The following is a 97,191-nucleotide window of genomic DNA, read 5'->3' as shown; positions in this document are numbered from 1 at the left end:
GATCCCGACACCGGCGGCAACACCCCGGTGATCCCGCCCCCCGGTAGCCCCGGCGGCGACCCGAATGTAAGGCCGAAATAGGGCCTTGTTCCGCCCCAGATCTCGTCATGGCCGGGCTTGTCCGGACAAGCCCGGCCATGACGAACTCTTTGAAAAAGAGGCCGTATTCACAAAGCGGCTTGTCCCGCCGTAGCCTTGGCGAAGGCGGAAAAAGGCGGACCACTTTGCTTGACTTCCCGCCGGCCCCTTCCTTATATGCCGCGCGTTCGCGAGATCGGCCGTATCAGGCGGTTCGCGGGCCCTGTGGCGGGGTAGCTCAGCTGGTTAGAGCACGGGAATCATAATCCTGGGGTCGGGGGTTCGAGTCCCTCTCCCGCTACCAAGGGCCACTCACGATGTTCTACGCCAAACTACGATTATCTGCGATGGGGCACGCCGGATGGGAGCGGTTAGCTCCTACGTCTTTGTGCTGCGCCAGAGAGTGGCCCGCTTTCGCTGCGAAAACTGCGCTTCGCTCGGAATGAATCTTCATGACGCTAGCTGGGCAACCTCCACTGGGTTGCTTGGGCTTTGCCTTTTGCGCTCATGAGCACGATTGACGTATCTAAGATACAGCATCCCTCGCTGCTGTCTTCGCTGTTGATTTCCCTGCAGGGCGATGGGCCAAGCACTACCAGCGAGAATGCAGGTCGAACCATTTCATCAAGATGACACCGATAGCTTCCCCGGCTTCAGGGGGCCTTCAGATCCGACCGGTGGACCTTGCCGGGGGAGGCCGGCCGTTTCATCGAGGTCTATGTCGTCCAGTTCGATCTTGGCTTTTTCGACGGCTTCAATGACGATTGAGCCGCGTCGGCGGTACGATGGCTGCGTTGCGCGGCTATCTGCATCCCATTCGAGGTGGTCCGTCCCGTAGGACAGCATCTGTTCCTCGTTCGTTGCTCGCGTTGGCGCCTTCCCGAAAGCTTGGCAGATCTCGATCGCGGCACGCCGAGCTTTCACCATTGATAGCGCACCACGCCCTTGCCGGAGTAGCTCTGCGTCACGTTTGAGAACTCACCTTCGAAGGTCGTCGCCCCGGACCAGCCGTTCATCCACTTCATCTCGGCGGACGCGGTGGTGAGCAGGACGTCAGGCGCCTGGGACGCGCCGTTGACGACGAAGCTGGCACCGGGCAGCGTCTGGAACGTCGCGGCAATGCTGCGATCGGAATTGAAGTCGTGCGCCCATGCGGCGCGCCCGCGCAGTGTGAGAATGGAATCGTCGAGCGCGAAAGATCTATCGGCGCGGGCACCAAGTTCGGCGCGAGCCGTGGTGGCACGCCTGGCGTCGTACGTCAGGGCAAATGTATTCGATCCCGAGATCGCCTGCTCGGCATAGGACGGCAATGCGACCTGGACGATCTGGCTCGCAGCATAGGGCGTAATTCCCGTCGTCGGCGTGGCGATGCGGTAGCCACCCTCGACGCGTCCGGAGAAGGTATTGGCGTTGAAGTTCGCGCGCAGATGATCGGTACCTGCGAGGGTGAGTGTGCGGTCGCTGGTGACGTCTTGCCAGCCATAGGCCAACGCACCGGACAGATAGGCCGCCCCAATCGAATGACGAAGAAACATGCCAGTCTGGAACAGGTCCGAGCGTCCGCTGCCGAGCGCGTCCGCCACCTCGAAGCTGGTGCCGCCGCCTGCCATCGCGAAACCGACCAGTGTGTCAGGTGAGACATGATAGTCGGCGCCAACGACCGCACCATAGATGCTGCTAGTTGCCGTGCCCGACCCCACCGCGGCATTGCCGCTGGTGGTCTGCGTGCCGCCAAACCCCGATGCCCAAACGCTCCAGCGTTGATCAAATGACACCGGCGCGGACTTGCGATCCATCGCTGCAAAGGCATCGCGTGCTATAGCAGGCTGGTTCGTGGTCGACGCATAGGCATTGACATTACCGACGGGCGGTTGCGGCGTCCCACTGCCGCGACCGATGAGGAATGGATCGCTCATCATGCCGAGGAAAAGATTGGCGGCCTTGACCGACGTCTGCTGTGCACCAGTCGCGAGTTCACCGGAAACCTGCGTCAACCCGGCTGGGCTCAAGCCTACAAAAGCCTGCGGAATGCCGCCATCGCTGTTGAAGGCGTTGACCAGCGCATTCGAAACATTTCGCTGATTGACGTTGACCCCGCTGGGGGTCGTCATCGCGAGTTGAAGATAGACATTGTTGGCATCGTAGCTCAGGCGCGACGTGAAATTGGCCGGCAGGCCTGCGACCACTGAATGGCCAAACGTGTTGCCGCCAAGCCCGCCATCCGCCGTAAGAATCGTATAGCGCTGCTTGACATAGGAACCTGCGAGGAAGGTCGCATTGACTGCGGAACCTCCCAGGTCAGCGGTGCCCGTAACACGCACCAGATCGTTGGCCTGCGAGACCTGCATCATGTAGGTCGATGCCACTGTCATGGTCAGGCTGCCTTGCACCGTCAGCCGCCCGACCGGATCACCCGGAGCAAGTACGCCGCCGTTGATCGCCGTCGAACCAACCGCGCCGGTGCCGGTGAGCCACGCGCCGGCGCTGACCGTGGTGAGCGATGACGAAGCCAGCGAGCCGTTCACCGTCAACGTGCCGTTGGTCACGTTGGTCGCACCTGATAAACTGTTGTTGCCGGCCAGCACCAATGTGCCGCCACCGTCCTTGACCAGCGTGCCCGATCCGGTGATTGCGTTTGTCACCGTCAGCTTGTTACCCGACCAGACATCGATCGTTCCCGAACCGCTGACATCGATCCAACGGCCAGTGGTGATATTGCCGAAAGCCGTCAGCGCGCCGCCAAAGAAGTTGATTGCACCGCCAGCGTTGCCAAGATTGGCATCGGATGTGATCGCCAGCGTGCCATTCAGGATCGTTGTGCCGCCGCCGTAGGTGCTATTGCCGCTAAGCAGCAACGTGCCCGCGCCATCCTTGGTCAGGGAGCCTGTTCCGGAAATCGTTCCGGCGAAGAACGAGTCGATCGCCTGATCGACGGTGAGCTGCGCGGAGCCAAGGGCGATGGCGCCACCGATACCCCAGAGCGAGCGCATCGTCAGGTTGATGCTATTGAGATGCAGTGTGCCACCGGTGATTACGTAATCGGTGTTAAAAGGCAGAGCTCCCGTCGCATCGCTGCGCAGCGTGCCCGCCATCAGCAGCGTTCCACCAAGCCAACTATTGTTGCCCGACAGGGCGAGGGTGCCCTCTCCGGTTTTGATCAAGGCGCCCGCGCCGGTGATGTCGCCCGATGCATTGAAAGTCGTGCCGGCCGCTGTATCGAAGGTCGCGCTGTCGAGAAGGTTGATGGTACGTGCAGAACTCATGGTCTGGGTGGTGCGCAACGTACCGATGCTGGTATCGAAAGTCAGCGCGCCGCTAGCGCTACCGAGATTGGTATCGGACGATATCTGCAGCGCGCCGCCACTGATGATGGTGTCGCCGGAATAGGTGTTAGCGCCCGACAGGATCAGTGTGCCATCGCCGGATTTGCGCAAACCATCCGTACCTTCGATCGTGGCGCTGATCGTGGCCGTGATATTCGGCAGAACTCGCAGCTCCGGCACCGCAATCGTGAAGTCCGGGCTGTCATAGCGATGCAGCAGCAGTGATCCGCCGGCGCCCGCAGCCAGTGTGTAATTCCCGTTGGTGAATTCGAGGCCGACCGACGATTGCTGACCTTCGATGGTCACCGTGCCGCCGGGGCCACCGAACGTGCCGTAACCCGAACCCCAGGTGGTCGGAACGAAGCCGCCGATCGGATCGAGCCAGTTCGCGTTGGCGCTATTCCAGGTACCGCTGCCCTTGCCGGTGCCGTCGGTGCCACCGCCCCAAGTCTGGAAGATGCTGATGCCATTTGGAATCGCAACGAGATTTATCGAGTGCGGCGTCAACGTGTCGATCGTGTAAACATAGGCCAGCGGGCTCGTTGATGGTGTCGTGCCAAGCGACAGATCGTCGTTGGTCAGCGCGCCGCTGTAGGTCATCAGGCTGTAGGTGCCGAATAGCATCGTGCCGTTGTTGGCGATATTAAGCTTCGCGCCGTTCAAAGTGAGATCGCCGCCGACCTTGATCGCCGATGCCGCGAACGTGTAGTCGAAAGCTGACGCTGCATTCAGCGCCATGTCGGCGCCAACCTTGAGAGCGCCCTTGTCCGATACGACGGTGCCGCCGCCATTGACGATCAAATTGCCACTCACGATCAATGGCAGTGCGCCATTGGGCGCGAGCGTGCCACCATTATTGACTTTCGTCGTGCCAACAGCTCCGTAACCTTCCACTCGTCCGCCATTGTTGACGTCGAGTGTGCCACCAAGCGAACCGCTATTGGCCATTTTCAATGTGCTGCCCGAGACAATGGTCGAACCGTTGAAGCCGGAGCTATTGCCGGTCAGAATGGTCGTTCCGGCCAGAAAGTTGATCGCACCGGCGCCGGACATGGCTGCGCTGAAAGCGTAGTCCGTCGCGGTGTGGTTGAAGTTGAGTCTGCCACCCTCGCTGAACAGAATGGAATTGGTAGACAGTGTGCCCGGCGCGGTTGCGGCATCGCCCACACCCGCACCAATATTCAGGTTCGATCCTGTCCCCTGAATCTGTGTCGGATCGCCACCGGTGTGGACCATCGCGCCACCGGCGATGGTTAATCTCGTGCTGGGAAGATTGGCATCTGAGTAAAGGACAAGGGACGGCGTGTCGCCGTAGCTTGATGTGTTCAGGACCGAATGGTTTCCAGTCACCAATGCGTCGGCATTGGCGAACGATGTCGCGCCGCTATCGATCTTGCCGCTGGCGGAGATGGTCAGGCCTCCTCCGCCCGGTCCACCTACACTCAGCGTGTTGTCCGGCGAATTCTCCGGAATGAGATGCGTGTTCCAGTATGACCCGGCGCCAGTCACAGTGACCGAGCCGCTGGCCCCGGATTGCGCACCTCCGATACCCACCAGGCCGTAAGAGTCGAGCCGGCCGCCATTGGAGATGGTCAGGCTGCCCGTTCCCTTGTTGCCGATCATCAGCGCGGAGTAGTTGCTCCATGACGAGCCAGGATCGGTGACGACGACGCTGCCGTGAGAGCCCGGCGCGTTGCCGATCATCGAGCCGAAGGCGGGAACGAAATCGACCATGCCGGCGAAGGTGCCGCCATTCGAGATAGTCAGCGAGCCGGTGCCCTGATCGCCGATCTTGAGCGGCTCCGAATTGTACCAACGAGCGCCATCGATGATGACCGCGCCATTCGATCCCGTGGCGCCACCAATCACGGCGTCGGTGCTCTTCAGCACGGTACTGCTGTCCGTCAGCGCCAGTGTGCCGCCCTCAACTCGCACACTGTCGAGCGTGGTCGCGTTGCTCCCTGTGATCGTCCATGTGCTCGTTCCTGTTTTTTCGAACTGGTTGAAGCCCTGATACTGGGCACCGAGCGACGACAGATCGAAGCTGTCATTCAGGCTGCCACCAAGAGCCAGCGTATTGGACCCGCCGTTGGCGAGCACATTGCCCGCGATGTTCGAGCCGCCTTGCATCTCGAGTCGGTTGCCGTTGCCGGTGAAGATGATCGCCGCTGCGGTCGATCCGCCGGGACTGCTGCCTCCCATAATGGTGCCCGCGTTGATGATGTTCGCGCCCGGCGCGAGGCTCAGAATGCCAACGCCACCGTTGCCGGCTTTACCCGCTGTACCTGAAGGCGTACCGGACGAAGCGGCGCCGCCATTGCCTCCCGTTCCGCCAGTAATGATACCCGTGGCGGTGTTGATGATCGTACCGCCACCGACCAAAGCGATGCCGGCGCCGCCATCACCGCCGTTTCCGCCGTTGCCACCTTGCGCCCAGGCATTACCGGCAGCACCCGCGTTGCCGCCATTGCCGCCATTGCCCCCGCGAACGGTGCTGTCTGTGGTGACGACACCGCCATTGGTCACGATGCCAACGCCGCCGGCGCCACCGGCTCCGCCATTTCCGCCGAAGGCGCCTTCACTGCTGAAGACGCCTCCGGTCCCACCACTTCCGCCATGACCGCCGTTTCCACCGTTGCCGCCTGCGATCACGGCACTCGCGGCAACCGATACGGCTCCACCAGCAGAGAGGAAAATCCCGGCCCCTGCGGAACCGCCATCGCCGCCGCTGCCACCCATTCCGTCCCATCGGGGAATGGCTGGAAGCTTGGAAGCACCAACGCCGACGCCCGATCCACCGTAACTGCCGTTGCCGCCGTCGCCGCCATTTCCGCCGGTGACGAAGCTGGAAGCGGCCGCCGAAACACTGCCGCCATCGTGACCGCCGCCCGCATAAGGCACGACCGGAATGCCGTTGGCGCCGTTTTCTCCAACATCTCCCGGGCAACCATCGATGCTGAATGCACCCAAACAGGTCGAACGATTCCCGGGCAGGCCACCGGCGCCGCCTCCCTCCGCATGTGGGCCGCTACCGCCATCGCCGCCCGAACCATTCTGCCCATCGGTGCGGTTTTTTCCGCCGCCGCCTCCACCGCCACCGCCGCTCCAATAGCCATCGGTGGAACCTGCGCCGCCCGCGGTGGGGCTGCTGTATCCGTGTGCTCCACCATTGCCGCCTTTGCCGGACGCCAGTGATGCTCCGGCCGTCTGCGCCAGTGCAGATCCACCTGCAGATGTCGCAACAGCAAAGGCCATGGAGCCGGTCAGCGCCAGCAACACCCGCGCCATCGCGGTGGATGATCTGAAGGCAATCGAGGAAGAAATGGGCGCGCGATGCGAGATGTGTCTTTCATCACGATGCGGATTGCGCTGCATATCTCCCGTCATCATGCGTGCGCGCGTCATGACGGTCCTGCTGGCGCGAGTTCAGCAGCGAGTTCGCGAACCGCCGTGCGCAAGCCCTCGAACATCGCGAAGTTGACGCGGCTGGCCACCACGAAGATGCCCAGCTTGCGATTGGGCGAGAGCACCACATAGGTCATGAAGCCACCAATGCCGCCGCTCTTGCCGAGCAGTAGAGGCACGCCATCCTTCGGCGGCGATATGATCCAACCGAGACCCATGCCGATCGAGCCTGTCACTTCCGCGCCGACCACACGCTGCAGTCCGTCATGCGGCCGCCACAACGCATGCACCAGCGAGAGCGCTGTTGCCGACTTGTCGTCACCATTCAGATGCCAGCGCATCCAGCGCACCACATCGTTCGCCGTCGAATAGACGCCGGCGCTCGCAAGCATGATATCGGGCACTTCCCAATTGGGATCAGGCTGGTTGAACGGGTCCAACCCCACCATGAGGCGCATCTTCTGCTCGTCGGAAAGGCGGGTGGTGGTGTCGGTGAGCGCAAGCGGCGCGATGAGCTGTTCCTGCAGGAGGTCACGATACGGCTTGCCTGCCGCCTTACTCAGCGCCTCGCCGAGCAGACCGTAACCGTAGTTCGAATACATCGCCGTGGTGCCGGGCGCGTAGGCCGGAGGATGTTCAGAGATCCATTTCCAGTAATAGTCTGCCCTGAAGGCGAGAAACGGATTGCCGTCACCCCCCTTGACCGAGGGATTGCGCACCTCGCGCGGCAGGCCCGCGGCATGGCTGGCGAGGTCGAGCAGGCTGAACGGCTGATTGCCGAACGAGCGCACTGTCACGCCCGCCGGCGCATAGCGCGACAGCGGATCGGTGAGGCCGACGCGTCCTTCCGCGGCGAGCGTCGCCAGCAGGTCGGTGGCGAACACCTTGGAAATCGATCCCAGGCGGATGATCGACCGCCCGTCAGGCTCGACCTTGCTGCCAGGAGCGGTTTCGCCGTAGCCCTGAACGACGCTGTCGTCGCCGTGCACGACGGCGAGGATCAGTCCGGGGGCGCTGGAATTGAGGAACATGGCGGTGCCCGTCATCGTCACCGCATCCTGCAGGGCGAGGTCTTCCGCCGGCGCTCGCGCGGGCCCATAGATCAACATTGCGAGCATGGCGACGCCCATGCCCGCTCGTCCGCGCACCCGCATCAACAACCCCATGTCCAACATCGCATCGCCGTGCCGATGACGGTGCGCTCTCTCCTACAGGCGACCATCTGTCGCACCGAACCGGTGGGCAAGGGCAGATCGCCGAACCGACATGCATTTCCGACCAACGTCACGGCACGGCGGCGCGCGGGCCAATCGTAAGATGTTGTTAACTTTCGGGTATCGCCCGGGACGGGACGCATCCCGTGCACCGATCCCGTGCAGCGGAGCGAAGCTGGCTTCAGCGGCACCGCAGGGATGCGGAGTCAGATGCCGAGGCGCATGCGCAGTTCCGCTCGGCCGGCGCGTGACACCGGCCAGTTCTCGGGCCGGTGCTGCAGCCGCAACTGCCACGCCCCTGTGGCGCGGCGATCGATGTCGCGCACGTGTTTCAGGTTGATGATGGCGGTGCGATGGATACGGAGGAACAGCGCTCGAGGCGTCATCGCCGTCCATTGCACCAGCGGCCGCTGGTCCAACACCTTCGAGCCGTCGGCGAGCCAGACCTCGCTGTAGTCGCCCGACGAGCGCAGGCCGATGATCTGGTCTATCGGCGTTCCCAGCACGCCGCCCTGCTTGCGCAGGTAGACCAGCTTGGCGAACCGGCCCTGTCGGTCGAGGCGCGTGTCGGCGCGCTGGCCATAGCGCGCGGCCGCGATCAGGTCGGCGCAGTGGAATAGGCCCTTCATCTCCGCCTTGGACCAGCGATGCGTCGTCCGCACGGCATCGAGCCCGATGCAGGCGCGCAGCTGCCCTGCATGGAACACAGGCACGCAGAGCACGCTCTTGTCGTCCTGCCGGAGCATCTCGGCGCGCAGGGCCTGCGCCGTTCGCGGCAGGGCCTCGACGCAATTGATCATCACCGCCTTGCCCGCCACCAGAAACCGCTGCAGCCATCCGATCATCGCGACCGGCGCATCCTGCAGATCCTCGACGAAGCAGGGTATCTCGGGTCTGCTCCACTCATGGGTGTTGCGGAAGCGCAGGAGTGCCTCGTCGTATTCGAACATCCATGCGCGATCGGCGGCCGCCGCCTCGCCGACCAGCTTCATGATGGCGGAGATCGCCGCCTCCATGGGCTGCTCCAGCAGCAGCAGTGCACTGTGGTAGGCCCAGTCGAGTGTTGGCGCGGCCTCACACGTAGCGCGCGTGAGCACTTCGCTGGGTGGATGCGGATCGGAGAAAGATGTCGGGCTGTGGTTCTTGACGGGGGGCATCAACCAGGCGGGGAATCGTCGAACAATTGAGCTAGATAGGTGCAGGATCGAACAGCGCTCAGAATCATACGCGCCGCACCACAGGTCAAGCCTCGGCGCGACGACCTCCGTCAGTTGTGCTCAGCCCCGCGCTGCCGAACGTATCGGTCGGCCTCGTCGCCTCGGGGTAGGCTTCGACCGGGTCGCTGACGCTGCCCGCCGATAAGAAAACAGGGCTTCCGAAATAGTGGGTTTCGCGATGTAGCGGACCCCCGCTACCAAGCGTGAGCCACTATCCTCAAAAGTGGGTCTCGGGCTGTAGCGGTCTCCCGCTACCAAATCCAGCGTAAACCGAGACTATGCAGATCGCCATTCTCGGTCTCCAGCAACTTCACGGTTACGCCCTGTATTGCGCAAGGCCGAGCGCCGTCTGTCCCACCGGACCGCCGCCAACGATCAATACGTCGGTCATGCTGTCCCCATCATAGACGCCGCACGTCCGCACTTTGACCTAGAACGTGCCGGGGTAAGCTCCGCCGTCGATGAGGATATTTTGCCCTGTGATGTAGCCGGCCTGCGCCGAGCACAGAAAGGCGCAGGTTGCCCCGAACTCGTCGGGGTGACCGAACCGCTTAGTGGGATTGGCGGCCCTGACGTCCTCGGTGACTTCCGCGACGCCTCGCGACGAGTTTTTCGCGAGTGCGGCCAGGTTTGATTTCAGCCGGTCGGTATCGAAAGTGCCGGGCAGCAGATTGTTGATGGTCACATTGTGCTCGGCCACAGAGCGGGCCAGTCCGGCGACGAAGCCGGTGAGTCCGGTACGCGCGCCGTTGGACAATGCGAGCATAGCGACGGGCGCCTTCACGGCGTGCGACGTCACGTTGACGATGCGGCCGAACTTGCGCTCGATCATGCCATCCAGCGTCGCCTTGATCAGGGCGATCGGCGCCAGCATGTTGCCGTCGAGCGCCTTGATCCAGTCGTCGCGCTCGAACTTGCGGAAGTCGCCAGGAGGAGGGCCGCCGGCATTGTTGACCAGGATGTCCGGCGACGGGCACGCCGACAATAGCGCGTCCCTTCCGTCCTTCGTCGTCACGTCGGCGACGACCGGGATCGGCCGGTTTCCCGTGAGCTTGCCGATTTCGTCGGCAGTCGCTTCCAGCAGCTCGCGTCGCCGGGCAGCAATGAAAAGCTCAACCCCTTCCCGGGCCAGTGCGACGGCACTTGCCCGACCAAGCCCCTGGCTCGCCGCGCATACGATAGCCTTCCGGCCCTTTAACCCCAGATCCATGTTTCCTCGCGCGATTGCTTCGCACTGTTCGTAGCGCCGTGTTGTTTTTACTTGTTTGGCAGCGTCATCCCGGCGGGCTTTGCGCCCCACATGCAGAAGCTGGTCGGCTCAAAGCCGAATTGCCGCGGCCGGTGCGTTGCTTCATCTTCGATTTCGTCGACGCCGACGGAGTATTCGAAGATCATACCGTCCGGTCCCTTGAAATAGAGGAACCGCGCGCCGGAGGTCGGATGCCGGCCGGGTCCGAACACGATGGCCACGCGCTTCTCATTGAGGAAGTAGTAGGAGCGCAACACGTCGTCGCTGCTCTCCACTTGATGGTTGATGTGCTGGATTCCGGCGCTCGGCGCCCGGACCAGCGCGATGGTGTGATGGATGGCGTTGACGCGCATCAGGGGGATATCGCCGATGCGGTCGCTGACACGGGCGTTGCAGACCTGCGTCCAGAACCGCTCGTCGCGCGCCGGATCGGTGGAGTTCAGCCCGATATGACTGAAGCCGGTGATTCCTGCGTCGCGGCCGGCAAAATAGCGCCGTCCGCTGCGCTCCGGGCGCGCCACGAGCTCGATGTGATTTCCAGTCGGGTCACGAAAGCCGATGAAGGCTTTCACCTTGCGCTGCTCGGCTTCTTCGGAGGTCCCGGCATGAACGGCGTGACCGAGCGATTCGAGCGTGGAGGCGGCATCCTGCAGGCTCGCTTCATCTTCGACCTCGAAGCCGACAGTCTGGCTTCGCGCATCACCTTCCGAATAACATAAGGTGTGCGCCCGGTCGTCAGAGCGCAAATACAGTTCCTTCTTGCCCCGTTCCGCGATCTGCAAGCCAAGGCAGGTGGTCGCGAAAGTCTCGGCGGATTCAAGGTCAGGCGAGCCAAGACGGACGTAGCTGACATCCTTGAGCTGGATCATGCTGCTTCTCTCTGCTGTCTATACGGACGCGCTCAGTTCCGGCACGTCCTTGCTTTCGCTGCCCCAGGCACACAGTGACGTTGTCGCCAGCGGGAATTGTCGTGCCAGCCGTGGCTTCTCGCCGTATTCCGTCATGCCGTTGACGTAGGAAAAGATCAGGCCATCCGGTCCTGCGACGTGAAGAAAGATCTGCTGCGAAGCGGCCTGGCGGCCGGGGCCCTGCACGATCTTGATCTGATTTTCCTGCATGAAGTAGCTGTTCTGCATGATCTGATCGATCTCTTCCACTTCGAACGCAGAATAGAGAAGCCCGCTGCGCTTCGAAGGATACAGCGCGATGCGGTGATGCATGCCGTCTGTCCGCAGATATGCGATGTCGCCGACCCAGTCGCTGATCTCGGCCCCGATCGCCTTCCAGAATGCGAGGTCGCGGACGGGATCCGTCGTGCGAAGTCCGACGCTATGAAACTGCACGATCCCGGCGTCGCGCGTCGGAAAATAGCGCCGGCCACTGCGGGAGGGGCGCACGACGAGATCGATCCGGTTCTTCGATTCGTCCTCGGTTAGCAGTGCGGATTGGACATAACGTCGCTGGCATTCGGCCAGCTCGGCGCGCTTCACCGCAAACCCGAGATCGGTGAGACGTCCGCCAATGGTATCCAGCGCCTTGTCGTCCCACACCTCGATCCCGACGCTGGCGGCCTCGCTCGAATTGCTTGCGAGGCTTACCGTGCGATAGCGGTCGTCCGACCGGAAAGCGATCTCGCCATCCTGAGCCACGACGCGCTGCAGGCCGAAGATGTCTGCGACGAAGCGGGCGCTGGCGTGCAATTCACTGACCGCGAGGCGGACGTAACAGACAGAAGTGATGAGGGGAGTGGCGTGGCCGTTATTCATCTCGTCCGCGCTTTCGCAGGTTGCGATTCAAGGAAAATCTTGATCATGCGCCGCCACACCGAAAATAGCTGGTCGAACCACTTTGGGTCGTTGTCCCAGAGCGTGCGCAGCGCCATGCCACGAACGAGGCTGAGTGTCAGGGCCACGATGTCCGCCGCCAGCGAGGCAGGAACCCCGCTGGCTGTGAGGGCCTCCGTCCAGGCCGTTTCGACAGGGCGGCGGGCTTTCCGGGATATCTCCAGGATCTGCTTGCGAACGGCCTCGTCTGTGGAGGTAGACAAAACAATGTCGATGGCCACCATAAAGTGTTCGCTGAAGAAGAACTCGCGCGCGTCTTCGATCACGGCTTCGATCAGATCTCGCGGGCGGTTGACGGCCGCTGCGCGCCGGCGGCTCATGATCTGCGCCTGTTCGAACACATATTCGAGCGTGGCGACGACGAGCGAGTCCTTGGTCGGGAAATGATGCAGCTGCGCCCCGCGCGACATGCCCGCTTCCTCGGCAACGTCCGCGGTCCGGAACCTGGCATATCCCCGCTTTCGAATGAGATTGGCGGCCGCCTTTAGGATCTGCGTGCGCGTGGCTTCGGTGCGTTCGGCCTGCGTTCGTCGCCGCGTGCCGCCGAGCGACCGGCGAGCGGATTTTCGCGGCGAAGTGAGACGGTCGGGGCGTGTTACCATATCAAACCTCGATCTGGATCTTTCCGTCGACGATTGTCACCGGATAGGTCTTCAGCGGAATCTCACAAGGCATACCGGTCGGCTCGCCGGTGGTCACGTCGAAGGTCCCGAAATGGAATGTGCACTCCACGGTTTTTCCGTTCAGGAGCCCTTCGAGGGACAGTGAGGCTTCGCCATGCGTGCACATGTCCGCCGTCGCATAGATAGCTCCCTCGACACGATAGAGGGCAACGTTCGAGCCGTCGGGCAGTGGCGCTTGCTTGATTTCGCCTTCGGCGACATCGTCAGCGGCGCACAGAATGACTGTCTGACCCATTGCATGAACCTAGAGCATCGTGCTGCCGCCGTTGACGCTGATGACCTGACCGGTCACGAACGAAGCCTCGGCGGAGGCAAGATAGGAAACCATGGAAGCGACTTCCTCCATCTCCGCCGGGCGGCCCATGGGAATGACGCTGACGAATTTTGCGGCGAGCTTCGGGTCGCTCTTGGTGATCGCGACCATCTGAGGTGTGTTGACGGCGCAGGGCGCCACAGTGTTGATAGTGATGCCGTCTTTGGCAAACTCGCGTGCCATGCCGGTGGTGAGCCCGTGCACGCCGCCCTTGGCCGCGTTGTAAGCTGCATGATCCCAGAGGCCGTTGCGTACGGAATCTGCGCCGAGATTGACGATGCGCCCGTAGCGCCGGGCTCGCATTTTCGGAACGGCGTACCAGGAGCACCACAGCACGGTCCACAGATTGCGGTCGATCGTGGTCTTGAGTGTCTCGGGGGTCTGCTCGGCAAAGGGCTTGATGATGCCGCCGCCTGCGTTGTTGACGAGGATATCGAGCCGCCCGAAGGCCTCGCTGGCGAGGTTGATGGTCTTTTCAGCCGTGCCTTGCTCGGACAGATCACCGGCGCAGCTCGCGACCTCGGCGCCGTATTCCACCCTCAGATGGCTCGATGCCTGCCTCAAGCCGCCTTCATCCAGATCGGCGATAACGAGTTTGGCCCCGTCGCGGGCGAGCCGTTCGGCGATTGCCAGGCCGATGCCTTTGGCCGCGCCCGTCACGATGGCGACATTGTTGTGAAGCTTCTTGTCCATTGATCCGAATTCGCTAGAGAATGATGCTGACGCGGCCTTGCGTGCGAAGGCCGTCGCTGTCGAGAAGGCAGCGCTTTTCCTTGATCCTCAGACGGCCGTTCTCGACGACGATCCGGTAACGGTTGCTGCCGAAATAAGTGTCGGTGATGCCGTCCTTGGTGCGGTAGGTGATGAAGGAGGAGCCGACCTCAAGCTCGGCCTCGCTGCGATTGCGAATGCGGACGTTGCTCACCAGGTGCCGGGTGCGGGAGTGCGGGAATTCGGCGTGCGCCGTTCGCTTCATCAGCCGCTTGACACGTTCTGAGAGGCGAAAGCGGTCATCTGCCACGTAGAAGAGAGTCTTGTCGGGCGACGAGTCCGGCGCAACATCGGTCGACGGGACGTAGTAGATCGCGTCTTCGGTGAAAAGTTCGAGCCACTCGGGCAGTCGCCACTCATCGAGCAGGTCTGCTTCGGCGAACAGGAAGTCCTCGATGTCGGCACGGGAAATGTTCTGCATATCCTGCCCCCTCAGATTGACGTCTGGAAGACGTGCCTGTTCCAGTTCGACCAGAACGCGCGCATCTGCAGCTCGTCGTCGTAGGCCGGAACGGGCTTGCCCATGCCCTTGGAGATGTCGTTCCACTGGGCTTCTGCCGAGTTGCGGAAGCCGCGCTGGCACTGCTCAAGCGCTTCGACGTCATCTGGCGTGGCGAAGCCGCCGGGGCCCAGGAATTCAAGGAAATTGTAGAGACGATATTTGCGGGCCCAGTCGGTCTCTTCCTTCGGTGCCAGCGCCCACGCGCTGATGTTCATGAAGTCGGGCGCGACGGGGTAGTAGGTTCGCACGGTCACGGCCATGATGTCGTTCACGACGAGATTGGGAAAGACGAACAGGTTGCGGTTGAACAGTGCGATGCGCTTGGCCCGCTCTTCGCCATGCCGCTTGACGAGGTCCTGATAGAGACGGTCGATTTCCTTCTTGCCGTCTTCGCCCCACATCGGGATCCATTGCGCCACCGGGCGTCCCCATGGCGCCTTGTACTCCAGCACGGCATGGCCGTTGCCGAGATCGCGTGCTGCTCCCTCGAGCGGGACGGGCGCGAGGCCGCCGTTGGTGGCTTTCAGATAATCGAAGTAGGTCGCGTGCGTCGTCAGTGCGTGGTAGCCGTCGATTGAATTCTCGGTCAGCAGCTTCCAGTTGGCGCGCATGGAATATTCCTGCGTGCCGCCGACGATGGTCATGCCGGCCTCGGCCTGATCGGCGATGACGTCGAGATATTCCTTCACGGCGCCGAGATAGTTGTCCAGGCTCTCGGCATTTTTGTCGAAGCAGACGAAGTTGAAGTCGCGATAACCTTCGAACCGCGCCACCTGTTGCAGGTTCGAGGTGCTGCGCTCCTTGAAATCAGGTGCGTAGGATGCCTCGCCCGGCTGGCTCCGCAGAGCTCCATCGAGACCGAATACCCAACCATGGTAAAAGCACTGGAATGATTTTGCGTTGCCGTGCTTCTCCCGGCACACCTGCGCGCCGCGATGCGGGCAGGTATTCAACATGGCGCGCAGCGCACCTTTGGCATCCCGCGCAAACAGGATGTTGCGGCCGCCGACCTGGCGCGTGACGAAGTCGCCCGGCTTGGGAACCTCCGAGCTGTGGCCGAGATAGAGCCAGCACTTGTCGAAGATCCGGCTTCGCTCGGCCGCTAGGATGTCGGGATCGACGAAAGCCTGGCGCGAAACCTTGAAAATCTGTTTGGCCTCGTCGACCATGAGCGCCGTGTTCATCCGCTCGAACGCATTCATTGCGGGCATCTCCCTCAAAAGGTTCTGTTCTTCATTTCAATGCAGCCCGCAGATCGAAGGCGGGCGACTCCAGATCAGCGCGGACAGGGCGCTTGTTTGCCGCGAGCAGCCGGCGCAGCATCGCCATGTCCTTGGCGGCATTCACCGACAGGGCTCCGACCAGGTCGGCGCCGCGCATCGCGATGACGGAGAAACGGCCGGATGCCGGGTCGCCGCGGATAATGTGGTCGCTGTCGAGCATGTCGCCGGCAACCTGGATGTTGAGGTCGTGCTGGTCGGTCCAGAACCACGGCGGATCGACATAGTCCTTCTGCTCGCCGAGCATGTTGCCGGCGACCGCGATGGCCTGGTTCTGAGCGTTGGCCCAGGTCTCGACGCGGATGTCGCGGCCGTGGCAACGGCTCCATTGCAGGGCGGCATCTCCCGCGCAGAAGACGCCCGGCGCGGCTGTGCGTCCGCACGCATCGACCGCAATGCCCGCGGCGACGGGAAGGCCGATCCGTTCGGCAACGGTCGCGACCGGTTCGACGCCAATGCCGACGAGGACGAGATCGGCACGGATTTCCGCGCCATTGCTGAGCCGGACGCCGCTTGGCGTCGCGCTAATTACGGTCGATCCAAAGAAGAATTCGACACCGTGGCTGCGGTGCTTGGCGGCGACGATGTCACTGACCAGGGAGGGAAGCGCGCGGGCAAGAAGCCGCGGCTCGCTCTCGATCACGGTCGTGCTGCATCCATGCTTTGCCGCGGCGCAGGCCGCCTCGAGCCCGATCACGCCGCCGCCCACGATGACGATGCGTGATTTGTCGCGGATCGATCTGCGGAAGCGGAGCGCGTCCTCGACATTGCGAAGATATTGCACCTCGGGCCCGAGGCCTTCGAGCCGGTCGAGGCGGCGAGGCCGGGTCCCGGTCGCGATCAGCAAACGGTCGAACGCGAAGATGCGGCCGTCGGCCGTCGTCACCGTGCGGCGATCCGCATCGCAATCGGTGACTGGCGAGCGGGTCTCGAGCCGAACATCCAGAACGTCGCTCCAATCCTGGGCCCGCTTGATGTAGGTAACCGGCGTGTCAGCGGCCGCCAGCATGTCCTTTGAGAGCTGCGGTCGCTCATAGGGTGGGTGCGGTTCCTCGCCCAGCATCGTGATCGCGCCCTGAAAGCCGCGCGCCCGCAGTGCCTCGGCCGCGCGTCCGCCGGCCTGTCCGGCGCCTGCAATCACGATATGTGCTGATGCGGCCAGCAATTCAGTTTCGCTCCCGTTGCGGAGCCCTGCGAGATCGCAAAAGCCGGTCCGCAATCATTCTTCGATTGCGTTCATAATAAAAACAGTCCAACCTGCTTGTAAAGTGAATTACAGATGCGACCGCTCGCAGTCGGGAAAGGCGCGCTGCAGTGCATAACAAATCAGAGGAAACGAGCCTTGGCTGAGGCGATCGACACCCATACGCATTTTGTCCCGCGAAACGTTCCAGCGGCGGTCGGGCGCAATCCGCTGTGGCCCTCGGTCGAGCTGAGGGGCGACGACGGCGCAGCGGCAGTGATGGTCGGCGGAAAAGTGTTTCGTGTGATCGATTCCCGGAGTTGGGATGCGGCTCGCCGCATCGATGACATGGCGGCGGACGATGTTGACGTCCAGGTCGTCTCGCCGATGCCCGAATTGCTGTCGCACTGGTTTCCTGCGGACGATGCCGACGCCTTGGGCCGTCATATCAATCAAGGAATTGCGGAGCTTTGCGGGAGCCAGCGCGGGCGTTTCATCGGTATCGGCATGTTGCCGATGCAGGACACCGGGCTGGCGGTGAAGCGACTGGACGAGTTGAAATCTTGGGGACTGCGTGGTTTCGAGATCGGCACCCATATCAACGGCGTTGCGCTCGGTGACGAGCGGCTGCATGACGTCTATGCGGCGGCCGAACAGGCGAACCTTGCGGTCATGGTTCATCCCCTCCATCCGGCGGGGCTTGATCGCATGGGAGGTCGGCCGGAGCTCGCGGCCGTCGCCGCATTTCCGCTCGAGACGGCTTTCGCCGCGGTCTCGCTGATGACGAACGGCGTGATGGAGCGCTTTCCTCGGCTCCGGATCATGCTGAGCCATGGCGGCGGCGCATTGCCCTGGATATTGCCGCGCTTGAGGCACGCTCGCGGCATCGGACCGCCATTGGACAGCCTGTTTTCGCGCGATCCCGAGGAGACCGTGAAGGCGTTCTACTTCGACAGCATCCTCTACGATAAGCCGGCTTTGGAGTTCCTGGCGAACAAGGTGGGCCGGGAGCGGGTCCTTGTCGGATCGGACTATCCGTTCACGATCAAGCAGGATCGGCCGGCGGAATTTGCCGAGCGCTCGCTGGCTATGCCGAGACAGGACCTCACGGCAAATGCCAGGCGCTGGCTTGGGCTTGATGGGTGAGGAAAGAGATGACGAATTGCTATTCTTATCCCCAGTTCTGCTCGCTCGGTCCGTTACCTCCGCGGACACCGGCGCGCGCGGACGCTCAGGTGCCGAAAGACCGCAAGCTCGGCAAATGCGCGCATGGCGTGATCGGCGCGTTCTATTTCTATGCCGACGGGTCGGATGACGATCCGGCATTCGGCTTCTGCGACATAGAGCTATCGGTTCAACAAATCTCGCAGAGCACGGTGCGGGTCGAGCTGTACTGCGTTGCAGACGGCTACCAGAGCGCCCGTGGCGTCGGCGCGGATCATCCGCTGAAGATCGCGGTTCTTGCCGGGGACCGGGTGCTCGGAAGCGCAAATTGGCATTTTGCCGACGTGATCTGCGGCCATGCCGATCCCATGCATTTCGCGGCTGACCTCGAGATCGACGACGCACTGTTCGGCCTCATCGACCGGATCGAACTCCAGAAGACCGGCGGCCAATCGCGGCCGTGCGAATAGCAGCGGTAGCATCAAATTCGATGGGAGATCCTGGAAATCGCTGTATGAGGCAGGAATGTCCGCGAGTGGGAGGTTGAGCGGACGAGTGCGGAAAACCGGACGTCCTGCCTGTAAACGAATGTTCTCATATATCGTAAGGTAGAGTACGATCAGAACAAAGCAGGACTTTGATGTGAGCCGAATTCGGGCGCGTCAGCGTCAACAGCCTCGCAATTCAGGAGAATTCATGCGGTTTCGCATTGCAATCGTGCTGTGGCTCGCAACCGCGTCGGCCGGAATGATGGGCTGGCAGCAGGCTTCGGCTGAGCCTTACCCGTCGCGGAGGATCAATCTCATCGTGCCGTTCCCGGCCGGCAGTGCGACCGATGGAGTGACGCGGCATCTTGCGGAAAGCATTCGTATCCAGACCGGCGCGACGGTGCTGGTCGAGAACAAGCCCGGTGCCGACGGCAACCTTGCCGCGCTTGCTGTCCTCAAAGCCGACGCCGATGGCTACACGGTCTTTGTCACGACCAACTCGACACAGGCGGCCAACGTCAGCCTGTTCAATGCCATGCCTTATGATCCGAAGGCGGATTTTGCACCGGTCGCCGGCATCATGACCATTCCGATGATGCTGAGCGTCAAGCCGGACTTTCCCGCGAAGGACATCAAGGAGTTCATCGCTCTCGCCAAGTCGCGGCCGAAGCCGGTGTCTTTCGGGAGCGGCAACACCTCCAGCCGCGGTGCTGCGGAACTGTTTCGCTCCAGAGCCGGAATCGAGATGCAGCACGTGCCTTATCGCGGCATGCCGCAGGCCTTGACCGACGTCCTAGGTGGCGAAATCGATTGCGTTTTCGCCGATCCCGCCAGCGCGCAAGGCTTGATCCAGGATGGTCGGTTGCGGGTCCTTGCGGTGACGAGCAGCGAACGGCTCAAGGGACTGCCTGATGTTCCCACGCTCGCGCAAGCCGGATTGCCGGGAGCCGAGCTGACCGCCTGGGTCGGCGTCTTCGTGCGTGCGGGCACGCCGCCCGACATCGTCGCGAAGCTCAGTCAGGTCGTGCTGGCCTTCGTCAGCAGCAAGGAGACGGATACATATCTGGAATCCGTGGGCGCGAAGCCGTTCCCGGCGGGGCCGGACGAGCTCGGGTCGTTCCAGGCTGCGGATACGCGCCGCTGGGCCGAAATCGTCGAGATCGCGAAGATCGAAAAGAAGTAGTTCAACGGCGCAGAGTGACCGCACCACGGTCGAGCACGACGACATCTCGCTCGACCGCCCTTGCGCGGAAGCGAATTTGATCACCCGTGGCGAAGAACTCGGTTCGGATGGTCTCGCCGGGAAAAACCGGCTTGCTGAAGCGGGCGGAAAGCGACCTCAGACGTTCGGGCATGCCGTCCGCAAAGCTCGCGAGCGCCGCTCGCGTCGCAATTCCGAGCGTGCACAGGCCGTGCAGGATAGGCCGTTCGAAGCCGGCCTTGGCAGCGGCTCCGGGATCTGCATGAATCGGATTGTAGTCGCCGCTCAGCCGGTAAAGCAGGGCGCTCTGCGGCAAGGTCGTGATATCGGTGGTTCGCGAGGGATTGTCTTCGGACAGGGGAGGGATCTCTGCCGGGACCGTGCCGAAACTGCCGCAGCCGCCATCGCCGCGCAGAAAGAGCACGCTGCGGACGGTCGCCAGCTTTGCGCTTGCATCGTTCAGCGTCTTGACGAGATGCAGAATGGCACCTTTGCCCGCGCCCTTGTCCGCTACAGCAGAAATCTCGTAGTTCGCCGTGACCGTGCCCTCCGCCGGAATCGGATTGTGGATCTCGAAGCTTTGTTCACCGTGCAGCAATCGGACCCAATCAATGCCGAGCTCCGGCCGTTTCGCCCAGAAACCTGGATGGGCGAGCACACAGCAGATTGAGGGTACCGCGCGAAGGTCGGGCTCGTAGACGAAATTGAGCTGTGACGGGTCGAGCGGATCGGATCCATAGCCAAGGCCGAGCGCGTAAAGCATCGTGTCGCGCCGGGTGCACGTTTGCGAGACCGGCTCAAAACGGAAATTCTGTAGAGCTTCGAGGTTCAATGTGTCCTCCGTTCGCCAAGACCCTTCGGTGTCCATGCTCACCGCAGGCCGTTCACGATCGAGCCAATGGCTGTTGCAATCGTGCTCTGTCATATAGTACACAAGTGTACGAAATAGAAGCCGCCCGATCGCGGGATATGCCGGGCAGGGAGTTGCGCCGTGATTTCGAGCGACAGACGGTCGAGCCATAGGGCCAGCGTCGGGGAATTGTCCGGACGGACTGGGCTCCGAGCGGCCGGCTCTCGCACTGCGATAGTCCTGGCGGCGACGCTGGCGTTGGCCGGCTTGATGTCCGGTCGGGCCGATGCCGGCGAAAAGAAATATGGCCCCGGCGTCAGCGACACGGAAATCAGGATTGGCAACACATCGCCCTATAGTGGCCCGGCATCTGCCTTCAGCATGGTCGCCAAGACCGAGGACGCGTATTTCCGCAAGGTCAATGCGGAGGGAGGCATCAACGGTCGACGCATCGTGTTCCTATCCTATGACGACGCTTACTCGCCACCCAAGACCGTCGAGCAGACAAGACGTCTGGTCGAAAGCGAGGAAGTTCTGCTCGTCTTCAATGCTCTTGGCACGGCTTCGAATTCAGCCGTCCAGAAATATCTGAACGCCAAGAAGGTGCCTCAGCTCTTCGTGTCGAGCGGTGCCGCCAAATGGAACGATCCGAAGAACTTCCCATGGACGATGGGATTTACCCCGAGCTACGAGACCGAGGGCTATATCTACGCGAAGTACGTTCTGCGCGAGCGACCCGCCGCGAAAATTGCGATCTTCTTCCAGAACGATGACTTCGGAAAGGATTACCTGAAGGGAATCAAACTGGCGCTCGGCGACAAAGCCGCATCCATGATTGTCGCCGAAGAGGCGTTCGATGTGTCCGAACCGACCATCGACTCCCATCTCGTCAAGCTCAAGGCCACCGGGGCTGACGTGCTGTTCGATATCGCCACGCCAAAGTTCGCAGCCCAGGCCATCAAGAAGGTGTCGGAGCTCGGCTGGAAGCCGCTCCATATTCTCAGCTATGTGTCGGCCTCGACCGGTAGTGTGATCAAGCCGGCCGGGTTTGAGAATGCGCAAGGGTTGATCTCGGCAGCTTACTTCAAGGATCCCGGCGATCCGATGTGGAAGGACGACGCCGGCTTGAAGGAGCTCAACGGATTTCTTGACGGCTATTTCGCCGGCGCCGATCGCAGCGATACACTGATCGTGAATGGCTACAACACGGCGCAGGCGCTCGTTTATCTCCTGAAGCAGTGTGGCGACGAGCTCACGCGCGAGAACATCATGCGCCATGCTTCCAATCTCAAGCAGGTCGAACTCGGCATGCTGCTGCCCGGTATTCGGCTGAACACCTCGCCTGCCGATTTCGCGCCGATCAAGCAATGGCAGTTGATGCGGTTCGAGGGGACGAATTGGCGACTGTTTGGCGACGTCATGAGCGGCGACGCGAAGAATTGAGGAAAGGGACGGTTTATGGGACAGCTTTGTGCCGGGCGGGTCGCGATCGTGACCGGAGGTGGCCGCGGGCTGGGGCGCGAGTATGCCCTCATGTTGGCCGAGCAGGGGGCCAAGGTGGTGGTCAACGATCTCGGTGCCTCGGCAGCCGGTGAGGGAACGGATATTTCGCCCGCACGGGAAGTCGTCGATGAAATCAAACGCGCCGGCGGCGAGGCCATCGTCAACGGCAACGACGTCAGCGATTGGGCCGGCGCCAAGGCCCTGATCGATGACGCGATCAACACGTTCGGACGGCTCGACGTTCTCATCAACAATGCCGGCATCCTGCGGGACCGCATGATGGTCAACATGACCGAGGCGGAATGGGACGCTGTCATCAAGGTGCATCTGAAGGGCACCTTCGCGCCGTCTCATCACGCCGCGCAATATTGGCGCCAGGAGGCCAAGAAGCGCGGAGCTCCGGTGAGCGCGCGCCTGATCAATACGTCATCGGCTTCAGGGCTTTTCGGCAATGTCGGCCAGAGCAACTACGGAGCCGCCAAGGCGGGCATCGCCGCCTTCACCGTCATCAGCGCCATGGAGCTTCGGCAGTATGGAATCACGGTGAATGCGATCGCTCCGAGGGCGCAAACCCGGATGACCGAGGGTCTGAGAGAGCGCAGCGAGGAAGATATCAGGCGCCGAAATCCGCGCTGGGTCGCGCCGATCGTGGTCTGGCTGGCAAGCGAGCAGTCTGCCGATGTGACCGGCCGGGTGTTCGAGGCTGGCGACGGAATTCTCAAGGTCGCCGAAGGATGGCACGCCGGTCCGGGAATTGACCCGGTCGAGGATCCCAACGAACTCGGCCCTCAGGTGGCGGAATTGATGCAGAAGGCGCGACCCAACGCCGATATCTGGGGACGCGACATCGCCTCATGAATTTCCGAGGAACTCCTCCCGGAGCACCTGAGGCGGGTGGCTGGCGTCAAGCCGCCGCCCGCCGCTTTTTCCGGGTTTTGGACGGCGGCGCATCTTCCTCGCCCTCTCCGCTCTGGGCCTCGGTGCCGTCCGACATGGCGAGGAGATTGTGCTTCATGGCAAGGAGCGCTTCCGCAGCGCCTTCAAGCTGCTTCCGATCAATCCCGTTGACGATTCTCGCGTTGAATTTGTCGGTTTCTTTCCTGAGCTTCTCGAGAAAGCCGCGCGCCTGCTTAGTGACATAAACGCGCTTGATGCGGCGGTCCACCGGATCGGCCTGGCGTATCACGAATCCGGATGTTTCGAGACGGTCAATCAGGGCCCCGACGGCGACCTTCCCGACGTCGAGCTCGTTGGCGAGCTGCACCTGAGGAAGGCCATCCTTGCGCGAAATGAAAGCGAGGACCCACCATTGCGAACGGGTGATTCCGAGCGGCGCCAGTGCGCGATCGAACATCATCCTCCTGAGCCGCGACACGTCGTGAATGAGATATCCAAGCCGGAGATCCCAATCGGGCTGATCAGCCATTGATGTTTCCCATGAAAGTCGAGTCGGGGTTCAGAGGTTCAACTAATACCATACACCAGCGTATTTTAAAGGAAAGGGCACAGAACGGGCGCGAATCCCTCGATTTGCTGCCGGAGGAGCGGATTTACAAAAGAAGTACGCTAGTGTATTAGTTTCCGTAGAGGCCCCGTCCGATTGGTTGCTGAAGCAGCCGTCCGCCGAGGCGTTCAGCCACAGCAAGGAAGTCGCACATGTTCGACACGGCCGTGCTCAAGGAAAAGCGCATCCTGGTTACGGGCGGTGGGACCGGGCTCGGCAAGGAGATGTCGGTGGGGTTCGCCGCGCATGGCGCCCATGTCTACATCTGCGGGCGGAGGAAAGAGGTCCTCGAGGAGGCGGCACAGGAAATCCGTACGCGGTCTGGAGGGCAGGCGTCTGCGCTGCTCGCCAATGTCCGCGATCCCGACAGCATCGACGCGATGATGAACACCATTTGGACGGACGGTCCGCTAACGGGCCTCGTCAACAATGCCGCCGCCAACTTCCTGGCACCGACCGAAAGCCTGTCGCCGCGTGGTTACGAGGCGGTCCGCTCGACGGTGATGGACGGCTCGTTCTATACCTCGCTGGCCTGCGGCAAGCGCTGGATTGCTGCCGGTGTGCCCGGCGTGATCATCAGCAATCTCGTCACCTGGGTATGGACCGGATCGGCCTACGTGGTGCCGGCGGCGATGGCGAAGGCGGCCGTGCACGCCATGACGATGTCGCTCGCTGTCGAGTGGGGCCCCAGGAACATTCGCGTCAATGCGATCGCGCCCGGGCCGTTCCCGACCGAGGGGGCCTGGGACAAACTGAATCCGCTGGCAGAAACCGGCGTCGGCGCGACCCAGGCGGACGAGGTTCCGCTCCGCCGCTTCGGCAAGATGGATGAGCTGCGCAATCTCCTGATCTTCCTGATGTCGGATGGTTGCAGCTACATCACGGGCGACACGATCAGCATCGATGGCGGCCACCATCTCGCGGCACCCAGCACCTTCGCGGGGCTTTCGAAGCTGTCCGCGGCGGATTGGCAGCGCGCACGCGAAGCCATTCAAAGCTCCGTGCAAAAAGAAAAGCAGGCGCGCTCGATCTGATCCTGGAGCAACAACAAAGAGGCTTCTATGGGACTGGCCATACCGACAAAGAGCTTCGCGTGCACCATCGAGAATGGGCTTGCTCATATCGAGCTGGCCCAGCCCACGCGCGGCAATCCGATCGACGGGGAGTTTTGTCGTGAGTTCGGTCTTGGCATTTCGGAGCTGAGCGAGCGCGCCGACGTACGGGCGGTACTACTTTCGGCGCGAGGACGCCTGTTCAGCGTCGGTGGCGATCTGACGTCGCTGGTGAGCCAGGGAGAGGCGCTACCCGCGACGATCAAGGCCTGGACCGCCGATCTGCATGCGGCGATCGCGAGAATGGTCCGGATGCGGGCGCCCGTCGTTGCGTCCGTTCACGGCAATGTCGCGGGCGGGAGCGTGTCGCTCATGGCTGCTGCGGATCTGGTGGTGATGGCGGAATCGGCTCGCATTTCCGCGGCGTTCTCCAAGATCGGGTTCAGCCCGGATAGCGGGTCGACGACCACCGTGACACGCCGGATCGGCGTTGCCCGCGCAAGACGGTTCTTCCTGCTTGGCGAGACGCTCGATGCCGGAACGGCGCTGTCGCTGGGCCTCGTGGATTTCGTTGTGCCTGATGACGCCGTGCAGTCCGAGGCTCTCCGGATCGCAAGGGAGCTCGCCGCGGGGCCGACGGAAGCGTTTGGTGCGATCAAGCGACTGTTCTCTCAGACCAGCGATCGATCGTTCGAAAGCCAGCTCGAGGAGGAGGCTCAGACGCTCGCCGCGATTTCGCGAACGGCGGACGCCCGTGAGGGCGTCAAGGCCTTTACCGAGAAGCGGAAGCCGGTGTTCGAAGGGAAATGAGCGCCGGCTCGGTGGTTGGAAGCGACAATCTGGACCATTGGCCCAAGATCGTACTCTGCCATAACGTACACACATTAACTACACAATCCGGCCGCGAAGCCGGAAGGACACAGCGCTGCAAGAGGGAGTAATCACCGTGGCCTCCGCCCTTCAAGCATCTCACGCCGGCTTTCGCGAAGCCGGCTATTGGCTCGACAAGACCGTCGATCAGTTACTGAGCGAAGCCGCTGCAAGGGCGCCAGACAAGGTCGCCATCGTCGCCGACCGGGCGGATCGCGAGCATGCGCGTCGCTTCACATATGGTGAACTGATGAGGCTTGCGGATCGCGCCGCGAGCTCGCTCCTGCGGCTGGGTGTCGGCCCTGGCGACGTCGTGACCGTACAATTGCCGAACTGGTGGGAGTTCGTCGTCACCGCGTTTGCGTGCAGCAAGATCGGCGCCGTGATGAATCCCGTGATGCCGATCCTGAGGGAACGTGAGCTCGGCTATATCCTCAATTTCTGTCAGGCCAAGGTCTTCATCGTTCCGAAGAGCTATCGTGGCTTCGACTACGCCGCGATGGCACGAGGCATGCGTGCGGACCTGTCGCATCTCAAGCACGTGATCGTCGTCGACGGCGAGGGCGAAACGACCTTCGACCGGATGCTGCTGTCGGCCGACCCCGACAAGCTTCCTTCGGGTTTGCGCCCGGACGACACGGCCGTCCTGATGTTCACATCAGGCACGACCGGCGAGCCCAAGGGGGTCATGCACACGTCGAATTCGCTGGTTGCCTGCTGCAAGGCGCTGACGGGACGGTTCGGTCTCGACTCCACCGACGTCTTGCTGGTGGCTTCGCCCGTCGGGCACATGACGGGCTATGCCGCGATCGTGCTGCTTTCGGTCTATCTCGGCGGCACGATGATCCTTCAGGACATCTGGGAAGCCAGGCGTGGCGTCAACCTGATGGCTGGCGAAGGCGTGACCTATACCGCAGCCTCGACGCCGTTCCTTAGCGATATCTGCGACGCCGTGAAGGACGGAGCGCCACATCCGAAGAGTCTGCGCTCCTTCCTGTGCGGCGGCGCGCCGATCCCCTCGATGTTGATCGAGCGCGCCGCCGCAGAGCTCGGCCTCAAAGTATGCTCGCTCTGGGGCATGACCGAGGTGCTGTCCGGCACGCTGACCGAGCCGGCGCGAGCGGCCGAGAAATCGGCGCACACGGACGGCCGGGCGCTGGACGGGATGGAGGTCAAAATCGTCGATACCGATGGACAGCCCGCGCCGACGGGAGAGTCGGGGCGGCTGCTGGTTCGCGGCGCGCAGATGTTCAAGGGCTACTACAAACGGCCGGAGCTTCCGACGTTCGACAGCGACGGTTGGTTCGACTCCGGCGATCTCGCCTATGTGGACAAGGATGGGTACATCCGCATCTCGGGTCGTGTGAAGGACATCCTGATCCGGGGTGGCGAGAACGTGCCGGTCGTCGAGATCGAAAACATGCTTTACAAGCACCCGTCCGTCTCGGCCGTAGCGGTGGTCGGCTTTCCCGATGCGCGGCTCGGGGAACGGGGCTGCGCGTTCATCGTTCCTCGCGCTGGAGCTACGATCGACCTGGCCGCGGTACAGGCCTATCTGGGCGAAGCCAAAATGGCGAAGCAGTTCTGGCCTGAACGTGTCCAAGTCGTGGCCGAACTCCCACGTACCGCCAGCGGCAAAATCCAGAAGTTCAAGCTGCGCGAGCTCGCAACCGCGTTTCAAAACGCAAAGTAGCTCACTGGTCGGAATAGGTGGGATCCCGTCGCTCGCGAAATGCGGCGACGGCTTCCGCGTGGTCATGCGTCTCCAGCAGAATGACCTGCTGCCGGTCCTCCATCATGAGGGCGGCATCGAGGCTGGGTGCGTCGATCAGCGTGTTGAGCGCCTGCTTGGTCATGCGCAAGCCCATGGGGGAGACCCGCAGCATCTCTTCGGCGAACGCCAAACCCTTTGCGAGCAGCTCGTCGAGCGGTGCGATGTCGCTGACAAGCCCGATCGCTTTCGCGCGCTCAGCCTTGAGAAACCGTCCCGTCAGCAGCAGTTCGGAGGTCACGGAGAGGCCAACCAAACGCGGCAACAGGTAGCCCGATCCCATGTCACAGCCTCCGACGCCGATGCGGATATAGGCCGCGTTCATTCGCGCGTCGGGCGCTGCGAACCGGACATCGCAGGCGAGCAGGAAGGAGAAGCCCGCACCGCAAGCCGCGCCGTGGACGAGCCCGATGATCGGTTGCGGGCACGACCGCATCAACCGGATCACGCCGGAGTAATTCTGCTGCATCCTGAGCTGGCGCTGCGGTCGGCCCTTGCCGGGTGCGGCAAAGGCATCCGATCCAAGTTCTGCACCGGCCGAGAACTGAGGCCCGTCGCCGCGCAGGATCACGACTCGCGTTGTCGGCCGGTCGCAAAGCCCGGCGAAGTATTCGGTCAATTCCGCGATCATGTCGGGCGACACGGCGTTGAGCTGGGCAGGGCGGTTCAACGTCAGGATCTCGATCGCGCCGCGGGTTTCCACGACGATGGTGTTGGGCTGGTTCACAGGCGCGCTCCCATCAGTTCATTTGTCCTTGATTGCAGATAGTAATAAAGTGTACGATCTCCTGAAGCAATGCTCGTTGCTGCCCACGCGAATAAGCCAGGCAGCCGCACGGGCAACAAGACCTTCAGGGAGCCGGGAGATGCCATATCAGTCCGTGTTCAGGCCGGATCTGTTCAAAGGCCAGACGATCATCGTGACCGGTGGTGGCAGCGGGATCGGGCGCTGCACCGCTCACGAGCTTGCGGCCCTTGGCGCAAATGTGGCCATCCTCGGCAGGACGATGGAGAAGCTGACCGAGGTTCAGCGTGAAATCGAAGAGGATGGCGGGCAGGCGATGAGTCATGCCTGTGACATCCGCGATGATGCGATGGTGATTGGCGCAATCGACGCGGTGCTCGCGAGATTTGGTCGTATCGACGGACTGGTCAACAATGCCGGCGGGCAATTTCGCGCTCCCTTGAAGGCGATCTCGACCAAGGGGTTCGATGCCGTCGTGCGCAACAACCTGACCGGCGGCTTCATTTTCATGCGCGAGGTCTACAACCGCTGGATGGAAGCCAATGGAGGGGCGATCGTCAACATCATCGCCGACATCTGGCATGGCTGGCCGGAGTTCGGCCATTCCGCGGCGGCGCGTGGCGGCATGCTGACCCTGACCGAGACCGCCGCCTGCGAATGGTCGGCGTCGGCTGTCCGCGTCAACGCGGTTGCTCCCGGCGGCATCGTGTCAAGTGGTTTCGATACCTACACGCCGGAAATGCAGAAGAAGCTCCACGACTTCACCGAGCGGGTTCCATTGCAGCGCTTTGGAACGGAAGCGGAGATCTCGGCCGCGATCACTTACCTGCTTTCGCCGGCCGCCGCTTACATCACCGGCTCATGTATCCGCGTCGATGGCGGAACGCCGAATGCGCGCACAACCTGGCAGCTCGAGCAGCACAGCCGCAGCATGCCGTTCGAAGGATTCCACCGGGTCAAGCTGCCCGAAGTGATGAAGCGCAAGGCCCGCGCCTAGCGAGTCTGCCTAGTCGACCGCGATGATCAGCTTGCCGTGGTTGTCGCCCCGATAAAGCCGGGCAATTGCGCCAGGGGCGTGCTCGAGGCCCGGCAGGATCTCCTCGTCATGGACGATCTTCCCGGCAAGCGCGAGCTCGGCCAGGCGCGCCGCGGCCTCGTCGAATTCGGCGAGATGATCGAAGATGATGAAGCCGGACCATCGCAGGCGCCGCGTGAGAATTTCACGTTCGGGTCGCGGTCCCGTCGGGACCGGGGTCCAGGACGCGTTCGCGGCCGTGCCGCACTGAATGATGCGTCCGCGCAAGCGCATGGTCCGGATGGCGGCATCGGCGATGGAGCCGCCGGTGTTGTCGAAGAAAATGTCGTTGCCGTCGGGACACGCGGTGCGGATGGCTGCGCCGAGGTCGGAGGCCTCCCGATAGTTGATCATGTCCTGATAGCCATAGCGCGCCTTCGCCAACGCAGCCTTGTCGGCGGCGCTGGTCAGCCCGACCGCGCGGCACCCGGCAATTTGCGCGAGCTGGCCGACGAAGCTTCCGACGCTGCCGGCCGCCGTCGATACCAGGACATGCTCGCTTGGCTTTGGATCGCCGAGACCGTGAAAGGCGAGATAGGCCGTGATGCCGTTCATTCCGAGCACGCTGAGATTTGCACTCAGCGGCAGGCGCGATGGGGTGACGCGGCGGAGGATCGATTCCGGTTTGGCAATGCAATAGCGCTGCCAGCCAAACCATCCGTAGACATGGTCGCCGGGTCGATACTCCTGAACGTTGCTCTCGAGGATCTCGCCGACCGCAAGCGCTCGCATCGGCGAATCGAGAGGAACGGGTGCGCTATAGTTCCCCTCGTCATTGGCCCAGCCGCGCTGGGCGGGGTCCACGGAGAGAAAGTGGTTCTGGATCAGAATCTCGCCCTTGCCGGGCGCGGACACCGGCTCCGTCACCAGCGAGAAATGTTCCGTCTGCGGTATCCCGCGCGGCCGCGCCGTGAGCCGGACCTGTCGATTTTCGCGAGGGGACATGAGCGATCCTCATAATTAGTACGCTTGTGTACGATATGAGTATACGGTAGAAATCGATCGGGAGACAAGGACATCTCGGCGGCCGCGGCCGCCGCTCCACCCTGCAAGATATGGCAAGAGGCAAACAATGGCGGGGCTCTATTTTGAGCAGTTTTCGGTCGGACAGACGTTCGTCCATGAGATCCGGCGCACGGTCACGGACATGGACAACATCCTGTTCTCGTCGCTGACCTACAATCCGGCGGCGGTTCACATCGACCACGAATATGCCAAGGGCACCGAGTTCGGGAAGCCCTTGATGAACTCGATCTTCACGCTCGGGCTGATCATCGGCCTGTCGGTCCAGGACACGACGCTGGGAACCACGGTCGGCAATCTCGGCATGGAAGATACCAAATTTCCGCGCCCGGTGTTCGCCGGGGACACGCTGCGCGCCGAGACCAAGGTGATCGCCGTGAGAGAAAGCAAGTCGCGTCCGACGCAGGGCATCGTGACGTTCGAACATCGCGGTTTCAATCAGCGGGACGAGGAGGTGGTCTATTGCCGCCGGAGCGGACTGATGATGCGGAGGCCAGCATGAAGTTGCGCTCGCTTCTCTTTGTGCCGGCCGACAGCGAACGCAAGTTTGCCAAGGCCTCCGGTATCGGCGCCGATGCACTGATCCTCGATCTCGAGGATTCGGTCGCCCCGGGGCGCAAGGCCTTTGCCCGGGATGCCGTGAAGGGGTTGTTGGGCGGCGGGGCGCGCGACTGGTCGTTCCTGGTCCGCATCAATCCATTCGGCACGGGGCTCACGCTGGAGGATCTGGCGGCTGTGGTGCGTCCAGGCCTCGACGGCATTCTGATCCCGAAGGTCAACGGCATCGAGGATGTCGACCTGGTTTCGCACTATGTCGATGTGCTGGAGGTCGCGACCGGCGTTTCGCCGGGGCATGTCAAGCTACTGGTCGTTGCGACCGAGACACCGGCCGCCATGATCGGATTCAACGGCTACGCGCGCAAGAACGAGCGACTGGTGGCGATGACTTGGGGTGCGGAAGACCTGAGCGCGGCCCTGGGTGCGCTCACCAACAAGGAGGCGGATGGGGCGTGGACCTTTCCATATCAGGTGGCACGCGCCCAATGCCTGTTTGCAGCGGGCGCAGCCGGGGTCGCGGCACTGGATACGCTCTATGCCGACTTTAGGGATCAGGACGGTCTTGCGGAAAGCTGCCGCCTTGCGCGGCGCGACGGCTTCGTGGGGCGCGTCGCGATCCACCCGGATCAGGTTGCAACCATCAATTCGTGCTTCACGCCATCGGAGTCCGATTTGGCGCATGCGCGCCGCGTTGTCGAGGCGTTCGCTGCGGCGCCGGATGTCGGCACCGTCGGGATCGATGGGAAGATGTACGACATTCCGCACCTGGTCGCGGCGCGACGGACCTTGGCATCGGTCGGGGAGGGACATTCGAATGGACAATAGATCGTTCTCCAACCAACTCGACGTGCCCGAAGATCACGCTGCGATCCGCGAGGGCGTGCGCGCGGTCGTCACGCGTTTCGACGACGAATATTGGTTGGCGCGCGACGACGACGGCGCGTTTCCGCGCGAATTCCATCGTGCGATGGCAGATGCGGGCTGGCTCGGCATTACCATGCCCGAGGAATATGGCGGCTCCGGTCTCGGTGTCACTGAGGCCGCGATCATGATGCATGAGGTCGCCAGCCATGGCGGCGGCATGACGTCGGCATCCGCCGTTCACATCAACCTGTTCGGACCGCATCCGATCGTGGTGAAGGGATCGGACGACCAGAAGCGGCGCTGGGTGCCGCGGCTCGTCTCGGGTGAGGATCAATGTTGTTTCGGCTTCACCGAGCCGGACGCCGGCTTGAACACCACACGCATCAAGACATTTGCCGAGAAAGTGCCGGGCGGCTATCGCGTCCACGGCCAGAAGGTGTGGACGTCGACCGCGCAGGTCGCCAACAAGATCATGCTGCTGACCCGGACGACCAAGTTTGAAGACTGCAAGCGGCCGACCGACGGCATCACCATCTTCTACACCGACCTCGATCGCTCCAAGATCGAGGTGCGGCGAATCCCGAAGATGGGCCGAAAGGCGGTCGATTCCAATGCGATCTTCATCGACGGTCTCTTCATTCCCGAGTCCGACCGGATCGGTGAAGAAGGCAAGGGATTCTCCTACATCCTTCATAGCCTCAACCCGGAAAGAATCCTGATCGCTGTCGAAGCGATTGGAATTGGTCAGGATGCGCTGCGCCGGGCAACACAATACGCCAAGGAGCGCGTCGTGTTCGATCGCCCGATCGGCCAAAATCAGGCGATCCAGCATCCGCTGGCAGAGAACTGGATGTATCTGGAGGCGGCATGGCTGATGGCGATGCGCGCCGCGTGGCTCTACGACTTCAACAGGCCGTGCGGTGCGGAAGCCAACAGTGCCAAGCTGCTCGGCGCACGTGCCGGTCACGACGCCGCCTGGCAGGCGATCATGACCCATGGCGGGTTCGGCTATGCCAAGGAGTATCATGTCGAGCGGTTGTTCCGGGAGGTCTCGATCACCCGGCTCGCGCCGATCACCGAGCAGCTCATCCTGAGCTTCATCGCCGAGAAGGTGCTCGACCTGCCGAAGAGCTACTGAGCCGCTCTTTGCCTCAGAGGTTGCGCGAGATCAGCTCGCGCATGATCTCCGACGTGCCGCCATAGATGCGCAGCACCCGTGCATCCGCGAACAGCCGGCAGATCTCGTACTCGCGCATAAAGCCGTAGCCGCCGAAGAACTGCAGGCACTGATCGACAAGCCTGCCGTGCATCTCGGTAACCCAGAGCTTGGCTGTCGAGGCGCCGTAGGTGGTCAGCTCGCCACGGACATGCTGGCTCAGGCACTGATCGACATAGGCCCACCCGACCTGGAGATCCGATTTCAGGTCCGCCAGCTTGAAGCGCGTGTTCTGATAGGTTCCGATCGCTTGTCCGAAGGCCTTGCGCTCCTGAACGTAGGTCTTGGTGATGTCGAATGCCTTCTGTGCCGACGCAATCGAGTGAAGGGCGATCGTCAACCGCTCCTGCGGCAGCTCACTCATCAGCGCACCCATCGCGCCGCCTTCCGAGCCCAAGAGGTTGCTGACGGGAACGCGAACCTGGTCGAAGAACAGCTCCGACGTATCGGAGGAGAGATGGCCGAGCTTGTCGAGATTGCGACCATGCCGAAAGCCCGGACGATCGGTCTCAACAAGGATCAGGCTCATCCCGCGTGATCCGCCCTCGGGATTGGTTCGAGTGACCGCGATAACGAGATCACACATCTGGCCGTTGGAGATGAAGGTCTTCTGACCGGAGATAACGTACTCATCTCCTTCGCGAACGGCGCGGGTGCGGATGCCCTGCAGGTCGCTGCCGGTTCCGGGCTCGGTCATGGCTATCGCACACACGGTCTCGCCGGAGACCATCCCCGGCAGCCATTTCAGCTTCTGCTCTTCCGTGCCGTAGCTCAGCAGATAGCCACAACAGACGTCGTTGTGAACCGAGAAATCGGTCGCCGGACCCGCGAATCCCGAATAGGCGAGCTCTTCGATCACGACGGCGTTGTGGCGAAAGTCACCGCCGATGCCGCCATATTGTTCCGGCACCTGCGGGCAGAGCAGGCCGGCATCGCCGGCCGCCGGCCACAGCGCGCGGTCGATGATCCCCGCCTTCTCCCACTCCTGGAAGTGTGGCGCTATCTTCGCAGCGGCAAAGCGCCGGACGCTTTCACGCAGGAGGCTGTGCTCTTCGTCGTAGATCGGGCGATCTGGCAGCATGTCTGTCAACCGTAAGCTGAGCGTCAAAAGGCGACCTTGTCGCCGCCCTTGAGCTGGAGGATGTCGCGAGCGTCATCGGGGCTTGCGATTTCGAGCCCGAGGCCCTCGATGATCTTGCGGACCTGCGTCACCTGCGCCGCATTGGTTTCGGCAAGGCGGCCCGAGCCGATCCACAGGCTGTCCTCTAGTCCAACCCTGACGTGGCCGCCCATTGCCGCCGCCATTGCGGCGACCTGCATTTGCGCGCGGCCGGCGCCGAGCACCGACCAGCGATAGTTGTCGCCGAACAGGCGATCGGCCGTCCGCTTCATGTGCATGACGTCATCGGGATGCGAGCCGATGCCGCCGAGCAGTCCGAAACAGGTCTGGATGAAGAGGGGCGCCTTCACCAGTCCTTCGGTCCAGAAATAGTGCAAATTATAGAGATGGCTGGTGTCGTAGCACTCGAACTCGTATCGCGCGCCAGAGCTGTTCAGCGTCTCCAGCGCGTAGCGAATATCCTTGAACGAGTTGCGGAAGACGAGATCGTGGGAGCCCTCGAGCATCTGAGGCTCCCAGTCATGCTTGAAGGTCTTGTAACGCTTCAGCATCGGGAACAGGCCGAAATTCATCGATCCCATGTTGAGGCTCGCGACCTCCGGCTTCCAACTCGCTGCCGGACGGACGCGCTCCTCCACGGTCATGTAGGGCGACCCGCCCGTCGTCAGGTTCACGACGACGTTGGAGCTCTGCTTGATCACCCGGAGGAAAGGTTCAAAGGCCTCCGGCGATTGATCCGGCCTCCCGTCGACCGGATTCCGCGCGTGCAGATGCACGATCGCAGCGCCGGCGGCCGCGGCGCCGAGCGCGGATTCGGCGATCTCCGCCGGTGTCACCGGCAAGTGCGGCGACATCGAGGGCGTGTGGATCGATCCCGTGACCGCGCAGGAGATGATCACCTTGTGCGACGCCATGGCTTGGTCTTCCTGATGGCTTGGTCTTCCTGGCCTGCGCCGTTCAGCGCGTGAACTTGTGAAAGTCCGGATCGCGCTTCTCGTTGAAGGCTGCGACGCCTTCCTTCGATTCCGCGGTGTCGTAGAACAATTTCACCGCGTGCAGCGCGAAATTGCTGATGCCGCGGATATTATCGGAATCGGCGTTGAAGGACCGCTTGGCGAGTGCAATGGCGGTCGGCGAGCGCTGCGCGAGCTTGTCGGTCCAGTCCTTCACGGCCGCATCCAGCTGCGCCATCGGCACGACCTTGTTGACCAGGCCCATCTCGCGGGCCTGCTCCGCGGTGTAGCGTTCATTGAGGTACCAGATTTCGCGGGCTTTCTTGTCGCCGACGTGACGGGCCAGGAATGCCGTGCCCCAGCCGGCATCGACAGAGCCGACCTTGGGGCCGACCTGGCCGAACTGGGCCGTATCGGCCGCGATCGTGAGGTCGCAGAGCGTGGCGAGCACGTTGCCGCCGCCTATCGCAAATCCGTTGACCCGGGCGATGACCGGCTTCGGAACATCGCGGATCAGGCCCTGGATCTCGTCGATCGGTAGTCCGACCACGCCGCGACCGTCATACTGGCCCTCATGGGCGGATTGATCGCCGCCGGTGCAGAAGGCTTTCTCGCCGGCACCCGTGAGTACGATGCTGGAGACATTGCGGTCGTTGCCGGCAATCTGAAAGGCCTGGATCAGCTCGTCCAGCGTGCGCGCACGGAAGGCGTTGTACACCTTTGGCCGGTTGATGATGATCCACGCGGCGCGGTCGCGCACTTCATAGATGACGTCGGTGAATTGCTTGGGATCGGTCATGGTGGGTCCTCGCACGTTAGATCATGTTCATTCCGCCGGAGACGGAGATGGTTTGTCCGGTGATGAATTTGCCGTCGTCGGAAGCGAGCATCGCAACGATCCCGCCGTAATCGTCGGGTTCGCCCATCCGCTTGAGCGGGATGCCACGAACCATCGCGTCCTTCCACTTCACGGCGTGCTCACCCTCGCCAAGCACGGACGCCATCATCGGCGTGTTGGTCGGGCCGGGGCAGACGGCATTGAGCAGGACGTTCTTGCGTGCCAGCTCGCGCGCCAGCGACTTCGTGAACGAGATCAGGCCACCCTTGCAGGCCGAGTAGACGGCCTCATCGCTGGTGCCGACGCGGGCGGCGTCGGAAGCAATATTGACGATGCGGCCGCCACCGCGCTCGGCCATCAGCGGCGCAATCGCCTTGTGGGTATTGAGCGGTCCGTAGAGATTGATGCGGATGATCTTGTCCCAGAGCTCCCGATCGGTCTTCAGGAACGGCATCGGACGGTCCCAGCCGGCATTGTTGACCAGAAGCCAGATCGGGCCGAGTTCGGCCTCGACCCTGCCCACCGCGGCATCGACGGAGGCGGCATCACCGACGTCGACCGCATAGGTCTTGATGACGGCCTGCGGCGCGAGTTTTGCAGTTTCTTCGCCGCCTTGCGGATTGATGTCGAAGATCGCGATCTTGCAGCCTTCTTCAGCCAGCCGCAGCGTCAATCCTCTTCCGATGCCCTGTCCGCCGCCGGTCACGACGGCAACTTTTCCCGATAGGCCCTTCAACGTCGATCTCCCTTGTCGTTTGTCGTTTCTTTGGCAGCCTTCGATGGGACGAAGGCAAGGGGGCTATGAGGCCGACCCGTTCTTCTGGATGTCGTATCCGCGTTGCGAGTACATCTGGCGCGCGATGATCGTCTTCATGATTTCGATCGAGCCGCCGGCGATCTTCACCACGCGAGCGTCGGCATAGGCCCGCGCGATCGGATATTCCCACATATAGCCCCAGCCGCCAAAGAGCTGGAGGCATTCGTCGACGGTCTCGCAGTGCAGCTCTGACGTAAACATCTTCGCCATGGCAGCGTCGACCGGATCGAGCCTACCTTCCATGAACAGGGCGATGCACTTGTCCGTGAAGACGCGCGCGACGGTTGCCTTGGTCCTGAGATCGGCCAGCTTGAACTGCGTGTTCTGGAAGTCGGCAAGCTTCTGGCCGAATGCGCTTCGTTCGGAGGTGTATTGCAGCGTCCAGTCGATCACCGTCTCGGTGACCGTCGCCGATCGGATCGCCTGCGCCAGCCGTTCCTGCGCGAGTTTGGTCATCATCTGGGCGAAGCCGCGCCCCTCCGCGCCGAGCATGTTGCTCGCGGGAATCCGGACATTGTCGAAGAACAGCTCGGACGTATCCTGGGCCCTCATGCCGAGCTTCTCTAGATTCCGGCCACGTTTGAAGCCGGGCCGATTGCTCTCGACGATGAAAAGAGTCACGCCCTTGGCGCCGGCCTTGCTGTCGGTCTTGGTCGCGAGCACGATGAAGTCGCAAAGCTGCCCGTTTGAGATGAAGACTTTCTGGCCGTTGATGACGAAGTCGTCACCGTCGCGCGCGGCTCGCGTGCGGATCGCTTTGAGGTCGCTCCCGGCGTGAGGTTCCGTCATACCCAGCGAGCCGATCGCTTCGCCGGATACCATCTTGGGCAGCCATTTGCGTTTCTGGGCCTCGCTCCCGAAGGACAGAAGATAGGTGGCGACCAGGTCGGTATGGATCAAAAAGCCGGGACCGCTGGCTCCCGCTCGCCAGAGCTCTTCGAACACAACAACGTCGAAGAGATAATCGAGGCCCATGCCGCCATATTCCTCTGGCACGGTGCAGCAGAGGAGGCCAGCCGCGCCGGCTTTCAGCCACAAGTCTCGTGGAACGATGCCCTCTTCTTCCCACTGGGCATGAAAGGGCACGATTTCGCTCTCGACGAAGCGACGGACCGTCTGCCGGAAAATCTCGTGTTCCTCGCGAAAGATCGTGCGTTCGATCATTGTCAAATATCGCCTCGTCTGATTTAGTTAGCTAGTGTACAGTATTTGATCGGGGTATACAACCCGAAACGACACGCAGGCAAGAGCGATCGTACACCAATGAACGGTAGCGAGGAGAGCGAGCAATGACAGTCGGGCCGGTGCTCAAGCAGTTTCGCCTCGAATTGACCGAGCAACGCGTCGTGCACCTCATCTTCGACATGCCGGGACGATCGATGAACGTGTTCTCGAATGCTGCGATCGAGGAGCTTGGGTTGTTTGCGGACTGGCTCAGGCAAAGCGACGTGGCGGGGGTCGTCATTCGTTCCGGCAAGTCGACCGCCTTCTGCGCCGGCGCGGACTTGGCCGAGCTGGAGACTGCCTACGACATGATTATGGCGGCGCCGTCCGCCGAGCGCGACCGTCTTGCTTTCGATCATTTTTTTCGATTGAGCCATGGGTTGCGGAAGCTGGAGACGGCTGGCAAGCCGGTCGCGGTGGCGATCGCTGGCCTTGCTTTGGGCGGCGGCTGCGAGTTTGCCCTTGCGGCGCATCATCGAGTGCTTGCCGATCATCCCCAGGCGACATTTGGTTTGCCGGAATCGCTTGTCGGATTGTTGCCGGGTGGCGGCGGAACTCAGCGCCTACCGCGCCTGATGGGCATCGAGGCGGCGCTGCCCGTACTGCTCGATGGCGCGCGACTTAAAGGACAAGAGGCCATTGCAGCCGGACTTGCGCATGAACTGACGGTGCCAGGCGAAGAAGTTGCGGCGGCTGAGCGCTGGGTGCTGTCGCGACCATCCGCGGTGCAGCCCTGGGATCGACCAGATTGGCACACGTCGGATGCGCCGCGCGTGAAGGCAGAAATCGGAGAGAAACGGAACAAAATGCTGGCCGAAACGCTCGGCCACTATCCGGCTCTGTCAGCCATTCTCGACTGCGTCGAACAGGGCCTCCCGCTGGATTTCGATACGGCCATCCGAACGGAGATGCAGATCTTCGCGAAGCTGATCCAGAGGCGGGAGCCGCGTAACATGATCAGGACATTGTTCCTCGGTCGGCTCGATCACGAACGGCAAAAAAAGGCCGGCTTGAATCCCAAGATCACCGCGGCAGTAGCCGACGTCTCGAAGGTTCTCGGTGTTCAGTCGGACCGTGGCAAGGAGCTTTCCGAGGCGTTTGCCCGGGCGGGCTTTCGCGTCGAACAGCCCTGTAAGATCGAGTTCGACGGGCGTATCGCTGGCGCGGTCTACTGGCATGACGATGAGCCGCGGACCTGGGGCAAGGAGTTGCTGCGCGCCAGGTTGGCGGAAGCAGAAGGCGCTGCCGCGGGCTGGCGATCCCAACTGGATGAGTCCGAACGTCGAGCTGCCGACTATGTTCTGGTCACGCAGGCCGGTTTTCCCGCTTATCTCGGTGGCTTGTTCGCCGCCGGGCTCGGCTAGTCAGTGCTCCATGAAGGAGAAGAATCGTGTCCAGACCTCTTGAAGGTATCAAGGTTCTCGATCTCTCGAAGGTGCTCGCCGGCCCGCTCTGCGCGCAATATCTTGGAGATCTCGGCGCCGAGGTGATCAAGGTCGAAGCGGTAGGGCAGGGAGATGAGACGCGGGGATGGCCGCCGTTCCCTGCGCCCGGCCTTGGCACGGTGTTTCTGAGCGCCAACCGGAACAAGCGAAGCATTGCCATCAACATGAAATCCGACAAGGGGCGGAAGCTTGTGCACGAGCTCGCAAGATCCGCCGACGTCGCGATCGAGAGTTTTGGCACTGGCGTTGCCGAGCGGCTGGGCATCGATGCCGCAAGCCTCTGCGCGCTTAACGATCGTCTGGTTCATTGCAGCATCTCGGGCTTCGGCAGGACGGGGCCGCTCAAGAATTCCCCAGGCTATGACGTGATCCTGCAAGCCTTCAGCGGCATCATGTCGATGACGGGCGACGAGGGCGGCGGCTACATCCGCAGCCCGATCTCGCCGATCGACCAGATGACCGGTGTCCATGCCTTTAGCGGCATCCTCGCTTGCCTCTTTGCACGCGAGAAGTCGGGCAAGGGCGCCGCGATCCAGGTATCGCTGTTCGACACGGCGCTTGGACTCCTCGGCTACAATCTGCAGACCTTCTGGGAGCGGGGGACGCAGCCGGCCAAGTGCGGATCCAGCCACGAATCATTATGCCCGTACCAGGCATTCGAAGCCGCGGACGGACCGATCATGATCGGAGTGGCCAACGACAACCTTTGGCGCAAGTTCTGCGGCGTCGCCGGCCTGAATGCAATCGTGGATGATCCGAGATTCCGGACCAACGCGGAGCGGGTGAAGCATCGTGCCGAGACGTTGCGCCACGTTCAGTCCGTGATCGCCACCAGGTCTGTCGAGCATTGGAATGCGGCCCTGAACGAGGTCGGCATCCCCTGTTCACCCATCAACACGCTCGCCCAGCTTCTGGATCATCCCCATACGAAGGCGGACAAGCTCATCATGCAGTACGACCATCCAGCGGTCGGCTCCTTGAACTGCGTGGGCCATCCCGTCACGTTCGTTGGGGAAGAGCGCGATCCCGGCCTTCCTCCGCCGACGATCGGGCAACACACCGACGACGTCCTGACCGAGCTCGGACTATCTGCTGCCAGCATCGCCGAGCTGCGCCGCGATGAGGTCGTGAGTTGACCGGTGTCCGGGCTGCGACGCACGAAGCGATAGCGATCCACATCAGATGGGTGTGAAGAACGGCAGCGGTGCACCGTCGGTCGGCTTGAAAACCACCTTCACCGTCTGGCCGATCTTCAGCGTCGTGAGATCGCAGTCGACGAAGTTGGTTTGCACCGACGGCCCCTCCTTCAGCGTGACATAGCCGATCGCGTAAGGACCGGTCGGCGACTTCCGCATCAGGCTCCAGGTGTAGATCGTGCCCTCGCCCGAAGCCTCCTCCCACACGGTTTTGTCGGAGAAGCAGAACGGGCAGATCGAGCGCGGGAAGTAATGCGCCTCGCCACAGGCGGTGCAGCGCTTGATCATGAACTTGCCCTGCTTGGCCGCGTCCCAGAACGCCGCGGTCTCGGGGTTCGTGACCGGTGCCGGATACTTCTTTGCTTCGCTCATCACACGCGCTCCAGAATGGCGGTCGAAGCGGCATGGCGAACACCCAAAAGGCCGCCGGTGCCGTGAGCGATGGCGAGATCGCAATTCGAAACCTGCACCTCCGGATGCGCCTCGCCGCGCAGTTGCCGCACGGCCTCGATGATCTTGGTCATGCCGCCGCGATTGACGGGATGGTTGCTGCAGAGGCCGCCGCCGTCGGTGTTGAACGGCAGCTTGCCAACGCCCGAGATCAGATTGCCGTCGGCGACGAACTTGCCGCCCTCGCCCTTCTTGCAAAAGCCGAGGTCTTCGAGCTGCATCAGCACGGTGATGGTGAAGCTGTCGTAGATCGAGGCGTATTTGATGTCCTTCGGCGTGATGCCGGCTTCCTCGAACGCACGCGGGCCGGACCAGATTCCGGCAGAGTGAGTGAGGTCGAGATCCTTGCCGCCGCCCGGCCCCTTCATCGCCTCGCCGTGGCCGATCAGGCGCACCAGCGGCTTCCTCAGGCTCCTGGCGATCTCGGGAGAGGTCACGATCAGCGCACCGCCACCGTCAGTCACGACGCAGCAGTCGAGCCTGCGCAGTGGGTCGGAGATCATCGGCGAGTTCAAGACGTCTTCGACGGTCACGACCTCCTTGAGCATCGCATGCGGATTATATTGCGCGTGATGCGAGGCCGCGACCTTGATCCAGGCAAGCTGCTCGCTCGTGGTGCCATAATCGTGCATATGGCGCATGGCGCACATGCCATACGCATTGTGCGTCGTCGCGCCATAGGCAGTCTCGAAGTCGGCCTCGGGGCCCGGCGCGCGCAGCTGCGGCGGGCCGGTGCGCGGCTTGCCTGCCAGTGTAATCAGCGCGATCGAGCATTTGCCGGCGGCGATCGCTTCGGCGGCATGGCCGAGCTGGATAATGTAGGAACAACCGCCCGTGTCGGTGCTGTCGACATGGCGTACCTTCAGGCCGAGATAATCGACCATCGGCCAGGCGCCTCCGGGCGCGTCGCCTGACAGGAAGTAGCCGTCGATGTCATCCTTGGTCAGCCCCGCATCTTCGATCGCGCCCTTGGCGACCTCGGCGTGGAGCTGCGCGGTGGATTTGTCCGGCGCATGCCGGGTCGGGTGTTCGTAGATTCCGGCAATGTAGGCCTTGCCCTTGATGGTCAACGAAGGTCTCCGTTCGTGTGTTCTTTGGTTTGAGGCCCACCGAGGCGATGCTCGGTGGGCCTCAAGGGGCTATTCGTCGAGTAGCTTCCAGGACGCCTTGTCGAAGATGGCCATGCGCAAGGAGCGGTAGGGGGCGTAATTGTCCTTGGAATTGGTGAGCTCGATCCCGGGAAGAAGCATACCGACCCGCTCCTTGTTGAAGCTGGTTGCCTGCGCCAGTAGGTTTTCGCGTGTCAAATTGTCACCGCAGCGCTGCAAACCCTTCGCGATGGCTTGCGCATTGATGTAGCCGGACAGTGCGATGAAGTCGTTCGGACTGTCGTTCGGTGCCCATTTCTTCATGAAGGCGACGTAGTCCTTCACCTCGCCGTCCTCCGCCCAGGCGGGATCGCTGGCCTGCTTGGCGAATTGAGTCGTATAGGCGCCCTGGGCGTTGTCGAGCCCGGCAGGTGTCAGCACGCCCTGGATCGAGTTGACCGGACTGGCGAGGAACTGGACCGGTTTCCAGTTCAGCTCATTGGCCTTCTTGATCGCCTGCGCCGCAAACTTGGGCGTCGTAAAATAGACCAGCGTATCGGCGCCCGAGGCCTTAAGCTTGAGGACTTCAGAGTCGACGGTCGGATAGCTCAACTCGTAGCTTGCGTCAGCCACGATTTTCGCCGTGCCGTCGGACCCCAGACCTGCCTTGAGGCCCGTAAGGTAGTCCTTGCCGTAGTCGTCATTTTGATAGAGCACCGCGATCTTTGCGTTTGGAAACTTCTTGAGAATGAACTTGCCGAACGTGGCGCCCTCCATTTCGAAGGGAGGGTAGAACGGGACAGTCCACGGGAAGGCTTTCGGGTCGTTGAAGCGGCGCCCGCCGGCCGAAATGAAGACCTGGGGAACCTTGTTCTGATTGAGATACTTCTGAACGGCGATGTTCGGCACCGTGCCTACGGTCCCGACCTCGGCCAGGACACCATCGTCGTCGACCAGCTTTCGGGTCTGTTCGATGGCTTTGGGCGGGCTGAAGGCGTTGTCGAGGGAGATCAGGTTGATCTTCCTGCCGTTAATTCCACCTGCTTCGTTCAGCATCTGGAAATAGCCGGTCATGACCCGGCCATAGCTCGAGAAGGTGGACGCCGGCCCGCTATAGGGGACGGTCTGGCCAATCTTGATCCCGGTGTCGGTAACGCCCGGGCCATATTGCTTGTCGGCTGCGCCGGCTTCGAGGAGGGCGCCTAGTGTGAAAAGAGCCGAAGCGCCGACCAGAATCGGAAATCTCATGCTTTCTCCCATATTGGTTTCTTGCAGGCGCCGGCGCGGCCGACGCACTAAATAAGTACACTACTATACTAAATATAAGGAAATGGAAATATGGCGCATGCGGACTCATGAGCCTACAATTTCACTATTGTTATCGCGGGCGCTGCCGTTCGCCTGCGCCTTTTCTATGCCGTCTTTCCTTGACGTCGCCGGGATTGTGGGGTCAAATAGTACGAAAGCGTACTAACATTCCGCCGGGCGGCGCGCGACGATTGCCGCCGGTGCAGGGAGAGGGATCATGGCTGCCTCAGGCGCAACGGCACTGGCCGCACTGAAGATTGGCGGGCGCGTTGCCTTCGAACGACTGGTTCGACCCAAGGCGCGACGGCCTGAAGATGTTCCGTGCTCACCCGACGCCATCACGCCCGAATGGTTGACGGCCGTGCTTTGTCAAAGCGTTCCGGGCGCCGCCGTGTCAGGCGTTGCTGTAAAGGCCGCAAGCGCGGGGACCCACGAACGCCACCAGTTGATCGTCAGTTACAACGAGGCCGGCGAACGCGCGGATCTGCCGAAGTCGATGTTCACGAAGTCGCTGCCCAGTGTTGTTACGCGTATGATCGGCGGCTTCAACGGCACCGCGCGGGTCGAGGGCCGGTTCTATATGCAACTGCGGCCGCAGCTCGAGATCGAGGCGCCGATCGGCTATCACGCCGCGTTCGATCGCCAGACCTACGCCTCGATTCTGCTCCTTGAGGACATGGTCGCGACGAAATCTGCGACGTTTTGCAACTCCAAGACTTACGTCGATCGTGCGACGGCGGAGGACATGGTGGATGTCCTGGCTGCCCTGCACGCGCGTTTTTACGGCAATGGCGAACTCGCGGCGCGCTATCCCTGGGTCGCCAGCTATCCGCGCTGGTTCACCATCGGCGCGGAAAAGATGAGCCTCGAGCACTACACCCGAAAGGCGTTCGACGCTGCCGCGCACGTCATCCCGAAGAGCGTGCTGGCGCGGCGAGACGCGGTATGGCCGGCCGCCGTGCAGGCGCTTGCGGTCCACGACAACGAGCCGCAGGGACTGATCCATTCCGACGTGCATATCGGCAATTGGTATCGCACGGGGGCGGGGAAGATGGGGTTGTGCGACTGGCAGTGCCTTGCGCGCGGTCACTGGTCGCGGGACTTTTCGTATGCCGTCACGGCCGGGCTGACGCCCGACGACCGCCGCAATTGGGAAAAGGATCTGCTCCGTCGCTATATCGATCGGTTCGCAGAGTTGACGGGGACCAGGCCTGATTTCGACCGGAGTTTCCTGCACTATCGCCAGCAGATGGTGCATGCGCTCCTGATGTGGACGATCACCTTGTGCCATTCGCCTTTGTTGCCGGCCATGCAGTCCGAGGAGACGGCACTGGCGATGATCGAGCGTATTGCCACGGCAATGGCCGATCTGGACTCGCTCGGGTGATCGATCTCGCGGTGGAGGATCCAACGTTCCCGAGGCAATGAACGCGCGGCGAAGTTCTTCACGCAGACGAGATTGCCGTCGTCCTTTCGCCCACTGGTTTATCGGCTTGCCCGACAGTTTCGCGCGCAATCGCGACGAAGCGTTCGACGACGCAATTGACCGGATCGTTCCGCCACACCAACGCAAAGGGGATGGTCAAGGGCGGGTTGGCAAACGGTCGAACCCCCACGCCGCTCGGTACCAGGCCGACAAGGGACAGCGGGATGAAGCCAATTCCCGCCTCGGCAGCGACGAGCGTCAGGATCGCAGATGCGCGGGACATTCGGGCGGCGATCTTTGGCCGGACGTCCGCGCGCGCAAATGCGGCCATAATTCGATCGCCGAAGCGGCTCCCTTCCTCGGGTAGAATGATGGGCTCCTCTCGGAACTGTTCAGGGTAGACCGAGGGGCTATCGAGCAGGCGGGAGGAGTCTGGCATGCATGCAAGTACCGCGTCATCGCCAATGCCCAGGCTCGAAATCCTTGGGTGCGCTTGCAAGTCTGGCACGAACAAGCAGTCAAAGGTGCCGTGCAGCAACGCGCGTTCAGAGCCATTGGACGACTGCTCAAGCAGAATGGTGTCCGTGTCGGGGTAGCGATGCCGAAAGTTCTGGATGATCCGCGGCATGGGCGAACTGAGAGCCATCTCAGAGTAGCCGATACGCAACCGCTCCCTGGAAATGCCGCCGGCCGCACGCGTCTTGTCGGCCAATGCTTCGATCCGCTCGAGCAAATCCTGGCCTTCCCGCCTCAAAACGCTTCCAGCGGGCGTCAGGCAAACGTTGCGCCTGTTCCGATCGACAAGGCGCACGCCCAGGACATCCTCGAGCCGCTGCAATTGGTCGGTCATCGACGATTGCGAAATGCTCGCCCTCCGAGCTGCTCGACTGAAGCTCAGCTCGTCCGCCAGATACATGAAATAGCGGAGTTGACGTAACTCGATGGGTGGCATCCTCACCTTGCAAACGTCTTATCGGATTGACCGATAAGTCTATCACCGCAGATTCGAACGCGTCAACTTGAGCGGCGTGCTACCCCTGACGACAAGAAAACAATTTGCAGGACGACATGCAGCAACGTCGCCTGCGGGAGGAACGATGAGCGCTGCCTTTCCTGTGTCGCTAGGGGAAGTCGATCCTGCGTGGTTGACGGACGTCTTGCGAGAAAACCGGCTGATAGCGCCAAGCGAAAGGGTCGATGGCTTCGAGGCTACCCCGATTGGACTTGGTTTCGGGCAAACGGGCGAATCTGCTCGATTGACGTTGCGCTATGCACAATCGGGAGCACCGACGACGGGACCGGCCAGCCTGTTCGTGAAATTCGCCACGACCGACGCGGTGAGGCGGAAGGCGTCGAAGGCGATCGGTCTCTACCAGCGAGAAGTTGATTTTTACAATGTCCTGTTGAAGGCCGCGAGCGTTCGTGCGCCAGGGTGCTACTTCGCCGAGACGACGTGCGACGGCGGATTCTTTGCGCTGCTTCTCGAGGATTTTCCCAACCACCGCCCGGGTGACGAAACGGTGGGCCTCAAGGTTGATGAGGCTCGCCTTGCGATCGATCTCATGGCTCAATTGCACGGCCCATATTGGGGCAAGATGGCGAAGGTGGATCTCGCGCCGCTAGTGATGCCGTCGCGCGACAGGTATGTCACCGCCTGGAATGAGATGGAGGCGCGGTTCGGGGAGCATGTGCCGGATTGTTTCCGTACGGCGCGCGAGGCCTATCTCGACGCCGTCGTCCCGCTTCAGGAATGGCTTACCTCCCAGCCGTCGACGCTGGGGCACGGCGATCTTCGCCTCGACAACCTGTTGTTCGGGCAGGACGGCAAAGACCCGATCGTCGCGGTCGATTGGCAAGCCGTGCGTCCGTCCAAGGGGATGAGAGATTTCGCGTATCTGGTCAGCCACAGCATGAACGTGGACGACAGGCGCGCCAACGAGCATGAGCTGCTACGACGTTACGTCGAACGTATCGGAACGTTCGGGATACGATATTCCTTTGAGAACGCGCGCGAAGACTATCGTAAGGCGATGCTGTTCGACTTCTGCACGGTTCTGTACATCGTTGGCATCAACATCAACACCCATGAGCGAGCATTGAGGCGCAAGCACGCGTTAATGAACCGTGCCGTCACCGCCATGCTGGATTGGAACGTGCTCGATCTGCTCCCGGAATTCCGATGAATGCGAAGCCTCGGAGCTGAAGGCGAAGCGCCTGCATTCCGGTTGGCCTCGGCAACCGGCGAGACGAGCGTGGTGAACTGCCAACCAACAAAGCGTCGCGGGAGAGACAATGACGACGATAACTGGCGTAAGTCCAATCGTAGCCGTAGACCGCCTCTATACCAAAATCGCATGGCGGATCGTCCCGATCCTCATTCTGATCTTCTTCTTCGCCAATCTGGACCGGGCCAACGTTGGATTTGCGGCCCTGCAAATGCGGCAGGAGCTGGGTTTCAGCAATGCTGCCTACGGCCTCGGCGCCGGCATTTTCTTCCTCGGCTATTTCCTGTTCGAGATTCCAAGCAACGTTGCGCTGCAGAAAGTGGGCGCCAAGATCTGGTTTGCCCGCATTGTTCTAACTTGGGGCATTGCTACAATCGGATTGGCCTTCGTGACGGATACGACCTGGTTCTATGTTCTGCGCTTCGTCATCGGCGCGGCTGAAGCCGGGACCGCGCCGGGGGTCATGCTCTACCTGTCGCAATGGGTGCCGGATAGCCAGCGCGGCCGCTTCAACTCTCTTTATTGGGTCTCGGTGCCGATCGCCTTCGTCGCGGCGGGGCCGCTTTCGGGTCTGATCATGACGCAGTTCCACGGCGCGGCCGGATACTCCGGCTGGCAATGGCTGTTTGCGATCGAAGGCGGTCTGACAGTGCTTGTCGCGCCACTCATTCTCTTCGGCCTGGCCAACGATATCAAGGATGCCAAGTGGTTGACCGACGATGAAAAGCGGGTGGCACAGGATGCCGTCACTACGCTCGCGAGGACGGCCGATGCGCACACCTATAGGGATGCGCTGCGGAAGCCGGAGACGCTGCTGGCCTGCCTGGCCTATTTCTTCCTCCTGATCGGCTATTATGGCATCGCATTCTGGCTGCCGCAGTTGATCAAGCAGGCCGGGATTTCGGACACGATGACGATCGGCTGGCTGTCCGCGCTGCCCTGGTTCGCCGCGGGCCTCTCGGTCGTTTTTGTCGGCCCGTTTTCGGATGGCCCAGGACGAAGAGGTGCGGTGCGGACGATTGCCATTCTGGTGACCGGGATCGGGTTCGGGATGAGCGCTTATTTCAGCGCCAGCATTCCGTTATCGCTGTTCGGCCTGACGATGGCGGCAGTCGGTATCCTGTCCGCTTCGACGGTGTTCTGGGCCAACCTCGCGCGCATCTACATCGGTGGGGCGGCCGCAGTTGGCTTCGCAACTATCAACTCGATCGGAAATCTCGGAGGTTTCGTCAGTCCTTACATGCTTGGCCTGATAACTGACGCGACCGGTTCGACCGTCCTTGGCATGTACGCCATCGCGGCCAGTGTCGCGATCTCTGGTGTACTCATGTCGGTCTGCTTCAAAAAATCCGATGCGTAAATCCTGGTCCGGATGACTTAACGGGCTGAAAGCGAAGGACGAGTCCAATGATCACTGCGCAAGATCTCGAATATCACTTCACAGACAAGGATGACTACACCTGGGGAGAGACCTACTACCTGCCCGTGTCCATTCCCGAGGAGCGCGTCTTTGGCCACATTTACGTCTGCGTTCGCCCTGTCCTCGGGTGCATGCAGAATGACGTCCGTTTCATCGGAGCCGTCAGTGAGACCGAATTCGAAGCGTTGTATGTCGACACTCGCTTCCACCTTCCGGCACCGGAACGATTTTCGCATATTCACGGTCCGAACGGACTGAGCATAAAAGCTATCAAGCCGCCCCGCGACTATCGCATTGATTATGTCGGACGCGAGGGCACCGAGTTGCACATGGACATCATCGGGATCATGGATCCCTTTGATATCCACGATCCTGACCAAAATCCACTCGCCGGCAAAACCGAGCAGGAACGCCTGGCGCGGACGTCAATGGGCAGCGGCTACAAAGGTCATTACGACATGCACGGCCGCTTCAAGGGCACCCTGAAATTGCGAGGCAAGGAGTACGGGATCGATATCGTCGACAGAATGAACCACAGCTGGGGTCCGCGGCCGGAACTGGAGATCCCGCCGATGAACTCGCTTTGGGCGCAGTTTGGCGAAGCCCTGGGATTTCGCTTCCACATGCACCTCGATCCCGAGAAACCCTCTGGCGAGGATCAACGCTTCGCCCATGGCTATCTGCTCGAGAATGGCGAGGTCATGGCGATCATGAATGTCGAGATGACGATGACGCGGCTGGGCATTACCCCGATTGTCATCGATGCCCTGGTCACTGACCAGCGCGGCCGGAAACATCAGTTGCGCGGCGTTCCTCTTGCAGGCGCGCCCTGGCGCGCCTACGGCAATGCGATCTGCTGGATCGGCTTGATCAGGTGGGAGCTCGACGGTCGGATAGGTCACGGCTCCGCACAGGAAAACCATTCGCTTGCCGTCGATGCCCGCTTGCGCGGGCGCCGTTGGACCGACCGCATTCCCGCGATCACCAGTTGACGAGGAAGGCGGCCGTTCGGCTGCTGCGGTCGCTCGGATCGTGGGAGTGGGGCAAGGACGATGATGCTTGGACTAGACGCGTTAACGATCGAAAAGCCGACATTCACCTCGATCGAGCAACATCACCTGTCGGTCGAGCGCCCACGCCCGAAACCGAATTGCCTCGTCTGTTTCGAACAAGTCGATCCGGATCGTGTCGCCGGGAAAGGCAGGTGCGATAAATCGCGCCGCCAGCGTGCTGATCCGCTCCGGGCGCCCCGGCGCATAGCGCTTCAGGATGGCGCGGCAGGCAAGGCCCAGCGTGTTCAAGCCGTGCGAGATCGGTCGATCGAAGCCGGCTTCGCGAGCGATCGCGGGGTCTGCGTGGATGGGCATGTAGTCGCGGCTGACAAGGCGGTACAACAAGGCCGCCTGCGGCGGCGTCCGGTACGTGACGCTGGTGCTGGGCTTTGAGTTGCCATCAATTGGCGCGATCGCGACGGGCGGCAAGCCATGGTTTCCGCAGCCGCCGTCGCCGCGGAGGAAGTCCGTCGCACACAGGGTGGCAAGTCGCTCGCCGCTGATGGCGTCGAACAATTCGGTATCGAAGTAAAGCAGGGCGCCGCGCATCGGTCCCTTGTCCTCGACGGCGCTGATCCGATGGTTGGCACGAATGGATCCGCCGACGGGCAGCGGGCGGTGCAGCGTGAGGCGCTGCTCGCCATGCAAGACCTTGGTCCAGGCAATTCCGGTTTCAGGTTCGGCGATCCATAGCGGCGGCCAGCCGAGCGTCACGCCCATGCTGGGTACGGCGCGTTGATCGCGGCCCTCGTAGACGTAGGGCAATTCGTCCTCGTCGAGGGGATCATCGCCCATGCCCAGGCCGAGCGCGTAGAGCGCGCAATCGCGCCAATCGTAGGATTGATGGATCGGCGCGAAACGCCGCGCGACAACATGGTCAAGGTTCATCGGGGCTCCTGGCAATGCAAGCTGGACGTGGCGGTCGCGACGCAAGATTCAAAAACCGTTGTGCTGCGTACGAATATTGGCAAGCGCTCCTCGGACAAGGCGCCGGCCAGTACGAGATGCCGCAGCGCACGATCCCGATTTGGATTTGCGGGAGACACCAGTGTATGATAAGCCAGTGTACTAATCGAGCATCGAACTCGAGATTGTCCGACAGGACAGGGAAACGCTGAAGGCCGGCACGGAGCGAGATCGAATATCCGCTGCGGATGCCGAACGATGGCAGGAGGGCCCTTTGCGAGGTCAAGCGCGCAGGCTGGTGGCGCATCGGACGGGCGTGTGCGGCTCGGCGATGCATCATGACAGGGCAATACCGTCGTGATCGCGCTTCTGATCGCGAACTCGCTCGCGCTCGCCTCGCTGCTGATCATGCTGTCGAGCGGGCTTGCCCTGATCTACGGTCTGCGCGACGTCATCAATTTCGGTCACGGCGCGATCTACATGCTCGGCGCCTATCTGGGCTATACTATCGCCACCGTCGGCGGATTCTGGCTGGCGCTGCTGCTCGTTCCGATCATGCTGGCGCTGCTCGGGATCGCATTCGAGTATCTGGCACTGCGGCCGTTGCAGCGGCGTTCGCACATCGAAGTGGCTTTGGTCACGCTCGGCCTCGGCATCATCGTCGGCCAGATCATCATCTACCTCTACGGCGGCGAGGCGCGCAGCGTCGACGCCCCGAAGATCCTTTCGGGATCGGTCACCATCCTCCACCTGTCTTACCCCGTCTACCGCCTCTTCCTGATCGTGATGGGACTCGGCTCCTGTGCGCTGCTCGCGTTGTGGCTCCGCGCGACACCGTCGGGGCTGTATGTGCGCGCGGTCAGCCAGGATCCTTCGGTCGCGCGCATGATGGGCATCAATGCCGATCGCCTCAGCCTGCTGGTGACGAGCCTCAGCACCGCCTTTGCCGGTATCGCCGGAGTGCTGGCCGGGCCCTATTTGTCGGTCGATCCCGGAATGGATGTCGTCATGATCGTGAACTGCCTGATCATCGTGGTGATCGGCGGCACCGGCAGCATCGGCGGCGCAATCGTTGCGGCTCTGCTGTTCGGCTTCGTTCAGGTCGCGGGGTCGGTGTTCCTGCCCAATCTCGCGGCACTCGTACCCTACATCCTGCTGATGGTCGTACTGCTGATCGCGCCGGGCGGCATCGGACGCGGGAGGGTGCTGAGTTGAGCAACGGCACGATGACCGACGACTTGCATGCACCTGTGACGACAACGCTCACCGGTCCGCTCCCGCGGCGATCGCTCGCAATCGTCGCTGGACTGATCGGGCTCGGTGCCGGCGCTGTCGTTCCGACCTATCTCGCCAGCGATTTCGTGCTCCGTCTGGGCAGCGAAGGTCTGCTGTTGGGCTTGTTGGCGCTGAGTGTCGCCTTCCTGATGAACCAGGCTGGACTCGTGGCGCTTGGGGCTGCCAGCGTTTATGGGGGCGCCGGATATCTGTTCGCGATCGGCATGAGCGATTGGGGCCTGACGCCGACGGCGGCATTGGGCGTCGCATTCCTGATTCTTCTCGGCTATGTGGCCATGCTCGGCGCATTGATCGTCCGAACCAACCCGCTTGCCTTCATGATGTTGACGCTCGCCGCCGGCGAGATGATCAGCCATGCCGTTCTGCTCGAGGGATTGCGCGACTATACCGGCGGCGCGGATGGACTGGTCGTACGGATCAACGGAACGGTTCTCGGCATCGACGCGATCCATTTTGCCGATCCGGCGAAGTTCTGGTCGCTCGCTTGGACCGTGGCCGTCCTGGTCGGGTTGGCGCTATGGGGCGTCGGACGGTCCCGTCTCGGCGCGGTGCTCCGCGCCATCAGGGAGAACGAGGAGCGCATGCGCTTCTCGGGTTTCAACACCTTCCTGCCCCGGCTGACCGGCTATGTGCTCGTCAACCTCGTGGCGGCGATCGCCGGCTTCCTCCATGTGCTCAATGCCGGCTTCGTGTCGCCCGAGAGCCTGGGATTGTCGGTCAGCACCAATACGCTGGTCGCTGCACTGATTGGCGGCATCTCCGGCTCGCTCGGCCCGATTTTCGGTGGACTGCTCTTCTCCTTTGCACAGGATGAGTTCGGCGCGCGCGGGCTCACGCAGCTTCTCACCGGCGTCGCCATCGTCGTCTTCATCGTTGTGTTCCCGCAGGGTGTTGTCGGCGGGCTGTCAGGTCTGTCGAGGCGGCTCGGCTGGCGGCGGGAGGGGTCCTGACATGCTCGCGATCGAGAAATTGTCGGTCAGCTATGGCTCGGTGCGGGCGCTGAGCGACGTCGATCTCGAGGTGCGCGGCGACGGCCTGCTCCACGGGATCATCGGCCCGAATGGCGCCGGAAAATCCACGTTGCTCGATGCGATCTGCGGCCGGCGGCGCCCGACGTCGGGACGCGTCCGCTATTGCGGCGAGGATATCACGCAGCGTTCGATCAGCTGGCGTCGCCGACAAGGCATGGCACGATCGTTTCAACGTACGAGCGTCTTCCAGAATCTGACCGTGCTCGACCAGCTCAAGCTCGTCGCCCAGCATCTCGGCGACGACCAGCTCGATGACGTCATTGAGGTCATGGATCTCGGTGGCTATCTCGAGCAGAAGGCCGGGCGTATCGCTTACGGCGTGCAGCGCCGGGTCGACGTCGCACTGGCACTGATCGGGCGCCCCCGTCTTTTGTTGATGGATGAGCCGGGAGCCGGTCTGTCGGCTACGGAGACGCTGCGTCTGTTCGGGCATGTGCGCGACCTCGTCCGCGAGCGCGGGATCGCGGCTGTCGTGGTCGAGCACGACGTCGATGCGGTGTTCGCTTGCTGCGGCATGGTCACTGTGCTGGATCTCGGAAGGCATCTTGCGACAGGAACGCCCGAAGCCATCCGCGCCGACCATCGCGTCATCGCGGCGTATCTGGGGACCGCAGCATGAGCGCGCTCAAAATCCAGTCGCTGTTTGCCGGCTATGGCGCCTCGACCGTGCTGCGCGGCATCGACCTGACGGTCGAAGAGGGCGAGTCGGTCGCGCTGGTTGGCCGCAACGGCGCCGGCAAGTCGACGCTGCTGCTCTCCGTGTTTCGCGAGACCAACATCCTGTCCGGCGAGATCTGGGTTCGCGACCGCCGGATTGACGGCCTGCCGGGCTACACGGCCGCCAAGCTCGGCGTGTCGATCGCGCCGCAGGGACGGCGCATCCTGCCGAACCTCACCGTCAGGGAGAACCTGCTGCTGGGCCGGTCGACCGGCAGAGCGGGCCATTGGACCTTGAAGACGATCTACGAGCTGTTTCCGGTGCTCGAAGAACGCGCCGATCGGCTGGGTACGATGCTGAGCGGCGGCCAGCAGCAGATGCTGGCGATCGGCCGCGCCTTGATGGCCAATCCGAGCCTCATTCTGCTCGATGAACCGTCGGAAGGTCTTTCACCCGTGCTGATCGATGGGCTGGTCGACACGCTCAACGCAATCCGTAGCGCCGGAACCGGCGTGCTCGTGGTCGAGCAGCATCTGAGCCTTGTCAAACGAGCCACCGATCGGTTCGTCATCCTGGCGAAGGGCGAGGTCGTCGGGTCGGGCGCGATCGCGGCCATTGGCGCATCGGAAAACCAGGCGCTGATGGCGCTTTAGCAGAAAAACGGAGGAGGGCGGAAATGACATCATCCATGGGTTCGGCTTTCGGGGCGCTGCGCGCTGCGACCATCGGTACCGCAATGGCTTTGGCCGTCAGCACCGCGGTCCTGGCCGAGGATACGGTCAAAATCGGCGTGCTCCTGATCGACAGTGGACCGCTCGCCGGCCTGAAAGACACCCAGGTCAAGGCCGTCAATCTCGCGATCGAGCAGATCAACGCGGCTGGAGGCGCGGCGGGCAAGAAGCTGGAAGCGACCTTCATCTCCTATCCCGGGACGCCCGACACGGCTGTGGACGGCGCCACCCGCGCGGTTCAGAAGGACGGCGCAATGTTCATCACCGGCATGGACACCTCGGCGGTGACGCCGGCGCTGCAGGCCAAGCTTCCGGCGCTGAAAGCCCTGATGCTGGAGGTGATGGCCAATGCCGACGGTCTCACCGGAAAGAACTGCTCGCCGAACTATTTCCGGGTCAATGCCAACGATTCCATGATCATGGGGACCTTCAGGGAATTCTTGAAGGATCAAGGCATCAAGAAGTGGGATATCATTGCGGTCGACTACGCCGCCGGCCGCGACTCCGCGGACAAGTTCAAGGCGCTGGTGACCTCTCAGGGCGGAACCATCGGCAAGACCCTGTTTTCGCCAAACGGGACACCGGATTTCGGCACCAAGATTTCGGAGCTCGGTGCCGATCCGGCCGATGGCCTGTTCGTCACGATCTTCGGAAGCGACGCGATCAATCTCGCCAAACAGCAGCAACAATTCGGCCTGTTCAAGAAGTACAAGATGGTGCTCGGCAATTCTTTCGTGATTCCTCAGACGCTGCCGGCGCAAGGCGAGACCGTTCTTGGCGTCTACCAGAATATCGGCTTCGTGGCCGGCTTTCCCGGCGCGCAGGCTGAAGCCTTTGTGAAGGCCTACAAGGACAAGTATAACGGCGAGCTTCCGCCCTACACCAGTGCCGACCAGTATGCGGCGATCCAGCTCATCGCCGCCGGGCTTCAGAAGGCGAACTCGACCGACATCAACGCGGTACGCGCGGCGCTGTCCGGCCTCAAGACAGAGACGGTGCTTGGTGATGTGGAGGTACGCGCGGGCGATCATCAGACGGCACGGCGGATGGCGATCAGCCAGATCGTGATGGGACCGGAAGGCAAGCCGGCCTACCAGATCAAGAAGATCGAGCCGGGAGCCGACATCATTCCGCCGGTCGATCCCGCCTGCAAGATGTGACGCCGATCTCGTCTTGCTCGTGGCGTTTGAGGCTACGCCACGAGCGACACTTTGCCGAACTGCCCTCCGGAGGCAAGACGCGCGAGCGCCGACGGAACGTCGGCCATCTTGAACGAGGAATCGATCACTGGCCTAACCAGGCCACGATTGAATACGTCGAGCAGTTGACGGAACTCTCCGACGCTGCCACCCGTCGAGCCATAGATTTCGAGTTGGCGGATGAACACCCGCTGCAGGTCAGCTGGTGGATTGGATCCCGTCGTGGCGCCGCAGGTGACGAGGCGGCCACCGCGGCGCAACGAACGCAGCGATACCCCCCAGCTTGCTTCGCCGACACTGTCGATCACCATGTCGACACCACCTCCGCTCATCTGCTGGATGGCGGCCGATACCTTGTCGCGCCGATAGTTGACGCCGCCATCTGCGCCCATTGCGACGGCTCTGGCGATCTTCTCGTCGCTGGAGGAGGTGACGAAGACGCGGGCGCCGACCAGCTTTGCGAGCTGCAGGCAGGCGACAGCGACACCCCCGCCGACGCCGACGATCATGACGCTTTCGCCGGGTTGCAGCGCGCGCTTGCCGAACAGCATGCGCCAGGCGGTGAGATGGCCGGTCATCAAGGCGCCCGCCGCCGTCAGATCCGCATCGTCGGGAAGAGAAAAGAAGCAAGGGCTGGGCATTGCGATGTAGTCGGCAAAACCGCCATGGCGGTGCTCGCCCATGATCTTGACGTTTTCGCAGAGCGGCTGGTCGCCGGCCAGGCAGTAACGGCATTTGCCGCAAAAGGCCTCGGAGAAAAGCACAGCCTTCGCCCCCACCTTCAGCCCGCTGCCCGGCGCAGCTTCCACGATCTCGCCGGCGGCTTCGACTCCCATCACCTGCGGCAACACATGGCTGATGCCGCTGCCGTTGTCGCGCATGTAGAGATCGACGCGATTGACGGACGCAGCGGCAACTTTGAGCACGGACTCGCCCGCTGCCGGCACGGGATCGGAGAAATCGCGCCAGACCACGCCGTCCGGGCCGCGTCGTTCCAGGACTGCCGCTTTCATGCTTGCCTCCCTCTTGCCTTCGCAGGTCACAAAACTGATGCACTAGATCACGAAACGAGAATCAATAGATCCAGCACCAAGTCGGAACCAGCCAAATTGCTGTTGCAGTCGGCGTCAAATATCATACACTAGCGCACTAATATGCCGTCAAGCGCATTGATCAAACGTCATGGAGGCAACGTCATGAGCGAGCATCGTTTCGATCCCGTGGCCCATGCGCGCGCGATGCGTGCCAGCGGATTCTGGGTCGACAAGAGTTTCGACGAGTTCCTGCAGCAGACAATAGCCGCCACGCCCGACAAGCTCGCCTTGATGGCGGATCGCGCCGATCGCGATACGCCGAAGCGCCTGAGCTATGCCGAGCTCGGCGATCTGGTCTCCTGCGCAGCCGCATCAATGCGGCGCCTGGGTGTCGGTCCAGGCGACGTCGTATCGGTTCAGCTGCCGAACTGGTGGGAGTTTGCCGTCATTGCTCTGGCAGCGTTCCGGGTCGGCGCCGTCGTCAATCCCCTGATGCCGATCTTCCGCGAGCACGAGCTCAACTACATGCTCGGTTTTGCCGAGACGAAGCTGCTGGTCGTGCCCAGGCTGTTCCGCGGCTTCGATCACGAGGCGATGGCGCGCTCGCTGCAGCCGGGACTGCCGAAGCTCGCACACGTCATCGTGGTCGACGGCGAGGGCGCAAGTGGCTTCGAACAGGCTCTGCTGTCCGGCAGCGAGCGTCTTGGGCCGCCACCGGCCGGCGAGATCGGCGCGTTGTCGGCCGACAAGATGGCCGTGCTGATGTTCACCTCGGGAACCACCGGATCGCCCAAGGGCGTCGTGCATTGCCTCAACACCCTGATGGGCTGCTGCATCGGACTTGGCGGACGCTTCCGCCTCGATGCCAGCGATACGATGCTGGTCTGCTCGCCGCTCGGACACATGACCGGCTTTGCCGCCGGCATGCTGCTCGGACTGAAGATCGGTGCGACCGTGATCTTCCAGGACATCTGGGAGCCTAAGCGCGGCGTCTCGATCATGGCCAGGGAGGGTGTCACCTATTCGGCCGGCGCCGCTACGTTCCTGGCCGATATGTGCGAGGCCGTTGCGGCGGGCGCCGCGAAGCCCGCCGAGCTGCGCAAGTTTCTCTGCGCGGGGGCCCCCATCCCGCCCGCACTGATCGATCGCGCCTATCGGGAGCTCGATCTCAAGGTCTGCTCGCTCTGGGGCATGACGGAGTCGCTGGCGAGCACGCTGACCGAGCCCGAGCGCGCGCTGGAGAAATCCTCGAAAACCGATGGGCGTCCCGTTGAGGGCGTCGCGGTCAAGGTGTTGCGCATGGATGGCTCGCCGGCTGCGGTCGGAGAGCGCGGGCTGCTCAAAGTCCGCGGCGCGCAGATGTTCCTCGGCTACTACAAGCGGGAGGACATGGAGCCGTTCGACGCCGACGGCTGGTTCGATACCGGCGACATGGCCTATATGGACGACGAGGGCTACATCCGGATTGATGGCCGCATCAAGGACATCATCATCCGCGGCGGAGAAAACGTTCCCGTCTTCGATATCGAAAACCTGATGTTCAAGCTGCCGTCCGTGCTCTCCGTCGCGATCGTCGGCTATCCGGATCCGAGGCTCGGGGAGCGGGCCTGTGCCTTCGTCGTTCTGCGTCCTGGCACGACGCTCGACCTGGCCACCGTGCAGGCGCACATGGCCGAGCACAAGGTCGCCAAGCAGTATTGGCCGGAGCGCATTGAACTCGTTGCCGACCTGCCGAAGACGCCGGCCGGCAAGGTGCAGAAGTATCATCTTCGCGAAATCGCCAAGGCGTTCGCCGAGCCGGCCCAGAAGGCGAGCGCATGAACGCACGTCTGAAGGACCGTGTCTGCGTCGTCACGGGCGCGGCGCGCGGCATCGGCTTTTCCATCGCCGAGCGGTTCGGTCAGGAGGGCGGCCGGCTGGCCTGCGTCGATATCAGTGCGCGCCGCCTCGAGCCTGCAGTCGGCCGACTGAAGGACATGGGGTTCGATGCGCGGGGTTACGAAGTCGATATCGGGCAGCGCGAGGCCGTTCACGCGCTGTTTGCCCGCGTCGAGAGTGAGTTCGATGCGGCGGTTGCCGTGCTCGTCAACAATGCCGTGTTCGCGCGGTTTGAGCCGTTGTCGGAGATCGCGGTCGAGACAATGGAGCGGATGTTTGCTGTCGGCGTGCATGGCTTGATCTGGGCCATGCAGGCCGTGGTACCGCAGATGGAGCGGCGCGGCGGCGGCGCGATCGTCAATCTAAGCTCGGTGTCGGCGTTTCATCCAGCCAAGGACTCCATCGCCTATTCCGCGCTGAAAGCCGGCGTGGTTGGGCTGTCGCGCGCCTCGGCCGTCGAACTGGCTGCGAAGAAGATCCGGGTCAATGTGATTGCGCCCGGCATGATCGGAACGCCCGCCTCGATCGCGCAGTTCGACGAGGCCACGATCGCGACGCGCCAGGCCGAGATGCCGGCCGGGCGCTTTGGTGCGCCAGAGGAGATCGCGGCGCTGGCGGCGTTCCTGGCCAGCGACGATGCAAGCTACATCCAGGGTGCGGTCATCACCGCCGACGGTGGTTGGACCGTTCCTGCAAAATAGGAGAAGGCCCATGAAGCGGCTCGAAGGCAAGCGCGCGGTCGTCACCGGCGGCGGGAGCGGCATCGGCCGCGCCAGTGCCATCCGCTTCGCGCGCGAGGGGGCGTCGGTCCTGGTGGTCGGCCGCGCCGGCAACGCCGAGGAAACGGCTGCCGCGATCCGGGCCGAGGGCGGGATCGCGTCCGCGATGATCACCGACGCGGCGGTCGAGGAAAACGTGGCTGCGATCGTGTCACGCTGCGTCTCGGAGTTTGGTGGTCTGGAGGTTTTCTTCGCCAATATCGGCGTGACCGGAACCAATACGCCGCTGCTGGAGCAGACGGTGGAGGAATGGTCCGAGGTCTATCGCATCAACACGATCAGTTGCTTTCTCGCCATCAAATATGCCGGCCGCCACATGACGGCGCAGGGCTACGGCTCGATCATCCTGACCTCGTCGGCCGCATCGCTACGCGCCAACGCGGGTGCCGTCTCCTACAGCGCGAGCAAGGCCGCAGTGAACAATCTGGCGCAGACGGCGGCCAATGCCTTTGCCGGCACCGGCGTCCGCGTCAACGCCGTTCTGCCCGGTCTCGTCGAGACCCAGCTGACGCGTAAGGTGTTCGAGGACGCGCGTGCGCGCGGCGTCGAATCCAAGCTCGGTCACGTCACACCGCTGAAGCGCCCGGGACGTTCCGAGGAGATCGCGGCGGCGGCCGCATTTCTGGCGAGTGACGATTCCTCCTACGTGGATGGGCAGCTGCTGTCGGTCGACGGCGGCGTCAGCAGCACTCATCCTTACGGCCGGATCGCGCTCTAGCAGCCAGTGCAGCTCAACAAGAATAGAGACAGGAGAGGCGCCCGTGGATTTCGAACTCCCGAAGGAGATCACCGACAAGCTCGCGGAGCTCGATGCGTTCATCGAGACCGAGATCAAGCCGCTCGAACGCGACAACATCAAGTTCTTCGATCACCGCCGTGAGAATGCCCGGACCGATTGGGACAATGACGGCCGTCCTCGCGATGAGTGGCGGGCAGTGATCAGCGAGATGGAGCGTCGTGCCGACAAGGCCGGGCATCTGCGTTACGGCCTGCCGAAATCATGCGGCGGCCAGGGTGCGTCGAATCTCGCGATCGCCGCGATCCGTGAGCATCTCGCGGCCAAGGGCCTTGGCCTGCACAACGATCTGCAGGATGAATCGTCGATCGTCGGCAACTTTCCGATCATCCCGGCACTGGCTGACTATGGGACCGACGAGCAGAAAACCTATATCGAAGGCATCATCACCGGGACGAAGCATCTCTCCTTTGGCTTGACCGAACCGGGGCATGGCAGCGACGCGACCTGGCTCGAGACCACGGGCGTGCGCAACGGCAATCATTGGGTCATCAACGGCCGCAAGCGCTGGAACAGCCAGGTCGCGCGCGCACACGCCAATCTGATATTCGCGCGCACCTCGGGCAGGCCGGGAGAGGCCAAGGGCATCACCGCTTTCGTCGTGCCGACGGATACGTCAGGCCACAACGTGCTGTACAATCACTGGACCTTCAACATGCCGAGCGACCACGCGGAGACGGAGCTCGTCAACGTGCGCGTGCCCGACAGCGCGATCCTGCATAGGGAAGGCGAGGGCCTCGTCGTCGCGCAACGCTTCGTGCATGAGAACCGCATCCGCCAGGCGGCGGCCAGCGCGGGCGCCGCGCGCTACTGTATCCAGGAGGCCGTCAAATATGCGAGGTCGCGCGTCGTGTTCGGCGAGCCGCTCGCGAAGAAGCAGGCCGTGCAGTTTCCGCTCGTCGAGCTTTGGGCGGAATACCAGATGCTGCGGAATTTCATCTTCCGGACCGCGTGGCAGATGGATCGGCAGAATCCGCTCACGATCAGCGACATGGTCTCGATCTGTAATTTCCGTGCCAACCGGCTGTGTTGTGAGGCGGCTGACCGCGCGATGCAGGTCCATGGCGGCATGGGCTACAGCCGCGCACTGCCTTTCGAGCACATTTACCGCCATCATCGCCGCTATCGCATTACGGAAGGAACCGAGGAGGTGCAGATGCGCCGGGTGGCGCAATATCTGTTCGGCTTCAGCGGCAAAAGCGCGAGCTGAGCGTGATGAGTGCGCATGCGAGCAACGACGGTCCGGATTTCGACCTGCGGCGGCTCGATTCCTATTTGAGGGAATGGCTCGGCGGATCTGCCATCACGCATGTGACCCGTACCAGCGGCGGAATGTCGAACCCGACCTACTTCGTGACGCATGGCGATTGGCGGGCCGTGCTGCGTAAGCAGCCCAACAGCGTCCTGATGCCGTCGGCTCATGCCATTGACCGCGAATATCGGGTGCTCACGGCCCTTCAGGATAGCGCAGTCCCGACCCCCAAACCGTTCCGGTACTGCGAAGACCGGGAGGTGCTTGGTACGCCCTTCTACCTGATGGAATGGCTGGAGGGGCGTGTCGTCTACGACTATGCGTTGCCGGGATTTTCGCGCGAGGAGCGTACCGCCTGCTATCGCTCGATGTGCATGACCCTGGCGGAGATTCACAGGCTCGATTTCGCAGGGCTCGGTCTCGGCGACTACGGCAGGCCTGGAAACTATTTTGCGCGCCAGCTCAATCGCTGGTCCAGGCTATGGAGCGAATATCGCCGGGGCGATGACGATAATCCGGCACTCGACAGGATGGTGCTCTGGCTGGGCGAACGCGTGCCGGCGAGCGAGACCCTTGCATTGTGTCATGGGGATTTCCGGATGGCGAATGTGGTCTTCCATCCGACCGAGCCTCGCGTGATTGGTGTGCTTGACTGGGAATTGTCGACACTCGGCCATCCACTCGTGGACCTTGCCTTCAACAGCCAGGCCTGGCGCATGGCGCCGGACGAGAACGGAGGACTGCTCGGGCTGCGGCTCGACGAGATGGGTATTCCGGACGAGCAGCAGTACCTGGATCACTACTACGAATGCGCTGCGGCAACCGAGCGACTGACAGTCTTCCATCAGGTCTTTGCCATGTTCCGCGGCGCGGTCGGCAGTGCCGGCGTAGCGGCCCGGGGCGATCTCGGCAACAACGTCCTGCCCGATGCAGCGAAGGTGGGACGCCGTCTCGCGCGCGCCTATGCGACACGCGGGATGGCGCTGATCGAGGGTGAGCCATGAGCCTGCCGGAGCGACCGATCATGACGATCGACGAGGCGATCCGGCTGAGGCGGTCCGTGCGCGGATTCCTGCCGCGCGAAGTGCCGGACGCGACGCTGCGGGAGGTTTTCACGCTCGCGCAACACGCTCCGTCGAACTGCAACGTACAGCCGTGGACGCCGCACGTCGTATCAGGAGAGAAGCTTGGACGCCTTCGTGAGGCGCTGGTCGCCGCCGGGATGCGCGACGAGCCGATCAAGCCGGACTGGCCGGCCGACGGAAAATTCGCCGGCATCTATCGCGAGCGGCGGGTCGGCGCGGCGCGGGCGCTCTACGGCGCCATGGGCGTTGCGCGGAGCGATACGGTGGGACGCAAGCTCGCTTATATCCGCAATCATGCGTTCTTTGATGCGCCACATGCCGTGTTCATCTTCATGCCGGAGCCGTTCGACACCCGCGAGGCAACCGACATTGGCATGTATGCGCAGACGCTCATGCTGGCGCTGACGGCACGAGGAATTGGCTCCTGCGCACAGGGCGCACTCGGTCTGTTTCCCGACATCGTCCGTGAGCAGCTTGGGGTCGCCGCCAGCCACAAGCTGCTGTTCGGAATCTCGTTTGGCTATGAGGATCGCGACGTCAAGGCCAACGCCGCGCGAGTCGATCGGGCCGGGATTGTCGACGTCGTGCACTTTCACCGCTGAAAGGAGTTCGTCTTGACCGGACCTTTGCAAGGCTTTCGCGTCGTCGAGATGGGGGGCATCGGACCAGCGCCCTTCGCGGGCGCGCTGCTCGGCGACCTCGGGGCAGATGTCGTTCGCATCGATCGCATCGCGAAACCGGGCATTGAACCGGATCTGCCCGCGCGGTTTGACTTCTACAATCGCAACAAGCGCTCGGTTGCGCTCGATCTCAAGAAGCCAGAGGCGATTGCGACGGTGCTGAAACTCGTGGCGCAGGCGGACGCCCTGATCGAGGGGTTTCGTCCGACGGTGATGGAGCGGCTGGGGCTTGGCCCGGACGTCTGCCGCGCGGCCAACCCCCGGCTGGTGTATGCGCGCATGACGGGGTGGGGGCAGGACGGGCCGCTGGCGCAGGAGGCGGGACACGACATCAATTACCTCGCGCTGACCGGTGCGCTGCATTGTCTCGGTGATGCTGACCGGCCGCCGTTGCCTCCGCTTAATCTCGTCGCCGACCTCGGTGGTGGTGCGCTCTATCTCGTCGTCGGGCTGCTCTCGGCAGCGATGGAGGTGAGGAGATCGGGGCAGGGGCAGACCGTCGACGTCGCCATGATCGATGGCGTGACGCATCTCATGTCTGCGCTTCAGGCGTTCCGCCAGCAGGGAAGCTGGACCGAGCGGCGGATGGACAATATCGTCGACGGCGGAGCGCCGTTTTATCGTACCTACGGAACCAGCGACGGAAAGTTCGTCGCGGTCGGAGCGATCGAGCCGCATTTCTACGCCAATCTGTTGAATGTCATGGGTCTCGGTAGCGAAGAGCTGCCCGATCAGAACGATCGTTCGGCGTGGCCACAGTTGCGCGCGCGTTTTTCCCGCATTTTCGCTGGGCGAACGCGCGATGAGTGGGTCGCTGCCGCGATGGGTCACGATGCCTGTCTTGCGCCGGTGCTGACAATCGACGAGGCACCGTCGCATCAGCAGATGAAAGCGCGAAATGCTTATGCAACATTCGACGGAGTGCGGCACCCAAGCCCGGCGCCGCGCTTCTCCCGTACGCCCTCCGAGCTCCGTCGGCCGCCCCCGGTGCCGGGCCGTGACAGCCGCAATACGCTGGCCGATTGGGGGCTTGCCGAGCACGAGATCGCGGCGCTCGAGGTCAGCGGAGCGATGGCGCAGGCCCAATGACCGGAGAGTTTTGCGGCGGAGAGCACGACGGTGACGAGTAGGCGCACAGGCGGAACGAAGCTGATCATTGTCAGGCATGGCGCTCCCCACGAGGATCACCCGCACGAGCCCGGCGATCCGCCCCTCACAATGGAAGGTCGCCAGCAAGCGGTCCGGCTGGCCGCGCAGCTTGCTGCCGAAGGCATCGATCAGATTGTGTCGAGCCCGCAGCGGCGCGCCTACGAGACAGCGCAACCGTTGGCGGACGGGCTCGGCCTGCCTATTGAAGTTCTGGAGGGGCTTGCCGAAGTGGATCGCGGCACTGACCGCTATCGATCCCCCGAGACGATCAGAGGCGAGACGCCGGAACGCTGGCATGAATTCCTGGCGTCACCCATCGCGTACTTCGGATTGAGCGAGGAAGGGTTCCGCTCGACCGTCCTCGGAGCATTCGCTGGGTTGTTCGCGTCCGATGCGAGCGCCATCGCCGTTTTCAGCCATGGCACGCCAATCAAGGTGCTGCTCCGGCACGCGCTCGGGCTGGAGAGCCGTGCTGCGCTCTCAATCGGGCATTGCTCCGTGACACGGATCTCCGGCACCTCCATTGATGAGATGGTTGTCGAATGCGTAGCCGACCAGCGGATTCCATCCGGAACGGGATGCTAGTCCGCCGATGCCCAAAGGCTAGGCGTTCGGCCAACCTCCTCTCGCCCGTGGGCGAGCCGTTGCCGACATGGACGCCCAGCCGGTGATGGAGAATCCCGCCCAAGGCCTCCAGATCCGGGGCATCACGCCCCGACTCGCACCTCCAATCCAGCAAGATTTTGGAACCACTAAGGATTTTCCTTTTTTGGAAGGTGGTGGCGGATCCCTCTCCCGCTACCAATTCAATCTGCTCACGTCCGATATGTCAGGCACGGTTTGGGCGCCAAGCCGCACGGAGCACATTGTCCGTCGCGTCGTCGCCTGGCGCATCCGCGACTAGGAACTCCCGCGCACGATCAACGCTTGAATCCGCGGGCCAGCCTCGCCGCCGATCGCTGGCCTGCGCGACCCCGCCTTCAGCCCCCCATACCCCCCAGGGTGGGGCCGCGCTTCACAAGCAGGAGATGCAATTGTCCGAGCCGACCGAGCAAGAGATCAGAGACCGCGCGCACCGCTTGTGGGAGCAAGCCGGCAAGCCCGAAGGCCGCGAGGAAGAATTTTGGCACGCGGCCGAGCAGGAGCTGCGCAACGAGGACAAGTCGAACACGTTGCGGACGCCGGATACGTTGTGACCGACAAGAATTGCCCATTCTGCCAGGGTCTGGGATGGGTCTGCGAAAACCATCCGCTCCGGGTCTGGAGCGAACAACTCGGGGGCTGCCGCTGCGGTGAGGGCATGCCCTGCACCTGCAACACGACCGAAGATCCCGAGATACGCGTGGTGATCGTCGAAGCCGACACGACGTGGCACTGACGGCGTCGACCCGATGTGATGGTGCGTCGGCGCTGCGAGCTGCACCTGAGGGAACAGACCATCCCCGAAAGGAATTCAGTGTTTGACCAGTACGGGCTCTGAAGACAATCCTTATCCCACGGCAGTGTCGGCGGTGGACGAACAGAAAAAGATCGAGCACCAAATCGAACTCGCAACGCGAGCGGCCGCGCTCGTCAAGGACGAAACCACCGGCCAGCGCTTCAGGAGTTTCGCCGAGGAGCTGAAGCGAACGCTCCGTCGCATGATGCGGCGCGGCCAAGTGCGCGCGCGTGCGTACGAGCTCTGGGAGCAGGCTGGCCGGCCAACGGGTCGCGAGCTGGAGTTCTGGCTCGAAGCGGAACGGCAGCTGGAGGAGGAACGCGAGGAGCGGAAGTCGTCCGACGCGTCCCCGAAACGATAGAGGCGAGCTCTGCAAGGGGTCGTCATGCCCGGGACTCCCCGTTCTCAGTGCCGCATTGCAATGAAAAAAAAGCCGCCGGGCTCTTCACCCTGGCGGCCTCGAAAAGTCCGTAGCTGTTGATCGCCTCCGCAGCCTCGAGCGTACCGCCGTTACCTTGTTTGCGGCCATGCGCTGTCATTGTAGGCGGAGGCGCGTGATTCTGCTGTGATCTGAAGCACACAGTGGAAAAGAGGATGGCGGGGCGTCCAGCCTCACGCCAGCTCGCCGGTCACAAACTGCGCGCGGCCGAGGCCAAACGACCAGTCGGCATCGCCGTTCTCGACAAAGGACACGATGATATCCGAGCTGTCGAGGCCGCAGGCATCCTTCAGCATCCGGCACAGCAGCTCGTAGAACCGCAGCTTCTCGTCCTCGGTTCTGGTTCGGGATCGCACCTCGACCAGCACGACCTTGTCGGTTCGCGCGATGCCGAGGCCGGTGTCCAGGGCGATCATCCGGCCCGGACGGTATTCCGAGACCAACTGATAGCGGTCGCCCTCGGGCACGTGAAACGCGGCGACGACCGCCGTATGCGCCGCGTCGAGCAGCGTCTTGATCTCGGCATCGGTCCGGCCTTCGTGCATGTTGAATCGGAGCAGCGGCATCTGGTTGTCCTTTCTCTGGTTTTCGAGGGATCTGCGTCACTGACGGCGGCCGAACGACACCGGGTAGGCCTCTCCGCGCGCCTCGATCGTCGGATCGGCGGCCTCAATGCCTGTTGGCAGCGCGTTCGGCAGGAACAGCAGCGACTTGTCGGCGGCGTCATCCGCGACGATGCGCGTGAGCGAGAGCGTGCCGAGCTCGGCGGTCTCGCGACTGTCGGGCCAGGCGATCGAGGGATCGTCGAGCTTGTCGCCGGCGCCTGCGAGCTGCAGCAGGAGACGAAACGCGACGGCCTGCTTTGCCGCGCGCTGCCTGATCTCCGCGATCAGATAATCCGGCTGCATCCTGGCCGCACTGTCGTCAGAGAGATATCTCGCGCCGGCGACCGGCTGCAGCTGATAGCGTCCGAAAATCGTCTGGCCCGCGGCGCTGGTGAACTTGAATGTGTTGACGCCGAAATAGGGCAGCGTCGCAAAGCTCTCGGGCGCCGGCTTCGGCGCCGTCAGGAACGCCTTGGCCGTGGGATGGCTCGCGAGATAAGTGTCGAGCGGCGTCGGCTTTGCGGCGTTCGGCCCGGAATGGCCGAGCGCAACGAGGAGATCGCGGAAGTCTGCCGGGCTCGCCGACGGGAAGCCGTTGAAGGAATGCGTGACGAGATCGGTCTCGCTGCCATCAGGCAATTTGAACTTGATCGCCATGCCGTGCGGGCTCGCGAGCGGATCGTTGTCGGCAATGCCGGGCACGCCGGCGAAGTTCGAGAAGCGGACGACCACGGGTACCGCGGTCGTTTGCAGATGCGGCGCCTTGCTGATGCGGGACGCCGTCGCTGATGGCGTGAAGCTGCCTTCGAGGATGATGCCCTTGGCGTGCACGGCACGCGCGTGATGCTGGCCGAACACGCCATTGAGCGCATCGACCAGCTGGTCGGGCGCCGGTGGCTCCGCCGCAAGCACCGGGGTGGCGGCAATGACGCTGGAGATCAGGATCAGGGCGAGACGGGAGGACTTGCGCATGGTTCACCTCGGCGGGTTGAGCAGGGCGTTTTGCCTCTTGCATTGAAGGCTTGACCCGCATGATCTACGGCGCATAAAATTGCACATCAATGAACGATAATACGCCTACATTGTGCAAAAAGTGTCGTTCTAGCGAGTGGTTCGAGAGGGTGTCGTCAATGGATTGGGAGCGGGTGAGGATATTTCTGGAGGTCGCGCGCGCCGGGCAGATCCTCAAGGCGTCGAAGAACCTGCGCCTCAACCACACCACGGTGGCGCGTCAGGTGACCGCGCTGGAGAAGAGCCTGAAGGCAAAGCTGCTCGAGCGGCACACCGCCGGCTGCACGCTGACCGCCGCCGGCGAGGCGCTGGTCCAGGCCGCCGAGCGCGCCGAAAGCGAGTTTCTCAAGGTCGGCGCCAGCATCGGCGGCAGCGCGGACACCATCAGCGGCACGGTGCGCGTCGGCGCGCCTGATGGCCTTGGCAATTTCTTCCTCGCCGGGCATCTCGGCGCATTGGCCGCGCGCCATCCGGGACTGGTCATCCAGCTCGTGCCGCTGCCGCGCACGTTCTCGCTGTCGCGGCGCGAGGCGGATATCGCGATCACGCTGGACCGGCCGAAGCAGGGCCGGCTCATCCTGTCCAAGCTCACCGACTACAGCCTCAGCGTCTACGCCTCGCAGGCCTATCTGAAGCGTGAGGGGCCGATCGAGGCCCAGGCCGATCTCGCCGGCCGCCTGTTCGTCACCCACATCGAGGATTTCGCCTACAGCCGCGCGCTCGACTATGCCGCCGCCCTCGGCCGCCTGATGTCCCGCCGCTACGAATGCGGCAGCATCGTCGCGCAGATCGAGGCGGTCCGCGCCGGACACGGCATCGGCATCCTGCACGACTACGCGGCAAGCCGTTATCCCGAACTGCGCCGCCTGCTGCCGGACGTGCGCTTCGTCCGAAACTACTGGCTGACGTCACATCCCGACACCCACGGCACGCGGCGGGTGCAGGAAGTGCACCGGTTCATTGCGTCGACAGTGAAGGCGGCGCGGGGGGCGTTTGAGTTGGGGTGAGGGGGGCGTCAGGTGCGTAGGATGGGTTGAGCACTCGCGAAACCCATCATGGTTCGTTGCAATCAAGCCGCTGATGGGTTTCGCTTCGCTCTACCCATCCTACGGGTTGTTGATTGGGCCTCCCCGAACGGGAAGCCTTTTCATTTGCTCGCCCGCTTCCTCACAGGCTTCTTAGCGGCGCGAAGCTTCATGCTGATCTGTTGCTCCGCGGGCGTAAACTCCAAAACCTCGACGATTTTATAGCGCGTCTCAGCGTGCTCATCGTTCGGTGGTGTAACTTCCATCTTCACTCTATAGCGGTCATTCATGAATGACCCGCCGCGCTTTACCGCGTCCTTGGCAATGCTGGTGCCCTTGATGTCAGCATAGATAGGTTTCTTCCGATACAGGAACCGCCAGTTAGGAGCCTTCGGTTCAAATACGGGGCCATGAGAGTACAAGGTAGCGGTGATGACTTTTGGCTTCTCTTCCTCATCATCGACCATCTCCATATCGCCTGGGCCCTCGCAAGACGCGACAATCGCCCTAATGTCATTCGCTTCGAAAGACGCAAGCGGCTTGTCGTTTTTGCGAAACTCGATCGCTTTGGCTTCTTTATGCACTATCGGCGTTAACGTCCCCTCGACCGCTTCTAGGACCTGCGGATTCTGAGAGAGCCGGAAAACATCTCTGCCGATTTGAACCGTATTGTTGTTGCCCTCGACCTTGATGAGGACCGCGCCAGGCGAATTCATCACCTCCTGCGCCGACTCAATCTTTCGACCGTTGCGCCACTTCAAATAGCCAAACAGACCCGCTGCTGCCGTACCAGCGGTGACGCCGACTTTTTGCAGGACGTCGGCCGCGTGTTTCACGCCTTCATCATTGAGGAAGTCCTTGACGGTATCTAGGACCGTTTGCAGTGTCTCAAAGTTGATGAGGAAGCACTTGTGTTCGAAATTTGAATCAACAAGCACCTTCATGATTGCGCGGCTCTGATTGAGTTCGGCATTTGCGGCGCGGAGGAGTTGCCCGAATGCTAGCAGCGCCGGACCTAGCGCCTCCACATCCATGCTGTGGTCATTTTCATCGTCGCCGATATAGGCGACCTGAAACCACTCCCGGTTCTGTTCGCTCTCAGCCAATAATTCCCCCACTGGTAGCACCGGCTACAATCGTACATTGTGCGAAAGCCGTCCAGAGGTGCGTAGTCCCCTTCACAATGTTCTATGTTTGTTTCGTGGAATGGAGGGGCTGTCCAGGACAGCGCGTGGGATGGACAGAACATTGCGAAACCCATCATGTTTTTCGTCAGACAAATGTTGATGGGTTACCCACCCTACGAGTTCTACGAGCTTGCGAAAAACGTCGCGCATCCTCGCCAGATAAGCTCTTAATAGTGTGTCGCGCGCTTGGAGCAGTCTTGGCGTGAGACGTTTGAAAATGAGGAATGGGTTGAATGCCGGCATTAAACGATAGTGCCTTTTTGAGGGGTGATGTCCTGTGTCGACACCCCGTCAACCCCTCTCCGCAAAAATATTCCACTTTACCGAAATTCGGTTTTGTCGTATGTGTCGTCCATCCCGGCTCATCCAAGAGGGGCGATCTTGTGTCGTCACTGTCGCGAGCCGGGCTTGCGGTGGACGCGGCAGCGTCGGCATGAGAGGTGCGGGCAGGGCGGGTAGTCCCTGTGAGCTCGCGGCCGTGTGCGGACGAGCGGCGCTGCTAGGTTCGTCTCGCCTGTAAGTTTCCGGCTCCGTCGACAGGGCTGGAAAAACTGCGGGCGAAATGGCGGGCCGTGCGTACGGCAAAACCGTGTGGTCCTGGCCGTCGTTGCTACGGTCAAGCCTTTCGCGGAGATGCGAGCGAGCCCAACCGGGCAGACTGCATCATCCAATTCGCGGGGCGAGGGAGGCCAGAAGGAAAGTTCGGCTCCCGGGAGAGCACGGCATAAGCCGTCCGACCATCGCGCAGGGAAGGCCGAGTGATCGGCGACACCTGTATGCTGCTGTGCGGTCTCCTTTGCGCATTATTCGCGCAGCGGACCGCGGGTGCCAGCCGGCACCCGGCCTTCCCTGCGCCCTCTTGGCTTTTAGAGGGTGAGAGATGAAGCAAAGCTCGGGCGAAATGCGCCGCGAGAACGCGAAGGTGTGTCTGCGATTCAAAGCGTGGCAAAACCCTATGACCGTCACCCCCGCGCAACGGCGAAGCCGTTGTCGCTGGAGGTGCGCGCCCTGCTGCGCATCGCGCGGCAGGGCAAGCCTCGAAGGGCGACGGCCCGACTGCTTCTCGGCCGTTCATCCTTCGAGGCTCCCCATGGGACGCGTTGCGTCCCATGCCTCGCACCTCCAGCGACAACCGCTTCGCGGTTGCGCGGGGATGACGGGACCAACAGCACCGTTATTGCGAGCAAAGCGACTGCTGAGCCGGGACCCGAGCGTCTGCTCGGGCTGCCTCAGGCCCGATGCCACGCCGCCAGATTCCACGTGATGGTGTCCCAGCCCGAGATGTCGACCATGAGGCTGTTGACCTCGGCGTTGACGATGTTGCGGGAGAGCAGCGGCAGGAAGACATGGGCGTCGCAGAAGGTCTCGTCGACCGTGATCAGCAGCGCGGCGCGCTTGACGGGATCGAGCTCGTTCTGCGCGGCCTTGTAGGCCTTGTCGGCTTCGGGGGTGGACCAGCGCGAGATGTTGCGGCCCAGCCATTTGTTGTCCTTGGTGGCGACCTCCCAGGACACGCACTGGTTCAGGAAGCGCTCCGGATCGGGCTGCGGCTGCGTCGTGTTGTACATCTCCATGTCGGCATAGAATTTCGAATAGGTGTCGGGGTTGCCGACATCGGAGGAGAAGAACACCGATGCGGTGACCGATTTGATCTCGATGTCGATGCCGGCCTTCTCGCAGGCCTGCTTGATGATGGCCTGCGTCTTCTGGCGCGGCGCGTTGGTCGAGGTCTGGAAGACGTATTTGAGCTTCTTGCCGTCCTTCTCGCGGATGCCGTCCGCGCCTTTCTTCCAGCCGGCCTCGTCGAGGATCTTGTTGGCCTTGTCGATGCTGAACTCGTATTTGAGCCTGGGCGACTTGAACTGCTTGGGCGCGTTGACGAAGCTCGCGGTGGCGACGCCGCCGCGGCCGTAGATGAACTTCTGGATCGAATCGCGGTCGATCAGGAGGTTGATCGCGCTGCGGACGGCCGGATCGGACAGCGTCGGGTGCTTGGTCTTGGCGTTCGAACGCTCGCCGTCGACCTCGGTCCAGGGATCCGTGGTGTTGAGGATGATGAACTCGACATTGCCGGACGGCGTGACGTCGAGCTTGCCCTTGCCGCTCGCCTCCATGCGCTTGAGCACCTCCTCCTCGACCTGCATGTTCCAGGCAAAGTCGTATTCGCCGGTCTGCAGCACGGCGCGCGCCGCGGACACCGCATCGCCGCCGCCCTTGATCTCGAGCGTGTCGAAATGCGGCTGGTTCTTGATGTGATAATCGGGGTTGCGTTCGGCGCGGATCAGGTCGCCGGGCTTGAACTCGACGAATTTGTACGGGCCGGTGCCGACCGGCTTCAGATTGCCGGGCGCCTCGCGCGACTTGGCGCCGGCATAGTCGCCGAAATGATGTTTTGGCAGGATCTGGCCGACCGAGCCGACGAAGGGATCGGCCCAGAACGGCGTCGGCGCCTTGAAGAACACCTTGACCGTATGGTCGTCGATCTTCTCGACCTTGATGTCCTTGTAGGATCCCGTGCTGTAGGCGGCCGTGGCGAGATCGGCGGCATAGACCCAGGTGAAGACGACGTCGTCGGCGGTGAAGGGCTTGCCGTCATGCCACTTGACGCCCTGCTTCAGCTTCCAGACCACGCTCATGCCGTCGGCGGCGAGGCCGCCGTTCTGCTTGGTCGGAACTTCGGCGGCGAGGCAGGGGATCAGATTGCCCTCCTTGTCCCAGCCGGCGAGCGGCTCGAAGAAGACGCGCGAGGCGATCTGGTCCTTTGTGCCGATCGCGAAGTGCGGATTGAGCAGCGTCGGGGCCTGCCAGAGCAGCATTTTCAGCGGGCCGCCGCCGCCGGCCTTGGTCGGCTTGTACGGCAGCGTGGCATCCGCCATCGCCACGTCGTGCCAGACCAGGATCTGGCTCGCGATCGGGGCCGCAATTCCGATCGCAGCGACCTTCTGGATGAACGAGCGTCGCGACAGCGTGCCTTGCTTCACCTCCGCGACCAGATTCCGGATTTCGTTCTCGTTCATCAGAAGACCCTCCACCCTTGCGAAGATACGTCGACATCGGCCGGAACTGACATGCGCGCGCGTTCAGGAGACCGGACCTCGCGCCCGCCGGACCGTAACGGAAGGGTACAGGCCGAAAGGGGCACGGCACAATGCAGCAAAACGGCCCATGTGGGTAAAGCCCCACTTCAATGCGACCTCGCTGACCGGAAGCAGGTTCTCCGGCCGCACACCAGGCGCGCGATCTAACCCGCCTTGGTCGTGTAGATGGCGGCGAAGCGCTCGCGCAGCAGATTCTTCTGCACCTTGCCCATGGTGTTGCGCGGCAAGGTCTCGACGAAGATGATGCGCTTGGGCTGCTTGAATTTCGCAAGGCGCCCGGCCAGCGCGTCGAGAATGGCGCGCTCGTCCACTGAGGAGTCGGGCGAGCGGACCACGGCGGCGGTGACGCCTTCGCCGAAATCGGCGTGCGGCACGCCGACGACGGCGCTTTCCGACACGCCGGGGATGGCGTCGATCTCGGTCTCGATCTCCTTCGGGTAGACGTTGAAGCCGCCGGTGATGATGAGATCCTTGCCGCGGCCGACGATGTGGAGGTAGCCGTCCGCATCGAGCTTGCCGAGGTCGCCGGTGATGAAGAAGCCGTCGCTGCGGAATTCGGCGGCGGTCTTGTCCGGCATGTTCCAGTAGCCGGCGAACACGTTGGGCCCCTTCACCTCGATCATGCCGACGTCACCAACCGGCAGGATGGCGCCCGTCTCGGGATCGGCGACGCGAACCTCGACCGCGGGAAGCGGCCGGCCGACCGAGCCCGCGATGCGCGCGCCCTCGTAGGGATTGGAGGCGATCATCCCGGTTTCGGTCATGCCGTAGCGCTCCAGGATCGCGTGTCCGGTCCGTGCCTTCCAGGCGCGGTGGGTCTCGGCCAAAAGAGGCGCGGAGCCGGCGACGAACAGCCTCATATTGCCCGTCGTGCGCTCGTTCAAATTCGCGCTCTCGAGCAGGCGGACATAGAAGGTCGGCACGCCCATCAGCACCGTGCTGCGCGCCATCGTCGCCAGGATGCGTTCGACGTCGAACTTCTGCATGAACAGGATGCGCCCGCGCGCGGCGAAGGTGACATTGCAGGCCACGAAGAGGCCGTGAACGTGGTAGATCGGCAGGGCATGGATCAGCACGTCCTTGCGCGAATAGCGCCATTTGTCGACCAGCGTCAGGGCGTTCGAGGCCAGATTGCCGTGCGTCAGCATGGCTCCCTTGGAGCGGCCGGTCGTGCCCGAGGTGTAGAGAATGGCTGCGAGATCGTCGGCCCCCCTCGGCACGGTATCGAAGCCGGCCGGGAAGCTTGCCGCGGCGTCGGCGAGCGAGCCTTTGCCGTGGTGGTCGAGCGTCTCGACCCGGCCGCCCGCCTTGGCGGCGATGGAGCGCAGCTCGGCTTCCTCCCTCGGATCGCACACGATCAATGTCGGCTGCGCGTCGCGAATGAAATATTCGGTCTCGGTCGGCGTATAGGCGGTGTTGAGCGGCAGGTAGACCGCGCCAGCACGCAGCGTTGCCAGATAGAGCGCCACAGCCTCGACCGATTTCTCGACCTTTGCCGCGACGCGGTGGTCCGGGCCGATGCCGTTTCGGCTGAGGAAATTCGCAAACCTTCCGCTGAGGGCCGTGAGATCGGCATAGCTCAACGCCGTGCCGTCGTCTTTCTCGATGCAGATGGAAAGGTCGGACTCCGCGCCGGCGAGCAGATGGTCAAACAGGTTCGAGGTCATGGCGAGATCTTCCGTTGCGAGGTGGTGTGAGGACTGGGAACGAGGTCGCGCGAGGCCAATCTGGCGCGCAGCGCCTTCTTCACCTTGTCGGACGCCACCACGGAGCCGCCTTCCGCGAAGGCTTCGTGGTTCGCTTCGATGTGATCGAGCGCGTAGAGGTAATTGACCATCAGGCCGTGAGACTGCTTCATGCCCTTGGCGGAGGCATCGCCGAGGAAATTCAGCCGCTCCAGCCGGGCGCCGTTGCCGAGGTGGAAGCGGGCGACCGGATCGACCGGCTTGCCCGACGGCAGCTTCGCCTTGAGGAAGTAATAGGCGGCGAGCGCGGTGATGGCGTCTTTCGCCTTCGCGATGTCGCCGCCCTCGTCGAGCGCGGCCAGCGCACGGCGCGTGTCCTCGTCGATCGCGTCGGAGGCCTCGGCCTTGAGCTCGCGCCGGACCCAGCCGGCAAAGCCGGGTACCGGCGACAGGGTGACGAAGGTCTTCAGGTTCGGCAGCTCGCGGGCGAGGTCCTGCACCACCTGCTTGATCAGGAAATTGCCGAACGAGACGCCGGCGAGGCCCTTCTGCGTGTTCGAGATCGAGTAGAACACGGCGGTCGTCGCCTCGCGTGCGGCGATCGCCTGGCGCGGCTTGTCTAGCAGCGGGCCGATCGCGCCCGGAATCTCCCTGGTGAGCGCGACCTCGACGAAGATCAGCGGCTCGTCGACCAGCTGCGGATGAAAGAATGCATAGCAGCGGCGGTCCGGCGGCTCGAGCCGGTTGCGCAGGTCATCCCAGTCCTGGATGGCGTGAACCGCCTCATAGCGGATGATCTTCTCCAAAATGTTCGCCGAGGTGGTCCAGTCGATCGGCCGCAGCACCAGAAAACCCCGGTTGAACCAGGACGAGAACAGGTGGACGAAATCGTCGTCGACCGCCTGGAGCTCGGGATGCTCGCGCAGCAGCGAGAGCAGCACCTCGCGCATCCGCACCAGCGATGCCGTTCCGCCGGGGGCGAGATTGAGGCGCCGGATCAGTTCCTGCCGGCGTGGCTCCGCGGCGGCGTGCAGTGCCTCGAGCTTGGCGCCGTCGCCGCCCTCCTTGCGCTGGTAGGCGGCGATCGCAAGCTCGATCGCACGACGGTCGGGCCCGAACCGATCGGCGAGTGAGGCGAGGAATTTCAGCCGCTCCGGCTCGGCCGCCTGCTCGAAGGCCGCAAGCAGCGATTGCGCAATCGCGACGCCGGAGGCTTCGCCGCGCCGGGACAGCAGCGCTTCGCCCAGCAGCGCGAGATCGCGGTTCTCGCTCGCGTCGCGCTCCGCCTTCATGCCCAGGACTGCGCGGCCACGTTGCGTCAACGTGTCGATCAGCCCGTGCAGGAATTCGGGCGTGGCGATGCGGCCGGATCGGATGTCGTTCAGCATGGGTCGTGCCTCCTCTGTTATCGCGATGGTGGACCCATCACCAGGTTGGGCAGAAAGGTGGAAATCGACGGCATCAGGCAGAGCAGGACGACCGCGAACGCCATCAGCAGGACGAACGGCAGCGTTCCCCAGATCACGTCGCGGAGCGGAATGTCGGGCGCGATGTTCCTGATGACGAAGATGTTGAGGCCCACCGGCGGATGAATGAGGCCCATCTCCATCACGATCGTCATCACGACGCCGAACCAGATCAGGTCGAAGCCTGCGTCCTTGAGCGGTGGCAGGATGATCGGCGCGGTCATCAGGATGATCGAGAGCGGCGGCAGAAAGAAGCCGAGCACGACCACCAGCACCAGGATCGCGCCCAGCAGCACCCATCGCGACAGCTGCATCGCGACGATCGCCTGCGCCGCGCCCTGGCTGATGTGCAGATAGCTCATCACGTAGGAGTAGAGCAGCGACATGCCGATGATCAGCATCAGCATGGTCGATTCCTTCAGGGTCGATTCGAGGATCGGGCCGAGATCCCGCGGGCGCCACACGCCGTAGATCGAAGCGATCAGGACCAGCGCCAGGATGCCGCCGAGGCCGGCGGTTTCCGACGGCGTGGCATAGCCTCCATAGAGCGCGATCATGACACCGCTGAGCAGCACGACGAAGGGCAGCACGCGCGGCAGCGCGCCGAACCGCATCGCCATGGTGAAGCGCTCGTTCGACAGGATCGGATGCTGCGCCGGATCGGCCGCATAGGCCCGCTGCGCCGCGGCGTATTCAGTCTTGAACCTCAGCACCGCATAGGTCGCAAACAGCAGCACCAGCAGCAGGCCCGGCCCGATGCCGGCGAGGAACAGGCGTCCGAGCGACTGTTCGGCGGCGACTGCGTACAGGATCATGGTGATCGAGGGCGGCAGCAGGATGCCGAGCGTGCCGCCGGCGGCGATCACGCCCGCGGCAAAGCCGCCGGAATAGCCGCGCTTGCGCATCTCGGGAATGCCGGCCGAGCCGATCGCCGAGCAGGTGGCCGGAGACGATCCGGCCATCGCGGCGAACAGCGCGCAGGCAAAGACGTTGGCGATGCCGAGACCGCCGGGAATGCGGCCCATCCAGACATGCAGCGCGCTGTAGAGGTCCTGTCCCGCCTTCGACTTGCCGATCGCAGCGCCCTTCAGGATGAAGAGCGGGATCGCCAGCAGTGTGATCGAGGCCATCTCCTCGTAGACGTTCTGCGTCACCGTGTCGAGCGATGCGGCGGGCATGAAGAAGTACATGAAGATGACGGCGACCGCGCCGAGCGCCAGCGCGATCGGCATGCCCGAGGCCATGACGGCGAGCGTCGCGCCGCCATACATCAATCCAACGGCAAACGTGCTCATTTGCTCCTCCATCCGTCGACGCTCGTGGCGAGCTGCAGCGCGATCTGCAACGTCATCAGCGTCATGCCCAGCGACATCATGCTGTAGGGAATCCATAGCGGCGGGGCCCACGTCGATCCGGACACCTGCCCGTCGACCCAGGCTTCGTGGAACAGCGTCCAGGATTTCCAGGCGAAGAAGCAGCAGAACAGCAGGCTCGTGGCGTCGACCACGAGCATCCGGATCGCATTGCCGCGCTTCGACAGATAGCCGGTGAGGGCCTCGATGCCGATATGGCCGCGGCCGGCCTGCACGAATGCGGTGGACAGGAACGTGGCGCCGACCAGCAGGAACACCGCGGCCTCATCCTGCCAGTAGGTTGCCGCGTTGAAGAAGTAGCGCGCGGCCACGCTGTAGCTCAAGATCGAACTCGCGACGATGAGCGCGATCGAGCAGAGGACGACGATAGCCCTGTTGAGCCATGTCATCGCGCGGGCGATCCGTCCCACCGGGGAGCCGGGTCGCGACGTCGTCACGGCGGCGGAATGGCCGAGGTCGATGCCGTGCGCGCTCATGAGCCCGCCTCCATGGCAAGCTTGATCAGGCGGGCGCAGTTCTCGTTCTTGTTGGCGTAGTCCTTCCAGGCGGTGTCGCGCGCAAGCTCCCGCCACGCCTGAACCGTCTTGTCGCTGAGATCGTGCACCGTCGCGCCGGCGGCCTGATAGACCTTGGCGACGCGGACGTCGTCCTCCACCGCCGCGGCGCGGCCGAAGCCTTCGAGCTCGGCGCCGACCGAGATGATGATGTCGCGCTCCTCGCTCGAAAGCCGGTCGAACACGGCCTTTGACATCACGAGCGGCTCGAGCATGAACCAATAGCTCTTGGCCCGGCCCGTCGTCAGATGCTTGGCGAGCTCCTCCAGGCGAAACGAGGTCAGGCTGGTGGAGGAGGTGAGGGCTGCATCGCAGGCCCCGGTCTGCATCGCCGCATAGAGTTCATTGGAGGGCAGCGACAGCACCGAGGCGCCGGCAGCCTGGAGCACGAGATCCATCTCGCGCGAGCCGCCGCGGACCTTCATGCCCTTGGCATCGCCGACCTCGACCAGCGGGCGCGCGCGGCTGGCGACGCCGCCGGCCTGCCAGATCCAGGTGATGATGACGAGACCTTTGGCGGCGAGAAACTTACTGAACTCCTGGCCGATCGGCTTGTTCTTCCAGCCGAGGCCTTCGTCGTAACCGGTGACGAGGCCCGGCATCAGGCCGATGTTCAGTTCCGGAAGATCGCCGCCGGCGTAGGAGATCGGGATGAGGCTCATGTCGAGCGCGCCTTTGCGCATCGCCGAGACCTGGGCGTTGGTCTTCATCAGCGACGACCCCGGATAGATCTCGGCGGTCATCCCGCCCTTGCTGCGCTCCTGGATCAGGGCCGCGAAGCGGCGGCAGAGCCGGTCGCGGAAGTCGCCCTCGGTCGCGGTCCCTCCCGGAAACTGGTGCGAGATCTTCAGGGCCGTGGCCGCGCGCGCCTCTCCGAAGCGGAGCAGCGCCGGGGCCGCGATTCCCAAGGCCAGGGCTTGGCGTCTTGAAATCCTCATTCCATACCTCCCGTTGCTAGATTGCATTTTTTATTTCTAATATTGCATACAATTAACATATGAACTGCATGCTGTATGTTTTGTCAAGCCTGTGGTATGGAACTGGAGGATCGGATGTATACAATGAGCCAGGCCTTCAGACTGAAGCAATCGATCGAAGACGCTGTAATTGCAGGGGAATTCCTGCCGGGGGATCGCCTGGACGAGGCTTCGCTTGCGGAACGATTCGGGGTGTCCCGTACCCCCATCCGGGAGGCGCTGCTTCAGCTCGGCGCCGAAGGCTTCATCGATGTCCGCCCGCGCCGGGGCGCAATCGTCAGCGTCCCGACACCGACCCGGCTGTTCGAGATGTTCGAGACCATGGCCGAGATCGAAAGTGCCTGCGGACGGTTGGCTGCGCGTCGGCTGACTCCGGACAATGACGCCGCGATGGAGACCGCTCACCGCGCCTGCGAGATCGCCGCGCGTGAAGGCGACAGCGAGCAGTACTACGCGGACAACCGCAATTTTCACGAAGCGATCTATCGCGCCAGCCGCAACAGCTTCCTGGCCGATCAGGCGTTCGCTCTGCACAAACGCTTGAGCGCCTATCGCCGCATTCAGCTTCGGGCGCGCAATCGTCTGCTGCAATCGCTCCAGGAGCACGCCGGGATTCTCGAAGCGATCCGTGCCGGGGATGACCAGCTCGCTGCAACGCGGCTTCACGACCACGTTCTGGTGCAGGGCGAGCGATTCTCGGACATGGTGCTTGGTCTTGCCGGCGATCGACGCTCGGATGCCGCCGCGAGCAAAAGCGGGACGGCGAAATAGAGGCGGCGGGCACGTCGTCCGCTCGCCCGTCTCACCTGATGCTGGCAACACCGATCACCAGCACCGACATCAGCGCACGTTCGTCAGCAGCTCCACCGCCGTCTTCGGCTCCGCCAGCCAACGCGAGACTTTTTCGGCAAAAGGCAGCGTGGCATCGCCGAACATCGGCGCGCTATTGTGCCTGAAGAAGCGCGGAAGCCTTGGCGCGAGCCAAAGGGGGCCATGATGCGCCTCACCCTTCGCAGGCGTCGCCGCCGCCGCGAATTCATTTCGCGTTTGCTGCCGAATGGAGAAAGCGCGCCCGCCCCCGACACTCAATATGGATATCCATTTCATTGATTTCGGCCTACGGAGAAGCGAATACGGTTCCAATCGTTGCCGCATACCTTCGGAGACCAAGATGTCGTTTCGCCTTCCCCTGATCCTTGCAACCATCCTGGCCGCGTGGTCGGCGGGCGCTGCCGCTGAGACCATCAAGGTCGGCGTGACACCGGGGCCGCATGCGCAGATCTTCGAGGCGGTGAAGCCGATCGCCGCCAAGCAGGGGCTCGACATCCAGCTCATCGAGTTCTCGGACTATGTCGTCCCGAACGCCGCGCTCGATGCCGGCGATATCCAGGCCAATTCGTTCCAGAACCAGCCCTACCTGGACAACCAGAAGGCCGACCGCGGCTACAAGATCGAGGCCGTCGGCCTGACCGTGAACTTCCCGATCGGCGTCTATTCGAAGAAGCACAAGGCCTTCGCCGACATCCCCGAGGGCGGCAAGGTCTCGATCCCGAACGATCCGACCAATGGCGGCCGCGTGCTGCTGCTGCTGCGCGACAAGGGCGTGATCAAGTTGAAGGACGGCACCGGCTTCAAGCCGACGGTGCTCGACATCACCGAGAATCCCAAGAAGCTGAAATTCATCGAGGTCGATGCGGCGCAGGCGCCGCGCGCGCTCGACGATGTCGATGCCGCCGCGATCAACACCAATTATGCAACCCAGGCCGGCCTCGATCCGGTCAAGGATCCGATCCTGCGCGAGGATCCGAAAGGGCCCTACGTCAACCTGATCGCCGTGCGCGCCGCCGACAAGGACAAGCCCTGGGTCAAGATCCTCGTCGACAGCTATCACACGCCGGAGGTCAAGGAGTTCGTCCTGACCAAGTTCAAGGGCGCAGTGCTGCCGAGCTGGTAGGCAATCTGCCCTGCTCCAGCGCAGGGGCGATCCCGCAGCGTTGCGCATGAGCCTTGCGTATGTGCCTTGCGTATGAGCCTTGCGCAATGCCCGCTTGTCTGGAGCAGCAGTAACCGACATCATCGCCAGTCTGGCCATCCTCGCCCGACAGGGGTCGCATGAAACGCTTTGCAAATCTGAAACGCCTGGGGTTCTTCACGCGGCTTCTCGACGAGGCCCCGCCCGCCGAGCGATACCGCTTCGCGGCCGAGCAGATCGTGCGCGCCGAAAAGGCGGGCCTCGATTCCGCGTGGATCGCGCAGCATCATTTCCACGAGCGCGAGGGCGGCCTGCCGTCGCCCTTCACCTTCCTCGGCTACGTCGCAGCCCAAACCTCGCGCATCCGCCTCGGCACCGGCATCGTCACGCTGCCGCTGGAGAACGCGGTGCGGGTGGCGGAGGATGCGGCGGTGCTGGATCTGCTCTGCAACGGCCGCTTCGAGCTCGGCGTCGGCACCGGCGGCAATCCGTCGGCCTTCGCCGCCTTCGGCCTCGACAGCGCCCAGCGCAACGAAATTTTTGCGCGCAATCTGGAGGTCGTCCGCACCGCCCTGGTCGGCAAGCCGCTCGATGGCGGCGATACGATCTATCCGCAACGGCCGCAACTGGACAAGCGCATCTGGCAGGCCACGTTCTCGGTCGCGGGCGGCGCCCGCGCCGGCAAGGCGGGCGACGGCCTGTTGCTGTCGCGCACCCAGCCGCGAACCAAGGAGGCGCCGAAGGCCACGCTGGCGGAGATCCAGAATCCGGTGATCGACGCCTATCTGGAAGCGCTGCCGCCGGGATGCGAGCCCCGCATCATGGCCTCGCGCAGCGTCTTCGTCGCCGACGACCGGACTGAAGCGATGCGCCTTGCCGATATCGGGCTGCGGCGCGCGCTCCCTCAGTTTCTCAAGGGCGGCCACGCCAAGCCGGGCGAGACGCTGGAGGAGATGATCACGGCGTTCGACACCCATGTCGGCGCGGCCGACGACGTCATCGCCTCGCTCCGCGCGGATGCCACGCTGGAGCGGGTGACCGACCTCGTCTTCCAGGCGCATTCGGTCGATGCGCCGCATCCCTACATCCTGCGCTCGATCGAGCTGGTCGCGGAGAAGGTTGCGCCCGCGCTGGGCTGGATTCGGACCGCGCCCGATGTGGCGCTGGCGGGTTGATCGGACATGAAGAGCATCGCGTTGCACGAGGCTGAATGATGAGTACGCAGGATATCATCGACACGATCGCCGGGATCGAACCAGGCTCAGGTCTGGACGTCATCCGCACCCGCCGCCTGCAGGCGCGCGAGAATGCGCAGAAGAGCTATCTCTCACTGTTCGAGCCGATCGACGTGAGCGATTTCTCGCTTGCCGAGCGCGCCGCGGTCGCAGCCTTCGTGACCGGACTTCATGGCGAATCCCCCGTTGCCGCCTTCTATCGCGAGAAACTTGCAGCGAACGAGGATGGTGCGCTCCTGCTGGAAGCGATCGAGGCAGAGATTACGCGAGGCAGGACCTCGGGGCCGTATGGCTCGTATCCTGCCGGTCCGCTGTCGGCCGAGAACACCGCCGGCCTGATTTATCGCGTGAGCGCGGCGAGCAAGCCGGCGCTTGGCGCCAGGCTCGTCGCAGCGCTCGAGCATGCGCATCTCCTGGTGTTCCGGCCGCGCGATGCCGCGTCCGCCGACATGAAAGCGCTGCTGGACGCCGGCTGGTCGAACACCGGCATCGTCACCTTCTCCCAGCTCGTCGCGTTCCTGTCGTTTCAGCTGCGCGTCGTCAGCGGGCTGCGCACGCTCGCCGCAGCGAACGCATAAGAGGAGGCCGCAATCATGAGCGCCACCGTTAATCCCCCCGTCGTCTTTACCCAGGATGAACTGGGCTGGGTGTCGTGGATCGATCCGCTGCCCGAGGCCGAGCTGACCGAACGGCATTACGCCGGCCTCGTCGATCGCGCCCGCGCCAAGTCGGAGTATTTCCGCCTCCTGGTGCGCGATCCCGAAGTGCTGGAAGCCCGCACCAAGACCGACAAGGACATCTTTTACAATGTCGTCGACGGCCTGCCGCGCGCCGAGCGCGAGCTCGCCGCTGCCGCGACCTCGCGCTACAATGGTTGCATCTATTGCGCTTCGGTGCATGCGCGCTTTGCCAGCACCTATTCCAAGCGCCGCGAGGACGTGCAGCGCCTGCTCGACGAAGGCGTCGAGGCCGATCTTGGTGAGCGCTGGAACGCCATCGTCAAGGCGTCGGTGGCACTGGCCGCGACGCCGATCGCGTTCGGTCCTGACAATATCGCCGAGCTGCGCCACGCTGGGCTCGACGATGCCGAGATCGTCGACGTCATCAATGGTGCCTCGTTCTTCAACTGGGCGAACCGGCTGATGCTGTCGCTCGGCGAGCCTTCGAAATAGGCAATCTCGCCGGCATGGGAATTGCTGCTTGTTTCAACACCTGAGTGGATGGAGCCGTGCATGAGCAACATCGATCGTCGTACCCTGGTCAAGGGCTCGCTCGCCGCCTTGATGGCGGGCGCAACCTTCTCGCGCGCCGCCTTTGCGCAATCGTCCGAACCGATCCTGCTCGGCGTCAGCGGTCCGCTCACGGGACCGAACGCGCAATACGGCACGCAGTGGAAGCAGGGTTTTGATCTCGCACTCGACGAGATCACGGCTGCCGGCGGAATCAACGGCCGCAAGCTTGCCTACCAATTCGAGGACAGCCAGAGCGATCCGCGCCAGTCGGTGGCGATCGCCCAGAAGTTCGTTTCCGATCCCCGCATCGTCATGGAGCTTGGCGATTTCTCGAGTCCCGCCTCGATGGCAGCCTCGCCGATCTACCAGCGCGGCGGCCTCGTGCAGTTCGGCTTCACCAACTCGCATCCCGACTTCACCAAGGGCGGTGACTTCATGTGGAGCACGTCCGTCAGTCAGGCCGACGAGCAGCCGCTGCTGGCGGCCTATGCCGTGAAGCGTCTCGGTCTCAAGAAGCTCGCCGTGCTGCACCTCAACACCGATTGGGGCCGCACCAGCCGCGACTATTTCGTCAAGGCGGCGAAGGAATACGGCGCCGAGATCGCGGTGACTGAGGGCTACATCGCGGAGGAGCGCGACTTCCGCTCCACGCTGGTGCGCGTGCGCGACGCCAGTCCGGACGGCCTGATCCTGATCTCCTATTATTCCGACGGTGCGCTGATCGCGCGCCAGGCGCGGCAGGTCGGACTCAAGCAGCTGATCTGCGCCGCAAGCTCGGTCTACTCACCGAAATTCATCGAGCTCGGCGGCGAGGCGGTCGAGGACGTCCATCTCGGCACCCGCTACTTCCCAGAGGATCCCAGGCCGGAGGTGAAGAAGTTCATCGCCGGCTTCAAGGCAAAGTATGGCGGGCAGGAGCCCGACGCCTTCAATGCCTATTCTTATGACGCGATGAACATGGCGGCCGCTGTGGTGAAGATCGGTGGCACCGATCGCCGCGCCATCCGCGACGCTTTCGCCAAGGTGAAGGACGTCTCCAGCGTCATCTTCGGCGCCGCGACGTTCGACGTCGAGAGCCGCCGCGTCAAGGGCGCGATGAATGCCGAGCTGGTCGTCCGCAAGGGCCAGTTCGCGCTCTGGGACGGCAAGCCGACTTGACTTCATGGCTGGAGCGATCGCTCCAGCCCGTTCTCCCTTCAGTAGGAACGCTGCGTGTCTTCCTGGCTCGATTACACGATCAACGGGCTGATCGTCGGCAATGTCTACGCCCTCGTTGCGGTCGGGCTCGCGCTGATCTTCGGCGTCAGCCGGCTGATCAACTTTGCGCAGGGCTCGATCTATCTCGTCGGCGCCTATATCGGCTGGGTGGCGGTGGTGCAGCTTCATACGCCGCTGCCGCTCACCATCATCGTGGTCGCCGTGGCTGCCGCGATCGTCGGATTGATCATCGAGCGGTTCGGGCTTCGTCCGCTGCAGAACTCGGTGCGCATCGCGCCGCTGCTGGCGACGATCGGCATCAGCTTCGTGCTAGACCAGCTGGTGATGCTGACCTTCTCGCCCAATCCGCGCGCACTGCCGAGCCAGTTGCCGGACGTCCGCTTCCAGGTCGGCGGCGGCACCATCGGTCCGCTCGACCTGCTGATCGCCGGCGTCGGCCTCACCAGCGCGCTGCTGCTGTTCGTGTTCCTGCGTTACTCCAAGCTCGGCTGGGCGGTGCGCGCCACCGCGCAGGATCGCGACGCCGCGATGCAGATGGGCGTCGACGTCAACCGCGTCAATCAGGCGGTGTTCGGCATCGCGGCCGCGCTCGGCGGCGTCTCCGGCATGCTGGTCGGCATGTACTACAACCAGATCGACACCGCGATGAGCCTTCAGGCGACGCTCAAGGGCGTCGTCGCGGAAGTCGTCGGGGGCGCCGGCAACGTGCCTGGCGCGGTGATCGGCAGCCTGCTGCTCGGATTGGTGGAAAGCTACGGCGTTGCCGTGTTCGGCACCAGCTACCGCAATCTGTTCGCGTTCCTGCTGCTGGTCGTCGTGCTCGTGCTGCGCCCGAACGGCCTGTTCGCCAGCGCGCGGCAGGCGCCGCCCGAGCCGCTCACCGGCACGTTCATCGCGCCGAGCCGCCCCGTGCGCATTCCGCGCTGGGCCCTGGCCGTTGCGGCCGGCGGTTTCGCGGTTCTGCCGTTGTTCCCGGTCTCGTTCTACGTGCTCCAGACCCTGATCAACGCCTGGCTGCTCGGCATGCTCGCGCTTAGCCTGACGCTGGTTGCGGGCACGATCGGCCAGGTCTCGCTCGGCCACGCCGCGCTGCTCGCGATCGGCGCCTATAGCTCGGCATTGCTGTCGCTGACGTTCTCGGTGCCGGTCGGCCTCGCCATCATCGGCGGTGGCCTGATGAGCGCTGCGCTCGGCACCGCGCTGATCTCGCCGTCGTTCCGCCTGCGCGGGCATTATGTGTCGATCGCGACGCTCGCCATCGGCGAGATCGTCTCGCTGGTGATCCTGAACTGGGAGAGCGTCACGCGCGGGCCGATCGGCATCTCCGGCATCCCGCCGCTGTCGCTGTTCGGCTACGATTTGATCAGCCCAACCTCGATCTACTGGTTCAGTTTCGCGGTGATGGTGGTGCTGGCGCTGCTGCAGGGGCGGTTGCTCACCTCGCATCTCGGCCGCAGCTTTCGCGCCATCCGCGACGACGACATCGCCGCGCGCGCCTATGGACTCAGCCTGAACCGCTACAAATCGCTCGCCTTCATCTTCGGCGGGTTCGCCGCCGGAATCAGCGGCGGCATTGCGGCGCATCTGTATTCCTACATCAACCACGAGACCTTCAACACCCAGCAATCGATCCTGGCGCTGACCGTCGTGATCCTGGGCGGCCTCGGCAATGTGGTCGGCGCGATTGTCGGATCGGTCGCGCTGGTCGGCCTGCCCGAGCTCTTCAGGATCGCGGCCGAGTACCGCATCCTGATCTACGGCATCGTGCTGCTGCTGCTCGTGCGGTTCAGGCCGCAGGGTCTGTTGGGGACGATCTGATGGGGGAGCAACTGAAATCCCTGTTGTCGCTGCGCGGGCTGACGCGGCGCTTCGGCGGCCTCACCGCGGTCGACGCGATCGATCTCGATCTCGCCAAGGGCGAGCTCATCAGCATCATCGGCCCGAACGGCGCCGGCAAGACCACGCTGTTCAATCTCGTGACCGGACTCGACCGACCCGATGCCGGTACTGTCAGCTTCGAAGGGCAGGACGTCACGGGCCTGTCGCCGGAGCGGCTCGCTGCCGAAGGCATCGCGCGTACCTTTCAGCTCGGCCGCGTCTTCGGCAATCTCAGTGTCATGGATAACGTCCTGATCGGCGCCCACACGCGGCTGCGCGCGGTGAAGCCGGCCGTGCCGGTGATCGGCCCGCTGCTGGAGCTGGGTCTCGCGCTGCTGCGCCCCTCAAGCGTCAAGGCCGAAGAGGAGAAACTGCGGGAAGAGATGAAAGCCATTCTCGCCCGCTTCGGCGAGCGGCTGCTGCCGCGGATCGACCAGCCGGCCTACAGCCTCTCCTACGCCAACCGCCGCCGTGTCGAGATCGCACGCGCGCTCGCGCTGAAGCCGCGCCTGCTCCTGCTCGACGAGCCGACCGCCGGCATGAATCCGACCGAGACCGCGGAGATGCAGGGTCTCGTCGCCGAACTCAAGGCGGAAGGGCTGACCATCCTCCTGATCGAGCACAAGCTGGAAATGGTGATGCGCCTGTCCGACCGCGTCGTCGTCATGGATGAGGGCAAAAAGATCGCGGAAGGGCCGGGCGAGGAGGTGCGGGGCGATCCCAAGGTGATCGAGGCCTATCTCGGCCACGGCTTGGCGACGGAGCAGGAGAGCGCGGCATGACCAACGCTTCTGCCGAACCGCTGCTCGCGCTCACGGGCGTCAACACCTTCTACGGCCAGGCCCAGGTCCATTTCGACCTGTCGATATCGGTCACACGCGGCCATATCGTCTGCCTGCTCGGCGGCAATGCCAGCGGCAAGTCGACGACGATGAAGATTATCTTGGGTCTCGTGAAGCCGCGCTCCGGCGAGGTGAGCTTCGACGGCGCCTCGCTGCTCGGCCTCTCCACGCCGCAGATCGTGCGCCGCGGCATCGCCTCGGTGCCGGAGGCACGGCGACTGTTCGCGGACATGAGCGTGCGCGAGAACATCCTGATGGGCGCCTTTGTCCGCAACGACCGCGAGGCGATCGCGCAGGATCTCGACAAGATGCTCACATTGTTTCCGAAGCTCGGCCAGCGGCTATCGCAGCGCGCCGGCTCGCTCTCCGGCGGTGAGCAGCAGATGGTGGCAATGGCGCGGGCGCTGATGAGCCGGCCGCGCATGATCGTGATGGACGAGCCAACCATGGGCCTGTCGCCACTCTATGTCGACCGCGTGCTGGAGCTGATCCGCACCATCAACCAGGAAGGCGTCTCGGTGTTCATGGTCGAGCAGAACGCCAGCCTCGCGCTCGAGATCGCGCATGAGGCCTATGTGCTCCAGACCGGCAAGATCGTGCTGTCAGGCCCGGCGCGGGCGCTGAAGGACGATCCTCGAATCCGCGACGCCTATCTCGGCGGCTCCGAGGCTGCCTGACGCAGTGCGCTGACCTCTCCACGTCATGGCCGGGCTTGACCCGGCCATCCACGTCTTGCTTCACGGCACGAAGAACGTGGATGCCCGGGACAAGCCCGGGCATGACGACCTCCATCTCCTATCACGCCGAAGCCGCGCTACGCGCCGGCTCGGCCGGCAGATCGTCCCCATTGGGATCGCCGGGGGCCGTGGCCCAGGCCAGCTCGACCAGCGTCACGATCCGGCGCCCGCCACCGTCGAGCTGGACCACGATCAGGCCCTGCTCCTCCATATAGCCGAGCAGCCGCTGCGCCCTTCGCAGCGAATGCGAGCCATAGGCCCGCGCGATCGCGGCGTCGCCGGGACACGGCCAGCCTTCCTTCGCTGCACGCGCGATCATCATGAACACGCCCTGCATGTCGTCGGGCAGGATCGAGGCGCGCAGCGACACGTCCTGCCAGGCATCGTCCCCGGCGATGTCAGCACCAAGCCCGGCGCGGGCATGCGTCAGCATGCGGCGGAATTCGTTGAGATCGGGCACCGCCGAGCCGAGGCCCTCGATGCGGCAGCGGACCACGAACTCCTGATAGAGCACGCCGATGGCGCGGAAGCCGGCGTCGGGTTCGGCGAGCACGGCGCGCAGCGTACGATCCACGCGCTCGCGCCGCTCGGCGAGCTCCTCGGCGCTGACCATCACCTCCACCACGTCCGGCCGAATCTCCGGCGTTGCGGCCTTCGCGGCGCGGAGCTGCTCGAGCAGATCCGGCGCGGGCCGTCGCTGCGGCCGGCTGGCATCGGGCGGCGGTGCGGCCAGGATCACGGCGCGCATATCCTCGAGCGCGGCCTCCGGCAGCGGCATCAGCCGCGGTGTGGAATTGCGCGGGCTGGTCGCGGTCGGGCCGATGTTCAAACGCAGCGGACGGCGCGACAGCGCAGGTCCCAGCGCCATGAACTGTCCGCGCTCGAGGTCGCGAAAGGCTTCGGCCTGCCGCCGTTCCATGCCGAGCAGATCGGCGGCGCGCGCCATGTCGATGTCGAGGAAGGTCCGGCCCATCAGGAAATTGGAGGCTTCCGCCGCGACGTTCTTGGCGAGCTTCGCCAGCCGCTGGGTCGCGATGATGCCGGCGAGGCCACGCTTGCGGCCGCGGCACATCAAATTGGTCATCGCGCCGAGCGAAAGTTTTCGCGCTTCGTCGGAGACTTCGCCCGCGACCGCCGGCGCGAACAGCTGCGCCTCGTCGACGACGACGAGCATCGGATACCAATGGTCGCGGTTGACGTCGAACAGCCCGCCGAGAAACGCGGCCGCACGGCGCATCTGATTCTCGGCGTCGAGACCTTCGAGATTGAGCACGGTGGAGACTCGATGCAGCCGCGCCCGCTCGCCGGCGACCTGAAGGCCGCGCTCGGTGTGATCCTCGGCCTCGATCACGAGATGGCCGAAGCGCTCGGCCAGCGTGACGAAATCGCCTTCGGGGTCGATGATGGCCTGCTGCACCCAGGGCGCGCTCTGCTCCAGCAGCCGCCGCAGCAGATGCGATTTGCCGGAGCCCGAATTGCCCTGCACGAGGAGGCGGGTCGCCAAGAGTTCCTCGAGGTCCATGGCGGCCGCGGCGCCCGCCGTGGTCTGCCCCATCTCGATCGCAACTGTCATGCCCGACTCAAGTCCCCGTCATTCGCGGACAGGGGCTTATCAATCCCGTCGCGGCGCGTCGAGCGGGAGGGCCCTGATCATGCCGCGTTGCCCACGGCGGCGTTCAGGCGTGATTGGATTGCCGTAGAAGTGCGGGACGATAGGGGGCCTGCGGATCGTCGTCCTCGTTCTCGGGGATCGCGCAGGAGCCGAATTCCTGCCTGATCCGCTCGATCTCGGCGATCCGCTCATGCAATCGCTGCAAATGCTCCGGCGATGTCGCCCGCCAGAACCGGAACGTGTCGGCCGTGAGCGGCAGGAATGCCGTGCCTGATAGCGTCGGCTCGGGAACGACGGTGCGCCCGAGCAGCAGGAACCGGTTCTCGCCGGAGACGACGAGGGTGGCATAGCCCCGGTTTCCGATCCGCCTGATCCCGTTCAGCGACCATTCGGCGAGCTTGCTGAAATACGGCTCCTCACGCCAGCGATCGGGACAATGGTCGTCGACCGTGACGTTCACGGCATCCTGGCTGAAATGGACGATGATGCCCGACTTCGCGGGAAACCATTCGTCGTCGAGATGGCCTTGCAGCCAGGCGCAGACGAAGGAGCGGCACATCTGGGGGCGGCGGTCGTAGATGGTGCAGCCGGTGCCGGTCTGCCAGTGCTTGCAGAGATGGTTCACCGGCTTGTCGACGGCGGCCACTTCGAGAACGTCGCAGCAGGCGTTGCACGATCCGCATTGTCGGGTCAGCGGCGCCGCCTTCGGCACGCCGGCTGCCTTGAAGCCTTGTCCAGCCTTGAAGCCTTGGCCGTCGCGAACGAGCAGCTTCTGCTTCTCCAGTGTGTTCAACGCGCGCTCGACCTTGAGACGGGACAATCCGGTCGCGTCGATCACACCCTTCATGGTTGTCGCGCCGGCCTCCACCGCGCGAACGACCTGCAACGTCGATTGATCCATCTTCGATGACTTGTTCTTTCGCCCATCATCCGGCATGGCCGGCACCCGGAACCTGCTGCCCGGAACCGGCATCTGGAGTATCTGCCGAGGCATCTCGGCAGCTGCCGTTACGTAAGGCCAGACCTCGCATGGATGCAAATTTTTCGCAAATCGGCGACCATGGGGACGGTCGGTTTCGGACCAGACGCGCCGATTCCGGGCCTTGCGGACCGGATTCGATGATGAAGATCAAATCAACCTGGCCCGGGGCCTGCTAGCTCAGGCGCATGACCCTCCTGACCTTCTTCACGGCGACCTATGTCCTGCTGGCAGTGCCCGGCCCGACCAACACCTTGCTCGCGACATCGGGCGCGGGGATCGGCATTGCGCGCTCGCTTCATCTGCTGGTGGCGGAGCTGTGCGGCTATCTGCTGGCAATTGCCTTGCTGCGGCTCGCGCTCGGCCCCATCGTCAGCGACATCCCGCTCGCGGCGCTCGCGCTTCGCGTCGCGGTCACCGTCTACATCCTGTGCCTCGCCTTCATGCTCTGGCGCGTCAACACACGCGAGCGGCGTGACGGTGCACCGGTGAGGTTTGGCCAGGTGCTGCTTGCCACGCTGCTAAACCCGAAAGCGATCGTCTTCGCCTTCCTGCTCCTGCCGCTCGAGGCCGGGCCGCTTGATTTGCTGCCGTGGCTCGGCGTGATCGCGTTGCAGATTCTTACGGCTGGCGCTGCGTGGATCACTCTGGGCGCAACGCTCGGCCGTGGTGCCCGTCGCCTCGGGCATCCCGACCTGGTCACGCGCGTCGGCGCGGTCACGCTGGTTGCCGTGACCGGCCTGATCTGGCTTCAATCCTTCCTGACGGCTTGAAGCCACGCCTCGCTGGATCCGGCGCGCTTATTGCGCGCCGGATCCGCCCTGCACGATCTTCTCGTTCAGCTTCTGGTCCACGGTCTCGACCGTGCGGTCGATCTCGGAATTGGGCACGCCGAGCTGATGCGAGATCAGCTTCACCAGGAGGTCGACGCGCTCGATGAAGGGCGCGCCGCTCGCGACCGCGCGCGCGGCCGATGACGGCTTGAGCAGGCTTTCGGCGGCCTTGGCGTATTTCGCGAACGGCACCTGGTCCTGCGGATCGGCGCCGAGGCGGCGCGCGATGGCGTCGACATGGTCGTAGATCGTCTGCGAGCGCTGGAGGTCGCCGTGCACGGCGTCGCGGATCGACTGCGGCTCGTTCGGCGTGATGCAGCGGTAGTTGCCGGTCAGCAGCATCGACCATTTCGCCAGCGGCACGAACAGCGAGTCGAACACTTTCAGCTTCACCGGCACGTCGTGGCCGTCGAGCGTCACCGCGTCGATGTCGGCCTCTAATTCGCGCAGCACCTTGTTGTGTTTCTCGTCGGCGAAAATCGACGCCTTGAAGTTGGTGGGCAGGCCGACATGCAGCACGTTCGCGGCTTCTTCCGGCGGACGGAACGCCTGCGGGTCGGGTGAGCACAGCGTCACCAGCCCGGGCTCGAACCGCTCCCACACCTGCGCATTGGTGTAGGCCTCTTCCAGATCCATGTCGGCGAGCGCCGGGATACGCTTCAGATAGGGCAGCGGCGGCATGTTCATGATCGACAGGCACGGCAGCTTCGCCGCGGCGATCTTGACCATGAGAACGCGCACCGTGTGGTTGGTGTATTGCGGCTCCTGCATCGCAAGGCCGACAAGATCGTAGCGGGAGAGGTCGACATTGGCCGGGGTCACGGCGTCGAGCTTGCCGGGCAGGTTGCGCGAGAAGATCGCCCGGTGCACCGCCTCGTCGCGCAATTTGATGCGCACCTCGGTACCTTCACGGTTGATCAGCTCCGCGGTCTTGGCGCGGCAGACCAGGGTCACGTTGTGCCCCGCCATCAACAGCTTCGTGCCCAGCAGCGAGCCGTAAGAAGCCCCGAGAATCAATATGTTGCGCGCCATGCTCCGTCCCTTTGACAATGTGTGTGATTTTTGAGCCCCGGCCGTCATCCGCGGGCGAGTTGCCGGCATGTAAAGCGAAGTGCGCGGGGATGGCAACTGGGATAATGCATACAAGGGCAGGGCCGGCCGGCAAGGACCCCCGGCTTGCGCAGCGCGCCTCCTACCGGCCTTCGTTTGTGGCCCGACGAGTCAAGGCCCCTCGCTTCGGCACGTGCCGCTGACAATCCGCTCGCCCAACGCCATACGGCTTTACCGAATTCCGATCCGTCTTGCTCGTCCCGGCTCATCGTGAGGTGCGATCGTACGTCGTCACACTACGCGCGCTGATGATCAGCACGTCGGTATCGCTGTCATCATGTTGTCACGTCGCCAGCGCGCATGGATGAAGCGGCAATCCGCCGCATCGCTCACCATATCGTGGCTTCACAATGACGGCCTAGGCAGGCATGTCTCTTCCATCGGCAAGGTGAAGTCATTTCTATTCGCCGATCGCAACAAGAAACGACAAGGCCCTGATCGTGGCGGCATGCGCGGGCAAACTAATGTTTATCAGCGATGGAGCTGGACGTGACGATTGAGTTGAGCCGACCTCGACTTTGTGCCCGAGCCGACTGACATGGAAGGTGATCATTGGCCTTGCGGATCGTGCGACGGCGCCGGGCAAAGCCTGGCACGCTTGCGGGCTCGCGCGTCTCAATTTTTCGAAAGCCTGTCCGTCGCAGAGCTCGTGCGTGAGACACATCGGCATCTGTGGATTTCGGACTGGCTGAGGGTCGCAGACGACTACCGGACATTGGCCCAATCTGCGCGCGACGCTGGTTCCGCTCAGACTGCGCGGGAAGCGTGGCTATGTTCGCTGACGGCCCTCGAAGTCGTCAGAAGCTTGTCTTGTCCGGAAGATGTCGCAAGTGCCGACCTCGCAGGCGAGGTCGGCATCAGCCTGAGAGGCTTCGAGGCGGAGGCGGGCCTCGCGATCGAGCGCGTCAAGATCGATTGCTTCGATCAGGGAGCGTTGGCTGGCTTCTTTCTGCCGGCGCTCCGCCGTGGACCTTCCGCGCCGGCGGTCATCTGCGTCAGTGACGAGGACATCACTTTGGGCTCGATGATGAGCAGGCTGTTGCCGGCGTCACTCTGCGGGAGCATGTCGCTGCTGCTCGTCGATGCCGGCAATTCGACCGTTCATCGCTCCTTCAAGCCGGAGCACAGGCTCCAGTGCTGGTTGGACTATCTGGAAGCTCGCTCCGATGTCGACTCGCGGCGGATCGCGATCTATGGCGAAGGGACGAGCGCCTGCTATGCATCCCGCCTTGCCCTCTCGGATCGCAGGATCGCGGCCGCGGTGTGTGACGGCGGCCTTTTGAGCCCGCTCATGCGTCGCGCATCGCTTCGCTGGATGAGCGGCTCCGGGCAGGCCGTCCCTGACGCGGCTTCGACCCGTTCGTCGCTGCCGTCGCGCCGGCTCCCGTGTCCGCTGCTCATGGTCGTCGGGAGTCGTTCCCTGGTGTGGGAGCAGGATGCTCTCGATCTGCAAGCCGGCTATCGGCAGAGTGGAGCTGATTGCTCAGTCGTCGTACCCAACAACGTCCTGCATCCGCTCGGCGAGGTCGAGAACTTCATCGCTGTCGACGACTTCGTTTTCGACTGGCTCGACAGCAAGCTCGGAACGGCCCGCCAGCATCAACCCGTGACCTACCTTTAGCCCGGTCCCGAATCGCGTGCAGGTCAATCGTGGCGGCCCGGCGGCATCGGTGCCCGGCTCGGACGCTGATTCCAGGCCAGGCAGATTCCAAGCCAGGCATCAGCGCATCACGACGCGTCGATGGCCAGCAATCGTGCCGCCAGCCGGGCGTTCCTGGCGATCGTTGCGAGCGCGGCATTCAGCTCAGCCAGGCTCTTCTCGTCGAGCTCGTTGAACATGGTCGAATTCAAGGCGAGCTTTCTCTTGGACAGCTTCTCGATCTCCGTCGTCGCCTTCGCCGTCAGCGACATCAGAATGAAGCGGGCATCGTCCGCTGCCGGCCGCCGCGATAGAAAGCCGCCCTTTTCCAGGGTCTTGGTCTGGTTGGTCACGAAGGCCGGGTGGACCCGCAGCTTGTTCGCGATCTCGATGCCGGCGACGCCACGCCCTTCGTCCAGTTCAGTGATTGCCATCAAGATCAGCCATTGCGGCTGGGTAATGCCCAGCAGTCCGGCCCAGCTGGTATGGATGTCCTCCAGCTGAGAGTGAATTTCGACGACATTCCAGATGAAGTCCCTAATCGCCCTGTCGAGCTTCTTCTCGATCATGCCACGCTGCCCCTCCCGTTTGGCGTTGATCCTTTTTTATTGTTCTTGGACCAGTGTTCTATCGGGATATCGCGAGGACGTCTCCTATGTTGCGCCCGTGCAAGGGCCGCAGACACGTCATTGTGGAAATGGTCTAAAGATTCGATGCTTGCAAAAATCAATTAATTCAATTACGTCTCGGCCCACTCAATCTTTGCTGCTCTTGACCGCGTCGGCGGACAGCGATGTGAGACCTCCAAGAAAGCCCTCGGGATGCCCCCTGAGGGCTTTTTACTTTTTATTCAGTACGTTAGTTAGCCTTCACATCGGCTCTGTTGCTCCCCGGCAACATCTCTCGTTGAACTGACAATTCACCAAATCAATAAATTGAGGCTGTTGTTTTTATAAACTATACGTGAGGCACGACGGAGGGGGGGCACCTCACTGTCGTTTCAGTCCGGACCTTCAGTGCGGATCTGAATTGAACGGAAATTATGAGGGTGAAGCGGTGTCCTCCGAGGAAGCCGAGCCCCCTGAATCGACCTGGAGGTTTACCTAATGAAGTTGACGAAGACGCTTTTGCTCGGCTCGGCTGCCGGCCTGATGGCCGCCTCCGGGGCGTTCGCAGCCGATCTTCCCGTGAAGGCCAAGGCGGTCGAATACGTGAAGATCTGCTCGCTGTACGGCGCCGGTTTCTACTACATCCCGGGCACCGACACCTGCATCAAGCTGGGTGGTTATCTGCGCGCCGAAGTCGCGTTCAACACCAACAGCAATTACGGCATTTCGAACGGCTCTCCGGGCGGTGCGCACAACCGTCTCAGCAACTACTACCAGATGCGCGCTCGTCAGGATCTCAACATCGACACGCGCACCGCGACCGAATACGGCGTCGTCCGTACCTTCTTCGACGGCGTCTTCACCTGGACGACCGGCGGCTATCAGGGCTCCGGCTCCGCGACGGGCAGCACGGTTTATACCGGCAACCTCGGCCTCAACACCTCCGGTGCGACGCCGGCGCTCGTTGGTTCGTCGATCAACGGCACCGACGGCAACACTTCGGGCGGTTCGCTCGGCGTGTACTACGCCTTCATCCAGTTCGCTGGCTTCACCATGGGTAAGGCCGTGTCGCAGTTCGACGCGCCCTGGACCAACTATCCCGGCAACAACATCGACAGCCTCGTCGGCGGTTCCGGCACGGTCACCGGCGTCAACCAGTTCACCTACACCGCTGACTTCGGTCAGGGCGTGACGGCGGCGTTCTCGGCTGAAGATGCGACGGCCTACTATCAGGCGGGCAACGTGAACCTGACCGGCGCGACCGCAGGCGGCATGGTCGGCGGCTCGTATGGCTCCAACGCCATCGGCGGCTCGCGTTCGCCGAACCTCGTCGGTATGGTCCGCGTCGACCAGGCTTGGGGTATGTTCCAGGCGTCGGTCGCTGCGCATGACAACCACGTCGCCTACTACGGCGCCACCGAAGCCACCGGCCACCCCGACGACAAGTGGGGCTGGGCGGTTCAGCTCGCTCTGTCGATCAAGAACATCCCGACTGGTGCGGGTGACGTGATCAACATTTCGGGCGTCTACACCGACGGTGCGACCCGCTACAACTTCCAGAACCTGGCCGGCAGCTCCTACTCGATGTTCGGCAGCTCGGGCATTGCTTACCAGAGCGTTGGCTTCGCCTATGCTCCGGACACCGTGTTCGTCACGGGCGGCCAGCAGGAAACCGTCAAGACCTGGGGCTTCCGTGGTGCTTACACCCACAACTGGGATCCCTACTGGAACACCGCGCTCTACGGTGCCTACGCTCAGGCGCAGTACGGCTCGGTCGCCAAGACCGCGCTCTGCGGCGCTGGCGGTGCAGGCGGCGTCTTCGGCGGTCTCGCCGGTGTCACGGGTTGTAACCCTGACTTCGCCGTCGGCCAGGTCGGCATCATCACCCGCTGGACCCCGGTCAAGAACCTGACGTTCTCGGGCGACCTCAACTGGACCCGTCTCGACCAGAAGTACTCGGGCACGGTTGGTTACGCTGGTGCCGGCACGACGGCCAAGCCGGCCGCCCTGTACGAGCTGAAGGATCAGGACAGCGTCACCCTGCTGCTCCGCGCTCAGCGCAACTGGTAAGATCAGTCGAAGCACTTCGACGAGCACCCGGCGGGAAACCGCCGGGTGTTTTTTTGTGCGCGTTTTAAGTGATGTCCGACGCCCCTAGCCAGGGTGAGCGCAGCGATATCCGGGACCTCAGTCGCAACGATCCCGGATGTCGCGGAGCCTGTCATCGGGCGGCGCGTCGCGCCGACCCGTTGGCTCATCCGGGCTACGGAGCGTGCCTGTGTCGCTCCGCTGTCAATCCAGCCGCGCAAAAATATTCCACTTTACCGAAATTCGGTTTTGTCGTATGTGTCGTCCATCCCGGCTCATCCAAGAGGGGCGATCTTGTGTCGTCACTGTCGCGAGCCGGGTCTGCGGTGGACGCGGCAGCGTCGGCACGAGATGGGGCGGGCAGGGCG

89 protein-coding genes and 1 tRNA gene are annotated in these 97,191 nt (G+C 63.1%); 48 read left to right on the top strand and 42 right to left on the bottom strand.

The features are described from left to right. The first annotated feature begins 305 nt into the window (after window positions 1-305). Window positions 306-382 (top strand) — tRNA-Met (locus IVA81_RS02250). 320 nt (window positions 383-702) lie between these two features. Here IVA81_RS02250 and IVA81_RS02245 read toward each other — a convergent pair. The 13 genes from IVA81_RS02245 to IVA81_RS02185 form a co-directional block, all read right to left on the bottom strand. Continuing rightward, window positions 703-924 (bottom strand): hypothetical protein, encoded by a 222-nt coding sequence (locus tag IVA81_RS02245; protein ID WP_247311598.1) that lies wholly within the window; start codon window positions 922-924, stop codon window positions 703-705. A 74-nt stretch (window positions 925-998) separates the two neighbouring features. Continuing rightward, the gene (locus IVA81_RS02240; protein WP_256469288.1) at window positions 999-6,806 is read right to left on the bottom strand and encodes an autotransporter domain-containing protein; all 5,808 of its coding nucleotides are present in this window, start codon (window positions 6,804-6,806) and stop codon (window positions 999-1,001) included. Further along, complete coding sequence (ampH, locus tag IVA81_RS02235) at window positions 6,803-7,972, bottom strand: D-alanyl-D-alanine-carboxypeptidase/endopeptidase AmpH (protein ID WP_247311594.1); 1,170 nt, start codon at window positions 7,970-7,972, stop codon at window positions 6,803-6,805. The genes IVA81_RS02240 and ampH overlap by 4 nt, the downstream gene beginning before the upstream one ends. Window positions 7,973-8,226: 254 nt before the next feature. After that, the gene (locus IVA81_RS02230; RefSeq protein ID WP_247311591.1) at window positions 8,227-9,177 is read right to left on the bottom strand and encodes a LytTR family transcriptional regulator DNA-binding domain-containing protein; all 951 of its coding nucleotides are present in this window, start codon (window positions 9,175-9,177) and stop codon (window positions 8,227-8,229) included. A gap of 490 nt (window positions 9,178-9,667) precedes the next feature. Beyond that, window positions 9,668-10,447, bottom strand: coding sequence for an SDR family oxidoreductase (locus IVA81_RS02225; protein WP_247311604.1), 780 nt, complete (start codon window positions 10,445-10,447; stop codon window positions 9,668-9,670). A 47-nt stretch (window positions 10,448-10,494) separates the two neighbouring features. Beyond that, window positions 10,495-11,355, bottom strand: a complete 861-nt coding sequence (locus IVA81_RS02220; RefSeq protein WP_247311589.1) for a VOC family protein — start codon at window positions 11,353-11,355, stop codon at window positions 10,495-10,497. 18 nt (window positions 11,356-11,373) lie between these two features. Beyond that, window positions 11,374-12,252 (bottom strand): VOC family protein, encoded by an 879-nt coding sequence (locus IVA81_RS02215; protein WP_247311586.1) that lies wholly within the window; start codon window positions 12,250-12,252, stop codon window positions 11,374-11,376. Then, the gene (locus IVA81_RS02210; RefSeq protein ID WP_247311584.1) at window positions 12,249-12,932 is read right to left on the bottom strand and encodes a TetR/AcrR family transcriptional regulator; all 684 of its coding nucleotides are present in this window, start codon (window positions 12,930-12,932) and stop codon (window positions 12,249-12,251) included. The genes IVA81_RS02215 and IVA81_RS02210 overlap by 4 nt, the downstream gene beginning before the upstream one ends. A gap of 1 nt (window position 12,933) precedes the next feature. Further along, a complete protein-coding gene (locus tag IVA81_RS02205; RefSeq protein WP_247311582.1) occupies window positions 12,934-13,248 on the bottom strand; it encodes a non-heme iron oxygenase ferredoxin subunit in 315 nt (104 codons plus the stop codon). A 9-nt stretch (window positions 13,249-13,257) separates the two neighbouring features. Further along, the gene (locus IVA81_RS02200; RefSeq protein ID WP_247311580.1) at window positions 13,258-14,019 is read right to left on the bottom strand and encodes an SDR family oxidoreductase; all 762 of its coding nucleotides are present in this window, start codon (window positions 14,017-14,019) and stop codon (window positions 13,258-13,260) included. A gap of 13 nt (window positions 14,020-14,032) precedes the next feature. Next, a complete protein-coding gene (locus IVA81_RS02195) occupies window positions 14,033-14,518 on the bottom strand; it encodes an aromatic-ring-hydroxylating dioxygenase subunit beta (RefSeq protein WP_247311578.1) in 486 nt (161 codons plus the stop codon). Between the two features lie 11 nt (window positions 14,519-14,529). Further along, complete coding sequence (locus IVA81_RS02190) at window positions 14,530-15,801, bottom strand: aromatic ring-hydroxylating dioxygenase subunit alpha (protein WP_247311577.1); 1,272 nt, start codon at window positions 15,799-15,801, stop codon at window positions 14,530-14,532. 31 nt (window positions 15,802-15,832) lie between these two features. Then, the gene (locus IVA81_RS02185; protein WP_247311575.1) at window positions 15,833-17,044 is read right to left on the bottom strand and encodes an FAD-dependent oxidoreductase; all 1,212 of its coding nucleotides are present in this window, start codon (window positions 17,042-17,044) and stop codon (window positions 15,833-15,835) included. A 177-nt stretch (window positions 17,045-17,221) separates the two neighbouring features. On the opposite strand from IVA81_RS02185, the gene IVA81_RS02180 reads away from it, so the two are divergent. The 3 genes from IVA81_RS02180 (at window position 17,222) to IVA81_RS02170 (ending at window position 19,897) form a co-directional block, all read left to right on the top strand. Continuing rightward, window positions 17,222-18,208: an amidohydrolase family protein gene (locus IVA81_RS02180; RefSeq protein ID WP_247311573.1), complete on the top strand. Its 987-nt coding sequence runs from the start codon at window positions 17,222-17,224 to the stop codon at window positions 18,206-18,208. Between the two features lie 8 nt (window positions 18,209-18,216). Beyond that, window positions 18,217-18,696, top strand: coding sequence for a hypothetical protein (locus IVA81_RS02175; RefSeq protein ID WP_247311570.1), 480 nt, complete (start codon window positions 18,217-18,219; stop codon window positions 18,694-18,696). 226 nt (window positions 18,697-18,922) lie between these two features. After that, the gene (locus IVA81_RS02170; RefSeq protein WP_247311567.1) at window positions 18,923-19,897 is read left to right on the top strand and encodes a tripartite tricarboxylate transporter substrate binding protein; all 975 of its coding nucleotides are present in this window, start codon (window positions 18,923-18,925) and stop codon (window positions 19,895-19,897) included. A gap of 1 nt (window position 19,898) precedes the next feature. On the opposite strand, the gene IVA81_RS02165 is transcribed toward IVA81_RS02170, so the two are convergent. Further along, on the bottom strand, window positions 19,899-20,783 hold the full coding sequence (locus IVA81_RS02165; protein WP_247311564.1) for a MaoC/PaaZ C-terminal domain-containing protein: 885 nt from the start codon (window positions 20,781-20,783) through the stop codon (window positions 19,899-19,901). Window positions 20,784-21,035: 252 nt separating this feature from the next. On the opposite strand from IVA81_RS02165, the gene IVA81_RS02160 reads away from it, so the two are divergent. Both IVA81_RS02160 and IVA81_RS02155 read left to right on the top strand, forming a co-directional pair. Then, complete coding sequence (locus IVA81_RS02160; protein WP_247311561.1) at window positions 21,036-22,208, top strand: ABC transporter substrate-binding protein; 1,173 nt, start codon at window positions 21,036-21,038, stop codon at window positions 22,206-22,208. 15 nt (window positions 22,209-22,223) lie between these two features. Further along, on the top strand, window positions 22,224-23,126 hold the full coding sequence (locus tag IVA81_RS02155) for an SDR family oxidoreductase (protein WP_247311558.1): 903 nt from the start codon (window positions 22,224-22,226) through the stop codon (window positions 23,124-23,126). Between the two features lie 46 nt (window positions 23,127-23,172). On the opposite strand, the gene IVA81_RS02150 is transcribed toward IVA81_RS02155, so the two are convergent. Further along, window positions 23,173-23,622 (bottom strand): MarR family transcriptional regulator, encoded by a 450-nt coding sequence (locus IVA81_RS02150; RefSeq protein ID WP_247311601.1) that lies wholly within the window; start codon window positions 23,620-23,622, stop codon window positions 23,173-23,175. A 302-nt stretch (window positions 23,623-23,924) separates the two neighbouring features. Between IVA81_RS02150 and IVA81_RS02145 the strand changes: the two genes are divergently transcribed. The 3 genes from IVA81_RS02145 to IVA81_RS02135 all read left to right on the top strand — a co-directional run bounded on the left by IVA81_RS02145 (window position 23,925) and on the right by IVA81_RS02135 (window position 27,387). After that, window positions 23,925-24,806: an SDR family oxidoreductase gene (locus IVA81_RS02145; RefSeq protein WP_247311555.1), complete on the top strand. Its 882-nt coding sequence runs from the start codon at window positions 23,925-23,927 to the stop codon at window positions 24,804-24,806. 27 nt (window positions 24,807-24,833) lie between these two features. Further along, on the top strand, window positions 24,834-25,634 hold the full coding sequence (locus tag IVA81_RS02140; protein ID WP_247311552.1) for an enoyl-CoA hydratase-related protein: 801 nt from the start codon (window positions 24,834-24,836) through the stop codon (window positions 25,632-25,634). 136 nt (window positions 25,635-25,770) lie between these two features. Continuing rightward, entirely contained in the window at window positions 25,771-27,387 is a 1,617-nt protein-coding gene (locus tag IVA81_RS02135; RefSeq protein ID WP_247311550.1) for an AMP-binding protein, read from the top strand. A 1-nt stretch (window position 27,388) separates the two neighbouring features. Here the strand turns inward: IVA81_RS02135 and IVA81_RS02130 are convergent, their stop codons facing one another. Continuing rightward, window positions 27,389-28,192 carry an enoyl-CoA hydratase/isomerase family protein gene (locus IVA81_RS02130; protein WP_247311547.1) on the bottom strand — a complete coding sequence of 268 codons (804 nt, stop codon included), beginning with the start codon at window positions 28,190-28,192 and terminating at the stop codon, window positions 27,389-27,391. A gap of 139 nt (window positions 28,193-28,331) precedes the next feature. On the opposite strand from IVA81_RS02130, the gene IVA81_RS02125 reads away from it, so the two are divergent. Further along, window positions 28,332-29,207 (top strand): SDR family oxidoreductase, encoded by an 876-nt coding sequence (locus IVA81_RS02125; RefSeq protein ID WP_247311543.1) that lies wholly within the window; start codon window positions 28,332-28,334, stop codon window positions 29,205-29,207. Between the two features lie 9 nt (window positions 29,208-29,216). Here the strand turns inward: IVA81_RS02125 and IVA81_RS02120 are convergent, their stop codons facing one another. Beyond that, complete coding sequence (locus IVA81_RS02120) at window positions 29,217-30,230, bottom strand: NADP-dependent oxidoreductase (RefSeq protein ID WP_247311540.1); 1,014 nt, start codon at window positions 30,228-30,230, stop codon at window positions 29,217-29,219. A gap of 127 nt (window positions 30,231-30,357) precedes the next feature. Here IVA81_RS02120 and IVA81_RS02115 point away from each other — a divergent pair, with 127 nt between their 5' ends. From IVA81_RS02115 to IVA81_RS02105, 3 genes are read left to right on the top strand one after another with little or no spacing between them, the layout of a single operon-like run. Continuing rightward, on the top strand, window positions 30,358-30,810 hold the full coding sequence (locus IVA81_RS02115; RefSeq protein ID WP_247311537.1) for a MaoC family dehydratase: 453 nt from the start codon (window positions 30,358-30,360) through the stop codon (window positions 30,808-30,810). Further along, the gene (locus IVA81_RS02110; protein ID WP_247311534.1) at window positions 30,807-31,691 is read left to right on the top strand and encodes a CoA ester lyase; all 885 of its coding nucleotides are present in this window, start codon (window positions 30,807-30,809) and stop codon (window positions 31,689-31,691) included. Before IVA81_RS02115 ends, IVA81_RS02110 begins: the two co-directional genes overlap by 4 nt. Next, a complete protein-coding gene (locus IVA81_RS02105; RefSeq protein WP_247311532.1) occupies window positions 31,681-32,868 on the top strand; it encodes an acyl-CoA dehydrogenase family protein in 1,188 nt (395 codons plus the stop codon). Before IVA81_RS02110 ends, IVA81_RS02105 begins: the two co-directional genes overlap by 11 nt. 13 nt (window positions 32,869-32,881) lie before the next feature. On the opposite strand, the gene IVA81_RS02100 is transcribed toward IVA81_RS02105, so the two are convergent. The 5 genes from IVA81_RS02100 to IVA81_RS02080 all read right to left on the bottom strand — a co-directional run bounded on the left by IVA81_RS02100 (window position 32,882) and on the right by IVA81_RS02080 (window position 37,838). After that, on the bottom strand, window positions 32,882-34,027 hold the full coding sequence (locus IVA81_RS02100) for an acyl-CoA dehydrogenase family protein (protein WP_247311529.1): 1,146 nt from the start codon (window positions 34,025-34,027) through the stop codon (window positions 32,882-32,884). 23 nt (window positions 34,028-34,050) lie between these two features. Beyond that, the gene (locus IVA81_RS02095) at window positions 34,051-34,980 is read right to left on the bottom strand and encodes a 3-keto-5-aminohexanoate cleavage protein (RefSeq protein ID WP_247311526.1); all 930 of its coding nucleotides are present in this window, start codon (window positions 34,978-34,980) and stop codon (window positions 34,051-34,053) included. Between the two features lie 43 nt (window positions 34,981-35,023). Further along, complete coding sequence (locus IVA81_RS02090) at window positions 35,024-35,818, bottom strand: enoyl-CoA hydratase-related protein (RefSeq protein ID WP_247311524.1); 795 nt, start codon at window positions 35,816-35,818, stop codon at window positions 35,024-35,026. Between the two features lie 16 nt (window positions 35,819-35,834). Further along, a complete protein-coding gene (locus IVA81_RS02085; protein WP_247311519.1) occupies window positions 35,835-36,593 on the bottom strand; it encodes an SDR family oxidoreductase in 759 nt (252 codons plus the stop codon). A gap of 63 nt (window positions 36,594-36,656) precedes the next feature. Continuing rightward, window positions 36,657-37,838, bottom strand: a complete 1,182-nt coding sequence (locus IVA81_RS02080) for an acyl-CoA dehydrogenase family protein (protein WP_247311516.1) — start codon at window positions 37,836-37,838, stop codon at window positions 36,657-36,659. A 125-nt stretch (window positions 37,839-37,963) separates the two neighbouring features. Here IVA81_RS02080 and IVA81_RS02075 point away from each other — a divergent pair, with 125 nt between their 5' ends. Next, window positions 37,964-39,262, top strand: a complete 1,299-nt coding sequence (locus IVA81_RS02075) for an enoyl-CoA hydratase-related protein (RefSeq protein ID WP_247311514.1) — start codon at window positions 37,964-37,966, stop codon at window positions 39,260-39,262. Window positions 39,263-39,288: 26 nt separating this feature from the next. After that, complete coding sequence (locus IVA81_RS02070) at window positions 39,289-40,479, top strand: CoA transferase (RefSeq protein ID WP_247311511.1); 1,191 nt, start codon at window positions 39,289-39,291, stop codon at window positions 40,477-40,479. A gap of 42 nt (window positions 40,480-40,521) precedes the next feature. On the opposite strand, the gene IVA81_RS02065 is transcribed toward IVA81_RS02070, so the two are convergent. From IVA81_RS02065 to IVA81_RS02055, 3 genes are all read right to left on the bottom strand, one after another. Further along, window positions 40,522-40,911, bottom strand: a complete 390-nt coding sequence (locus IVA81_RS02065; RefSeq protein WP_247311508.1) for an OB-fold domain-containing protein — start codon at window positions 40,909-40,911, stop codon at window positions 40,522-40,524. After that, the gene (locus tag IVA81_RS02060) at window positions 40,911-42,059 is read right to left on the bottom strand and encodes a thiolase domain-containing protein (protein WP_247311505.1); all 1,149 of its coding nucleotides are present in this window, start codon (window positions 42,057-42,059) and stop codon (window positions 40,911-40,913) included. Before IVA81_RS02060 ends, IVA81_RS02065 begins: the two co-directional genes overlap by 1 nt. 69 nt (window positions 42,060-42,128) lie before the next feature. After that, window positions 42,129-43,325: an ABC transporter substrate-binding protein gene (locus tag IVA81_RS02055; RefSeq protein WP_247311503.1), complete on the bottom strand. Its 1,197-nt coding sequence runs from the start codon at window positions 43,323-43,325 to the stop codon at window positions 42,129-42,131. A 277-nt stretch (window positions 43,326-43,602) separates the two neighbouring features. On the opposite strand from IVA81_RS02055, the gene IVA81_RS02050 reads away from it, so the two are divergent. Continuing rightward, window positions 43,603-44,772, top strand: a complete 1,170-nt coding sequence (locus tag IVA81_RS02050) for a phosphotransferase (RefSeq protein WP_247311500.1) — start codon at window positions 43,603-43,605, stop codon at window positions 44,770-44,772. Between the two features lie 58 nt (window positions 44,773-44,830). On the opposite strand, the gene IVA81_RS02045 is transcribed toward IVA81_RS02050, so the two are convergent. Further along, the gene (locus IVA81_RS02045; RefSeq protein WP_247311497.1) at window positions 44,831-45,763 is read right to left on the bottom strand and encodes a LysR family transcriptional regulator; all 933 of its coding nucleotides are present in this window, start codon (window positions 45,761-45,763) and stop codon (window positions 44,831-44,833) included. Between the two features lie 145 nt (window positions 45,764-45,908). Between IVA81_RS02045 and IVA81_RS02040 the strand changes: the two genes are divergently transcribed. The 3 genes from IVA81_RS02040 (at window position 45,909) to IVA81_RS02030 (ending at window position 49,448) form a co-directional block, all read left to right on the top strand. Next, a complete protein-coding gene (locus IVA81_RS02040; RefSeq protein ID WP_247311494.1) occupies window positions 45,909-46,994 on the top strand; it encodes an ecdysteroid 22-kinase family protein in 1,086 nt (361 codons plus the stop codon). A 109-nt stretch (window positions 46,995-47,103) separates the two neighbouring features. Continuing rightward, window positions 47,104-48,396 (top strand): MFS transporter, encoded by a 1,293-nt coding sequence (locus IVA81_RS02035; protein WP_247311491.1) that lies wholly within the window; start codon window positions 47,104-47,106, stop codon window positions 48,394-48,396. A gap of 47 nt (window positions 48,397-48,443) precedes the next feature. Next, a complete protein-coding gene (locus tag IVA81_RS02030) occupies window positions 48,444-49,448 on the top strand; it encodes a hypothetical protein (protein ID WP_247311488.1) in 1,005 nt (334 codons plus the stop codon). Window positions 49,449-49,529: 81 nt separating this feature from the next. Here IVA81_RS02030 and IVA81_RS02025 read toward each other — a convergent pair whose 3' ends face one another. Further along, window positions 49,530-50,396: a MaoC/PaaZ C-terminal domain-containing protein gene (locus IVA81_RS02025; RefSeq protein WP_247311485.1), complete on the bottom strand. Its 867-nt coding sequence runs from the start codon at window positions 50,394-50,396 to the stop codon at window positions 49,530-49,532. A 375-nt stretch (window positions 50,397-50,771) separates the two neighbouring features. On the opposite strand from IVA81_RS02025, the gene IVA81_RS02020 reads away from it, so the two are divergent. From IVA81_RS02020 to IVA81_RS02000, 5 genes are read left to right on the top strand one after another with little or no spacing between them, the layout of a single operon-like run. Further along, window positions 50,772-51,629, top strand: coding sequence for a branched-chain amino acid ABC transporter permease (locus IVA81_RS02020; protein ID WP_247311482.1), 858 nt, complete (start codon window positions 50,772-50,774; stop codon window positions 51,627-51,629). Next, window positions 51,626-52,660 (top strand): branched-chain amino acid ABC transporter permease, encoded by a 1,035-nt coding sequence (locus IVA81_RS02015; protein WP_247311479.1) that lies wholly within the window; start codon window positions 51,626-51,628, stop codon window positions 52,658-52,660. The genes IVA81_RS02020 and IVA81_RS02015 overlap by 4 nt, the downstream gene beginning before the upstream one ends. A gap of 1 nt (window position 52,661) precedes the next feature. Continuing rightward, the gene (locus tag IVA81_RS02010) at window positions 52,662-53,360 is read left to right on the top strand and encodes an ATP-binding cassette domain-containing protein (RefSeq protein ID WP_247311476.1); all 699 of its coding nucleotides are present in this window, start codon (window positions 52,662-52,664) and stop codon (window positions 53,358-53,360) included. Next, window positions 53,357-54,052 carry an ABC transporter ATP-binding protein gene (locus tag IVA81_RS02005; protein WP_247311473.1) on the top strand — a complete coding sequence of 232 codons (696 nt, stop codon included), beginning with the start codon at window positions 53,357-53,359 and terminating at the stop codon, window positions 54,050-54,052. Before IVA81_RS02010 ends, IVA81_RS02005 begins: the two co-directional genes overlap by 4 nt. A 23-nt stretch (window positions 54,053-54,075) precedes the next feature. Beyond that, window positions 54,076-55,290 carry an ABC transporter substrate-binding protein gene (locus IVA81_RS02000; protein WP_247311471.1) on the top strand — a complete coding sequence of 405 codons (1,215 nt, stop codon included), beginning with the start codon at window positions 54,076-54,078 and terminating at the stop codon, window positions 55,288-55,290. 32 nt (window positions 55,291-55,322) lie between these two features. Here the strand turns inward: IVA81_RS02000 and IVA81_RS01995 are convergent, their stop codons facing one another. Then, entirely contained in the window at window positions 55,323-56,342 is a 1,020-nt protein-coding gene (locus tag IVA81_RS01995) for a zinc-binding dehydrogenase (protein ID WP_256469287.1), read from the bottom strand. 183 nt (window positions 56,343-56,525) lie between these two features. On the opposite strand from IVA81_RS01995, the gene IVA81_RS01990 reads away from it, so the two are divergent. The 11 genes from IVA81_RS01990 (at window position 56,526) to IVA81_RS01940 (ending at window position 65,781) form a co-directional block, all read left to right on the top strand. After that, entirely contained in the window at window positions 56,526-58,184 is a 1,659-nt protein-coding gene (locus tag IVA81_RS01990) for an AMP-binding protein (protein ID WP_247311464.1), read from the top strand. Then, complete coding sequence (locus tag IVA81_RS01985) at window positions 58,181-58,942, top strand: SDR family oxidoreductase (RefSeq protein ID WP_247311461.1); 762 nt, start codon at window positions 58,181-58,183, stop codon at window positions 58,940-58,942. The genes IVA81_RS01990 and IVA81_RS01985 overlap by 4 nt, the downstream gene beginning before the upstream one ends. Window positions 58,943-58,952: 10 nt before the next feature. After that, entirely contained in the window at window positions 58,953-59,738 is a 786-nt protein-coding gene (locus IVA81_RS01980; protein ID WP_247311459.1) for an SDR family NAD(P)-dependent oxidoreductase, read from the top strand. Between the two features lie 43 nt (window positions 59,739-59,781). Then, entirely contained in the window at window positions 59,782-61,026 is a 1,245-nt protein-coding gene (locus tag IVA81_RS01975; RefSeq protein WP_247311457.1) for an acyl-CoA dehydrogenase family protein, read from the top strand. A 5-nt stretch (window positions 61,027-61,031) separates the two neighbouring features. Beyond that, the gene (locus IVA81_RS01970) at window positions 61,032-62,072 is read left to right on the top strand and encodes a phosphotransferase family protein (protein ID WP_256469286.1); all 1,041 of its coding nucleotides are present in this window, start codon (window positions 61,032-61,034) and stop codon (window positions 62,070-62,072) included. Then, window positions 62,069-62,755 carry a nitroreductase gene (locus IVA81_RS01965; protein ID WP_247311448.1) on the top strand — a complete coding sequence of 229 codons (687 nt, stop codon included), beginning with the start codon at window positions 62,069-62,071 and terminating at the stop codon, window positions 62,753-62,755. The genes IVA81_RS01970 and IVA81_RS01965 overlap by 4 nt, the downstream gene beginning before the upstream one ends. A 12-nt stretch (window positions 62,756-62,767) precedes the next feature. Further along, entirely contained in the window at window positions 62,768-63,922 is a 1,155-nt protein-coding gene (locus IVA81_RS01960) for a CaiB/BaiF CoA-transferase family protein (protein ID WP_247311445.1), read from the top strand. A gap of 30 nt (window positions 63,923-63,952) precedes the next feature. After that, window positions 63,953-64,567, top strand: a complete 615-nt coding sequence (locus IVA81_RS01955; RefSeq protein WP_247311442.1) for a histidine phosphatase family protein — start codon at window positions 63,953-63,955, stop codon at window positions 64,565-64,567. A 67-nt stretch (window positions 64,568-64,634) separates the two neighbouring features. Beyond that, entirely contained in the window at window positions 64,635-64,886 is a 252-nt protein-coding gene (locus IVA81_RS01950; protein WP_247311437.1) for a hypothetical protein, read from the top strand. 130 nt (window positions 64,887-65,016) lie between these two features. After that, entirely contained in the window at window positions 65,017-65,178 is a 162-nt protein-coding gene (locus tag IVA81_RS01945; protein ID WP_247311434.1) for a DUF2934 domain-containing protein, read from the top strand. A gap of 264 nt (window positions 65,179-65,442) precedes the next feature. Then, window positions 65,443-65,781 (top strand): DUF2934 domain-containing protein, encoded by a 339-nt coding sequence (locus IVA81_RS01940; RefSeq protein ID WP_247311431.1) that lies wholly within the window; start codon window positions 65,443-65,445, stop codon window positions 65,779-65,781. Window positions 65,782-66,032: 251 nt separating this feature from the next. Here the strand turns inward: IVA81_RS01940 and IVA81_RS01935 are convergent, their stop codons facing one another. Together IVA81_RS01935 and IVA81_RS01930 are read right to left on the bottom strand one after the other, a co-directional pair. Beyond that, window positions 66,033-66,425 carry a tautomerase family protein gene (locus tag IVA81_RS01935; RefSeq protein ID WP_247311429.1) on the bottom strand — a complete coding sequence of 131 codons (393 nt, stop codon included), beginning with the start codon at window positions 66,423-66,425 and terminating at the stop codon, window positions 66,033-66,035. A gap of 36 nt (window positions 66,426-66,461) precedes the next feature. Next, window positions 66,462-67,436: a catalase family peroxidase gene (locus tag IVA81_RS01930; protein WP_247311426.1), complete on the bottom strand. Its 975-nt coding sequence runs from the start codon at window positions 67,434-67,436 to the stop codon at window positions 66,462-66,464. A 158-nt stretch (window positions 67,437-67,594) separates the two neighbouring features. Here IVA81_RS01930 and IVA81_RS01925 point away from each other — a divergent pair, with 158 nt between their 5' ends. Continuing rightward, the gene (locus tag IVA81_RS01925; protein WP_247311423.1) at window positions 67,595-68,482 is read left to right on the top strand and encodes a LysR family transcriptional regulator; all 888 of its coding nucleotides are present in this window, start codon (window positions 67,595-67,597) and stop codon (window positions 68,480-68,482) included. A 140-nt stretch (window positions 68,483-68,622) separates the two neighbouring features. Here IVA81_RS01925 and IVA81_RS01920 read toward each other — a convergent pair whose 3' ends face one another. The 7 genes from IVA81_RS01920 to dctP all read right to left on the bottom strand — a co-directional run bounded on the left by IVA81_RS01920 (window position 68,623) and on the right by dctP (window position 78,801). Next, a complete protein-coding gene (locus tag IVA81_RS01920) occupies window positions 68,623-69,606 on the bottom strand; it encodes a hypothetical protein (RefSeq protein ID WP_247311420.1) in 984 nt (327 codons plus the stop codon). 1,310 nt (window positions 69,607-70,916) lie between these two features. After that, a complete protein-coding gene (locus tag IVA81_RS01915; RefSeq protein ID WP_247311417.1) occupies window positions 70,917-72,704 on the bottom strand; it encodes a peptide ABC transporter substrate-binding protein in 1,788 nt (595 codons plus the stop codon). A gap of 224 nt (window positions 72,705-72,928) precedes the next feature. Beyond that, on the bottom strand, window positions 72,929-74,452 hold the full coding sequence (locus tag IVA81_RS01905; protein ID WP_247311415.1) for a malonyl-CoA synthase: 1,524 nt from the start codon (window positions 74,450-74,452) through the stop codon (window positions 72,929-72,931). Next, window positions 74,449-75,858 (bottom strand): malonyl-CoA decarboxylase, encoded by a 1,410-nt coding sequence (locus tag IVA81_RS01900; RefSeq protein WP_247311412.1) that lies wholly within the window; start codon window positions 75,856-75,858, stop codon window positions 74,449-74,451. The genes IVA81_RS01905 and IVA81_RS01900 overlap by 4 nt, the downstream gene beginning before the upstream one ends. A 17-nt stretch (window positions 75,859-75,875) precedes the next feature. After that, complete coding sequence (locus tag IVA81_RS01895; RefSeq protein WP_247311410.1) at window positions 75,876-77,231, bottom strand: TRAP transporter large permease; 1,356 nt, start codon at window positions 77,229-77,231, stop codon at window positions 75,876-75,878. Further along, window positions 77,228-77,785 carry a TRAP transporter small permease gene (locus IVA81_RS01890; RefSeq protein ID WP_247311407.1) on the bottom strand — a complete coding sequence of 186 codons (558 nt, stop codon included), beginning with the start codon at window positions 77,783-77,785 and terminating at the stop codon, window positions 77,228-77,230. Before IVA81_RS01890 ends, IVA81_RS01895 begins: the two co-directional genes overlap by 4 nt. After that, entirely contained in the window at window positions 77,782-78,801 is a 1,020-nt protein-coding gene (gene dctP, locus IVA81_RS01885; protein ID WP_247311404.1) for a TRAP transporter substrate-binding protein DctP, read from the bottom strand. The genes IVA81_RS01890 and dctP overlap by 4 nt, the downstream gene beginning before the upstream one ends. 123 nt (window positions 78,802-78,924) lie before the next feature. On the opposite strand from dctP, the gene IVA81_RS01880 reads away from it, so the two are divergent. After that, complete coding sequence (locus IVA81_RS01880) at window positions 78,925-79,611, top strand: GntR family transcriptional regulator (RefSeq protein WP_247311402.1); 687 nt, start codon at window positions 78,925-78,927, stop codon at window positions 79,609-79,611. Window positions 79,612-79,680: 69 nt separating this feature from the next. On the opposite strand, the gene IVA81_RS01875 is transcribed toward IVA81_RS01880, so the two are convergent. Further along, window positions 79,681-79,947, bottom strand: a complete 267-nt coding sequence (locus tag IVA81_RS01875) for a hypothetical protein (protein WP_247311399.1) — start codon at window positions 79,945-79,947, stop codon at window positions 79,681-79,683. 64 nt (window positions 79,948-80,011) lie between these two features. Between IVA81_RS01875 and IVA81_RS01870 the strand changes: the two genes are divergently transcribed. The 8 genes from IVA81_RS01870 to IVA81_RS01835 all read left to right on the top strand — a co-directional run bounded on the left by IVA81_RS01870 (window position 80,012) and on the right by IVA81_RS01835 (window position 87,894). Further along, the gene (locus IVA81_RS01870) at window positions 80,012-80,794 is read left to right on the top strand and encodes a MetQ/NlpA family ABC transporter substrate-binding protein (protein WP_247311396.1); all 783 of its coding nucleotides are present in this window, start codon (window positions 80,012-80,014) and stop codon (window positions 80,792-80,794) included. A 158-nt stretch (window positions 80,795-80,952) separates the two neighbouring features. Next, on the top strand, window positions 80,953-81,987 hold the full coding sequence (locus tag IVA81_RS01865) for a putative FMN-dependent luciferase-like monooxygenase (RefSeq protein ID WP_247311393.1): 1,035 nt from the start codon (window positions 80,953-80,955) through the stop codon (window positions 81,985-81,987). Window positions 81,988-82,022: 35 nt separating this feature from the next. Continuing rightward, window positions 82,023-82,625, top strand: coding sequence for a CMD domain protein (locus IVA81_RS01860; RefSeq protein WP_247311391.1), 603 nt, complete (start codon window positions 82,023-82,025; stop codon window positions 82,623-82,625). Between the two features lie 15 nt (window positions 82,626-82,640). After that, entirely contained in the window at window positions 82,641-83,219 is a 579-nt protein-coding gene (locus IVA81_RS01855) for an alkylhydroperoxidase domain protein (protein WP_247311387.1), read from the top strand. A 60-nt stretch (window positions 83,220-83,279) separates the two neighbouring features. Next, on the top strand, window positions 83,280-84,437 hold the full coding sequence (locus IVA81_RS01850; protein ID WP_247311384.1) for an ABC transporter substrate-binding protein: 1,158 nt from the start codon (window positions 83,280-83,282) through the stop codon (window positions 84,435-84,437). Window positions 84,438-84,491: 54 nt separating this feature from the next. Beyond that, window positions 84,492-86,315 (top strand): ABC transporter permease, encoded by a 1,824-nt coding sequence (locus tag IVA81_RS01845; RefSeq protein WP_247311381.1) that lies wholly within the window; start codon window positions 84,492-84,494, stop codon window positions 86,313-86,315. Beyond that, on the top strand, window positions 86,315-87,157 hold the full coding sequence (locus IVA81_RS01840) for an ABC transporter ATP-binding protein (RefSeq protein ID WP_247311378.1): 843 nt from the start codon (window positions 86,315-86,317) through the stop codon (window positions 87,155-87,157). Before IVA81_RS01845 ends, IVA81_RS01840 begins: the two co-directional genes overlap by 1 nt. Further along, complete coding sequence (locus IVA81_RS01835) at window positions 87,154-87,894, top strand: ABC transporter ATP-binding protein (RefSeq protein WP_247311375.1); 741 nt, start codon at window positions 87,154-87,156, stop codon at window positions 87,892-87,894. Before IVA81_RS01840 ends, IVA81_RS01835 begins: the two co-directional genes overlap by 4 nt. Window positions 87,895-88,015: 121 nt before the next feature. Here the strand turns inward: IVA81_RS01835 and IVA81_RS01830 are convergent, their stop codons facing one another. Both IVA81_RS01830 and IVA81_RS01825 read right to left on the bottom strand, forming a co-directional pair. Then, on the bottom strand, window positions 88,016-89,527 hold the full coding sequence (locus tag IVA81_RS01830; RefSeq protein WP_247311372.1) for an ATP-binding protein: 1,512 nt from the start codon (window positions 89,525-89,527) through the stop codon (window positions 88,016-88,018). 103 nt (window positions 89,528-89,630) lie between these two features. Next, on the bottom strand, window positions 89,631-90,467 hold the full coding sequence (locus tag IVA81_RS01825) for a YkgJ family cysteine cluster protein (RefSeq protein ID WP_247311369.1): 837 nt from the start codon (window positions 90,465-90,467) through the stop codon (window positions 89,631-89,633). A gap of 266 nt (window positions 90,468-90,733) precedes the next feature. Here IVA81_RS01825 and IVA81_RS01820 point away from each other — a divergent pair, with 266 nt between their 5' ends. After that, window positions 90,734-91,318 (top strand): hypothetical protein, encoded by a 585-nt coding sequence (locus IVA81_RS01820; protein ID WP_247311366.1) that lies wholly within the window; start codon window positions 90,734-90,736, stop codon window positions 91,316-91,318. 27 nt (window positions 91,319-91,345) lie between these two features. Here the strand turns inward: IVA81_RS01820 and IVA81_RS01815 are convergent, their stop codons facing one another. Continuing rightward, complete coding sequence (locus IVA81_RS01815; protein ID WP_247311363.1) at window positions 91,346-92,410, bottom strand: 2-dehydropantoate 2-reductase; 1,065 nt, start codon at window positions 92,408-92,410, stop codon at window positions 91,346-91,348. An 883-nt stretch (window positions 92,411-93,293) separates the two neighbouring features. Here IVA81_RS01815 and IVA81_RS01810 point away from each other — a divergent pair. Further along, complete coding sequence (locus IVA81_RS01810) at window positions 93,294-94,109, top strand: alpha/beta hydrolase (RefSeq protein WP_247311360.1); 816 nt, start codon at window positions 93,294-93,296, stop codon at window positions 94,107-94,109. A gap of 107 nt (window positions 94,110-94,216) precedes the next feature. Here the strand turns inward: IVA81_RS01810 and IVA81_RS01805 are convergent, their stop codons facing one another. Further along, a complete protein-coding gene (locus IVA81_RS01805) occupies window positions 94,217-94,696 on the bottom strand; it encodes a MarR family transcriptional regulator (protein WP_247311356.1) in 480 nt (159 codons plus the stop codon). A gap of 537 nt (window positions 94,697-95,233) precedes the next feature. On the opposite strand from IVA81_RS01805, the gene IVA81_RS01800 reads away from it, so the two are divergent. Next, entirely contained in the window at window positions 95,234-96,805 is a 1,572-nt protein-coding gene (locus IVA81_RS01800) for a porin (RefSeq protein ID WP_247311353.1), read from the top strand. Window positions 96,806-97,191: the final 386 nt, after the last annotated feature.

Source organism: Bradyrhizobium sp. 141 (genome assembly GCF_023074055.1).
Classification (GTDB): Bacteria; Pseudomonadota; Alphaproteobacteria; order Rhizobiales; family Xanthobacteraceae; genus Bradyrhizobium.
Note: the sequence above shows the minus strand (reverse complement) of the source record. Positions and strands in the feature narration are given on the sequence as shown.

What these genes read in the sequence shown, in the direction of transcription:
- IVA81_RS02245 (WP_247311598.1), bottom strand. Translation starts at nt 924, where the DNA reads ATGCTGTCCTACGGGACGGACCACCTCGAATGGGATGCAGATAGCCGC.
- IVA81_RS02240 (WP_256469288.1), bottom strand. Translation starts at nt 6,806, where the DNA reads ATGACGCGCGCACGCATGATGACGGGAGATATGCAGCGCAATCCGCAT.
- ampH (WP_247311594.1), bottom strand. Translation starts at nt 7,972, where the DNA reads ATGGGGTTGTTGATGCGGGTGCGCGGACGAGCGGGCATGGGCGTCGCC.
- IVA81_RS02230 (WP_247311591.1), bottom strand. Translation starts at nt 9,177, where the DNA reads ATGCCCCCCGTCAAGAACCACAGCCCGACATCTTTCTCCGATCCGCAT.
- IVA81_RS02225 (WP_247311604.1), bottom strand. Translation starts at nt 10,447, where the DNA reads ATGGATCTGGGGTTAAAGGGCCGGAAGGCTATCGTATGCGCGGCGAGC.
- IVA81_RS02220 (WP_247311589.1), bottom strand. Translation starts at nt 11,355, where the DNA reads ATGATCCAGCTCAAGGATGTCAGCTACGTCCGTCTTGGCTCGCCTGAC.
- IVA81_RS02215 (WP_247311586.1), bottom strand. Translation starts at nt 12,252, where the DNA reads ATGAATAACGGCCACGCCACTCCCCTCATCACTTCTGTCTGTTACGTC.
- IVA81_RS02210 (WP_247311584.1), bottom strand. Translation starts at nt 12,932, where the DNA reads ATGGTAACACGCCCCGACCGTCTCACTTCGCCGCGAAAATCCGCTCGC.
- IVA81_RS02205 (WP_247311582.1), bottom strand. Translation starts at nt 13,248, where the DNA reads ATGGGTCAGACAGTCATTCTGTGCGCCGCTGACGATGTCGCCGAAGGC.
- IVA81_RS02200 (WP_247311580.1), bottom strand. Translation starts at nt 14,019, where the DNA reads ATGGACAAGAAGCTTCACAACAATGTCGCCATCGTGACGGGCGCGGCC.
- IVA81_RS02195 (WP_247311578.1), bottom strand. Translation starts at nt 14,518, where the DNA reads ATGCAGAACATTTCCCGTGCCGACATCGAGGACTTCCTGTTCGCCGAA.
- IVA81_RS02190 (WP_247311577.1), bottom strand. Translation starts at nt 15,801, where the DNA reads ATGAATGCGTTCGAGCGGATGAACACGGCGCTCATGGTCGACGAGGCC.
- IVA81_RS02175 (WP_247311570.1), top strand. Translation starts at nt 18,217, where the DNA reads ATGACGAATTGCTATTCTTATCCCCAGTTCTGCTCGCTCGGTCCGTTA.
- IVA81_RS02170 (WP_247311567.1), top strand. Translation starts at nt 18,923, where the DNA reads ATGCGGTTTCGCATTGCAATCGTGCTGTGGCTCGCAACCGCGTCGGCC.
- IVA81_RS02165 (WP_247311564.1), bottom strand. Translation starts at nt 20,783, where the DNA reads ATGGACACCGAAGGGTCTTGGCGAACGGAGGACACATTGAACCTCGAA.
- IVA81_RS02160 (WP_247311561.1), top strand. Translation starts at nt 21,036, where the DNA reads ATGTCCGGTCGGGCCGATGCCGGCGAAAAGAAATATGGCCCCGGCGTC.
- IVA81_RS02155 (WP_247311558.1), top strand. Translation starts at nt 22,224, where the DNA reads ATGGGACAGCTTTGTGCCGGGCGGGTCGCGATCGTGACCGGAGGTGGC.
- IVA81_RS02150 (WP_247311601.1), bottom strand. Translation starts at nt 23,622, where the DNA reads ATGTTCGATCGCGCACTGGCGCCGCTCGGAATCACCCGTTCGCAATGG.
- IVA81_RS02145 (WP_247311555.1), top strand. Translation starts at nt 23,925, where the DNA reads ATGTTCGACACGGCCGTGCTCAAGGAAAAGCGCATCCTGGTTACGGGC.
- IVA81_RS02140 (WP_247311552.1), top strand. Translation starts at nt 24,834, where the DNA reads ATGGGACTGGCCATACCGACAAAGAGCTTCGCGTGCACCATCGAGAAT.
- IVA81_RS02125 (WP_247311543.1), top strand. Translation starts at nt 28,332, where the DNA reads ATGCCATATCAGTCCGTGTTCAGGCCGGATCTGTTCAAAGGCCAGACG.
- IVA81_RS02120 (WP_247311540.1), bottom strand. Translation starts at nt 30,230, where the DNA reads ATGTCCCCTCGCGAAAATCGACAGGTCCGGCTCACGGCGCGGCCGCGC.
- IVA81_RS02115 (WP_247311537.1), top strand. Translation starts at nt 30,358, where the DNA reads ATGGCGGGGCTCTATTTTGAGCAGTTTTCGGTCGGACAGACGTTCGTC.
- IVA81_RS02110 (WP_247311534.1), top strand. Translation starts at nt 30,807, where the DNA reads ATGAAGTTGCGCTCGCTTCTCTTTGTGCCGGCCGACAGCGAACGCAAG.
- IVA81_RS02105 (WP_247311532.1), top strand. Translation starts at nt 31,681, where the DNA reads ATGGACAATAGATCGTTCTCCAACCAACTCGACGTGCCCGAAGATCAC.
- IVA81_RS02100 (WP_247311529.1), bottom strand. Translation starts at nt 34,027, where the DNA reads ATGCTGCCAGATCGCCCGATCTACGACGAAGAGCACAGCCTCCTGCGT.
- IVA81_RS02095 (WP_247311526.1), bottom strand. Translation starts at nt 34,980, where the DNA reads ATGGCGTCGCACAAGGTGATCATCTCCTGCGCGGTCACGGGATCGATC.
- IVA81_RS02090 (WP_247311524.1), bottom strand. Translation starts at nt 35,818, where the DNA reads ATGACCGATCCCAAGCAATTCACCGACGTCATCTATGAAGTGCGCGAC.
- IVA81_RS02080 (WP_247311516.1), bottom strand. Translation starts at nt 37,838, where the DNA reads ATGATCGAACGCACGATCTTTCGCGAGGAACACGAGATTTTCCGGCAG.
- IVA81_RS02075 (WP_247311514.1), top strand. Translation starts at nt 37,964, where the DNA reads ATGACAGTCGGGCCGGTGCTCAAGCAGTTTCGCCTCGAATTGACCGAG.
- IVA81_RS02065 (WP_247311508.1), bottom strand. Translation starts at nt 40,911, where the DNA reads ATGAGCGAAGCAAAGAAGTATCCGGCACCGGTCACGAACCCCGAGACC.
- IVA81_RS02055 (WP_247311503.1), bottom strand. Translation starts at nt 43,325, where the DNA reads ATGAGATTTCCGATTCTGGTCGGCGCTTCGGCTCTTTTCACACTAGGC.
- IVA81_RS02050 (WP_247311500.1), top strand. Translation starts at nt 43,603, where the DNA reads ATGGCTGCCTCAGGCGCAACGGCACTGGCCGCACTGAAGATTGGCGGG.
- IVA81_RS02045 (WP_247311497.1), bottom strand. Translation starts at nt 45,763, where the DNA reads ATGCCACCCATCGAGTTACGTCAACTCCGCTATTTCATGTATCTGGCG.
- IVA81_RS02040 (WP_247311494.1), top strand. Translation starts at nt 45,909, where the DNA reads ATGAGCGCTGCCTTTCCTGTGTCGCTAGGGGAAGTCGATCCTGCGTGG.
- IVA81_RS02035 (WP_247311491.1), top strand. Translation starts at nt 47,104, where the DNA reads ATGACGACGATAACTGGCGTAAGTCCAATCGTAGCCGTAGACCGCCTC.
- IVA81_RS02030 (WP_247311488.1), top strand. Translation starts at nt 48,444, where the DNA reads ATGATCACTGCGCAAGATCTCGAATATCACTTCACAGACAAGGATGAC.
- IVA81_RS02025 (WP_247311485.1), bottom strand. Translation starts at nt 50,396, where the DNA reads ATGAACCTTGACCATGTTGTCGCGCGGCGTTTCGCGCCGATCCATCAA.
- IVA81_RS02010 (WP_247311476.1), top strand. Translation starts at nt 52,662, where the DNA reads ATGCTCGCGATCGAGAAATTGTCGGTCAGCTATGGCTCGGTGCGGGCG.
- IVA81_RS02005 (WP_247311473.1), top strand. Translation starts at nt 53,357, where the DNA reads ATGAGCGCGCTCAAAATCCAGTCGCTGTTTGCCGGCTATGGCGCCTCG.
- IVA81_RS02000 (WP_247311471.1), top strand. Translation starts at nt 54,076, where the DNA reads ATGACATCATCCATGGGTTCGGCTTTCGGGGCGCTGCGCGCTGCGACC.
- IVA81_RS01995 (WP_256469287.1), bottom strand. Translation starts at nt 56,342, where the DNA reads ATGAAAGCGGCAGTCCTGGAACGACGCGGCCCGGACGGCGTGGTCTGG.
- IVA81_RS01990 (WP_247311464.1), top strand. Translation starts at nt 56,526, where the DNA reads ATGAGCGAGCATCGTTTCGATCCCGTGGCCCATGCGCGCGCGATGCGT.
- IVA81_RS01985 (WP_247311461.1), top strand. Translation starts at nt 58,181, where the DNA reads ATGAACGCACGTCTGAAGGACCGTGTCTGCGTCGTCACGGGCGCGGCG.
- IVA81_RS01980 (WP_247311459.1), top strand. Translation starts at nt 58,953, where the DNA reads ATGAAGCGGCTCGAAGGCAAGCGCGCGGTCGTCACCGGCGGCGGGAGC.
- IVA81_RS01970 (WP_256469286.1), top strand. Translation starts at nt 61,032, where the DNA reads ATGAGTGCGCATGCGAGCAACGACGGTCCGGATTTCGACCTGCGGCGG.
- IVA81_RS01965 (WP_247311448.1), top strand. Translation starts at nt 62,069, where the DNA reads ATGAGCCTGCCGGAGCGACCGATCATGACGATCGACGAGGCGATCCGG.
- IVA81_RS01950 (WP_247311437.1), top strand. Translation starts at nt 64,635, where the DNA reads ATGGACGCCCAGCCGGTGATGGAGAATCCCGCCCAAGGCCTCCAGATC.
- IVA81_RS01935 (WP_247311429.1), bottom strand. Translation starts at nt 66,425, where the DNA reads ATGCCGCTGCTCCGATTCAACATGCACGAAGGCCGGACCGATGCCGAG.
- IVA81_RS01930 (WP_247311426.1), bottom strand. Translation starts at nt 67,436, where the DNA reads ATGCGCAAGTCCTCCCGTCTCGCCCTGATCCTGATCTCCAGCGTCATT.
- IVA81_RS01925 (WP_247311423.1), top strand. Translation starts at nt 67,595, where the DNA reads ATGGATTGGGAGCGGGTGAGGATATTTCTGGAGGTCGCGCGCGCCGGG.
- IVA81_RS01915 (WP_247311417.1), bottom strand. Translation starts at nt 72,704, where the DNA reads ATGAACGAGAACGAAATCCGGAATCTGGTCGCGGAGGTGAAGCAAGGC.
- IVA81_RS01905 (WP_247311415.1), bottom strand. Translation starts at nt 74,452, where the DNA reads ATGACCTCGAACCTGTTTGACCATCTGCTCGCCGGCGCGGAGTCCGAC.
- IVA81_RS01900 (WP_247311412.1), bottom strand. Translation starts at nt 75,858, where the DNA reads ATGCTGAACGACATCCGATCCGGCCGCATCGCCACGCCCGAATTCCTG.
- IVA81_RS01895 (WP_247311410.1), bottom strand. Translation starts at nt 77,231, where the DNA reads ATGAGCACGTTTGCCGTTGGATTGATGTATGGCGGCGCGACGCTCGCC.
- IVA81_RS01890 (WP_247311407.1), bottom strand. Translation starts at nt 77,785, where the DNA reads ATGAGCGCGCACGGCATCGACCTCGGCCATTCCGCCGCCGTGACGACG.
- dctP (WP_247311404.1), bottom strand. Translation starts at nt 78,801, where the DNA reads ATGAGGATTTCAAGACGCCAAGCCCTGGCCTTGGGAATCGCGGCCCCG.
- IVA81_RS01880 (WP_247311402.1), top strand. Translation starts at nt 78,925, where the DNA reads ATGAGCCAGGCCTTCAGACTGAAGCAATCGATCGAAGACGCTGTAATT.
- IVA81_RS01875 (WP_247311399.1), bottom strand. Translation starts at nt 79,947, where the DNA reads ATGAAATGGATATCCATATTGAGTGTCGGGGGCGGGCGCGCTTTCTCC.
- IVA81_RS01870 (WP_247311396.1), top strand. Translation starts at nt 80,012, where the DNA reads ATGTCGTTTCGCCTTCCCCTGATCCTTGCAACCATCCTGGCCGCGTGG.
- IVA81_RS01865 (WP_247311393.1), top strand. Translation starts at nt 80,953, where the DNA reads ATGAAACGCTTTGCAAATCTGAAACGCCTGGGGTTCTTCACGCGGCTT.
- IVA81_RS01860 (WP_247311391.1), top strand. Translation starts at nt 82,023, where the DNA reads ATGATGAGTACGCAGGATATCATCGACACGATCGCCGGGATCGAACCA.
- IVA81_RS01855 (WP_247311387.1), top strand. Translation starts at nt 82,641, where the DNA reads ATGAGCGCCACCGTTAATCCCCCCGTCGTCTTTACCCAGGATGAACTG.
- IVA81_RS01850 (WP_247311384.1), top strand. Translation starts at nt 83,280, where the DNA reads ATGAGCAACATCGATCGTCGTACCCTGGTCAAGGGCTCGCTCGCCGCC.
- IVA81_RS01840 (WP_247311378.1), top strand. Translation starts at nt 86,315, where the DNA reads ATGGGGGAGCAACTGAAATCCCTGTTGTCGCTGCGCGGGCTGACGCGG.
- IVA81_RS01835 (WP_247311375.1), top strand. Translation starts at nt 87,154, where the DNA reads ATGACCAACGCTTCTGCCGAACCGCTGCTCGCGCTCACGGGCGTCAAC.
- IVA81_RS01830 (WP_247311372.1), bottom strand. Translation starts at nt 89,527, where the DNA reads ATGACAGTTGCGATCGAGATGGGGCAGACCACGGCGGGCGCCGCGGCC.
- IVA81_RS01825 (WP_247311369.1), bottom strand. Translation starts at nt 90,467, where the DNA reads ATGGATCAATCGACGTTGCAGGTCGTTCGCGCGGTGGAGGCCGGCGCG.
- IVA81_RS01820 (WP_247311366.1), top strand. Translation starts at nt 90,734, where the DNA reads ATGACCCTCCTGACCTTCTTCACGGCGACCTATGTCCTGCTGGCAGTG.
- IVA81_RS01815 (WP_247311363.1), bottom strand. Translation starts at nt 92,410, where the DNA reads ATGGCGCGCAACATATTGATTCTCGGGGCTTCTTACGGCTCGCTGCTG.
- IVA81_RS01805 (WP_247311356.1), bottom strand. Translation starts at nt 94,696, where the DNA reads ATGATCGAGAAGAAGCTCGACAGGGCGATTAGGGACTTCATCTGGAAT.
- IVA81_RS01800 (WP_247311353.1), top strand. Translation starts at nt 95,234, where the DNA reads ATGAAGTTGACGAAGACGCTTTTGCTCGGCTCGGCTGCCGGCCTGATG.